This window comes from Pseudomonas putida (assembly GCF_001976065.1).
Taxonomy (GTDB): Bacteria; Pseudomonadota; Gammaproteobacteria; order Pseudomonadales; family Pseudomonadaceae; genus Aquipseudomonas; species Aquipseudomonas serbica.
Genome location: NZ_MNAH01000001.1, coordinates 173015 through 287541, shown reverse-complemented (window position 1 = coordinate 287541; position 114527 = coordinate 173015). Strand labels below are relative to the sequence as shown.

Genomic DNA, 114527 nt, shown 5'->3' with positions numbered 1-114527 from the left:
GCAGGATCAGCCCCGCCAGCAGGCTGCCCATGTTCATGGCGACGCGGTTGTAGGCGGCGCCCTCCTTGGTCTGGGCCGCCTCGCTCTTGATCAGGTAACCTGCAATCGCAATACCGTAGGCAAACAACGCCGCGGCAAACATCACCACGCCCTGGTTACTGGTGATGGCCAGCAGTACCAGCCCGAGGGCGGCGCACAGCAGGGTAACGCTCAGGGAGCGGCGACCGAGCACCAGCAACGTCAACGGCAACAGCAGCAACAAGGCCCGATAACCCAGGGCCAGGATGCTGTTGGTGGCGGTATCGAGCCAGACGTTGGCCTTGCCCAGCACCGCGAACAGTGACACGGCGGTGATGATCCGGATGGTGAACAAGCGCAGATTGATGACCGGCTTGGCCGCAACGACCGTTGTTTCGACACTCATGCAACACCTCACGAACCTGGCATCGATCGACCGGCATAGGTCGACCATCCAGAAACTCTGTAAGGCGATGGTAGAAAGAGATGCTTGTCTTGGTCAGAGCAAGTTCGTATAGAATCAAACGAACTTTACTGCCAGAGAGACCAGTAAAATGCAGGCTCAGCGAGCAGTGATCGCCGCTATCGAGTTCCAGCCGGGTGTACCGCTGGTGCAGCAGATCGTCGATCAGTTGTCGGTGGCAATTACCAAGGGCGGCCTGCCCCACGGCTCAAGGCTGCCGCCGATTCGCGAACTCTCCGACCTGATGCACGTGGGCAAGTCCACGGTGGTCGACGCCCTTGACCGCTTGCGCGCCAAGGGGCTGGTGGTGTCGCGCCAGGGTTCGGGGCATTACGTGCACCGTTCCAGCACCACCCTGCAGACCCACGCCGGCCCCGATCTGCTGCCCCAGGACACCCTCAGCGTGGTGCGCCGCGCGGTGCTGCTGGACAATGGCGCGCTGCGCCCGGGGGCCGGTTTCCTGCCATCCTCATGGTTGCCTGCTGACGAATTGCTCAAAGCCGTGCGCGGTACACTTCGCGCCACCACGCTGCGCATGGGTGAATACGGTAACGCCAGCGGTTACCTGCCGCTGCGCCAGGCCTTGCGGGTCAAGATGGCGACCCTGGGCGTCGAAGCGCCGGTGGAACAGATCATCACCACCGCCAACACCGTCCAGGCCATCGACATGCTGATGCGCCTGCTGGTCAAACCCGGCGACACGGTGCTGCTCGACGACCCATGCTACTTCACGATGCACACCAACCTGGCCTGGCACGGCGCCAAGGTCGTCACCATCCGCCGCGATTGCGACGGCATGGACCTGGAGGCGTTCGAGCAACTGCTGATCGCTCACCGCCCCGTGCTCTACATGACCAACAACGCCCTGCACAACCCGACCGGGCACTCGTTCACCTCGGCGCAGGTCTACCGCCTGGTGGAGCTGAGCCATCGGTACAATTTCCACATCCTCGAAGACGACCTGTACTGCGACATGCAGCAACGCCGAACGCCACGCCTGGCCGCGAGCGGGCTGGACAACGTGTCCTACGTCTCGGGCTTCTCCAAGACCCTGACCGCCAACAGCCGCGTCAGCTTCGCCGTGCTGTCCCCGCAACTGGCCGCGCGGATGGTCACCCTGAAAATGGCCTGCGGCGGCATGACCTCGGAGATGGCCGAGCAGATCATCTGCACCATGCTCAGCGACGGCAGCTACGCCAAGCACATGCGCCGCACCGTAGACAGGCTTTATGAGTCGAACAGCCGGGTGGCGGCATGGCTGGGCGAAGCCGGGTGTTCGGTGTCTTCGCTGCCCGGTGAAGGGTTATACATCTGGACGCGATTGCCGGATGGATACGATGCCGAAACCCTGGCCAGGAAGGGCCTGGAAATCGACCTGGTATTGGCGCCGGGGACCATGCTCAGCAAGGCGGCGGATGGCAATCGGTTTCTGCGCTTCAACGTCGCGCACAGTGATCACGTGCAGGTGCGCGAACGGTTTTTCCGCTTGCTCGACAAGCCCCATAAATAACCGACTGTCTTCGATCCTGTGGGAGCGGGCTTGCTCGCGAAGAGGCCGTCACATCCAGCATCAATGTCGCCTGACACACCGCTTTCGCGAGCAAGCCCGTTCCCACAGGGTGGAGGTGCTCGATGCACCGTGCAACAACCGCGCGTAAATGAAAAAGCCCCGCGCTTCTCTCGAAGGCGGGGCTTTTCTTTACAGCATCCGACGCTTAAGGCGCGTACGTCAGCAGCAGCTCGGTCGGCACTTTGAAGTCCAGGGACATCATCACGCTCAACGCGGTAATGGTGAAGATCGAGAACACGAACAGCTTGCGTGCCCAGACCGTGTCATCCACTGCCTTGTAGCCGGTCCAGGCCATGTACAACCAGTACATGCCCATGGCCGCGGCGACGGCGAGGTAGCTCATGCCGGCGTAGCCGCTGAAGGTCAGCATCAAGGTCGCCACGAGGAAGGCCAGGATGTAGATCAGGATGTGCTTCTTGGCCACCTGGATGCCACGCTTCACTGGCAGCACCGGAATCGATGCGGCCAGGTAATCGTTGAAGCGGAAGATCGCGATGGCGTAGGAATGCGGCATCTGCCACAGACTGAACATCACCAACAGGGTCAGCGCGGCCATGTCGAAGGTGTTGCTGACTGCGACATAGCCGATCACCGGCGGCATGGCGCCCGACAGACTGCCCACCAGCGTGCCGTGAACCGACTTGCGCTTGAGGTACAGGCTGTAGAAGCCGACGTAGATCACGAAGCCGATCACGGCGAACAAAGCGGCCAACGGGTTGGCCACTTTGTACAACAACGCAACGCCGAGAACACCCAGGACGGTCGCATAGATCAGGGCCAGTTTCAGGGAGATGAGGCCCTGAACCAGCACCCGGTTCTTGGTGCGTTCCATCTTGATGTCGATGTCGCGGTCGATGCAGTTGTTGAACACGCAACCGGAGGCGACGACCAGGGAAGTGCCGATCATGGCTGCCAGAAACACGGCCAGATCGACATGCCCTTTCGAGGCCAGGAAGAACCCGCCTGCCACAGAAAGCACGTTACCGAAAATGATCCCCGGTTTGGTGATTTGGATAAAGTGCTTGAGCGACATCGGGTCTACCTCACTTCGCCATCATGTACGTGTGGATGCTGAACATGATCCACAGCGACAGGCCAACCAGCAGCACGATCACGATGGCCGTAAAGACGAAAGCGATCACGTTGTTACGCTGAGCGATGGAACGGTCCAGGTGCAGGAAGTAATACAGGTGAACGATCACCTGGATCACTGCGAACAGCAGAACGATTGCCAGCGTGGTGGCCTTCGGCAGGCTCGGGTACATCACCAGACCGAACGGGATGACGGTCAGGATCACCGACAGGATGAAGCCGATGGCGTACGACTTTACGCTGCCGTGGCCAGCATCATGGCTGTCATGGGAGTGGGCATTAGCCATTACAGGGTCCCCATCAGATAGACAACGGTGAAGACGCAGATCCAGACCACGTCCAGGAAGTGCCAGAACAGGCTCAGGCAGCTCAGGCGAGTCTTGTTGGTCGACGTCAGGCCCTTTTTCTGCACCTGATACATCATGATCGCCATCCAGATCAAACCGGCGGACACGTGCAGACCGTGAGTACCGACCAGGGTAAAGAACGCGGACAGGAAGCCTGAACGGCTAGGACCGTAGCCTTCGGCGATCAAGATGTGGAACTCGTTGATCTCCATCGCGATAAAGCCTGCGCCCAACAGGAAGGTCATGCCGAGCCAGGTCAGCACCGCCTTCTTGTTGCCCTTGTACAACGCCAGCATGGCGAAGCCGTAGGTGATCGAACTGAACAACAGCAGAGCGGTTTCGCCCAGCACGTACGGCAGTTCGAAGATGTCGTGGCCCGACGGGCCACCCGCTACGTTGTTAACCAGTACCGCGTACACCGCGAAGATCGACGCAAACAGAATGCAGTCGGTCATCAGGTAGAGCCAGAAACCGTATACGGTCATCTCGCCCGAGTCGTGGTGGTGGTCATCGTGCCCATGGTCACCATGGGCGTGTCCAACATTGGTCACTAAGTTCGACATGGTTTAAGCCTGTTCCAACGAGGTTTCAACACGGGTGGCGGTGGCCGGGATTTTCCCTGCCGCTACCAGACGCTTGTGCTGCTCGGCTTCGATGCGCTCGATCGTTTCAACCGGGACCATATAGCCCTGGTCGTCACGTGCAGCGTGGATCACGAAGTAGGCGACAGTGCCTACCAGGCTCGCGATTGCCAGCCACCAGATGTGCCAGATCATCGCGAAACCGAACACGGTCAGCAGAGCGCCCATGACCACACCGGTAGCGGTGTTGTTTGGCATGTGGATCGGCTCGTACTTGGCCGGAGCCTTGTACGCGGTGCCGTTTTCCTTGGCTTCGGTGAACGGGTCGATGCAGTCAGCCTTGGGCAGCACGGCAAAGTTGTAGAACGGAGGTGGCGACGAGGTCGACCATTCCAGCGTGTGGGCATTCCACGGGTCACCGTGTTCGCACATGTTCTCTGGCTTGTTGCGGTCACGCACACTGACGTACAGCTGGATCAGTTGGCAGGCGATACCGAAGGCGATCATCACCGCACCGAACATGGCGACGTACAGGTACGGCACCCACTCAGGGTTGGTGGTGGCGTTCAGACGACGGGTCATGCCCATGAAGCCCAGTGCATAGAGCGGCATGAACGCGACGAAGAAGCCCGAGATCCAGAACCAGAACGCTGCTTTACCCCAGCCTTCGTGCAGCTTGAAGCCGAACGCTTTCGGGAAGTAGAACGCGAAACCTGCGATGTAGCCGAATACCGCGCCGCCGATGATCACGTTGTGGAAGTGCGCGATCACGAACAGGCTGTTGTGCAGGACGAAGTCAGCACCCGGGATGGCCAGCAGTACGCCGGTCATGCCGCCGATGGCGAAGGTCACCATGAAGCCCAGGGTCCACAGCACCTGGCTGGTGAAACGCAGACGACCCTGGTAGATGGTGAACAGCCAGTTGAACAGTTTCACACCCGTCGGGATGGAAATCAGCATCGTCGCCAGACCGAAGAAGGCGTTGACGCTGGCACCCGAACCCATGGTGAAGAAGTGGTGCAGCCAAACCATGAAGCCCAGTACCGAGATCGCGCCCGAAGCGTAGATCATCGAGTGGTGGCCGAACAGTTTCTTGCCGGTGAACGCCGAGATCACTTCCGAGAAGATGCCGAAGGCCGGCAGGATCAGGATGTAAACCTCAGGGTGGCCCCAAGCCCAGAACAGGTTGACGTACATCATTGGATTGCCACCAAGTTCATTGGTGAAAATGTGGAAATCCATGTAACGGTCGAGGGTCAGCAGTGCCAGGGTAGCGGTCAGGATCGGGAACGAAGCCACGATCAGGACGTTTGCCCAGGTGCAGGTCCAGGTGAAGATCGGCATGTCCATCAGCTTCATGCCAGGGGTACGCATTTTCAGCACGGTAGCGAGGAAGTTAACCCCCGTCAGCGTCGTACCTAACCCGGATAGCTGTAGCGCCCAGATGTAGTAATCCATCCCCACGCCAGGGCTGTACTGCAGACCCGACAGCGGCGGATAGGCAACCCAACCGGTCTTGGCGAATTCGCCGACGCCCAGGGACAGGTTGATCAGCACCACGCCGGAAACCAGCAGCCAGAAGCTCAGGGAGTTCAGGAACGGGAAGGCAACGTCACGCGCGCCGATCTGCAGCGGCACTGCAAGGTTCATCAGGCCGGTGAAGAATGGCATCGCCATGAAGATGATCATGATCACACCGTGGGCGGTGAAGATCTGGTCATAGTGTTCAGGTGGCAGGTAGCCAGGCGAACCCTCGGTGGCCATGGCCAACTGGGTACGCATCATGATGGCGTCGGCAAAGCCGCGCAGCAGCATGACCATGGCGACGATGATGTACATCACGCCGATTTTCTTGTGGTCGACCGAAGTCAGCCACTCGGTCCACAGATAGGTCCACTTCTTGAAGTAAGTGATACCCGCGAACAGTGCCAGACCACCGAGCGCGATCATGGCGATGGTCACCATCACGATCGGCTCGTGGAACGGCACCGCTTCCCAACTTAATTTACCAAACATCGTTTACTCCTCTGCCCCGGCAGCTGAATGCGAGTTCATGTCCGTAGCGGCCACTTCTTTCTCTTTCTTCTCGTGCTTGACCTTCGGACCCGGTTTCATGCCTTCGTACTTGTCGACGATGATCTGGAACAGGTTCGGCGTCACCGAGGAGTAGAGCTCGACTGGGTTGTTCTGGCTCTGCTTGGAAAGGGCTGCGTATTCAGCTTGTTCAAGCTGTTTAGGTGCCTTTTTGACTTCACTTACCCAGGCGTCGAAATCTTCCTGGGAAGTTGCGATCGCTTTGAATTTCATACCGGTGAAACCGGCACCGCTGTAGTTGGCGGAGATGCCGTCCATTTCAGCGTTGCGGTCGGCGATCAGGTGCATTCTGGTCTGCATGCCCGCCATCGCGTAGATCTGGCCACCCAGGCCCGGGATGAAGAACGAGTTCATCACGGCGTCGGAGGTGATCTTGAAGTTGATTGGCGTGTGCGCCGGGAACACGATCTTGTTGACCGTGGCAATGCCTTGTTCCGGGTAGATGAACAGCCACTTCCAGTCCAGCGCGACCACTTCGATGGTCACAGGCTTCACGTCGGATTCGATCGGACGGTACGGGTCCAGCTCGTGGGTCGACTTGTAGGTGATGTAACCCAGGGCAATGATGATCAACACCGGGACAGTCCACACCGCGATCTCGATCTTGGTGGAGTGGTTCCATTTAGGCGTGTAGGTCGCCTTGGTGTTGGACGCGCGGTATTTCCAGGCGAACAGGAAGGTCATCACGATGACCGGCACCACGACCAACAGCATCAGCAGCGTGGCGGTGATGATCAGGTTTCGCTGTTCCAGGCCGACCTGGCCCGTGGGATTGAGCAAGGTCATGTTGCAGCCTCCCAGCAACAACGTGCCGAGCAGCGGCAATAAGCCTAGTAGTCTGGGGTACCTGTTTTTACTCATCTCACGACCTCTAAAGCAGCTTGCGCAATGCAGTTGGGTTTTGATCGCCAACACTTCACCCTGCCAAGGGTTGGCATTTTTCTTGGATTGAATAAGGGCTTGCCCGTCGAGCGTCAGAGGCGTTTCGACAAATCCTGGGCCAGCGGTGAGTTCTTATTCGAATTCGTGGTCAAAGGCCTTGTTACAGCCCAATTCCATTTGGTGCGGATAGTTGGAGGCACCGACACCTGGGCGTCACATGAGGCCAAAAAGCCTCTCGACACCCTCTTGCCACTCATGCACCAGAGCCTGGGTGAGCAGTGCCGGGAATTCAGTGCGGGCGATTGTAGATATGTAGCGTTTTATAAACCATGTCTTATCCCGAAATAATTTTTATCCCTGACCGCAACAATCCTGACCCAATTGTGTAAAAGTGGCGCATCTTATCGAAATTGATTCTCAACAAAAACACCAAAAAAAGTAGGTCTACCACCCCCGATTCAGACAGCTTCAGGGGCTCGAACAGGGTCCTCAACCCCGCCCTAGCCCCGGTATGACAAGGGCTCTGGCAAATCGCCACAACCTGTTAAAACTGTCTGCTCCCTTTTGACCCGGCTAAAATCCGGCAACGCTCGAACACGCCAATTTCTTTGCAAGACATCGCACCAATCCGACACTCGAAAGCGCAGTGCGACACTCGCGATGTGACAACATGTCGCACATTTGTCGCACCCCTGATTGCCATGCATCACGGTCTTCTTACCTGGCCCCTGAAATGCAAAAACGCCCCGGCCCTCTCATCGAGGACCGGGGCGTTTCGGGTCTACTAGCGCAGCGTCTTTCGATTGCGCAGCGTCAGCAACGGCACCAGCACCACCACCAGCACGAAGGCCAGCAGCGCCCACTGCGCCAGGGACAACCCCAGGATTGGCGGGTACGGCGTGGAGCAGAAACCGTCGACCTGGAAGCCCAGCGGGAAGATCTTCGCCAGCGGCAAGCCATCGACTATCGGTTGCAGCACATCGATGCCACAGCTGACGGCCGGATAGAACTGCGTATAGACGTGATGCCCGGCCACCCCGACGCCTGCCAGGGCACAAATGACCACCAGGGTCTCCAGCACCGTAATGCTGCGACGGGTGCGCATGGCCGCCCCGATGAAGGCAAAGAGCGCGATCAACAGCAGCGCATACCGCTGCAGGATGCACAACGGGCACGGCGCCTCGCCCAACACCACCTGCATGTACAACGCACCGCCGATCAGCGCCAGGCAAATGATGCCCAACAGCACCAGGTAGCGCCGTTCACGGCCCAGACGCATCGTTTCCTCGCTCATCGTGTTTCCCTTTTGACTATCGATTGCCCGCCAGTTTACACGCTGGCCCTTTCCTTTGAGAGGGCTGGAGCGCACTGGCGGATTGTGGGGAAATAGACGACAGACCGGTTAAGACGGGATTAACCGTAAAGCCCCCGGCCCCTCGAACTCGGCCCGCAACAACTTCACGAACGCCTCGCGAGCCGGGTGCCGGCCTGCGTTCTCGTGCCAGTAAAAAAGGTTGTCGACGCTCGTCAGTTCCGGGAACTCATAGCCCTGGCAACCAGCGCCCAGACCATACTGCTCATAGATGCCCCGGGGAACCAGCGCGACACCGGCACCGGCGCTGACACAACCTACGATGGTGCCATAGCTGGCAATGCTGACAATCGGCTGCACCTGGTCGTGGCGCAATAACCACTGTTCCAGCGCAAAGCGGTACGGGCAGCCCGGCGGCCACATGAAAATCGCTTTGCCCTGCAAATCCGCCGCCTTGCGCAAAGGCCCATGGGAGGCGGATGCGATGAGAATCAGATCTTCGCGGTACATCACTTCCCGCTGCAGTCCCGGGCGATCAACGTTGACCGCCACGAACGCCCCATCCAACCGCCGATGCTGGGTGTCGTCGAGCAATTGCGCCCAGGTGCCGGTGCTCAACTCCAGCATCACCTTTGGGTAAAGCTCGTGGTACTTGGCCAGTAACCTGGGCAATCGCCCCGTGGCACTGGACTCGATGGCACCAATGCGCAGAGGACCGCTCGGCTCGCAGCCGGGCGCCAACGCCCTGCGCGCTTCCTCGGCCAGGCCGAGGATTTTCGTCGTGTACTCAAGAAACACCTCCCCGGCAGGGGTGATCCGCAATCCTCGGCCGTCGCGGGAAAACAGCGGCGTACCGAGTTCACGCTCCAGGGACTTGAGGCGTGCGGTGATATTGGACGGCACACAGTGCAGCACCTCGGCCGCACGCGCGATGCTGCCGAGGTGGTGAACCGTGTTGAACATGCGCAGCTGGGACAGTTCCATAGCTCACCAAAAGTGAATGCTTAACTCAGTTTAAGTCACTTGTAGTGAATTCATAGGGTTTTGATAATTCGAATGTCGGCACGGCATCACGCCTTATTTGCGCCGTACAAAAAGGAAGCCTTATGGATTTTGTTCAACGCCACCTCGCGCAAAGGCCAGGCGTAAAAATCGCCCTGGCGACGGTTTTCGTGATCCTCTGCTGGGCCTACTCCCCCATTGGCATCCGCATCGGCCTGGGGGCTTACGAGCCGGGACATCTGGCGCTGATCCGCTTTCTCATTGCCTCGACGTTCATGGCCGGCGTCGCCCTGGTGACACGTATTTCCCTGCCGCGCCTGAAAGACCTGCCACTGTTGGTCATGCTGGGATTCTTTGCTGTCAGCCTGCACCACATCGCCATCAATTTCGGCCAACGAGGCGTCAGCGCCGGCGCGGCCAGTGTGCTGGCGCAATCCACGCCGCTGTTCAGCACGATACTGGCGCATTTCGTGTTCAAGGACCGGGTCAACGGTTGGCAGTGGATCTGTGTGCTATGCGGCTTGCTCGGTGCGGGGGTCGTGGTGACGGGTGATCGTGGGTTTGGAGAACTGGATGCGCACGGGCTGCTGATCCTGCTGGCGGCCTTGTCCTGGAGTCTCTATTTCGCCCTGCAAAAACGCCATTCCCATCGCTACGATGGGCTGACGATGGTGTGTTACACCATCTGGTCAGGCACCACGTTATTACTGGTGTTCGCACCGGGCTTGTGGAGTGAAGTGCAGAAAGCGCCTGCTTCGGCCAACCTGGCGGTGCTTATCCTGGGCATTTTCCCCAGTGCCCTGGCATACCTGGCCTGGGCCTACGTACTGACTCACAGCAACGTCAGTCGCGCGTCCATTTCGCTTTACCTGATACCGCCCACCGCCATGCTGATGGCCTCGGTGGTACTGGCTGAGCGCCCTTCGATCATGGTCATCACCGGGATGCTCATCGTGCTGGCGAGCGTACTGGCGCTCAACCTGCAACCCTCGAAAGTTCGGGAATCTGCATCGCAGCGGGGCTTTCGCGAGAAAGCCCCGGAAGCGATTGATCACTCGCCGTAGATATCAGACTTGAAGTACTGCTGCGAGATCTTCTGGTACTCGCCACTGGCGCGAATGCCGTCGATTGCGGTGTTCAGCTCCGAGACCAGCTCGGTGTTGCCCTTTCGTACCGCGATCCCGGCGCCCTCGCCCACGTATTTCGGGTCCTTGAGCTCGGGGCCGACAAAGGCGTAGCCCTTGCCACGGGGCATCGACAGGAAGTCGTTCAGGGGAATGGTGTCGGCGAAGATGGCATCGAGGCGGCCGGCCGCCAAGTCCATGTAGATCTCTTCGTTGTTGCTGTAGCGCTTGACGTTGACGCCCTTGGGTTCGAAGACTTCGGTCGCGTAACGGTCGGTGGTGGTTGCCCGTTGCACGCCCACGGTCTTGCCCTTGAGGCTGGCGTATTGGTCATCGACGACCGCACCTTCCTTCATGACCAGTCGCGACGAGGTGAAGTAGTACTTGTGGGTGAAATCCACCGACTTCTTGCGGTCTTCGTTGATGGTCATGGACGACAGGGCCATGTCGATCTTCTTCACCTTGAGGGAAGGAATCAGGCCGTCGAACTCGCCCTCGACCCACACGCACTTGACCTTCATCTGCGCGCACAGGGCATTGCCGATGTCGTAGTCGAAGCCCGCGATCTCGCCTTTTTCGGTCTTGGAGGCGAACGGCGGGTAGGCCGCTTCGATGCCGATACGCAGGGTTTTCTCAGCGGCAAACAGGTTGCTGCACGCCAACAGGCTCAGGGCCAGACCGGTGATGAGGGGGAGTTTCTTCATGTTCGTTCTCTCGCGGGTTGTTGTTGGTTTGGCAAGACAGAAGAAAGAGCAGAATCGTGGGAAAGCCTTTTTTATACTTAGAATTCCATACTGGACTTTTATGTATTTGGCGTCAATCAGGCAAATGGGGACGGTGCCCGCCGATTGTCGGGTAGTGAATCAAGAGGTTCTGGGGTGAAGCGGATGGCCTCTTCGCGGGCAAGCCCGCTCCCACATGGGAACTGCGAACACAGTGGGAGCGGGCTTGCTCGCGAAGACTGACTGAAGAACGTCGCAGGAATTACCGCTTCCACCGATCCGCCGCCGCATGATCGCTGTCACGCCCCTCTACCCAACGTGGGCCGTCGCTGGTGTTTTCCTTCTTCCAGAACGGCGCGCGGGTTTTCAGGTAGTCCATGACAAAGGCGCAGGCGTCGAAGGCGGCCTGGCGGTGGGCGCTGGCGGCGCCGACGAAGACGATGGGCTCGCCGGGCTCCAGGGCGCCGATGCGATGCAGCACTTGCAGCTTGAGCAACGGCCAGCGCTGCTCCGCTTCGATGGCGATCTTGCCGAGGGCTTTTTCGGTCATGCCCGGATAGTGTTCGAGGAACATCCCGGCGACATCCAGGCCGTCATTGAAATCGCGAACATAGCCGACAAAACTCACCACCGCGCCGACGCCGACATTGGCATCGTGCATGGCGTTGACTTCGGCGCCGGGGTCGAACGCGGTCGATTGCACGCGAATGGCCATGCCTCAGCCCCCGGTCACGGTGGGGAAAAACGCCACTTCATCGCCATCGCTGACCGGCTCGTCGAGCTGGCACAGGTCTTCGTTGCGCGCGCACATCAGGTTCTGCTCGCTCAACACCTCGGCGCCATCGCGCTGGGCCAACAGTGCGCGCACGTCGTCGACGGTGGCGAAGTCGCCCTCGACCTTCACCGCATCAACGCCCAGCGCTTCACGGTAACGGGCAAAAAACTTCACGGTCACGTTCATGGCTGATCCGCCTGGAAATGCCCGCTCTTGCCGCCAACCTTCTCCAGCAGGCGCACACTTTCGATGGTCATGCCGCGATCCACGGCCTTGCACATGTCATAGATGGTCAACGCGGCGACACTGGCGGCGGTCAGGGCCTCCATCTCGACTCCGGTCTGCCCGGACAACTTGCAGCGCGCCACGATGCGCACGCTGTCCTCGCCTTCGGCGCTGAGTTCGACCTTGACCCCGGTCAGCATCAGCGGATGGCACAGGGGAATCAGGTCGCTGGTCTTTTTCGCCGCCTGGATGCCGGCAATACGGGCCACGGCGAACACATCGCCCTTGGGGTGACCGCCACTGACGATCATTTGCAAGGTTTCGGGCAGCATGCGCACCAGCGCCTGGGCCGTTGCTTCACGGAACGTCACGGCTTTTTCGGTGACGTCGACCATGTTGGCACGGCCTTGGGAATCGAGATGAGTCAGCACAGGGTTACTCCTGATCAGGAGTCCCGATTGTAAACCTGTGGGTCAGATTTCCGCACGCATGATTATCGGATGGACGCATTCCTGTAGGAGCTGGCTTGCCAGCGATGACGGTCTTGAATTCAACACCTTCAACGCCCCCTTCGCTGGCAAGCCAGCTCCTACAAGGTTTTGTGTCGAGCATAAAAAACCGGACGGCTTTGGGGCCGCCCGGTTTGTGTGAAGCAGTTACAGATGCGATTCGGCGTATTCAGCCAGGATCGAACGTGGCACCCCTTGCAGGGTGATGTGCACTCCGTTGGGGAAATCCTTGAAGCGTTCAGTCAGGTAGGTCAGCCCGGAGCTGGTCGCGGACAGGTAAGGGGTGTCGATCTGTGCCAGGTTGCCCAGGCACACCACTTTGGAACCGGCGCCGGCACGGGTGATGATGGTTTTCATCTGGTGCGGTGTGAGGTTCTGGCATTCATCGATCAGGATCAGGCTCTGCTGGAAGCTGCGGCCCCGGATGTAGTTGAGGGATTTGAACTGCAACGGCACTTTGCTGAGGATGTAGTCGACGCTGCCATGGGTGCTTTCATCATCCATGTGCAAGGCTTCGAGGTTGTCGGTGATGGCGCCCAGCCAAGGCTCCATTTTTTCCGCTTCGGTGCCGGGCAGGAAGCCGATCTCCTGGTCCAGGCCTTGCACGCTGCGGGTGGCGATGATGCGGCGATAGCGCTTGCTGACCATGGTCTGTTCAATGGCCGCGGCCAGCGCGAGGATGGTTTTACCGGAACCTGCGGCACCGGACAGGTTGACCAGGTGGATGTCCGGATCGAGCAAGGCATACAGCGCCAGGCTCTGATAGATGTCACGCGGTTTCAGGCCCCAGGCTTCCTGATGCAGCAGCGGTTCCTGGTGCAGGTCCAGGATCAGTAACTTGTCTTCCTCGATCTCCTTGATCCAGCCGACGAACCCTTGCTCGTCGATGATGAACTCGTTGATGTGCACCGCCGGCAGGTTGTCGATCAGCTGTACCTGATGCCAGGTGCGGCCATGGTCCTGGCGGGTCTCGACCTTGCTCACTCGGTCCCAGAAGGAGCCGGTCATGTTGTGGTAGCCGTTAGGCAGCAACGATACGTCGTCGACCAACTGGTCGGTGCTGTAGTCCTCGGCCGCAATCCCGCAGGCGCGGGCCTTGAGGCGCATGTTGATGTCTTTGGTGACCAGCACCACGGGCTTTTGCGGATCGCGCGCGTGCAGGTCGATCAACTGGTTGATGATTTTGTTGTCGTTCAGGTGCTCGGGCAGAATCAGGTTCGGCTCGGCATGCTTGCTCATCAGAATTGACAGCAAGCCCTTGGGTCCGCTCTTGCCCCGCTGGATCGGCACACCCTGCTCGACGTCCTCGGGTGAGGCATCGCCCAGGGTCTTGTCGATCAGCCGGATGGCCTGGCGGCATTCGGCGGCAACGCTGTGATGCCCGCTCTTGAGCTTGTCGAGCTCCTCAAGCACGGTCATCGGGATCGCGACGTGGTGTTCTTCGAAGTTGAGCAGCGCGTTTGGATCGTGAATCAATACGTTGGTATCGAGTACATAAAGGATTGGCTGGTTGGAAGAAGAGCTACGTCCGTGATCATCCATACTCGGTCACCTTTGTGGGAGCCATTCGACGCAATACCTTGGCGGTGCTGCGCCTCGAAGTGACTACCGAATACACCTGCGGGGACTCAAGTGTTCTGCATACATGCGGGTCTTGGGAGACGCCACCTGTGTTGCAGGTTTCGGCGGTCTGTCTTCGTAATACTCCAAAACCCATGACAGAAAAAAGTACTTTGACGCTTTTTTGAAGTTTATTTTTCAGAATGACCAATAACACTTGGCGGACTGCCATCACCCGTTTACAGTCGGAAGTCAACCTGCAGCAAAACCTCTTCAAAAATCGCCTTTTACCCAATGTTTGCGGGCTTTGGCGGTTTTCAGCGAAACCCCTCCTGACAGTCCTCCCAACCGATCCCGCTTTGCGCCGTTTGCGTAATCAGCCAGGGCAACGCCGTTTTCACCCCGTCCTGCTTCACATTGAAGTTGATCACCCCGTGGCGCCACAGCAGCATCAGGGTCAGCACCCGTTGCGCACTCTGGCTGCCCTTGAGCTTGCCTGCACCGTCCTGGGCATCGATGTCCCACAGGGCGACCTGCAAGCCCTGGGCCTTGAAGAAAGCGGCGGCGTCGGCACGACGCTGGCCATCGGGCGGGCGAAACAGCGGCATGAAGTTCTCCGGCAGTTTATTTTTCGCCAGCTCAACGCTGCGACGTACCGAGTCCTGCCAGTCCTGCCAGTGGCTGTGGGAGCGAAACTCCCAGCCTTGCACACCGATACACTGGGTTGACCAGGTCGACTGCAGGCTGGCCACCGAACGCTCGCCCAGACGTGCCTGGAGGTCCTTGCCGAGCACGAAGAAGGTGCCACTGAGATTGGCCTTGCGCAGGTACTCGGCCACCCAGTCGGTGTGGTCCGGCATGGCGTTGGCGGCGCTGTCGAAGGTCAATAGAAACAGCCGGTCATGCATGCCGTCGCCATTACGCTCAAAGTCTCCAAAACGATCGACTTCACTGCTGGCTTGCGGGAACAGTGCCGCCTTGCGCAGTTGCTCGTCCAGGTACTGGGTGTGGAACAGGCGGCTCGGTTCGTACCACCGGGTGTAATAGCTGTCCTCGCTGAGCTGGAACTTGCCGGCCTGCTCGCGCAAGGTGGCCATGTCCTCGACCAGGAAACAGAAGGAGGCGTCCTGGTCGCAACTTTGCTGGGCGAAGTTGTAGTTGGCCAACAGGCGTTGCCACAGGCGTTGGCGAACTCGATTGACCGAATCCAGATTGATCGTGCGCAGCCCCAGGCGTTGCGCCAGCGCCGCCTCGTCCAGGGACTCACTGGCCAGCAGCACCCGGGCGAACATGAGGATTTCGGCACGCGAGGCGACGTCGAAAAGGGTCGGGTTGTCGAGTTTTTCCGGCCAGGTGCTGCGATCCAGGGTCGCCACCTCACCGGGTGCCGCGATGGCGCCGAAGCTCAGCAGCCAGGCGGTGAGCAGAAAAACGATACGCAATGGGATGCCTCCATAACCAGACCCGGGCGGCACTATAGCTGATCCGCCCCGCATTCCCGCAGCAGCACCGAAGCAAAGTGGGAGCGGGCTTGCTCGCGAAGGCAGTGTGTCAGTCACATTAATATTGGCTGACACGCCGCCTTCGCTAGCAAGCCCGCTCCCACAAGGATTTGTGGATAGCCACCGGTCATCACCTATGGCCTCGATAGCTGGAGTCCACCGCGACAACCCCCTAGAATCGCCGCCACGATTAAAGGAGACGACTTCATGCTGACGGTGATTTCCCCCGCCAAGACCCTCGATTACGAAACACCACCGGCGACCCAACGCTTTACCCAGCCGCAGTACCTCGACCACTCCCAGGAGCTGATCCAGCAACTGCGCGAGCTGACCCCGGCGCAGATCAGCGAGTTGATGCACGTTTCCGACAAGATCGGCGGGCTCAACGCCGCCCGCTTCGGCAGCTGGACACCCGCCTTCACCCCGGCCAACGCCAAGCAGGCCTTGCTGGCGTTCAAGGGCGACGTCTACACCGGGTTGAACGCGCAAACCTTCAGCGAAGCCGATTTTGACTATGCCCAGCAACACCTGCGCATGCTCTCCGGCCTGTATGGCCTGCTGCGCCCCCTCGACCTGATGCAGCCGTACCGGCTGGAAATGGGCACCAAGCTGGCCAATGCCCGGGGCAAGGACCTGTATGCCTTCTGGGGTACGCGGATCAGCGAATGGCTGAACGAAGCCTTGGCCGACCAAGGCGATGACGTGCTGCTCAACCTGGCTTCCAACGAGTATTTCTCGGCGGTCAAGCGCAACGCCCTGAATGCACGCATCATCAATACCGAGTTCAAGGACCTGAAGAACGGTCAGTACAAGATCATCAGCTTCTATGCGAAAAAGGCCCGGGGCATGATGAGCCGATTCGTCATCGAAGAGCGCATCAACGATCCGCAAGCCCTCAAGCAGTTCGATGTGCAGGGTTACCGCTACAGCGCCGAGCAGTCTAAACCGGACAATCTGGTGTTCCTGCGCGACCACGCCCCCGAATGAAGCAACGGGTCGGCGCACGACCTTTCAAACGCCTCGTGCGCCCCCCATTCGTAGCCTGCAATCTCCCCGCCAATTTCGTCATTTTTATGACGCCAAAAAACAGTTTGTCAATTTTCTAACTTTAGTTTCACTCGACTTCGAATATTTTTTTCAGTAGTGGCACCGAAAAAAATTATCAGTAGTGGCAAAAAACTATCCCCTTCAATAATCCGCCTATATATACAGGGCGAAACGGCAAGTGCTATCAATTTGAGAGCAGTGCCATCTTTGTCAATATTTCAAGAAATTTCAGATTTCGCGATGGATGGGCCGGAACTATGTCCAAATGCACCGTTCATACCACCGGTAACGATTCTCGCCGAGGATGTACGAGATAACTTACGCAGAACAGTGATCCATGTAGTGAAGTTGCAATACTAACTTGCACTGACTAATCCCTGATTTGGGCAACACCAGAACGCACAGGAGATACGCACCATTAATATCCCCTACAAGGCCAAGGCCGCGTCCCTATAAACGTGCTCACCTGGGCACCAAAACGCTTGATCCACGGGCTTTCGGCCTGACATCGAGCGTGCAGGAACATTGCACGAACATCCTCTGAATAGAGGACGGGCTGCATAACAGGGCAAGTCATAACAACAAGGCCTAGTTGCGCACACCTTGAGTGCACTTATTTAGACACTCGGAACTTTTATGCCAGCACGCGGTACGGTCACGCCTGCCAGGCGTAACTTCCGTGTGCACTATAAACGCTGAACACCATTAACTCCGGCCATCTAATGGCTTGATCAACACTGAGGTAAATGCGATGCGCATCAGCATATTTGGTTTGGGTTACGTAGGCGCAGTCTGTGCCGGCTGCCTGTCTGCTCGGGGCCATGACGTCGTTGGCGTCGATGTTGCCAAAGACAAGATCGATATGATCAATGCAGGCCGTTCGCCGATCGTTGAACCAGGCCTGGGCGAACTTCTGGCCCAAGGTATCCAGACCGGTCGTCTGCGCGGCACCACCAACTTCGCCGAGGCGATTCGCGACACCGACCTGTCGATGATCTGTGTTGGTACGCCAAGCAAGAAGAACGGCGACCTGGAACTGAACTACATCGAAGCCGTGTGCCGCGAGATCGGTTTTGTCCTGCGTGACAAGACCACCCGTCATACCATCGTGGTTCGCAGCACCGTGCTGCCGGGCACCGTGGCCAACGTGGTGATCCCGATCCTCGAAGACTGCTCCGGCAAGAAAGCCGGTGTCGACTTCGGTGTTGCCGTGAACCCTGAGTTCCTGCGCGAAAGCACCGCCATCGCCGACTACGACCAGCCGCCCATGACCGTCATCGGTGAGTTCGACAAGGCCTCGGGCGACGTTCTGCAATCGCTGTACGAAGAACTCGACGCGCCGATCATCCGCAAGGACATCGCCGTTGCCGAGATGATCAAGTACACCTGCAACGTGTGGCACGCCACCAAGGTGACCTTCGCCAACGAGATCGGCAACATCGCCAAGGCTGTCGGTGTCGATGGTCGTGAAGTGATGGACGTGGTCTGCCAGGACAAGACGCTGAACCTGTCCCAGTACTACATGCGCCCAGGCTTCGCCTTCGGTGGTTCCTGCCTGCCGAAAGACGTGCGTGCCCTGACCTACCGCGCCGGCTCCCTGGACGTGGAAGCACCGCTGCTCAACTCGCTGATGCGCAGTAACGAGTCCCAGGTGCAGAACGCGTTCGACATCGTTTCCAGCCACGACAAACGCAAAGTCGCCCTGCTGGGCCTGAGCTTCAAGGCCGGCACCGACGACCTGCGCGAAAGCCCGCTGGTTGACCTGGCCGAAATGCTGATCGGCAAGGGCTACGACCTGAGCATCTACGACAGCAACGTCGAGTACGCCCGTGTCCACGGCGCGAACAAGGACTACATCGAGTCGAAGATTCCCCACGTCTCGTCCTTGCTCAACGCCGACTTCGACGCCGTGATCAACAACTCCGACGTGATCATCCTCGGCAACCGTGACGAGAAATTCCGCGCCCTGGTGCAGAACGTCCCACACGGCAAGCAGGTGATCGACCTGGTCGGCTTCATGTCCAAGGCCACCAGCGTGACTGGCCGGACTGAAGGCATCTGCTGGTAAGACACCGTCCCTTGTAGGAGCCAGGCTTGCCGGCGAACCAGGCAACGCGGTGTGCCAGACACACCGCCTTCGCGGGCAAGCCGCGCTCCTACAGGTCCGATGAGATCGATTTGGCTTTTTACGCCTGCCTTAACCCCATCGGGCCACCCCACAGGCTCGCCCGAGATCGAGACGGATGCAGATTATGCACAGGCTAAAAAACGGCCTACTCCAGGCCGCCGGTTGGCTGTTCTACCTGAGTTTATTGATGGGCATCGCCATGGCGTTGCCTGTGTCCACGTTCGACTCCGAGTCGAAGGACTTCATTTTCCTGATCGGTATCGTCGGTATCTGGCGTTATTCGATGGGTGCCACGCACTTTCTGCGCGGCATGCTGTTCCTGTACGTGGTCTACCCGCACCTGCGGCGCAAAGTGCGCAAGCTGGGCAAGGCGGCCGACCCGTCCCATGTATTTTTGATGGTCACCAGTTTCCGTATCGATGCGCTGACCACCGCGCAGGTGTACAGCTCGGTGATCCGCGAAGCGATTGACTGCGAGCTGCCGACCACCGTGGTCTGCTCTATCGTCGAAATGTCCGATGAACTGCTGGTCAAGAGCCTGTGGAACCGGATGAATCCGCCTGCCCGGGTCAAGCTCGACTTCGTGCGCATTCCCGGCACCGGCAAGCGCGACGGCCTGGCCTACGGTTTCCGCGCCATCTCCCGCCACCTGCCGGATGACCGCGCCGTTGTGGCCGTGATCGATGGCGACACCGTGCTCGGCGAAGGCGTGGTGCGCAAGACCGTGCCGTGGTTCCAGATGTTCGGCAACGTCGGTGGCCTGACCACCAACGAGTTCTGCGAAGTGCGCGGCGGCTACATCATGAGCGAATGGCACAAGCTGCGCTTCGCCCAGCGTCACATCAACATGTGCTCGATGGCCCTGTCCAAGCGCGTACTGACCATGACCGGGCGGATGTCGGTGTTCCGCGCCACCGTGGTCACCAACCCGGAATTCATCGCCGACGTGGAAAGCGACTCGCTGCAGCACTGGCGCCTGGGTCGTTTCAAGTTCCTGACCGGCGACGACAAGTCGAGCTGGTTCAGCCTGATGCGCCTGGGCTACGACACCTTCTACGTGCCTGACGCCGCCATCAACACCGTCGAGCATCCGCCGGAAAAGAGCTTCATCAAGGCCAGTCGCAAGCTGATGTTCCGCTGGTACGGCAACAACCTGCGCCAGAACTCCCGGGCCCTCGGCCTTGGGGTGAAACGCCTCGGTGCGTTCACTTCCGTGGTGCTGTTCGACCAGCGTGTGTCGATGTGGACTTCCCTGCTGGGCCTGACCGTGGCGCTGATCGCCAGCTTCAAGTACGGCACCGCGTTCATCCTGGTGTACCTGCTCTGGATCGGCATTACCCGCCTGATCCTGACCCTGTTGCTGTCCTGCTCCGGCCACCGGATCGGCCCGGCCTACCCGGCGATTCTCTATTACAACCAGATCGTCGGTGCCCTGGTGAAGATCTATGTGTTCTTCCGCCTCGACCAACAGTCCTGGACTCGCCAGCCCACTTCCCTGACCCGTGATCTCGCCAGCTTTCAACGTTGGTTCAACACCTGGTCGTCTCGGACCATGACCTTCTCCGCCGGCAGCATTTTTGTCGCCGTGCTGCTGATGATGGTCTGACCGCCCCCTTATTGAATTAACCAGGAAATCGCCCTTATGAATACCGCCGTCAACGCCAACGTAGTGCATGAATCCGAAGCCCAGCGCCAACACGCCCGGGTGAAAATCCCGGCCAAGCTGCGTTTCTTCGGCCCCGACCGTACGCCGGTCGAAGCGCGGGTGATCGACCTCTCCGCCGGTGGCCTGGCCTTCAATGCCGGGCAACTGCCGCTGAAGATCGGCGACAAGTACAAGGCACGCCTGCAATTCGTCATCGACAACCTCGGCCTGGCCATGGACGTGGAGTTGCAGGTGCGCTCCAACGATCGCGAAACCGGTCGTATCGGTTGCCAGTTCCAGAACCTGGAACCGCAGGACATCTCGACCTTGCGCCACCTGATCACTTCGCACCTGGCGGGCGACATCGTCACCATCGGCGAAGTGCTGGCGACCCTGCAGCGCGACAACTTCACCAAGGCGCGCAAGATCAAGGACGGCGGCCACGGCATGAGCGCGTTCGGGCGCATGAAAGCAGTGACACTGAGCCTGGGGGTTTTCGCCATCGGCCTGGCGGCGTTCGGCTTCATCTTCAAATCGGTGTACGGCATGTACTTCGTCAGCCACGCCCAGGCCGGCCTGGTCAGCGTGCCGGGCGTGAACATCACCATGCCCCGCGACGGTACCGTGCAGAGCCTGGTGAAAGCCGACGGCGTGGCCGCCAAAGGCGCACCACTGGCGACCTTCAGCACCAGCATGCTCGACGTGCTCAAGGGTCACCTGGAAGACGATCAACTGGCTCCGGCCAAGGTTGAAGAGCTGTTCGGCAAGCAGATGACCGGCACCCTGACATCGCCCTGCGACTGCACCGTGGCCCAGCAGATGGTCGCCGACGGTCAGTACGCCAGCAAAGGCGACGTGATCTTCCAGCTGGTACCCCGCAACACCGAAGCCAACGTTGAAGCGCGCTTCTCCTATCGCCAGTTCGGCGACGTTCTGCCAGGCACCCCGGTGCGCTTCCAGATCGCCGGCGAAGACAAGACCCGCACCGGCAAGATCGTCAGCAGCACCAGCCTGAAAAGCGCCGACCTGTCCTCCGACATCCGCGTCCTGATCCAGCCTGACGAAGCCCTGGACAGCAGCCTCGCCGGTCGTCCGGTGGAAGTGAACAGCGACCGTGGCCCGAACCTCAGCTGGCTGATCGACAAAGCCATGGCTGCTGGTCTTTAACCGGAGGACATGCCCGTGACGACGCCACCAATTCCAAGAACACCGCAATCCCTGTGGGAGCGAGCCTGCTCGCGAATGGGTCAACGCGGTTCGTCTGATGCACCGCATCGTCTGCTTCGCGAGCAGGCTCGCTCCCACAGGGGATTCGCGTTCTGCTCGCTGGCCTTGGCAGTCAGCCTCAGCGGTTGTGCCGGTCTGCCCGACCAACGCCTGGCCAACGAAGCGCTCAAGCGTGGCGATACCGCCACCGCGGCGGCGAACTACCAGCAACTGGCAGAACTGGGCTACAGCGAAGCCCAGGTTGGCCTGGCCGATATCCAGGTCGACAGCCGCGACCCGGCGCAAATGAAACAGGCCGAGGCGACTTACCGCGCCGCGGCCAGCGTTTCGCCGCGCGCCCAGGCCCGCCTCGGCCGCCTGCTGGTGGCCAAGCCAGGCTCCACCGAAGCCGAGCAGCACGAAGCCGAAGGCCTATTGAAAAAGGCCTCGGCCGCCGGTGAAGGCAACACCCTGATCCCGTTGGCGATGCTGTACCTGCAATACCCGCACAGCTTCCCCAACGTCGACGCCCAGAAGCAGATCAGCCAATGGCGCGCCGAAGGCAAGCCGGAAGCGGGCCTGGCGCAAGTGCTGCTGTATCGCACCCAGGGCACCTACGACCAGCACCTGGACGAAGTGGAAAAGGTCTGCAAGGCGGCGCTCAACACCACCGACATCTGCTACGTCGAACTGGCCACGGTCTACCAGAAACAGGCCAAGCCTGAGCAACAGGCCGAGCTGATCAAGCAGATGCAGGCGGCTCACAGTCGCGGCACCGTTTCTGCTCAGCGTGTGGACAGTGTTGCTCGCGTACTCGCCGATCCAACCCTGGGCACGCCCGACGAAAAAACCGCGCAGTCGCTGCTCGAACCCATCGCTCCGGGCTACCCGGCGTCGTGGGTCACCCTCGCGCAACTGATCTACGACTTCCCGGAACTGGGCGATGTCGACCAGATGATGAAGTACCTGGACAACGGCCGCGCCGCCGACCAACCGCGCGCCGAGCTGTTGCTGGGCAAGCTCTACTACGAAGGCAAGATGGTCCCGGCCGACGCCAAGGTCGCCGAGGAACACTTCCAGAAAGCCGTCGGCCGCGAAGTCGCCGCCGATTACTACCTCGGCCAGATCTATCGCCGTGGCTACCTGGGCAAGGTCTACCCGCAAAAGGCCCTGGATCACCTGCTGACCGCTGCGCGCAACGGCCAGAACAGCGCCGACTTCGCCATTGCCCAACTGTTTTCCCAAGGCAAAGGCACCAAGCCTGACCCGCTCAATGCGTACGTCTTCAGCCAATTGGCCAAGACCCAGAACACCCCGCAAGCCACCGAGCTTGCGCAAACCCTCGAAGCTCAACTGCCGCCTGCGCAGCTGGCCGAGGCCCAGCGCCTGTTGAAACAGGAACAGGCGGTTCGCGGCAACCTGAGCCAGAACACGCTGCAACTGCACGCCCTGCAAGAAGAAGACGGCGAGGAATCCCTATGAAGTTGAATCCATTCATGAAGGCCGGTATCGGCCTGACGTTCGCGCTGATCTGGTCCTGCCCGACGCTGGCAGCGATGACTGAAGCACCGAAGAACTATGGCCTGGACGTGAAGATCACCGGCCAGTCCGAAGACGACCGTGACCTTGGCACCCAGCGTGGCGGCGACGTCAATGGCCTGGGTCTCGACCTGCGTCCGTGGGTCTATGGCGAAAGCGGCGCGTGGAGCGCCTACGCCATGGGTCAGGCCGTGACGTCCACCGACATCATCGAAACCGACACCCTGCAGCAATCCGAAGGCACCGAAAACACCGTCAACAACGACCGCAAGACCAAGAAGAACTACCTGGCGATGCGCGAGTTCTGGGTCGGCTACAGCGGCTTCACGCCCTACCCTGGCGAGATCCTGAAATTCGGTCGCCAGCGCCTGCACAACGACGACGGCCAATGGCGCGACACCAACATCGAAGCCCTGAACTGGACCTTCGACACCACCCTGTTGCGCGCCAACGCCGGTGTCGCCGAACGTTTCAGCGAGTACCGCACCGACCTGAAAGAGCTGGCACCCAAGGACAAGGATCGCCTGCACGCCTACGCCGATGCCGAATACCAATGGACACCGGGACACTGGGCCGGCATTCGCGGTCATCACACCCACGATGACGGCAAGCTCGACTACCCGGAACCGGGCGTGGCTGGCGATTCGCTGGACAAGAAACAGAACGGCGACATCAGCTGGCTGGGCCTGCAGGCCAACAGCGACGCCTACAACTGGCGTAACACCAACACCGTCAACTACTGGGGCAGCATCACCGGCATGAGCGGCGACCGCGACACGGTCAACCCGCTGAACGCCGATGGCACAGCTCCGGCGCAAGCCAAGCACAGCGGCGATGTCGACGGCTGGGCCACCGACCTGGGCGTGCGTCTGCGCCTCGATCCGCAATGGCAAGTCGGTGCGGCCTACGCCCGTGCCAGCGCCGATTACGAACAGAACGGCCTGGAAAGCAACCGCTCGAGCTACACCGGTACCCGTTCGCGGGTGCACCGTTTCGGCGAAGCCTTCCGTGGCGAAATGAACAACATGCAATCGGCCACCCTGTTCGGTTCGTGGATGCTCAACGACGAATACGACGCCAGCCTGATCTACCACAAGTTCTGGCGCGTCGACGGCAACAAGCCGATCACCAGCAACGGCATCGACGCCGTGCAGAACAACACCGACGACGTCACCGGCGCGGTGCTGTCCAGCACGTCCCTGCCACTGAATGATGGTGATAAAGACCTCGGCCAGGAAATGGATCTGGTCGTCACCAAGTACTTCAAGCAAGGCCTGCTGCCGGCGGCATTGAGCCAGAAGATCGACGAGCCTTCGGCCCTGGTGCGTTTCCGCGGCGGTGTGTTCAAGCCGGGCGACGCCTACGGCAAGGAAGTCGATTCGTACATGCACCGCGCGTTCGTCGACGTGATCTGGCGCTTCTGATGCACATTGCGAAGGGAGTCCCCCAGATGAATCATCAAGCCAGAAAAGGCTCGATCAGCCTGTTGGCCGGCGCGATGCTGCTGGCCAGCGCGACTGCCTTCGCCAATGTGGAGCCGGCGGTGCCTCAACCAGGCAAGCCGGCCACCATGGCCAAGGAACTGCAGCAGGCCAAGACCTACACCGTCAGCAGCGCACCAACCGCGCCGCTGGAACTGGCCACGCCGAAACTGCCGGACACCTCGGGCTATACCGCCGAAGCCATCGCCGCGAAAATCGTGCGCAGCAAGGCCGGCAAGATCAGCGTGCGCCGGATGATGCAGGAAGACGCCCTGAAGGACTTCATCGGCGGCGACAACAAGATGGCCGAGTGGGTGGTGCGTCAGCACGGCATCCCCCAGGCGATCTTCGTCGACGACGGCTACATGAACCTCAAGGACCTGGCGCAGAAGCTGCCCAAGCAGTACTTCAGCGAGACCTCGCCGGGCGTGTTCCTGGCGAAGTTGCCGATCGTGGTCGGTCGTCACGGCATCCTCGAAATCGACAAGCAGACCCAGGAACTGCGCCTGTCCCAAGAGGCCGGTTCGTTCCTGGTCAACGACGGCCAGTTGTTCGTGCGCGATACCAGGATCACTGGCTGGAGCGAGAAGGCCAATGGCCCGGCGGCCTTCAAGTCGCCCAAGGAATTCCGTCCGTTCCTGCTGTCCTGGGGCGGCACCGAGACCTACATCGCCAACAGCAAGATCGCCAGTTTCGGCTACGCCAACAGTAAGTCCTACGGCGTGAGTATTTCCCAGTACACGCCGAACATGGCCAAGGTGCTCAAGCGTTCCGAGCCGACCGGCTGGATCGTCGGCTCCGAGTTCTCGGACATGTGGTACGGCTTCTACTGCTACGAAACCCGCGACTTCGTGGTCAAGGGCAACACCTACAAAGACAACATCGTCTATGGCATCGACCCGCACGACCGTTCCCACGGCCTGATCATTGCCGACAACACGGTGTTCGGGACCAAGAAGAAGCACGGGATCATCATTTCCCGTGAGGTCAACGACAGCTTCATCTTCAACAACCGCAGCTACGACAACAAACTGTCGGGCCTGGTGATCGACCGTAACAGCGTGAACAACCTGATCGCCCACAACGAGATCTACCAGAACCACACCGACGGCATCACCCTCTACGAGAGTGCCGACAACCTGCTGTGGGGCAACAAGGTGATCAGCAACCGTCGTCACGGCATCCGCATTCGTAACAGCGTGAACATTCGCCTGTACGAAAACGTCGCCATGGCCAACGGCCTGACCGGCGTCTACGGGCACATCAAGGACCTGACCAACACCGACCGTGACATCAAGCTCGATCCGTTCGACGCCCAGGTATCGCTGATCGTGGTTGGCGGTGAACTGGCGGCCAACGGCAGCGGCCCGCTGTCCATCGACTCGCCGTTGAGCGTCGAGTTGTATCGCGTGTCCATGCTCGCGCCGACCAAATCCAGTGGCATCAGCTTCTCGGGGATTCTCGGCGAGCGCCAGGATGAAATTCTCGACCTGTTGGTACGCCAGCAGAAAGCCGTGCTGATCGACCCTGTCGAACGCCAGACCGAAATGCGGGACTGAGGATAATTTTATGCACCCACACTTGATCAAATTACTCAGCCTGTCGGCCCTGACCGCCGGCATTCTCGCCGCCAGCGGCGGTGTTCGCGCCGATGAAGTGCAAGCGCCAAAATTCAGCGCCGAGCCGTGCTGCAGCCTGTGCCCCGCGGCCCACGACGCGAAGAACTACACCACGCGCTATCAGCAGAACTTCACCACCCTGGTGCAGGCGCAGGGCGACTGGTTGTTCCGGACCCAGGAAGACTTGCGCACCGAATTCGATACCACCCCGGCCGGCTACAAGCGCATGAAGCAATTGCACGATGCGTTCAAGAGCAAAGGCGTGGAACTGGTTGTCGTTTACCAGCCGACCCGTGGCCTGGTGAACCGCAACAAGTTGAACCCGGCAGAGAAAGCCAGCTTCGACTTCGACAAGGCGCTGAAGAACTACAAGACCATGCTCGGCCGTTTCGCGCAGATGGGTTACGTAGTACCGGACCTGTCGCCGCTGACCAACGAGTCGCTGCCCGACACCCTGCCCGCCCACGACTTCTACTTCCGCGGCGACCAGCACTGGACGCCTTACGGTGCCCAGCGCACGGCAAAAATCGTGGCCGAAAAGGTCAAGCAGATCCCGGCCTTCGCCGACATTCCCAAGCGTGAATTCGAGACCCATAAGTCGGGTCGCATGGGCAAGACCGGAACATTGCACAACATGGCTGGTCAACTCTGTGGCACCAGCTACGCGATCCAGTACATGGATCAATTCACCACCGAGCCGAAAGGCGAAGCAGGCGATGGCGATCTGTTCGGTGATTCCGGTAACCCGCAAATCACCCTGGTCGGCACCAGTCACAGTGGCAAGAACTACAACTTCGCCGGTTTCCTCGAAGAGGCCATCGGCGCCGACATTCTCAACGTGGCGTTCCCTGGCGGCGGCCTGGAAGGTTCGATGCTGCAGTACCTGGGCAGCGACGAGTTCCAGAAGAACCCGCCGAAGATTCTCATCTGGGAATTCTCGCCGCTCTATCGCCTCGACCAGGAAACCATCTACCGCCAGATGATGGCGCTGCTGGACAACGGCTGCGAAGGCAAGGATGCACAGATGTCTGCCAGCACCACTTTGAAGCCTGGCAAGAACGAACTGATGGTCAACAGCAAAAACCTGAACCTGCAAAACGGCAGTCACCAGGTCGACATCCGCTTCGCCGACACCTCGGTGAAAAACCTGCAAGCCACCCTCTGGTACATGAACGGGCGCCACGAGGACATCAAGATCGAAAAACCGGAAACCTCCGACACTGACGGACGTTTCGCCTTCGAGTTGCGCACGGACGAAGACTGGGCCTCGCAGAACCTGCTGGCCGTCGAAATCCAGGGCCCGGAAAAAGCCGGCGCCGCGCCACAGAAAGTCGAAGCGAAAATCTGCAAACGCAACGTATTCCCGAGCGCTGAGCAACGTACCGCTTCAGCCGGGCAATGAGGTCTGCTATGCGAAATCCGAAACTTGCAACACTGACGCTGTTGAGCCTGGCGATGTTCGCCGGTGCGACCCAGGCCGCGGCGCCACTGCGCCCGCCACAGGGCTATTTTGCGCCGATCGAGAAAGTCAAAAGCGGCGACAAGAGCGAAGGCTGCGATGCCATGCCGATGCCCTACACCGGCTCGCTGCAATTTCGCAGCAAGTACGAAGGTTCGGACAAGGCGCGCTCGACCCTGAACGTGCAGTCGGAGAAAGCCTTCCGCGACAGCACCGCCGACATCACCAAGATGGAACGTGGCACCAGCAAGCGCGTCATGCAGTTCATGCGTGACGGTCGCCCTGAACAGCTGGAATGCACCTTGAGCTGGTTGACCGCTTGGGCCAAGGCCGATGCATTGATGTCCAAGGACTTCAACCACACCGGCAAGTCCATGCGCAAATGGGCGTTGGGCAGCATGGCGTCGTCGTACGTTCGCCTGAAATTCTCTGACTCCCATCCACTGGCCAACCATCAGCAGGAGTCGCAGCTGATCGAGGCCTGGTTCAACCGCATGGCCGATCAGGTGGTCAGCGACTGGGACAACCTGCCGCTGGAAAAAACCAACAACCACTCGTACTGGGCCGCCTGGTCGGTCATGGCGACCTCCGTCGCCACCAACCGCCGCGACCTGTTCGACTGGGCCGTGAAGGAATACAAGGTCGGCGCCAATCAGGTCGACGCGGACGGCTATCTGCCGAACGAACTCAAGCGCCAGCAACGCGCCCTCGCCTATCACAACTACGCCCTGCCGCCGCTGGCGATGATCGCCAGTTTCGCCCAGGTCAATGGTGTGGACTTGCGTCAGGAAAACAACGGCGCGCTCAAGCGCCTGGGTGATCGCGTGCTCGCCGGGGTGAAAGACCCGGATGAGTTCGAAGAAAAGAACGGCAAGAAACAGGACATGAGCGATCTCAAGGTCGACTCGAAATTCGCCTGGCTTGAACCATTCTGCACCCTCTACACCTGCGCGCCGGACGTACTGGAGAAGAAGCACGAGATGCAACCGTTCAAGACCTTCCGCCTCGGCGGTGACCTGACCCGTGTCTACGACCCGGCCAACGAAAAAGGCAAGGGTTCCTAGGACCACGCACGATCGTTCCCACGCAGAGCGTGGGAACGATCGTAGGGTTTGAATTTTGTGAGTTATCCCCCCGGTTTTTCGTGGGGGGTTTGGGGGGGCCGTTGGGCCCTTGAATGTAGGTTCAAACAAGGAGAGATCGGGATGGTTTTTTCGTCCAACGTGTTCCTGTTTTTGTTCTTGCCGATCTTTCTCGGCTTGTACTATTTGAGCGGGCAACGCTATCGCAATCTGCTGCTGCTGATCGCCAGCTACATGTTCTACGCCTGGTGGCGTGTGGACTTCCTCGCACTGTTCGCGGCGGTCACGCTGTGGAACTACTGGATCGGCCTCAAAGTCGGCGCCGCCGGCGTGCGGACCAAACCGGCGCAGCGCTGGCTGCTGCTCGGCGTGGCCGTCGACCTGTGCATCCTCGGCTACTTCAAGTACGCCAACTTCGGGGTCGACAGCATCAATGCCATGATGACCTCGGTGGGCCTTGAGCCGTTCATCCTGACCCACGTGCTGTTGCCGATCGGGATCTCGTTCTACATCTTCGAGTCCATCAGCTACATCATCGACGTCTACCGTGGCGATACCCCGGCGACCCGCAACCTGATCGACTTCGCGGCGTTCGTGGCGATCTTCCCGCACCTGATCGCCGGCCCTGTGTTGCGCTTTCGCGACCTGGCCGACCAGTTCAACAACCGCACCCACACCCTCGACAAGTTCTCCGAGGGCTGCACGCGGTTCATGCAGGGTTTCATCAAGAAGGTCTTCATCGCCGACACCCTCGCGGTGGTGGCCGACCATTGCTTCGCCCTGCAGAACCCGACCACGGGCGATGCCTGGCTCGGCGCCCTGGCCTACACCGCGCAGCTGTACTTCGACTTCTCCGGCTACAGCGACATGGCCATTGGCCTGGGCTTGATGATGGGTTTCCGCTTCATGGAAAACTTCAAGCAGCCATACATCAGCCAGTCGATCACCGAGTTCTGGCGCCGCTGGCACATCAGCCTGTCGACCTGGCTGCGTGACTACCTGTACATCACCCTGGGCGGTAACCGCAAAGGCACCCTGACCACCTATCGCAACCTGTTCCTGACCATGCTGCTCGGTGGCCTGTGGCACGGCGCGAACATCACCTACATCGTCTGGGGTGCGTGGCACGGCATGTGGCTGGCGATCGAGAAAGCCCTGGGCCTGAACACCTCGGCGCGCACCTTCAACCCGATCCGCTGGGCACTGACCTTCCTGTTGGTGGTGATGGGCTGGGTGATCTTCCGTGCGGAAAACCTGCACGTTGCCGGTCGCATGTACGGTGCGATGTTCAGCTTCGGCGACTGGTCGCTGTCGGAACTCAACCAGGCCAGCCTCACCGGCCTGCAAGTGGCGACCCTGATCGTGGCCTACGTGACCCTGGCGTTCTTCGGCCTGCGCGATTTCTACAGCAACCAGACGCCGGTCAAGACCAAGCCTGCCGCGAACGTCGACAGCGATGGCCCGGCCGCCACTGAACCGGGCCTGATCAAGGCTGCACCTGGGGATAACCCGGCGAGCATCCACCAGCCTGGCTACACCGTTGGCGTGGAAGCGCAAGTTCAACCGGCCTACTGGACCGCTGACTGGTCGCGTTACGCGATGCGAGCCCTGGTGCTGCTGCTGTTCATCGCCTCGATTCTCAAACTCTCGGCGCAAAGCTTCTCGCCGTTCCTTTACTTCCAGTTCTGAGGGATCTGACCATGACCCGCTCATTACGCATCTTCTACATCGCCCTGTTCCTGGTGACGCTGCTGGCCCTGGGCCTGTGGTCGGTCCGCAGCTTCCTGGGCTTCAGCACCAACGCCGATGCGACGGTGCTCAACGGCCGCTGGACCAAAGCCGTCGAGACGCACTACGACGACGAGTTCCCGATCAAGCGCCTGGGCACCAACCTCTGGGCCGCGCTGGACTTCAAGCTGTTCAACGAGGGTCGTCCGGGCGTTGTGCTTGGTCGCGACCAGTGGCTGTACAGCGATGAAGAATTCCACCCGACCGTCAACGAAGAGCTGAACCTGCAAGGCAACTACGCGCTGGTCGAAGGCGTGCGCCAGACCCTGAAGGACAAAGGCGTGAAACTGGTGATGGCGGTGGTACCGGCCAAGGTGCGCCTGTACCCGGAACACCTCGGTGAGGTGAAACCGGCCAGCATCCACGCCAACCTCTACCAGGACTTCCACAAGCGCCTGGCCGCCGATCACATCCTTGCCCCTGATTTGCTGGGTCCATTGCAAGCGGCCAAGCAGGACGGCAAGCAAGTGTTCCTGCGCACCGATACCCACTGGACCCCGGAAGGCGCCGAGATCGCCGCCAACCGCCTGGCCAGGACCATTGCCGACAAGTACCCGCTGAGCGGCGAACCGCAAGACTTCGTCACCGAGCCGGCAGAGAAAATCACGCACAAGGGCGACCTGCGCCTGTTCCTGCCGCTGGACCCGCTGTTCGAAAACCTGATGCCGGCGCAAGAGCCTTTGCAGAAGCGCAACACCATGGCGGCTTCCGACCAGCCGGCCGCTGAGGACGCCCTGTTCGCCAACACCGAAGTGCCCGTGGCACTGATCGGCACCAGCTACAGCGCCAACCCTAACTGGAACTTCGTCGGTGCACTGAAACAAGCGCTGCGCAGCGACGTGGTCAATTACGCCGAAGACGGCCACGGCCCGATCCTGCCGATGCTCAGCTACCTGAAAAGCGACGCTTTCAAGAACAGCCCGCCGCAAGTGCTGATCTGGGAGTTTCCTGAACGATATCTGCCTGTGAACAACGAAATCGGTGACGCCGACCCGCAGTGGGTCGCAGAGCTTAAACAAGCCGGCGCGCGCCAACAAAACGTAGCTGCAAACACTAAATCCGAGACGCCCGACCGGGCGCAAAACTGAAAGAGAGAGGTACTACCATGACTTTCAATACTACTCCTCGTCGTCTCGCCAAGACCTTTGCACTGGTTGCTGGTATGAGTGTGCTCTCGATGCAGGCCTTCGCCGGCGGCGATGCCGCGCTGTACGGCCCGACCGCACCGAAAGGATCGTCCTTCGTGCGGATCTACAACGCCAGCAACGCTGAAGTCAGCGCCACCGTCGGCAGCACCAACCTGAGCGATGTCGCGCCGCTGTCCAGCAGCGACTTCAGCTTCATGCCGGGCGGTGACTACAGCGCCAAGGTCGGCAGCCAGACCCTGCCGGTGAAACTGGCCGGCGACCACTATTACACCCTGGTCAACAACGCCAGCGGCGCGCCGCAACTGATTGAAGAGCCGCCGTTCAAGAACAAGCAGAAATCCCTGGTGCGCGTGCAGAACCTCAGCGACAAGGCGCTGACGTTGAAAACTGCCGACGGCAAGACCGACGTGGTCCCGAACGTGGCCGCCAAGGGCCGTGGCGAGCGTGAAATCAACCCGGTCAAAGTCAGCCTGGCGCTATACGATGGCGCCACGAAAGTCGGCGACGTGAAACCGGTCGCCCTGGAACGCGGTGAAGCCGCCGTGCTGTACGTCACCGGCAGCGGCAGCAGCCTGTCGCCGGTCTGGGTGAAACGCCCGGTGTCGACGCGCTAATCATTTTTCCGAAAGGTTGACCGCAATCCCTGAAGGAGCTGGCTTGCCAGCGAAGGCGTCCTCAAGGCCCCCTTCGCCGGCAAGCCGGCGCCTACAAAGAGAACGAGTCAGCCTTTGGACACGGAACAAGAACAAGAGTGAAACGACACAGCGTTCGTAGCTCTAACCAAACGATTTTCAAGGAGTAACAACATGATTCCGGTGATCTTGTCAGGTGGTAGTGGCTCACGTCTTTGGCCGCTTTCCCGAAAGCAGTTCCCTAAACAGTTCCTGGCCCTGACCGGCGAGCACACCCTGTTCCAGCAAACCCTGGAGCGCCTGGTGTTCGAAGGCATGGACACGCCGATCGTGGTCTGCAACAAGGACCACCGCTTCATCGTCAACGAGCAATTGGCCGCGCGCAAACTGGAAACCCAACGCATCCTGATGGAACCGTTTGGCCGCAACACTGCGCCGGCCGTGGCCCTGACCGCGATGATGCTGGTCAACGAAGGTCGTGACGAGCTGATGCTGGTCCTGCCGGCCGACCACGTGCTGGAAGACCAGAAAGCCCTGCAACGCGCCCTGGCCCTGGCTACCGTGGCCGCCGAGAACGGCGAAATGGTGCTGTTCGGCGTACCGGCCACCAAACCGGAAACCGGTTACGGCTACATCAAGTCGACCAACGATTCGCTGCTGCCCGAAGGTGTCAGTCGCGTCTCGCACTTCGTCGAAAAACCGGACGTGAAGCGCGCCACCGAGTACGTCCAGTCCGGCGGTTACTTCTGGAACAGCGGCATGTTCCTGTTCCGCGCCAGCCGCTTCCTCGAAGAGCTGAAGAAGCACGATCCGGACATCTACGACACCTGCCTGCTGACCCTGGAGCGCAGCGCCCAGGACGCCGACACCGTGAGCATCGACGAAGCCACCTTCGCCTGCTGCCCGGACAACTCCATCGACTACTCGGTCATGGAAAAAACCCAGCGTGCCTGCGTCGTACCGTTAACCGCTGGCTGGAGCGATGTCGGCTGCTGGTCGTCGTTGTGGGAAGTGAATGCCAAAGATGCCAATGGCAACGTCACCAAAGGCGACGTGGTGATCCAGGACAGCAAGAACTGCATGATCCACGGCAACGGCAAGCTGGTGTCGGTGATCGGCCTGGAAAACATCGTCGTGGTCGAAACCAAGGACGCCATGATGATCGCCCACAAGGACAAGGTCCAGGGCGTGAAGCAGATGGTCAACACCCTCAACGAACAGGGCCGCAGCGAAACCCAGAACCACTGCGAAGTCTATCGTCCATGGGGCTCCTACGACTCCGTCGACATGGGCGGACGCTTCCAGGTCAAGCACATCTCGGTGAAACCGGGCGCGTGCCTGTCGCTGCAAATGCACCACCACCGTGCCGAACACTGGATCGTGGTCAGCGGCACGGCTGAAGTGACCTGCGACGAGAACGTGTTCCTGCTGACTGAAAACCAGTCGACCTACATTCCGATTGCTTCGGTTCACCGTTTGCGCAACCCGGGCAAGATTCCACTCGAAATCATCGAGGTGCAATCGGGCAGCTATCTGGGCGAAGACGATATCGAGCGGTTTGAAGATATCTACGGGCGCTCGACCCCAATCGAGCGCGGCGTGTCGGTGAAAACCATCGCGCAGTAAGCATTGTTCACCTTAAGCCCCCGCTCAACCCGCTGCGTCCCCTATCCGCAGCGGGTTGACCGGGGGCTTTTTTTGTCCGGGTTTTGTGTTGCCCAGGCTGGCCTCTTCGCGAGCAAGCCCGCTCCCACAGTTGACCGAGTTTTTCCAGGAGAAATGCGATCGAATGTGGGAGCGGGCTTGCTCGCGAATAGGTCGGTACATTCACCGCTAAATCTCTCCCATCGCCACCTCCCCTGCGCTTAGGTAGGATGGTCTTCTCCATCCCCAAGGTTTTCCCGTCATGTTCATCGGTGTCCTGCTGGTCATCACCTGGCTGATCCTGCTCCTGCGCTATCCAGCCAAAGCCTTGCCCGTGTCCATGGCCGCCGCCGCAGGCCTGGGCATCGTCGCCACCTGGGTTATCTGGATGGATCACCGTGAGCTCAAACAGCTTGAACGCCTGGAGCTGCGCATCATCTATGCGCCGCAACATTGCCCTGCCGACCGTCCGCTGCAATTGACCATGAGCAACGGCAACGACGTGCCGCTGACCGAGTTGCGCTGGCGCGTCGCTGCTTATGCGCCGGGCGACACCGTCAACCTGGCCGACAACCAGTACACGGCCCCACGCTATCGCGGGCCCGGCGAATTACAGGCGGGGGGGCGCTGGGAAGATTGCCTGCCCATGCCGCCACTGCGCCCCGGCTACCGCCCGGAAACCCTGGAGTTTCGCGCCGAGCGGTTACAGGGTAGTTTCTCCGACTGATCCCCTTCTCTCTTTTGCACAAGGACCGCGCCATGCCCGTTGCGTTGATTACCGGATGTTCCAGCGGCATCGGCCGTGCCCTCGCCGATGTCTTCAAGGCTGCCGGATATACCGTCTGGGCCAGTGCCCGCAAGGCTGAAGACGTCGCAGCGCTGACCACCGCCGGTTTTATTGCCGTGCAACTGGACGTCAACGATGGCCAGGCACTCGAACAGCTGAGCGAACGGATCAACCAGCAACACGGCGGCCTCGATGTGCTGGTCAACAATGCCGGCTACGGTGCCATGGGGCCTTTGCTCGATGGTGGCGTGCAGGCGATGCAGCGTCAGTTTGAAACCAACGTGTTCGCCATCGTGGGCGTGACCCGCGCGTTATTTCCCGTGTTGCGGCGGACCAAGGGGATCGTTGTCAATATCGGTAGCGTGTCCGGGGTTCTGGTTACCCCTTTCGCTGGGGCTTACTGCGCCTCGAAAGCCGCGGTGCATGCCCTCAGCGATGCTTTGCGCATGGAACTGGCGCCCTTTGGCGTGCGGGTGATGGAGGTGCAACCGGGGGCCATCGCTTCCAGTTTCGCCAAGAATGCCGGGCATGAGGCGGAGCAATTGATCAGCGAGCAATCGCCGTGGTTTCCCCTGCGTGAAGGCATTCGGGCACGGGCCAAGGCGTCCCAGGACAATCCGACGCCCGCCAGTGAGTTTGCCGCCGGATTGCTCAAGGCCGTGCAACAGAACAAACCGCCGCGCCTGATTCGTCTGGGCAATGGCAGCCGGGCGTTGCCGTTGATGGCGCGATTGTTGCCCAAGGGCTTGCTGGAGTCGGCGTTGATGAGGCGGTTCGGGTTGCGTGGGCAGCTCTGAAACCGGGTTGACGCCTTCGCGAGCAAGCCCGCTCCCACAGGGGAGCGTTTTTCAAATGTGGGAGCGGGCTTGCTCGCGAAGGCGTCGAAACAGACGCCACAGAATTCAAGGAATCAAACATGACCGACTACACCGAATACTTCGACGAAGTGATCCAGGCGCACGTCGCCATCGAACAATGGCTGGCCGAGGAACGCGACCCGTGCGAACTCGAACACTTACTGACGCGTTTTTCACCACAGTTTTCCATGGTCTCGCCGTTGGGCCGGGTGCTGGATTTTGATGCGTTGAACGAGTTGTTCCTGATGGCCGCAGGCAAGAAGCTTGGGTTCCGCATCGAGCTTGGCGAGTTGAGCGGCATCGCCTTGCACGATGGCGGCGCCACCGTGAGTTACCGCGAACATCAAACCGATGCCACCGGCCTGCATTCCGATCGCCGCTCCACCGTGGTGTTCGAGAAGGTGGAAGGCAAGATTCTTTGGCGGCATCTGCATGAGACGTTTTGTTGACTCCTACAATGACTTGACCACCACCGTACAAGTAATCCCCGCCGCCAGCAGCACCCCCTCCGGCACTTCATCGATGTGAATCCGCACCGGCACCCGTTGTGCCAGGCGCACCCAGTTGAAGGTCGGGTTCACGTCGGCGATCAACTCGCGACTTTCCGGGTTGTCGCGGTCGTAGATGCCGCGCGAGATGCTTTCCACGTGGCCCTTGAGCACTTCGCCGCTCATCAGTTGCATGTCGGCCTTGTCGCCGACGCGCACGTGGGGCAATTTGGTTTCCTCGAAGAAGCCGTAGACCCAGAACGAGTTCATGTCGACCACGGCCATTTTCGCTTCGCCGATGCGCGCGTAGTCGCCCCGATGGACATTGAGGTTGGTCACGTAGCCGTCCACCGCCGCACGCACTTCGGTGCGCTTGAGGTTCAATTCTGCCGCTTCGAGTTGCGCCTGGGCCTGTTGATAATCGGCCAGGGCCGAGTCGGCGAGGTTGCTGGCGTCGTCGCGGTTTTCCCGGGAGATCACCAGGTTGTCCATGTCGGCCCGGCGATGGGCGTTGACCTTGCGCATCTCCCACGTCGCCTTGCGTGACGCCACCAGCGACTGCGCCTGTTTCACCGCGAGGCGGTAGTGCTCGGGATCGATCTGCATCAGCAGGTCGCCCTTCTTCACCAACTGGTTGTCGCGCACTGGCACGTTCACCACTTCGCCGGTGACATCGGCGGCAACGTTGATGATGTCGGCGCGCACCCGGCCGTCGCGGGTCCACGGCGTGTTCATGTAGTGCTCCCACAGGGAGCGGCCGATCCATATCGCCAGGGCCAGTACCAGCAGGGTCGCAAGCAGGCTGAAAAGCTTTTTCATCGGGGCCTTCTCAGGGGTAGAGAGTCAACGGTAGACAGTCAGCGCCATGGCGCCGAACAGACAGGTAAACAGGCTCAGGCGCAGCAGCGCCGGGTGCCAGAAGAAGCGGTACAGGTCGAAGCCGGACAGGAATCGGTCCAGCGCCCAGGCCAGTGCCGCTGCAATGAAAAACATCAGGGTCATGGTCGGCATGTAAACGCCGTGGAAGGCGATTTCACGAGGCATGGTCAAGTCCTTTGGGCTTGGTGTTGGTTCTGGCATTCATGTAGCCGGCGAGCGGCGATTGCGGGTCCAGCAGCGAAGTACGGATAAAGTGCAGGTAGCTCTTCACCCGGCGCAGTGCCGATGTGTCGAAATGCGGAGCGAAGGGTTCGTCAGTGGCTTGTACGCGGCTGATGGCGTGGTCGACGGCGATCAACGCACGCTCCAGATTGCTCTGGCCCGGTTGCAGGAACAGCCGCACCAGCGCACGCCCCATCACGCGGATGGACTGGCGCCACGGCTGGGACTCGGCATAGGCCGGATGCACCGGCAGGATCGCCTGCTCCTTGCGCAACTCGATGATCGCGTGCCCGACCTCCAGCACCACGAACATCCAGCGCAACAGCTGCCGCTGGACCTGCGGCTGCCCCGTCGCGAAGCCGTAGGCCTGATGCACCAGGTCGCGGGTGCGGCTTTCGAAACTCGACGCCAGGCCCTTGAGCTTGCCGCTGATGGCGTAGACCACCTGGCCGCGCAGGTCCTGCTCGAGCCGCTGCCACAACCAGCGACTGTTCGGCGGCAGAATGATCGCCCCGGCCGCCGCGCAGACCAGCATGCCGATGACCATCGCGATGTAGTCGTTGATGAACGTGTAGGGGTTGTAGACCGTGAAATTGTCCGGCACGGAACCTGTGCTGAAGAAGATCAGCAAGCCAAGCCCGACGCCGGCGTATTGCGGCCGCGAGGCCAGGAACGAACCAAGCACGATCACGGGGGCGAGCATTACGCACAGCAACGGAAAACCGTCGATCCACGGGAAGATGAAAAACATCTCGACGAAGCCGATCAGCGCCCCGAGAAACGTCCCGCAAGCCATCTGGAACGCCATGCGTTTAGGGTTCGGCGTGGCGGCGGACAAGCCTACGGTAGCGGCGGCGATCAACGTCATGGTCGCCCCGCTCGGCCACGCCGTCGCCACCCAATAGCTGCCCAGCACTACCAGGATGAACGCGGCGCGAATCCCCGAGGCCGCCGACACCAGCCAGTTGGTTTGCGGGGTGAAGGGCTCGTCCCAGCGCTCGCGCTCGTGGCTGTGATCGGCCAGCGAGGCGTGGGTCTGTGCATAACTGTGCAGGTCGTCGACGAAGCGATAGAGCAGTTCGTAGGCGGTGTGGAAATCCAGCAGTTCGGCATCGCTCGGCCCGCTCTCCTGGAAGAGCGCCCGCAGGCTGCGCACCCGCGCCGGCAAGCCGGCCTTGTAGGCCGTCAGCGCCGTGACCAGACGCGCCGCATCGGCACTGGTCAGCGCGCGACCGCTGAAGCCATCGAGCAATTCGGCAAGGTCTTGCAAACCGGGTTTGATGGCCGCCACGGCGTGATCGGTGTCATTGCTGCGCAGGCGTTCGAGCAGCTGGTGCAAGGCGTTGAAACGCGTGGTGATGCCCATGAACTCACTGTTCAAGCGACTGAGCCGACCGTTGCGCCGCCGCATGTGCGGGTCTTCGAACACCGTCACGCTGCGCAACCCTTCCAGGCCCACCGCTTCAGCAATGAAGCGCACGTTACCGGCCTCGAAGGCTTCCCGCTGGCTGCGTCCGCGCAAGCCGTCGGTGACGAACAAGGCGAACACGCCAAAGCGCTGATACAGGGCATTGCGCATGGCGGCACTGGCGGTTTGCGGCAGGATCGCGGCGCTGACCAGGGTCGCGCAGAGAATCCCCAGGGAGATTTCCAGCACGCGCCAGACCGCCGCCATGAACGCGCCGTCCGGATGGGCCAGCGCGGGCAACCCAACCATCGCGGCGGTGTAGCCGGCCAGCACAAAACCGTAGGCACGGAAGTTGCGGCAACGTGCCGCGCCGGCCGAGCAGATACCGACCCAGATCGCCAGCGAGCCGAGGAACAGTTCGGTGTTCTGCGCAAACAGGGCGATCAACGCCACCATCACCGCCGAGCCGGTCAAGGTGCCAAGAAAACGATAGAAACTCTTGGCGAACACCTGGCCGCTTTGCGGCTGCATGACGATGAATACGGTGATCATCGCCGTACGCGGCTGCGGCAATTCCAGGCGCATCGCCAGCCACAGGGTCAGGAACGCCGCGAACAGCACCTTGAAAATGTAGACCCAGGTCACGCCGTCGCTGCGTGCCCAGTCGAAGAAACCCCGGCGCCATTCGAGGGAGTAGAGCCAGCGCAAAGGTGCGGGCAAGGGGGTCATAAAGCCTGCTCAGTTAACGAAAATTGTGCGATGAGAACTCGGTCCTTGTGGGAGCGGGCTTGCTCGCCAAAGCGGTGTGTCAGGGAACATCGCCATCGACTGACACACCCTCTTCGCGAGCAAGCCCGCTCCCACAGGTGTTGTGTTCAACGCAAAAGGCTCGGGGTTTTCGGTGCAGCGGTCTGGCTGTCGTTTGGCACATCGTTACCGGCACCCAGCCCACCCCCCAACGCCGTCACCAGTTCGGCATGCGCACTCAATCGCGCCGCCTGCACCTGCTGCTGCACCTGCTGCTGCTTGAACAACAGCGTCTGCGCATTGAGCACGTTGAGGTAATCGGTGAGCCCGCGCTGGTAGGCGATCATCGCGATGTCGTAGGTCTTCTGCGCGGCGGCCACCGACTCGGCGGCGAAGGCCTGCTGCTTGTCCATGGACTCGCGGCGGATCAACTGGTCGGAGATGTTTTTCAGCGCGTTGACCAACGTCTGGTTGTACCTGGCCACGGCGATGTCATAACCGGCCGAGGCTTCACCGAGCTCCGAGCGCAAACGCCCGCCGTCGAAGATCGGCAGCGAAATGGCCGGGCCAACGCTGTAGTTGAGCTTCTTGCCGGTCAAGAACTCCAGGGCCCCGCCTCCGGTGGCCATATAGCCCAGGCTGCCGACCAGGTCGACGTTCGGGTAGAACCCGGCATGCGCCACATCGATGCCTCGCGCCTGCGCCGCCACTTGCCAGCGACTGGCAACCACGTCCGGGCGTTGACCGAGCAACTGCGCCGGCAGCGTCGACGGCAGTTTCAGTGCTGCGCCCAGCGACAGTGTTGGTCGCTGCAACTGCGCGCCCCCCCCCGGCCCGAAGCCTGCCAGGGCGGCCAGTTGATTCCGACTCAGGGCGATTTCTTCGTCCAGCGCGTCGATCTGGCGGTGGGTTTCCGGCAATGGCGTCTGGGCCTGACTGACTTCGAAATGGGTGCCGATGCCGCCGTCCAAACGCTTCTGCGCCAGCTCGAGGATTTGCTCTTGCTGCGTCAACGTCGCTTCGACGATGTCCCGCTGCGCGTAGTGCAATGAGAGTTCGATGTAGACGCGCACGATGTTGTTCTGCAATTCGAGCTGCGCCTGGCGTGCTTCGGCGACCGTCATGTGGGCCATGTCGACGGCGCGCTCGGTGGCATTGCTTTCGCGGCCCCAGAGGTCGAGGGCGTAACTGAAGCCCAGCGCGGCGTTGTTGTCCCAGGTGGTGCTGTTGGCCAGGTCGCCGGGGCCGTAGAACTGATCGGTGGGCCAGTTGTGACGCTTGAGCGTGGACTCGCCATTGATCTGCAACGCCTGCGCCGCTTCGGCCACACCGGCCATGGCCTTGGCCTGACGCACTCGTGCCGCCGCCATGGCCATGCTCGGGCTGCCTTGCACGGCGCGGTCGATCCAGCGACTCAGTTGCGGATCGCCATAGGCCTGCCACCATTGGGCGGTGGGCCAGTGCGCATCCTGGGCGGCGCTCTGGATCGCTGCGTCGGTGGCCAGTGAATTGGCCTCCAGCGCCTTGCCCTGTGGGGCGATACCTCCGGTTCCGATGCAGCCGCTGATTGCCAGGGTTAAAGCCAAAACACTGAGCGGCTGAAGCGCTCTGCTGATGCGACGCGGCACTGCTGCGATTTCCTGAATTTGGGAGGAGGCAAATGGATCTCGTGGGATCGGGGCAATTCTATGGGGCGCTCTTGATGGCGATAAGCTGGGAATCCTGTGAATCTTTGTTACCGTTAACGCGATAATCCCTTGGTCGGGGTCTCAGACCCTGAAACTTCGTGTCACAATTTGCCATCGAACCCGAGAGCACCCCATGGACACATTGCAAAACATGCGCGCCTTCAGTTACGTGGCCGAGGCCGGCAGCTTCACCGCCGCCGCCGTGCAACTGGACACCACCACGGCCAACGTCTCGCGCGCGGTCTCCAACCTGGAAGCCCACCTGCAAACCCGTCTGCTCAATCGAACGACACGCCGCATCGCCCTGACCGAAGCGGGTAAGCGCTACTTGCTGCGTTGTGAGCAGATCCTGTCGTACGTAGAAGAAGCCGAGGCTGAAGCCAGCGACGCCCACGCGCGCCCGGCCGGGCAGCTCAAGGTGCATACCATGACCGGTATCGGCCAGCACTTCGTGATCGACGCCATCGCCCGCTATCGCAAGACCCACCCGGACGTGACCTTCGACCTGACCATGGCCAACCGCGTGCCGGACCTGCTGGACGAGGGCTACGACGTGTCCATCGTGCTCGCCAGTGAACTGCCTGACTCGGGCTTCGTTTCCCAGCGCCTGGGGATCACCTACAGCATCGTTTGCGCCTCGCCCGCCTACGTCAAAGCCAACGGTTGCGCGCAAAAACCCAGCGACTTGCTCAACCACGCCTGCCTGCGCCTGGTGAGCCCGGTCATCCCCCTGGAAAAATGGGCCTTCGACGGCCCCGATGGCCAGGAAATGGTCACCATCAACAGCTCGCCATTCCTGGTCAACTCGGCCGACGCCATGAAAACCGCGATCACCAGCGGCATGGGCGTTGGCGTCCTGCCGCTGTACGCCGCGATCGACGGCCTGCGCAACGGCACGCTGGTGCGGGTGATGCCCAAGTACCGCTCGCAAGAGCTGAACCTGTACGCGATCTATCCGTCACGGCAATACCTGGATGCGAAGATCAAGACCTGGGTGGAATACCTGCGTGGGTCGTTGCCGGAGTTGCTGGCGGCGCATCAGGCGGAGCTGGCCGCGTATGAATTGAGCGGCAGTCTCGCCGGGGCGCGGATGGCGACCTGAGATTTACCCGACCGACAGGCAAAAAAAACCGGACACTGTCCGGTTTTTTTTCATTGCCTGGGTTAGATCAATGCAGGATCTGGCTCAGGAACAGCTTGGTGCGATCATTCTGCGGGTTGTCGAAGAAGTCGTTCGGCGCGGCCTGCTCGACGATTTCGCCCTTGTCCATGAAGATCACGCGATTGGCCACGGTGCGGGCGAAGCCCATTTCGTGGGTCACGCAGAGCATGGTCATGCCGTCTTCAGCCAGGCCGATCATGGTGTCCAGAACCTCTTTCACCATCTCGGGGTCGAGTGCCGAAGTCGGTTCGTCGAACAACATGATTTTCGGTTTCATGCACAGCGCCCGGGCAATCGCCACACGCTGTTGCTGGCCGCCGGACAGTTGCCCCGGGAATTTATGCGCCTGCTCCGGAATGCGTACGCGTTCCAGGTAGTGCATGGCGATTTCCTCGGCCTTGCGCTTGGGCATCTTGCGCACCCACATCGGCGCCAGGGTGCAGTTCTGCAGGATGGTCAGGTGCGGGAACAGGTTGAAGTGCTGGAACACCATGCCGACTTCACGACGGATCGCCTCGATCTGCTTGAGGTCGTTGGTCAGTTCCACGCCGTCGACCACGATGCGGCCCTGCTGGTGTTCTTCCAGGCGATTGAGGCAGCGGATGGTGGTGGACTTGCCGGAACCCGACGGGCCGCACAGGACGATACGCTCGCCCTGCTTGACGTTGAGGTTGATGTCCTTGAGTACGTGAAACTGGCCGTACCACTTATTGACGCCCTGCATCTGAATAATGCCTTCAGGGCTCACAGGCTGTTTGATTGCTTCGCTCATTTACAAAGAACTCCTAACGCTTGTGGCCAGTGTCGAGCTTGCGTTCCAGATGCATGGAATAGCGCGACATACCAAAACAGAAAATCCAGAACACCAGGGCGGCGAACACATAGCCTTCGGTGGCCATGCCCAGCCATTTCGGGTCGGCGGCGGCTTGCTTGACGCTGTTGAGCAGGTCGAACAGGCCGATGATGATCACCAGGCTCGTGTCCTTGAACAGCGCGATGAAGGTGTTGACGATGCCGGGGATCACCAGCTTCAGGGCTTGCGGCAAAATCACCAGGCCCATGCTGCGCCAGTAGCCCAGGCCCATCGCTGCGGCGGCTTCGTACTGACCCTTGGGGATCGCCTGCAGACCGCCACGCACCACTTCGGCCACGTAGGCCGACTGGAACAGGATCACGCCGATCAGTGCCCGCAGCAGCTTGTCGAAGTTCATGCCTTCGGGCAGGAACAACGGCAGCATCACCGAGGACATGAACAGCACCGTGATCAATGGCACGCCGCGCCAGAATTCGATGAAGGTCACGCAGACCACTCGAATCGCCGGCATGTTCGAACGACGTCCCAAAGCCAGGACAATCCCCAGCGGCAAGGCACCGGCAATACCGACGGTGGCGATCACCAGGGTCAGCATCAGGCCGCCCCATTGGCTGGTCGCCACCTGGGTTAGGCCGAAGACGCCGCCGTGCAGCAGGCACCAGGCAATGATCGGGTACAGCACCAGGAAGCTCAGGCCATACACCGCTTTATGGTGAAAGCGCGAGATGAACAGCGGCGCCACGCCGATGACCGCCAGCCACACGGTCAGGTCGACGCGCCAGCGCAGTTCCGGCGGGTAATAGCCGTACATGAACTGGCCGAAGCGCTGCTGGATGAACACCCAGCAGGCGCCCTCCTTGGTGCAGTCGGCCTGGCTGGTGCCCACCCAGTTGGCATCGAGGATCGCCCAGCTCAGGATCGGCGGTACCACCAGGTAGATCAGGTAGAACGCAAACAGGGTCAGCAGGGTGTTGAGCCAGCTGGAGAACATGTTCGCGCGCATCCACGCCACCACGCCGATGCTGCGGCTCGGTGGCGGCATGTCAGGTTTGAAAGTATGAGTGCTCATGCGCTTTTCCTTACCGCTCGATCAGCGCAATGCGCTTGTTGTACCAGTTCATCAGCAGGGAAATGCTGATACTGATCGCCAGGTACACGCTCATGGTGATGGCAATCACCTCGATCGCCTGGCCGGTCTGGTTCAGCACCGTGCCGGCGAACAGCGAGACCATCTCCGGATAACCGATACCGGCCGCCAGCGAGGAGTTCTTCGCCAGGTTCAGGTATTGGCTGGTCAGCGGTGGAATGATCACGCGCAAGGCTTGCGGGATGATCACCTTGCGCAGGGTCGGACCGTTGCGCAGGCCCAACGAGTGCGCCGCCTCGGTCTGGCCGTGGCTGACCGACTTGATGCCCGAACGCACGATCTCGGCGATGAACGCTGCGGTGTACACGGTCAGCGCCAGGGTCAAGGCCAGCAGTTCCGGGATCAGCACCCAGCCGCCGACGAAGTTGAAGCCCTTGAGTTGCGGCATTTCCCAGTGCACGGGCGCGCCAAAAATCAGTGCGCACAGCGCCGGGATCACTAGGAACAAGGCCAGGCCGACCCAGAACTTGTGGAAAGGCACGCCAGTGGCTTCGAAGCGCTTGTTGGCCCAGCGGCACATCAGCACGATGGCGACAATGGCCACCGCGATACTGGTCATGAACGCCCAGAAACCATCGGCCATCAACGCCGCCGGCATGTTCAGGCCGCGGCTGCTGACAAAGAAGGTGTCGCCGAAGTTGTGGCTGTTACGCGGACCCGGCATGGTCAGGAACACCGCGAAGTACCAGAACAGGATCTGCAGCAGCGGCGGAATGTTGCGGAAGACTTCCACATAAACCGTCGCCACTTTGGCGATGATCCAGTTCTTCGACAGCCGCGCCACACCGACGATGAAACCGAGGATGGTCGCCAGGATCACGCCGATGAAGGTCACCAGCAAGGTGTTGAGCAGGCCGATGACAAACACCCGGGCATAACTGTCCGCTTCGGTGTAGTCGATCAGGTGTTGAGCGATGCCGAAGCCGGCACTGCGCTCCAGAAAGTCAAAACCGGAGGTAATGCCCCGGTGTTGAAGGTTGGTTTGCGTGTTGTCGAACAGAAACCAGCCTAGCGAGACCACCCCGATGATGGTGATGATCTGGAATACCCACGCACGCACTCGTGGATCGCTGAGGCTGAGCCTCTGCTTAGGTGCGCCGATTGAATTTTGCATGAAGTGCCCCGCAAATAATGGAACAGAACATCACCCGGCGGTTGGCCCGCCGGGTGATAGAACCATCAGCGCACTGGTGGTGCGTATTGAATGCCGCCAGCGTTCCACAGGGCGTTCAGCCCACGGTCGATTTCCAGGGGAGTGCTCTTGCCGAGGTTTTTCTCGAACACTTCACCGTAGTTGCCGACCTGCTTGACGATCTGCACGACCCAGTCTTTCTTCACTTTCAGGTCTTTGCCGTATTCGCCGTCGGTACCTAGCAGACGGGCGACGTCAGGGTTCTTGGTGCCCTTGGCTTCGGCTTCGACGTTCTTCGAAGTGATGCCGGCTTCTTCGGCGTTGAGCATGGCGTAGCCAACCCAGCGCACGATGGCCAGCCACTCGTCGTCGCCATTACGCACGACCGGGCCCAGTGGCTCCTTGGAAATGGTTTCCGGCAGCACCACGTAGTCTTTCGGCGAAGCCAGCTTGCTGCGCTGGGCGAACAGCTGGGACTTGTCGGAGGTCAGTACGTCGCAACGACCGGATTCCAGCGACTTGGCGCTCTCGTCGGAGGTGTCGAAAGTGATCGGGGTGTATTTCAGACCGTTGCCACGGAAGTAGTCGGAAACGTTCAGCTCGGTGGTGGTACCGGCCTGGATGCAGATGGTTGCACCGTCCAGTTCCTTGGCACTCTTGACGCCCAGCTTGTTGTTGACCAGGAAGCCGATGCCGTCGTAGTAAGTGATGAAGCCCGGGAATTTCAGGCCCATGCCTGCGTCACGGGAGCTGGTCATGGTGGTGTTGCGCGACAGGATGTCGATTTCGCCCGACTGCAGCGCGGTGAAGCGCTCCTTGGCGTTCAACTGGCTGAACTTGACCTTGGTCGCGTCGCCGAAGACAGCAGCGGCCACGGCGCGGCAGTAGTCAGCGTCGATGCCGACGATCTTGCCGGTGGCATCCGGAACCGAGAAACCAGGCAGGCCATCACTGACGCCGCACTGTACGAAACCTTTCTTCTGCACTGCATCCAGGGTCGCGCCCGCCTGAGCGAACCCACTGACGCCGAGTACCGCGGCTGCAGTCACGACCGCCAGGGTGGATTTCAACATCTTCATTCAAACCTCCAGTTTTGCTCTTGTTGTGTCGGAGCGTGAGTCCAGTCGCACCCTTTTGAGGCGGTGGTGACCCGTGTTGGCTTTTTTTAGGGTCAACCGACGTTAGGACCGTAGCCATGAGTCTAGTAGGAGAAAATCCACATAATGGACACCTCACTTCTCACCAATCGGCCGAACGGGCTGTAGCCCTTTCTCGTTCGCGAAGCCCGTAGCGGCCACTGGCGAACATCCATTACCGGATTTTTGCTATCCCGCGGCCAGTCGTACACTGATAGTGTTACCGCCAGGCGCGAGATGAGTTGCACCGCTTCCCCATAGCAAAGCCCGTACCACACCGGCTGCTAAAGCGGTTAAGCGACAGGTCAATAGCAAAACTTGTAGCCTTGCGACATCTTCGTAACTGATCAACCAGAGGCGCCCTCGGACCTCGCACTCAATGAGAGCGCCCGCACAAAATTGGAGCAACCATGACCGAGCCCTTGATTCTTCAGCCCGTAAAGGACGCAGACGCCTGCGTTATCTGGCTGCACGGCCTGGGTGCCGACCGCTACGACTTCTTGCCGGTAGCCGAAGCCCTGCAGGAAACCTTGCTGGGCACCCGCTTCGTCCTGCCTCAGGCACCACACCGCCCGGTCACCATCAATGGTGGCTACGAGATGCCGAGCTGGTACGACATATTGGCCATGAGCCCGGCGCGCGCGATCAATCGCGAGCAACTGGAAGCATCGGCGGACCGGGTTATCGAATTGATTGAACAGCAGCGCGCCAGCGGAATAGACGCCTCGCGGATTTTCCTGGCCGGCTTTTCCCAGGGCGGCGCCGTGGTTCTACACACCGCGTTTCTGAAATGGCAGGGCCCGCTGGGTGGCGTACTTGCCCTCTCGACTTATGCACCGACCTTTGGCGATGAGCTGGAACTGTCCGCCAGCCAGCAGCGCATTCCGGTGCTGTCGCTGCATGGCCAGTACGATGACGTGGTGCAAAACTCCATGGGACGTAGCGCCTACGAGCATTTGAAGCAGCGTGGTGTCACCGTGACATGGCAGGAATACCCAATGGGCCACGAAGTGTTACCCGAGGAGATTCGCGACATCGGCCTGTGGCTGACCGAGCGTTTGCGCTGACCGTCGATGTTTAAAAACGCCCTTTGATCCATCCCACTACGCCGCGCCCGATTCTTGCATTACACTGGCCGGCGTACATTCCTTAACCAATTGATGAGATGACCGTGCTCAAAGCACTCAAGAAAATGTTCGGTAAAAGCGAGACTGAGCAACTCGCGCCAGTCCCCAGCGCTCCGTCTCACACCCCCAGCCACCGCACCGACGGTCATCAGCCTGGTCGGGCCGCCCCGGTAGCGGCACCGAAACACGAGCCAAAGAGCGCAGCGGTCGCCGAGCCCGTTGAGCCAACCGCCGCCGAGCAACCGCGCAGCGAAACGCCAAAACCTGCCAAGCCGCGCCGCGAACCCAAGCCCAAGGCGCCGGTCATTCCCTGGAAACTCGAAGACTTTGTCGTCGAACCCCAGGAAGGCAAGACCCGTTTCCACGATTTCAAACTGGCCCCCGAACTGATGCACGCCATCCAGGACCTGGGCTTCCCGTATTGCACGCCGATCCAGGCCCAGGTGCTGGGCTTCACCCTCGCCGGCAAAGACGCCATCGGCCGCGCGCAAACCGGTACCGGCAAGACCGCGGCCTTCCTGATCTCGATCATCACCCAGCTGCTGCAAACCCCGCCGCCAAAAGAGCGCTACATGGGCGAGCCGCGCGCACTGATCATCGCCCCGACTCGCGAACTGGTGGTGCAGATCGCCAAGGACGCCGCCGACCTGACCAAGTACACCGGCCTGAACGTCATGACCTTCGTCGGTGGCATGGACTTCGACAAGCAGCTCAAGCACCTCGAAGCCCGCCACTGCGACATCCTCGTGGCCACGCCTGGCCGCCTGCTGGACTTCAACCAGCGCGGCGACGTGCACCTGGACATGGTCGAAGTCATGGTGCTGGATGAAGCCGACCGCATGCTCGACATGGGCTTCATCCCACAGGTGCGCCAGATCATTCGCCAGACGCCGCCGAAGAACGAGCGGCAGACGCTGCTGTTCTCGGCGACCTTCACCGAAGACGTGATGAACCTGGCCAAGCAATGGACCACCGACCCGGCCATCGTCGAGATCGAGTCGCAGAATGTGGCCAACGAAAACGTCGAACAGCACATCTACGCGGTGGCCGGTGCCGACAAATACAAACTGCTCTACAACCTGGTCAACGACAACGGCTGGGAGCGGGTCATCGTTTTCGCCAACCGCAAGGATGAAGTGCGGCGCATCGAAGAACGCCTGGTACGCGATGGCGTCAACGCCGCGCAGTTGTCGGGCGACGTGCCGCAACACAAGCGCATCAAGACCCTGGAAGGTTTCCGCGAAGGCAAGATTCGCGTGCTGGTCGCCACCGACGTGGCCGGTCGCGGCATCCACATCGACGGCATCAGCCACGTGATCAACTTCACCTTGCCGGAAGTGCCGGACGACTACGTGCACCGCATCGGCCGTACCGGTCGTGCGGGCGCAGACGGTGTGTCCATCAGTTTTGCCGGTGAAGATGACTCCTACCAGCTACCGGCCATCGAAGAAAAACTCGGTCGCAAGATCAGCTGTGAAACGCCACCCACGCATCTGTTGCGGGCGGTTGAGCGCAAGCGGCCGTAACGGCGACTTGCAGTAAAGGGCGCAGCCGGAAACGGACTGCGCTTTTTTTTCGTCTGGTTTTTTCAACAGGTGCTTGCTCGAGATAACTAAAAGTCCATAATGGACAAATTAGTTTACTTATCACTCCCGGAGCCACCATGGCCAGCACCCCCTACGTGATCAACCAATCCCAGGCCCGCGAGTTGCTGGCGCAAGTCGACGTGCCGCAGATCCTGCGCAAATTGTTCCGCGACCTGGCCGCCGGGCAAGCTGTGCAACCGGCACAGCAACTGGTGGAATTCCCCAGGGGTGCCGGCGACTTCATCAACTACCTCGGTGTGCTGGCCGAAGAAGGCGTATACGGGGTCAAGACATCGCCCTACATCGTGGGCGAACAAGGACCGCTGGTGACCGCATGGACCTTGCTGATGTCGATGCAGACCGGCCAGCCGCTGCTGCTGGTGGATGCCGCCGAGCTCACTACCGCCCGCACCGCCGCGACCACGGCGGTAGCGGTTGACGCCCTGGCGCCACTTACCGCGAATCGCCTGGCAATCATCGGCAGCGGCAAAGTGGCCCAGGCGCACCTGCACTACGTGAAAGGGCTGCGCGACTGGCAAAACATCAACCTGTACTCGCCAAGCCTGAGCGAAGACCCTGAAACGGTGAATCTGCTGAAAAGCATCGAGCCGCGCTTGAATATCGTCGACAGTCGCGAGGCCGCCATCCAGGACGCCGACGTGATCATGCTGTGCACCTCGTCCCCTGGTCCGGTGATCGATCCGTCGAGCCTGAGCAAGCCGGCGCTGATCACCTCCATCAGCACCAACGCCCCCCGCGCCCACGAAGTGCCGCCGCAGAGCCTCAACGACATGCAGGTATTCTGCGACTATCGTGTGACCACCCCAGGCGCTGCCGGCGAGATGCTGATTGCCGGCGAACAGCATGGCTGGGACAAGAATGCGATTGTCGGCGACCTGCCCGATCTGCTGAGCGAAAAAGTGCAGCGCCCCGAGTACGGCCGCCATGTGTTCTTCCGCTCGATCGGCCTGGGCCTGGAGGACATAGCGCTGGCCAATGCCATCTACCGCCTGCATCCCTGACACCGCAACACCCTGTGGGAGCGGGCTTGCTCGCGAATACGGTCTGGCATTCGCCGACGATGTCGACGGATAAATCGCTTTCGCGAGCAAGCCCGCTCCCACAGGAGATCACCATCATTCCGGCATTGTGTTTCACAGGAGACGTTCATGAGCCAGGCAGACTTCATCATCATCGGCGGCGGAATAGCCGGCGCTTCCACCGGTTTCTGGCTGTCGCAGCACGCACGGGTGATCGTGCTCGAGCGCGAATCCCATCCGGCCTATCACTCCACCGGCCGGTCGGCGGCGCTGTACACCGCCGCCTATGGCACGCCGCAAGTTCGGGCGCTGACCCAGGCCAGCCGGGATTTCTTCGACGCCCCTCCGGCCGGTTTCTGCGAACACCCACTGCTGACCCCGCGCGGCGAGATGACCGTGGACCTCACCGGTGACCCGGCCGAGCTGAACAAACAATACCTGAGCGCCAAAGCCACGGTCCCCGAGATGCAACTGCTCAGCGCCGACCAAGCCTGCGCGCTCGTGCCGATCCTGCGTCGGGAAAAAGTCCATGGCGCGATCTACGATCCGACCGCCAGCGACATCGACACCGACGCCTTGCATCAGGGTTACCTGCGCGGAATCCGCCGCCACCAGGGCGAAGTCCATACCGACAGCGAAGTCCTGAGCCTGACCCGCGATGCCGCAGGCTTGTGGCAGGTACAAACCAAGGACCAGACCTTCAGCGCTCCGGTCATCATCAACGCCGCCGGCGCCTGGGCCGACAAGATCGGCGAAATGGCCGGCGCCCGGCCGCTGGGCCTGCAACCCAAGCGCCGCGCGGCCTTCATCTTCGCCGGCCCCGAGGGCGTGGACATCCACCATTGGCCGATGCTGGTCAGCCTCGATGAATCCTTCTACATGAAGCCTGACGCCGGGATGTTCCTCGGCTCGCCGGCCAACGCCGACCCGGTGGAACCCCACGACGTGCAGCCCGAAGAGCTGGACATCGCCATGGGCATCTACCAGATCGAGGAAGCCACCACCCTGACCATCCGCCGCCCGACCCGAACCTGGGCCGGCTTGCGCAGCTTCGTCAGCGATGGCGACCTGCTGTCCGGATTCGACTCCCAGGTGCCGGGGTTGTTCTGGGTGGCGGCACAAGGCGGCTACGGCATCCAGACCTCGCCAGCCATGGGCCAGGCCAGTGCCGCGCTCGTGCGGGGTGAACCCCTGCCCGAAACCCTTGGTGGTTTCGGTCTGAATGCCGGCATGCTGTCCCCTGCCCGCCTGGGCTGACGGTTGTCCTCAGGTGACGCGCCGACTCGATTGCGTCACACTTTCAACGCCCTGTTTTACGGGGCGCTGAAGCTGCCCGGAGCCCTACTGTATGAACGCACCTGAAAAAGAACCGGCCCTGAACGACACGTCCCTGGATAACTTCCGGGCGATTGCCGATGCCATCGCGACGTTGTTCTTTCCCCATGCCGAAGTGGTGCTGCACGACCTGCGCACGCAAAAGGTCGACTACATCGCCAACAACCTGTCGAAACGGGAAATCGGTGACGATTCAGCGCTGGAGGACATGCTCAGCGATGATGTCAGCGAACGAAATATCGGGCCGTACGAAAAGCTCAATTGGGATGGTCAGAAGATCCGCAGCCTCAGCACCGTACTGCGCGACCGCCAGGGAAACCCGCTGGCCGTGCTGTGCATCAACCTGAACATTTCGCTGTTCGAGAATGCCAAGGCCGCGCTGGATTTGTTCCTGTCGCCGACCAAAGTGATTCCGCAGCCGGATTCACTGTTCCGCGATGACTGGCAAGAACGGATCAACACCTTCCTCCACGCCTGGCTGCGCGAACGCCAGCTGAGCCTGAACCTGCTGACCCGCGATCACAAACGCGAACTGGTGCTGGCCCTGCACGCCGAAGGCGCCTTCAAGGGCAAAAGCGCCTCCAACTATGTGGCCAATGTGCTGAACATGGGGCGGGCGACGGTGTACAAGCACTTGAAGGAACTCAAGGGCTGAAACCATACCTTGCCGTCACCGGCAGTGTTTATTCCAGCGCCGCAGCCGGGCCGAAGAACTCGTAGCGGCTCTGCTTTTCAGGCACACCCAACGCCTTGAGGTGGCGCTTGATCGCCGCCATGAAACCCTTCGGTCCGAGGAAATAAGCGTCCAGGTCACGCTCTTCGGGCAACCAGGCGGCCAGTTGTTCCTGGCTCAACAGCCCGACCTTGTGGGCCGCCGGGCTGACGCCGTCATCTTCGGCATAGCAGTAGAAACGCTTGAGTTGCGGGTGACGCTCGGCCAGCCCGTCGATCCAGTCGCGGAAGGCGTGGACGCTGCCATTGCGAGCGCAGTGGATAAAGTGCACCGGCCGCTCGGTTTGCAGCGCCGCTTCCAGCATCGCCAGGGTCGGGGTGATCCCGACGCCGCCGCTGATCAGCACCAACGGCTTGTCGCTGGCGCTCAGGGTGAACTCGCCCGACGGCGGGAACAGCTGGATGCTCGCCCCTACCTGCAGTTGATCGTGCAAGTGATTGGAGGCCCGGCCACCGGTTTCACGCTTGACGCTGATGCGGTACTGGCCTTTGTTCGCCAAGGCCGACAGCGAATAGTTGCGACGAATTTCTTCGCCATCGAGGATCAGTTTCATGCCGATGTACTGGCCTGGTTCGGCTGCCAGGATCTGGCCCTTGTCGGCCGGCTCGAAATAGAACGAGGTGATTTCCGCACTTTCCTCGACCTTGGCCGTGACGATGAATTCGCGAGCCCCGCGCCAGCCGCCCGGTGCCTGCTCTTTCTGGTCGTAGATGCTTTTTTCGGCACCGATCAGGATGTCCGCCAGTTGACCGTAGGCCGCTGCCCAGGCCGCAATCACTTGCGGGGTGGCGATTTCTTCGCCCAGCACTTCGGCAATGGCACGCAACAGGCAGTTGCCGACAATCGGATAGTGCTCCGGCAGAATCTGCAGGGCCACGTGCTTGTTGATGATCTTGGCCACCAGGTCGCCCAGTTGGTCGAGCTGATCGATGTGGCGGGCATACATCAATACACCGTTAGCCAGGGCACGTGGCTGGTCGCCGGAGGCCTGGTGGGCCTGGTTGAACAGTGGACGCACTTCTGGATACTCGGAAAGCATCATGCGATAGAAGTGAGTGATCAACGCTTCGCCACCGCTCTCCAGCAGCGGCACAGTGGATTTGACGATGGTACGGTCTTGAACGCTGAGCATAAAGTAACTCCTGGGCAACGAAGGTTTTTAGCAATTACCTTATGCTTATCAGTTTCCGTGCCAACAAATAAAACCATATAAATCAGCAACTTAATAACATGGTAGTCATATCGACACAGACTGCTTTATAGTCACATCGACTACATGGAGTCACTATGACTGCAAAATCGTTGTTAACCGCCCTGCTACCGCTGGTGTCCGACCTGTCCCGCGAACTTCCTGAAGGCGAGCGCTATCGGCGCCTGCTGGAAGCCATGCGCGCCCTGCTCCCATGCGACGCGGCCGCCCTTCTGCGCCTGGATGGCGAATGGCTGGTACCGCTGGCTGTCGACGGATTGAGTACCGACACCCTCGGCCGGCGTTTCAAGGTCAGCGAACACCCGCGCTTCCAGGCCCTGCTCAGCAGCACCGGTCCCACACGCTTTGCTGCCGACAGCGACATGCCCGACCCCTATGACGGCCTGGTCGATGGCCTGGACGATCATCTGGAGGTGCACGATTGCATGGGTTGCCCTTTGTTTATCGACGAGCGGCCGTGGGGCCTGCTGACCCTCGACGCGCTCAATCCGGAACAATTCGAACCGGTCGAGCTGGATGCCCTGGAAGCCTTCGCCAGCCTCGCGGCGGCCACCGTCAATGCCGCCGAACGCATCGAGCGGTTGAACAACAGGGTCGAAGACGAACACCAGCGTGCCGAGGTGTACCGCCAGGCCAGCGGTCAGCAAAACCGCGAAATGATCGGCCAGAGCAAGGCCCATAAACGCCTGGTGGAAGAAATCAACCTGGTGGGCGGCAGCGACCTGACGGTGCTGATTACCGGGGAAACCGGGGTCGGCAAGGAACTGGTCGCCCAGGCCATCCATGCCGCCTCGCCTCGCGCCGACAAGCCGATTATCAGCCTCAACTGCGCGGCGTTGCCGGACACCCTGGTGGAAAGCGAGCTGTTCGGGCATGTCCGCGGTGCCTTCACCGGGGCGCTGAACGACCGCCGCGGCAAGTTCGAGCTGGCCAATGGCGGCACACTGTTTCTCGATGAGGTCGGCGAATTGTCACTGACGGTGCAGGCCAAATTGCTGCGCGTGCTGCAAAGCGGCCAGTTGCAGCGACTGGGTTCGGACAAGGAGCACCAGGTCGATGTGCGCCTGATCGCAGCGACCAACCGCGACCTCGCCGAGGAAGTGCGCAGTGGCCGTTACCGCGCCGACTTCTATCACCGCCTCAGCGTTTACCCGTTGCTGGTACCGGCGCTGCGGGATCGCGGACGGGATGTGCTGCTGCTCAGCGGTTACTTCCTCGAGCAGAACCGCTCGCGCATGGGCCTCAACAGCCTGCGCCTGAGCACCGACGCCCAGGCGGCGTTGCTGGCCTACGGTTGGCCCGGCAACGTGCGCGAGCTGGAACACCTGATCGGGCGCAGTGCGTTGAAGGCGTTGGGTAACTGCAAGGAACGGCCGAAGATCCTCAGCTTGAATGCCGCCGACCTCGACCTGCCCCATGCCAATGTCGAAGTCAGCGCCGAGCAACCCGCCGAAGTGGCCATGGAAACGGTGACCGGCGATTTGCGCGAAGCCACCGAGCGTTACCAGCGCCAATTGATCGGCGCCTGCCTGGAACGCCACCACCACAACTGGGCGAGCGCGGCCCGGGAGCTGGGCCTGGACCGGGCCAATCTCGGGCGGATGGCCAAGCGACTGGGGATGAAATAGCACCGTGGCGTATAACTTGCTTCGAGAGCAACCTTCGCGGCGGCATTCTGTCGCCGCTTTCTGCCCTCGGATGCGACTGGCTGCTCAATGAATACAACGTTTTCCTGCGTAGGCTGCGGTAAATGCTGCAATGACCACCATGTGCCCTTGACCCTGTCCGAAGCCCGGATGTGGGCGGCCGACGGTGGTCAGGTGATCGTGCTGGTGGAAGCTTTCCTGAGCAATGGCCTGGGCTTGACGGCGCAGCAACGCGAACACGCCGAACCGCGCTCGGCGCTGGTGCGCAGCGGCGCCAGCGAGGCTTACGTGGCCATCACTTTTGCCGCCTACAGCACCGGAGCCTGCCGCCATCTGGACCAGGACAACCTGTGCCGCATCTACGAACGCCGGCCGCTGGTGTGCCGTATCTATCCGATGGAGATCAATCCGCACATCCCCCTGGACATCGCCGCCAAGGAATGCCCGCCGCAATCGTGGGAAACAGGGCCACAGCTGATCGTGGGTGGCCAACTGGTGGACCCGGAACTGGCGCAACTGATCCAACGCTCTCGCCAGGCGGATCGCGATGATATCCAAACCAAGGACGCGATTTGCGCGTTGTTGGGGATTCGAACGACTGCCCTTAAGGGCGACGGGTTTACCGCTTATCTGCCGGACATGACCGAGTTCGCGACGATCATCGACGAACTGACCGGGCAAACGTTACCGGTTTGGGAAAGCGAATGGCAGTTTCATGTGTCGGGGGACGATGTCGCCGGGCCCCTGCTGGCAGCGGGCACGCAGGTGGTGACCGAGCCATCCGCTGACTACGCGTTTATTTCATTGCGGGCCGCTTGATTCGAGGAAGGCCCGCTGGAAAAACCTGAAACTAACGCTTGCCCATCGAACGGCGAGTTCCCGGAGGCGCCATCCCCGGCGTCTTGGTGTGACCATTCTTGGCGCCATTCTTGTACCAAGGCTGGCTGGCGTCCTTGGTGGCCTGCAGCTCGCCCGGCTTGAACGGGAACTTGAACGCCGGGATCGCGGGTTTGGTCTCGCTGTCAGCGCTGGAGTCGACGCTGTCTGGCAGCTCGGCCTGTTCGTCGGCCAAGGCTTCGGCTACCGGCGGTTGTTTCGGGGAAGTCATGAAAAGCTCCGGGTGATGCACACTGTGTCGGGCCCGGTCAGCGAGCCGCGAAAGTCGCCAGTATAACGGAATGACCGCTATAAGCCTCAAGCTGCAAGCTTCAAGTTAAAAGCGCTGGGGATAGCTTTTAACTTGCGGCTTGACGCTCGAAGCTTGTAGCTTTCCAACCATTCTCCTGCGCCCGACGAGCCCTGTACCCATGAAAAAAACTGTCCTCGCCTTCAGCCGTGTCACGCCAGAAATGGTGGAGCGCCTGCAACAAGACTTCGACGTCATCGTACCGAACCCGAAAAAGGGTGATATCAGCGCCCAGTTCAACGAAGCCCTGCCCCATGCCCACGGTTTGATCGGGGTCGGCCGCAAGCTCGGTCGCGCACAACTGGAAAGCGCCGCCCGCCTGGAAGTCGTGTCCAGCGTCTCGGTGGGGTATGACAACTATGACGTGGCCTATTTCAACGAGCGCGGGATCATGCTCACCAACACGCCGGACGTGCTCACCGAAAGCACGGCCGACCTGGCCTTCGCCTTGTTGATGAGCAGCGCGCGCCGCGTCGCCGAGCTCGACGCCTGGACCAAGGCAGGCCAATGGCAAGCCAGCGTCGGCACCCCGCTGTTCGGTTGCGATGTTCACGGCAAGACCCTGGGCATCGTCGGCATGGGCAATATCGGCGCGGCCATCGCGCGTCGGGGTCGCCTGGGTTTCAACATGCCGGTCATCTACAGCGGCAACAGCCGCAAGACCGAGCTGGAGCAAGAACTCGGCGCGCAGATGCGCAGCCTCGACGAATTGCTGGCTGAAGCCGACTTCGTCGTCCTTGTGGTCCCGCTCAGCGAGAAAACCAGGCACCTGATCAGCCATCGCGAATTGGCACTGATGAAGCCAAGCGCCATCCTGGTGAACATTTCCCGTGGTCCGGTGGTCGACGAGCCGGCACTGATCGAGGCACTGCAAAACAACCGCATCCGAGGCGCCGGGCTGGATGTGTACGAAAAAGAACCGCTGGCTGAATCACCCCTGTTTCAATTGAAAAACGCCGTGACCTTGCCGCATATCGGCTCGGCCACCCATGAAACCCGCGACGCCATGGCCAACCGTGCCCTTGCGAACCTGCGCAGTGCCTTGCTGGGTGAGCGCCCACAAGACTTGGTCAACCCTCAGGTATGGAAAGGCTGACTGAACAATGGCACGTCTGGCTGGACGTGCCACTTCCCACAACTTTAAACCACCCGCTTACTTGCAATTGAGAAAGAAGAGACGACACAACTTGCAATGCAGTCTCCCTCTGAATTCACCTGAACAGCTATAAACTCCGAGCAATTACAAGAGCACCCAATATGCACTCGGAGAATACCCCCATGAATAAATTCACCACCGCCTGCGTGATAAGGCGGAGCAAAGTACTGATTGTCTTTACAGCGGCATTATTCGGACTGGTGACACTCGTTAACAATGTCACCGACTATGCGGCATACGCCGACTATATCGGGCGCATCATCAGCATGAGCAACACCGAGGGCAACGACTCCCGGCGCTACAGGGCAATCCACTCCACCATGTTTCATCATCGCTTTTACTGGGCGATTATTTCCCTGGAGACCATTTACACTCTCAGCTGCCTGGTGGGAGCTTATTTGCTCTATCGAAAAGTCGATGCACCACGTAAAGAGTTTCACAATGCAAAAAAATTCGCGATAGCGGGGCTCGCAACAGGCATTATTGTTTATCAAATTTTATACGTCATCATACTCAATGAGTGGTTTGACATGGAGTACTCTGCTCAACGAAATGCCAATGATTGGGCACAAAGAAACATTGAATACATGTTTCTCGGCTTGATCTATCTCACCGCCGCAAAAGACGACTGAGCAACCTGCTGCTCAGGCCAGCTTCCCCGCCACCGGTTTGGCGCTAACCCTGGGTTTGCGAAACACCAGCACGTTGCCCAGCATGACCATCACCAGGCCCATCAACGCCGGGGGAGTCCATTGGTAGCCCTCGGCAACTGCCGAGACGTTCAGCGCCACCACCGGAAACAGGACGGTGCAATAGGCTGCGCGTTCGGGGCCCATGCGCCCGACCAGCGTCAGGTAGGCCGTGAAACCAATGACCGATCCGGGGATTACCAGGTACAACAGCGAACCGATGTAGCGTGCGCTCCATTCCATGTCGAATGGAACGCCCTTGACCAGGCACCACACCAACAACATCGCCGCGCCGTAGGCCATGCCCCAGGCATTGGTCGTCAGCGGCTTGAGCCCGGCCTTTTGCTGCAGGCTCGACAACATGTTCCCCGCCGAGAAACACAAGGTGCCGCACAAGGCCAGGCCCAGGCCGAGCAAGGTCTGCGGACTGGCGGTGTGCCCGACCAGCTCGGGCCAGAACAACAGGCCAAGGCCGAGCAAGCCCAGCGCGCCGCCCATCAGCACGTTACGGGCAATTTTCTGGCAGAAGAACACCCGCGCATTCAGCGCATTCCACAACGTGGCCGTGGAAAACACCACGGCGACCAGGCCGCTGGGGATCCACTGGCTGGCGGTCAGGAAACACATGAAGTTGACACAGAACAGGCACAAGCCCTGGGCCAGGCAAATCAGATGCCCGCGACGGTTCATCACTTGCAGGCGTCGGCTGAGCAGGAGGATCGCGAACAGCACCAACGCCGCCAGGCCAAAGCGATAGACAATGGACACGGGAATCGCCACCACGCCCAGTTGCCATTTCAGGGCAATCCAGGTGGTGCCCCAGACCAGCACAGTCAGCAGGTACAACGACAGGTTCATGGCAATGGCTCCTCGGTAGGTGCCCAGTGTCCTGCGCCGCGCTACATCGCACTTGCATAATCTTGCGCTTTTGTCTGGCGACGGGCTGGCAGGTGGACGCCCACGGAGTAGGATGCAAGGCGTTGGAGAGAAACGATCATGCCCGCACTGGAAACCCTGCAAGTCTTTCAAGCCCTCAACCGCTCGCCCAATGCTCGCCTGGAGCACAGCGCCGAGCTCGGTGACGGCTTGGCTGCAGCCTTGTGGAACAACCACCACGATGCCCAGGACTACGAAGCACCGAGCCACCACACGCTTTCCTGCTACATCGCCGGCGGCACCGGGACCTTCCGGCGCGACCAGCCCGGCACCAAAGGCGGCCCGGACAAGCTGTGCATCCTGCCGGCCGACCATCAGTCAGGCTGGGTGATCAATGGCGACATTCGCCTGGCGCACCTGTATTTCAGCCCCGAACAATTTGCCCTTGGCTGTGTCACCCTGCTCGACCGCGAACCAAGGCAATTGCAGTTGCGCGAGCAAACGTTTCTGGATGACCCGCAACAGGCGCTGCGCTTTCGGCAGTTGATCAGCCTAAATTGGGACGAACCGGGAGAGCGTCTGCTCACCAGCAGCCTGGCCCATGAAATGCTCGCCCACGCCCTGTTCAGCCAGGTCAGCCTGCGCCCCGGCCTGCGCCTCAAGGGCGGCCTGGCCGCGCATCAGCGCCGGCGTCTGGTGGAGTTCATCGACAGCCAGTTGGCCGAAGCCATCAGCCTGGGACAATTGGCGGCACTGTGCGCACTGTCGGAATACCACTTTGCGCGGATGTTCCGTGAGAGTTTCGGCTTGCCGCCCCATCAGTATGTACTGGCGCGACGCCTGAACCGGGCGCGGGAGTTGCTGCGCTCGACATCGCAACCCTTGGGCGAGATTGCCCTGGCCTGCGGGTTCGCCAGTGCCAGTCACTTTACCAACCGGTTTCGCCAGGCCCTGGGTGGGACGCCCGGGGAGTATCGACAGGCGTTTTTGCGCTGACATCAGGATTTGCGGTGCCTGTCAGGCCGCCATCGCGAACAGGCTCGCTCCCACAGGACAGAGTCTTTGATCAGAACTCCAGGGTGCTCGACAACGTCACCTGCCGCGAATCCCCCATCGACACAAAGAACCGGCTTGCCGCCGAGGTGTAGTAGGTGCGGTCCAACAGGTTCTTCACGTTGAGCTGAAATTTGACCCGCTGCCCGTCGAGCTGGGTGTCGTAGGTGGCAAAGGCATCGGCGACGGTATAGCTCGGCAGGTCGAAATCATTCACGGCATTGCCCGCTCGCTCCCCGACATAACGCGCGCCAGCGCCAACCCGCAGCTGATCGCCGCCGATGACATGGCCGAAATCGTACACCGCCGACAGCGAGCCGCTGTTTTTGGCCACGTTCTGCAACTGCTTGCCCTTGTAGACCGGGTCTTCGGTCACTTCGGCATCGGTGTAGGCGTAGCTGCCGATCATGCTCCAGCGGTCGCTGAGCTGGCCGCTCAAATCCACCTCCAGGCCACGGGAACGCACCTCACCCGCCGCGCTGTAGAGGGTCACCGGGCCTTCGGAATTGGCCACCAGGACGTTGCGCTTCTTGATATCGAACAGCGCAATGTTGCCCGTTACGCGGCCCGGCATTTCCAGCCTGGCCCCCACTTCCCACGACTTGGCTTCTTCCGGCGCAATGCTGCCGTCGAGCACCGTGCTGCTGCCGCTCAATGGCGCAATGGTCGAGTTGGGCTTGAACGATTCGGTGTAGCTGCCATAGAACGACAGCTCATCGGTGTAGCGGTAGACCAGTCCGGCGCGCGGCACCCATTTCTGCCCGTTGCTGTCGGTGTTGGCCTTGAACGGCTCGCCCTTGCCGGCGTACTGGTCGTATTCCTGGAAACGTGCGCCAGCCACCAGGATCCATTGGTGGTTGAGGTGAATCGAGTCCTGCATGAACACCGAATCGCTGCGCAGTATGTCGGTCTGGGCACTGTCGGCGGGGCTGACCGTAGTGCCTGGCACTTCGCGGCCGTACACCGGGTCGAGGTAGCTGAAGGTGGTCAGGCTCTTTTGCCGGATCAGGTCGGCGCGGTAGATCTTGCGGTATTCGTCATCGATCCCCAGCACCAGGTCATGTTGCATGCCGCCGACATCGACCTGGCCTTCGAGGCTGGCGGTGGTGAAACGGTCGGTGCTGATAGCATTCTGCGTGCCGTCCATGCTGCGCGTCAGCGTGCCGTCGCGGGTGTCGATGGCGGTCACGCGTACTTGGCTGGCGTCATAGGTTTCGCGATTCCAGCTGTAGCCAAAATGGGCTTTCCAGTTGTCGTTGAGGTCGTGGTCGGCCTTGAAGCGATACAGGTCGGAGCGCCCTTCCATGTTGTTGAACGGTTCGTCGAGCCGACGCTCCCGGGAGATGTCCAGCGGATGGTTGTCCCGCGGATCGATCACCGTGCCACGGTCGAACGGGGTGAGGAATTCCCGGTGTTCATAGGCGAACAGCAGCTGGGTGCTTTCACCGAACCAGGCCAGCGACGGCGCCACCAGGCTTTCGCGATGCACACCGTAGTTACGCCAGTAATCTTCGTCTTCGTGGTCCAGCACCATACGGTAGGCGAACCCGGAATCGCCCAGGGCGCCCGTGCTGTCAAAGGTACCGCCGCTGCCGTTCTTGCCTTCGCCATAGGTCGAGCCACGCAGGGTCAGGGCGTTGTACGGATCGAGCTCGGGCTGCTTGCTGACCATGTTCACCACCCCGCCCGGGTCCTGAATGCCGTAGAGCAACGAGGCCGGCCCCTTGAGCACTTCGACCCGGTCGACCGTCGCGTTCATGCCTCGCCCCTGTACCACCGGCATGCCGTCGCGCATGATCGAGCCGTTGCGGTTATCGCCGAAACCGCGGGTCATCACCGAATCCTGGGTACTGCCCAGCGTGTTGCCCTGGGTGATGCCGCTGACGTTCGCCAGCGCATCATCGAGATTGCGCGGCGCCTGGTCGCGAATGACCTGTGCCGGGACGACGTTGACCGTCTGGGGAATTTCCTGGAGCGGCGTCGAGGCGCGCATCACCGAGCTGATGGGCGGCGGCTGGTAACTGGTGGACTGATCCATCTGCGAGGTGATGGTGGTGGCGCCCAGGTTCAACGCGCCCTCGGTCGGTAGGGGCTCCAGGGCCATGGTGTGGCCATCGATGCGGCGGAAGGTCAAGCCAGAACCGCTGAGCAAGCGCTGCAGGGCCTGTTCGGCGCTCAACTGGCCGTCGACTGCCGGAGCATTCAGGGCATAGGGCGCTTCATCGGTGTAGACCACGCTGATGCCGGTGACGTGACTGAAGTCGCTCAGGGCCTGGGGCAGTGGTTTGGCGACCATCGAAAAGCTGAACAGCGAACTTTGCCCGGGGCTGGCCTGCGCAGCCATCGCCCCATTCAGCGGCAGCAGCGCCAACGCCGCGAAGCTCAACGCAGAGACACCCAACCACTGTTTGACCGAACCCGATATTGCCCTGGACTTCATGACTCATGACCTGTGTAGAACCGCAACGGATGCGAATGACTCGCAGTTTCAGTCACTACACGAATGGCGTTCGGGTTTACCTCAGCAGAAAGTTGAAAATATTTTCCTGATGTCTCTCAGCGCAAAATGATCAGACGTCCCAGAACCTGATGCTGCTCAAAGCCCAACACGCCCTGTAACGAACTCAACACCGCCTGCGGGTCCTTGCTCGCAAAGCTGCCACTGACCTTGCGCCGGGCCAACTCATCGTTGAGCAACACGATTCGCCCCGGGTAATACCTGCGCAGATCCTCCACCACATCGGCGACTGTCGCCTTGTAGTAATTGAGCCACCCCTGGCGCCACGCCAACTGCGCTTGGCTGTCCACCGCGTGGAGCTTTTGCGCCGTGCCTTCGCCATAGGCCACTTGCTGGCCGGCCGTGAGGATTTGCTGATCCGCATTCTTGTCCGCCTTCACGCCAACCCGTCCAGACAAGACCGTCACCTGCGCCCCATGGGGTTGCAGGCGCACCTCGAACTGGGTGCCGAGCACCCGCGCCTGGCCCTTCTCGGCGTCGACCACAAAGGGTTCGCCGTTATGGGTCACGCTGAAAAATCCGGCGCCGCGACGCACCTGCACGTGCCGCTCGCCACGGCTGAAATCCACGGCAATCGCACTGTCGGCATCCAGGGTGACCTGCGATTGGTCAGCCAGGGTGACGGTGCGGATTTGCCCCGGTGCCGAGACATAATCGGCGCCCAGGTCATCGAACCAGCGCGCAGGCTGCCAGCCGCTGCCGAGGCTGATCATCAGCAGCAGGCAAGCCGCCATGGCCAGCGCACCGGACCAACGCCCGACGCTGCTGCGGCGTGAGCGATTCATCGCGTTGAGATAACCCTGCAGCGCCAGCGCGTCCTCATCAGCAAGTGCGCGCGCCGGCACTTCGCTCAACTCCCACAGCACTTGCGCACGGGCGTAAGCCTCGGCATGGGCCGGGTCGGCCTGCAACCACTGGCTGAAGGTGGCCTGGTCAGCGCTGCTGGGCTGGTCATGCAACAGGCTCAGCCAGGCCAGCGCCTGCTGTTCCTGAGCGGGCGTCGGCATGACGCGTTCGATACTATTCACTGTGCTTTCCCTGGCGTGCGCGCGTCGGGCTCCCGCAGGCTGGCCTTGCAGGCCTCGAGCGCGCGCATCATATGTTTTTCCACGGCACTTTGAGACAGGCCCATGGCCTTGGCGATCTCGGCGTATTTGCGGCCATGGATGCGGTTGAGCAGGAAGATCTGCCGCGTGCGCTCGGGCAACGCGCGCAACGCCGCTTCGACGTGGCGCAGATCGTTGCCCGCCTCCAGCGCCGCTTGTGGCTCGCTACCGACGCTAAGCGCCGGCTCCGCCATCAAGCCTTCGTTGGCCCGCACCCGCGTGCCTTCACTGCGCAGGTGGTCGATGGCGATGTTGCCGGCGCAGCGCAACAGGTAGGTGCTGAGTTCTTCCACTTGCACCAGAGGGCGGCGCCAGAACCGCAGGAACAAATCCTGCACCAGGTCCGCCGCCGTTGCCCGGCAACCGACGCGACGGTTTACCAGCGCTTCCATCTGCGAACGCTGGGAAAGAAACACCTGGAGAAAGTGCGCTCGGTCGCCGCGTGGTTCGGCGTGCTGGATATCGTCAGATTCAGGGGAAGTCATCGCTCAGTACTGCGCCATGGCGGCAATCGGGCTGGCCAACAGGCTCAAACCGGCCAGCGTCAATGTGAAGCCGCATGAACGTCACGGGGCCAGCAAGGTGCAATACTAATGATAAATATTCTCATACGCAAAGCTATCGGATGAGATCGGGTTCCAATGAGAGGGCTTTAAAAGCAAAACGGGCCTGCAATGCAGGCCCGTTTTCTGTGGGAAGGTAAAAAGTGAATCAGGCGTCAGCCGTTTTGCGCAGCCTGTTCGTTTTCAAGAAACTCTTCTTCCAGTAGCACATCGGCGTGAGCCCTGCGCTCGAACGGCACCACAGCGGCTCGTGGTTTGCCTCGCAATTTGCCGAACAGGTGTTCCAGCGCATGCTCGAGTTTCTCGGCGGCTCCGTCGATCGCCAGTTCCAGGCTGGCAGCTTTATGGGTGACAGAAATCGGTTGGTGGCCTTTTGGCCGCGCTTCCAGCTGGCAGCGCATATCGTGGGGACCAGGCTTGTCGCCGTTCTCGTCCCGCAGGTGAACCTCGACGCGTGTCAGGTCCTCTTCGTAGCGTTCGAGCGTGCTCTCAATGGTAGTACGTACCCACTCCTCCAGTCGTTTACTGCCTTGAATATGGTTATCGCTATTGACTTGGATTTGCATAGTTCATCCCTTATTTCAGCTAGCTCGCGAGAGGCCGGTCAGCTAAGCCCTTGGGCGTCATCACCGTGACCTCTTGGTTACACAATCGGTCTGTACGATGAACAATTCAACCCCTAAAAAAAGATAAATATCTATTCGCAAAAAAAGCCGGACAACCGGCAAAAGCGCTGTTAAGGTCGGGAGTTGGGTCGCCCCGCTCTTATCTGATAATTACTCACATCTGCCCCTCCGACAGCGGGTGCAAGCCGCGAAAAATCCCCGCCTCCTCCACCAGCCAGTCATGCACCGCACGCACGCCCGGATGGCTCAATGCCCCCGGCGCATAGAGCACCATGTAGCGCTTGTGATTAGGCACCGCCAGGCCGAACGGCACGATCAATGCGCCCCGTTCCAGCTCGTCGTTGAGCAGCGTACGTCGCGCGATCGCCACGCCCATCCCGGCAATGGCCGCTTCGATGGTCAGGTGATTGCGATTGAAGGTATGCCCGCGCCGCACATCCGCCCCCTCAAAGCCAATGGCATCGAGATAGAACTCCCACTCCGCATATTCGTAGCTGCCGCGCCAGGCGGTGATGTCATGCAACAGCGGAAAATGCAGCAGGTCCGCCGGGCCATGCAGCGGTGGGCGACCGCGCAACAGGCCGGGGGCACAGACCGGGAAAATCTGCTCGTCGAGCAGGGCTGTGGATAACAGGCCCGGGTAGCTGCCGTCGTTGAGGTCGATGGCCAGGTCGAAATCACCTTCATGCAACGGCACGCTGCTGTCCTCGGCCACCAGGCGCAGCTGAATGTCCGGAAACCGCTGCTGCAAGCGCGGCAGTCGCGGCGTGAGCCATTTGCTCAGGAAGGAAGGGATCGAACGCACTCGCAGCGTGCCGCTGATCATGCCCGCGTCCAGCCGGCGCAACTCCGCATCGATGCTGCCGTAGGCCTCGTTGACCGTAATGGCCAGGCGCTGGCCTTCGGCGCTCAGCTCCACGCCCCGGGCACGCCGGTGAAACAGACGAAAACCCAGGCGCTCCTCCAGTTGCCGAATCTGCTGGCTGACCGCCCCTGGGGTGATGTGCAGCTCTTCGGCGCAACGGGTGAACGACAAGTGCCGTGCGGCACAGGAAAACACCTGCAGCCAAACGTATGTCTGGGCGTGTAATTGACGGCTCATCGTTTAGTCCTGCTAAAGGCTCTCTTAGGAAGTTTCGTTGGTCACTCAAGACCGAGGCAGGCAGTATCGCTGAAATTGCGCTTGTCCTACAGAAATGGCAGCGATTCATCCTCCATTACAGGAATAGGCTTTAGCATGGCTATCAGTGTTTTCGATCTCTTCAAAGTCGGCATCGGCCCGTCCAGCTCCCATACAGTCGGTCCGATGCGGGCCGCGGCGACCTTCGCCCAGGCGCTGGTCGATCAGGCTTTATTGAGCGATGTGCGGCGCGTGGAGATTCGCCTCTACGGTTCCCTCTCGGCGACCGGCGTCGGTCACGCCACCGACCGCGCCTGTGTCATGGGCCTGATGGGCGAATGGCCGGACCGTATCGATCCCACCACCATCGACAGCCGCATCCACACCCTGCGGGAAACCGGCGAGCTGTCCCTGGCAGGCCAGGCGACTATCGCGTTCAACTGGTCCCGCGATCTGCTGCTGCTCGACGAGAGTCTGCCCTACCATCCCAATGCCATGTCCCTGACAGCGTTTGGCGAGACGGGCGAGCTGTTCGAGCAAACGTACTACTCGATCGGCGGCGGTTTCATCATCGAGGCAGCAGAGGCCGAATCCGGTGTGGCGCCTGCCAGCGACGTGGTGCTGCCGTACGACTTCTCCAGCGCCGCCGAACTGCTCAAGCTCTGCAACCAGCACGGCCTGCGGGTTGGCGAATTGATGATGGCCAACGAACGGGCCTGGCGCAGTGACGAGGAGATCCGCCAGGGCCTGCTGCACATCTGGTCGGTGATGCGCGAATGCGTCGAGCAGGGGCTGGTGCACGAAGGCATCCTCCCTGGCGGGCTGAATGTGCCGCGACGCGCGGCGAAATTGCACCGAAGCCTGTTGGAAATCGGCAAGCCGAACGTCATCACTTCGACCCTGTCGGCCATGGAATGGGTGAACCTGTTCGCCCTCGCCGTGAACGAAGAAAACGCCGCCGGTGGGCGCATGGTCACGGCGCCGACCAACGGTGCAGCGGGAATCATTCCGGCGGTCCTGCACTACTACATGAAGTTCAACCCTGACGCGTCGGACGATGACGTCGTGGCGTTCTTCCTGGGCGCTGCCGCCGTCGGCATTCTCTGCAAGAAAAACGCCTCGATCTCCGGCGCCGAAGTCGGCTGCCAGGGCGAGGTCGGCTCAGCCTGCGCCATGGCCGCCGCCGGTCTGGCAGAAGTGCTCGGCGCCACGCCGGAGCAACTGGAAAACGCCGCCGAAATCGGCCTGGAACACAACCTCGGCCTGACCTGCGACCCGGTCGGTGGGCTGGTCCAGGTGCCGTGCATCGAGCGCAACGCGATTGCCGCGGTCAAGGCCATCAACGCTACGCAGATGGCCCTGCGCGGCGATGGCAAACACTTCATTTCCCTGGATCGGGTAATCCGCACCATGCGCGACACCGGCGCCGACATGCACGACAAGTACAAAGAGACATCACGTGGCGGTCTGGCCGTGAACTGGGTGGAATGCTGACCGGTTTGGTGGCATGCGGGCAGTCAGTGCCCTGAAACGGGCAGGCAACAACAAGGTGGGCCACAGTGCCCGCCTTGTTTTTGCCGCGTTTGCTGTCCGACAATCTTTCGGCATGCCCCTTGCTATATCCCGCTTGGAACATTGATGGCGATATTGACGAGAATGGCCGATGGTCCGGCGTTGCGAACCAACCCGATCATGGCCGGTCAACAACTGCACGTTCAATCAAGCGGTGACGCATCATGGACAACCCTTTTCAGCTCATTACCGATGCCTTTGCGGCGCACTATCAGATCAACCTGAGCATTCAGGGTCTGGACGGCAGCATCATGCTGACCCTGTCCAACAGTGGCCGCGTAGTGGCAAAACGCATGATCAGTGCCGAACAACGCAACGATCCCCAACGCCTCAAACGCCTGGTGCAAAGCATCCAGTTCGGCATTGCCATCGAGCAGGGCCACAGCGCGGTGGCCATCCTCGAAGCCATGACCGATGGCGGCACGGGCCCTCTGCCACCCCCTCCTGTGAAAAACCGCCCGTGCCCGGCCATCAGGCTTTAAATCTCGCCCTTCTCCACCTCCGGATGCTCACCCGAGCCCGCACCGGTCTTACGGTGCGGGTGCTCGATCTTCACCGACGGAAATTGCGATGAGGCATAGCGCACCACCAGGATCGCAAACGCCAGCAGCAGAATTCCGCCGCACAGGTAAATGATCCCCAGGTCCGGTGGATTGTGATGGGAAACATTGGAAATCAGCAGCCGCGTGAGCGCCGTGATGGCGACGTAGATCAGGAAACGCACCGGCATGTGGTTGGTCTTGAAGTAAATCCCGACCATCGCCCCCAGTTCCAGATAGATGAACAGCAGCAGGATATCGTCGATCTTGATATGACCCTGCTCGAGCATCCCGAGAAACTCCATCACCGCTGCCCACGCAGTCACCGCACCAATGGCAAACAACGCCAGGTAATGGAAGGTTTCGACGAACAGGTTACCCAGCGACTCGGCCAGCTCATGGACATTCTGCCGCAGTTTTTCGGCCCAGTTGATTTTCACGATGATGCTTCCTTAGGTCGGCTCGACCGGATAATGCAGGTTGGACGTGACGTTTGTTCTGCATGCAGAAACAAGGCCACGATCATGATGGCGAGCCGCCGTAGATTCTGCTCCGTGGCGTTTGGTCGCAGCTACCTTTAGCTGAGGCCTGACAAATCTCGAAACCGGCCTACATTAAAAAGCCACTACCCAAACCCCGGGGATTCGCTTATCCTTTGCTGTATATAGATACAGTAGTCGAATCAGACTGACCAATGTGAAGGCATATGAGGTGGTGAATGGCCGTCGAAGTGGTATACCGCAGCAGCCGAGATCTGGAGCGCTTGTTCATGGATAAAGCCGAAGCTGACCGTCATGACAAGATGCTCGAACTGGCCGAGTTGCTGGCTGAAGTGTTGCAAAAAGCTGTTCCGTCCCTGACCGAACAGCAAGTGGAAGAAGCCGGGATCTACATGGCGAAGAACCGCGATGTGTTCGCCAAGGCATTCAAGAGCCAGCCGGACGCCTTGTCCGAACTGCTCACAGCGCCAGCGGAAGTCGAAGAGCCGGTGAAAGCACCTGCAGCTGTTGAAACGCCTGCGGCCAATAAAGAGCAAAGCGCAGAACCGGTTGCCCCGCCCAAGCCTGCCAAGGCTGCGAAAACAGCGAAGTAAGCGGCGCCAGAATTGAATAGGCCCTGAGTCCGATGGACACAGGGCCTTTTTCATTTGTGAAAATCAAAAGATCGCAGCCTTTGTAGGCGCTGCCGCAGGCTGCGATCTTTTGATCGTCTATCGGTAAAGCACTTTCTCCGCCAGCTCGTCCGCCACTCGGGCCGGTGAGCGTTTTTCCGCCTGGGCATGGGCGAAGACTTCGGTGAGGCGCGAGCTGATTTTCGACAGGTGCGCAGTGATGGTCCCCAGCTCTTCGCCACGATGCTTGAGCGAAACATAGATCAATCCACCGGCATTGATCACGTAATCCGGCGCATACAGGATGCCCCGTCGTTCGAGCTGATCGGCGACGTCCAGATGGGTCAGCTGGTTGTTCGCCGACCCGGCCACTGCCGAGCAGCGTAGTTGCGTTACGCTGTGGCTGTTCAGCACCCCGCCCAGACCGCACGGCGCAAGAATGTCGCAAGGCGTGCTGAGCAACGCGTCGTTGGCAATCGGATGGGCGCCGAGCTGCTCCATCGCGAGCTGGACCTTGCCGTGGTCGATGTCGCTGACCAGCAGCTCGGCACCGGCGGCGTGCAGCTGTTCGGCCAGGGCAAAACCGACGTTGCCCAGGCCTTGAATGGCGACGCGCAAGCCTTCGAGGTTATCGCTGCCCAACCGGGCCATCGCCGTGGCACGAATTCCGGTAAACACGCCCATCGCCGCGTGAGGTGCAGGATCGCCCGCCGACGTGGTGCTGGTGACGTGCTGGGTCTGTTGGGCGATGCAATCCATGTCCGCCACCGAGGTGCCACTGTCGATGGCGGTGATGTAGCGCCCGTCGAGCTGATTGATACAGCGTCCGAAAGCTTCAAACAGCGCAGCGCGATTGGCCACGTGGACGGGGCGAATGATCACCGCCACACCGCCGCCCTGGGCCAGGCCGGCCAAGGCCGCTTTGTAGCTCATGCCTTGGGCAAGGCGCACCGCATCCTCGACGGCCGACTCGTCGCTCGGATACGCCAGGTAACGGCAACCGCCCAGAGCAGGCCCCAAACGGCTGTTATGAATGGCAATGACCGCCTTCAACCCGGTGGCCGGGTCGACGCTCAGATGCAGCGATTCAAGGCGAGTGCTTTGCATGAGAGCGAACATCGTAGGGCTCCCGAATCACTTCTTGTAGTCGCCAGTATAGGCTTGCGCCCAAAAATTGCAGAAGCGCACCGGAATAAGCAACGGCGCCATAAAAGCTTTAGGAAATAACCGCAATTGCTCCCGTGCGGTACTGGACGGATGGCAAAGACCGGTCTAAAACGAGGCATAGCCCGGAGATTCCGATGACGCCGCGCCAATCGTTTTTCGCCTGCCTGCAACGATCACCGCCTGCGCTGTTCGAGGCGGCGCTGTGGATTGCCGTCGAACACGACAAGCAGGTAAACCCCGAAGCGGTAATGGCGGACTTCAAGGAGCTGCAACAGCGGGTCAGTGGTGGTTTGCCGATGCTGCCCGTGAGCGAGTTGGCGCAACCGTTGCTCAGGCGCATGGTCGAGCTGGGGTTCGCCCAGGACGACTTCGCCCCCTTGCGACCGCAAGTGGCATTGCTCGATAAAGTCCTGGAACATCGCCGCGGGCAGCCGCTGTCACTGGGGCTGATAGCCTTGGAACTAGCCCGAGGCCTGGAGATTCCCCTGGTCGGTGTCAACTTCCCGGGGCATTTCCTGCTGCGGGTGCCAGGCGCCGATCATCTGCTCGACCCTTGCGGTGGCCGGCGCCTGTACCCCAACGATTGTCGGGAGTTGCTGCATCGCCAGTACGGCCCGAACATGAAGCTCAATGCTGAACACCTGGTCACCGCCGATCCGGCGCAAATGCTCCAACGCCTGTCACGCAACCTGCGCCAGCTGCATCTTTCCCACGACGATTACATTGGCGCGCTGATCGACGCCGAACGCGTGCTGGAACTGGGCAATGCCAGCGCCTCCGACTATCTGGCCCGGGCCAGCCTTTACCAACGGCTGGACTGCCCGAATGCCGAACGCTTCGACCTGGAGCATGCCCTGCTGCTCAGCGACGATCCGATCCAGCGGATTCGCCTGACTGAGCGGCTGGGGCATTTGCCGCCCAATTCCATCGTTCATTGACAGCAAAAAGATCGCAGCCTGCTGTTATCAAGGTGTGTCTGGCTGATTCGCCGGATGCGCCTTGATGAATGCCGGATGCGCCGCCGCCAACGCCGCCACCCGACGAATCCGCGGATACGCCTCAAGGGAGATACTGAAACGCTCAGCCGCGTACAACTGCGGAATCAGGTAGACATCCGCCAAACCTGGCTCAGGCCCGAAGCAATAACCCTCATCCCCAATCAACTGTTCCACAGTCGCCAGGCCCTGGCTGATCCAGTGCCCGATCCACTCCATGACCTGCGGTTCATCGTGACCCAGCTGGCGCAACCGGTTGAGCACGCTGACGTTGTGCAGTGGATGCACATCGCAGCCAATCACCGCCGCCACACCGCGCTCACGGGCGCGAGCAGCGAGGTCCCTGGAAAGCAGCGGCACCTGTGGATAACGCTCCTCCAGGTATTCGATGATCGCCGGTGACTGAATCAACAGCTCGCCTTCATCGGTGCGCAAGGCCGGCACTCGACCTTGCGGGTTGATGGCAAGATAGGGCGGCTGCCGATGCTCGCCACCTTGCGCCGCGATCAAGTTGACCGGCAGCGCCTGGTAATCCAGCTCCTTCAACGCCAATGCAATCCGCACCCGATAGGACGAGGTCGAGCGGTAGTAGGTATAGAGCTCCATGACCTGCTCCTCTTAACGCGCCGGCACGACTTTGCCGCGGCATTCACCGAAACCGATGGACGCAAACCCTTCGCGGCTGCAACGGCCACGCAGGATGATTTCATCGCCATCCTCGAGGAATTTGCGCACCTCGCCCGATGCCAGTTCGATCGGCTTCTTACCGCCCTCGGTGATCTCCAGCAGACTGCCGAACTGACCGCTTTCCGGGCCCGACAAGGTGCCTGAACCGAACAGGTCGCCGGCCTGCAACTGGCAGCCATTGACGCTGTGGTGCGCGACCATTTGCGCCACGGTCCAGTACATGTGTTTCGAGTTGCTCAGGGTCAGGCGATGGGCAGGCAGGTTCTGTTCGCGCATCGCTTCGGTCAGCAAGAGCACTTCCAGCTCGATGTCAAAAGCACCGGCGGCCTGATCACGCTTATCAAACAGGTACGGCAGCGGCTGCGGATCGCCTTGCGGGCGGGCAGGCTGGGCGCGGCGGAACGGCTCCAGCGCTTCGGCGGTCACGACCCACGGTGAAATGCTGGTGATGAAGCTCTTCGACAGGAACGGCCCCAGCGGCTGGTATTCCCAGGCCTGGATGTCGCGCGCCGACCAGTCGTTGAGCAGGCAGAAACCGGCGATGTGATCGGCAGCGTCGCCGATGGCGATGGCGTCGCCCATGTCATTGCCCTGGCCGACCCAGATGCCCAGTTCCAGTTCATAGTCCAGGCGTGCGCACGGACCAAACGTCGGCTCGGTCTGGCCGGCCGGCAGTGTCTGGCCTTTCGGACGGCGCACGTCGGTGCCCGACGGGCGAATGGTCGAGGCGCGGCCGTGGTAGCCGATAGGCACGTACTTGTAGTTTGGCAGCAACGGATTGTCCGGGCGGAACAGTTTGCCCACGTTCTGGGCGTGCTCGATGCCGACGTAGAAGTCGGTGTAGTCGTTGATTTTCGCTGGCAGGTGCATCTGGCAATTCGCGGCCAGCGGGAGCAGTTTTGCGCCCTGGGCTTCGATCTTGCCATGCAGGGTGCTGCCCTCCTTGAGCAGTTCGATCAAACGCTCACGCAAGGCCACCCGAGCCTCGCGGCCCAATTCGAAGAAGGCATTCAATTGACCACCACGGGTGGCTTCGACGGCGGCTTTTGCCGCGCCCTCGAACAGGCCGGCCTCGAGCGCCGCTTGCAGGTCGAAGATATGGTCGCCGATGGCCACGCCACTGCGCGGCGCTGAATCCTGCACGCTGAACACGCCCAATGGCAGGTTCTGCAGCGGAAAATCCGCATGATCGTTGGCCGAAGCAACCCAGCTGCGAGTGATGGAAGTTTGCGTCATGGGTTATCTCCGGGTCGGGTCGAAAGTGGCGGGAAAAGTGGCCCAGCAGGCATCGTAGTCAGCTTGCAATTGCGGGCATTCAAGAGCAAAGCGGCTCGGACGCAGCACTTGGCTGGTCTCGAACATGAAAGCCATGGTGTTGTCGATTTTCGCGGGTCTGAGTTCGGCGTTGATCGCTTTGGTGCAGGTCTCGCCGTCTGGCCCGTGAGCGCTCATGCAACTGTGCAGCGACGCGCCGCCAGGCACGAAACCTTCGGCCTTGGCATCGTACTCGCCCTGGATCAGGCCCATGAATTCGTTCATCAGGTTGCGGTGGAACCACGGCGGACGGAAGGTGTTCTCGGCCACCATCCAGCGTGGTGGAAAGATCACGAAGTCGAGGTTGGCCAGGCCGTGCACGCTGGTCGGCGAGGTCAGCACGGTGAAGATCGACGGGTCCGGGTGGTCGAAGCTGACCGTGCCGATAGTGTTGAAGCGACGCAGGTCATATTTGTAAGGCACGTTGTTGCCATGCCAGGCGACCACGTTCAACGGCGAGTGATTGAGCTCGCAGCCCCACAACTGGCCGAGGAATTTCTGTACCAGGGTCGTGGGTTGTTGCAGATTTTCGTAGGCCGCCACCGGAGTCAGGAAATCCCGCGGATTGGCCAGGCCGTTGCTGCCAATCGGGCCCAAGTCCGGCAGGCGCATTGGCGCGCCATGGTTCTCGGCGATGTAACCGCGCGCTTGCGGGTCGAGCAGTTCGACGCGGAATTTCAGCCCGCGAGGCAATACGGCAATTTCCAGCGGCGCCACTTCCAACACGCCCAGTTCGGTGGCGATGCGCAGGCGGCCCTGTTGCGGCACCAACAGCAGTTCGCCGTCGGCGTTGAAGAAGACGCGCTCCATGGAGCGATTGGCGCAGTACTGATAGAGGCTGATCCCCGCCGGTTTATCCGCGCCGGCGTTGGCCGCCATGCTCACCAGGCCGTCGATGAAATCGGTCGGCTCGGCGGGCATATCCAGCGCATTCCAGCGCAGGCGATTGGGCGTCACTTCGCCCAGCGGGCCGCCGGCCAGTTGCCGATCAAGCTTGACGAAAGCCGGGTGATTGGCCGACGGCTGGATGCGGTACATCCAGGTCCGCCGGGCTTCGCTGCGGGCCATGGTGAAGGCGGTGCCGGAGAACAGTTCGGTGTAGAGACCGTAAGGTGCTTTCTGCGGGGAGTTCTGACCGACAGGCAGTGCACCGGGCAATGCTTCACTGCTGAATTCGTTGCCAAAGCCTGACTGATAGGCCAGCGCCTGGACGTTTGAATCGGAGTTCATGGAGCCTCCTGAACAGGGAGTCGGCAATGGCCCTTCACTCTATGAAAGCGATCATGGCACGCCGGGGTTGTTTTTATCGTAATCTGATTACGCATAACGTAATTTGATTGGTATTGACCGTCAAGCTATAAAGACGCCCATTCGTCCCGGGATCCCCTCCATGGAAAAGCCTGAAAGCAACGGTAAACAGAAAGTCCGCTCCGCCGAGGTGGGCACCGACATCCTCAAGGCGTTGGCCGAGCTGTCGCCCTCGACTTCGTTGTCACGCCTGGCCGAGCACGTGCAAATGCCCGCGAGCAAGGTCCACCGCTATTTGCAGGCGCTGATCGCCAGTGGCTTTGCCGAACAGAATGCCGCGACCAACCATTACGGGCTGGGCCGCGAAGCCTTGCGCGTCGGGTTGGCGGCACTCAACAGTATGGACGTGCTGAAAGTCGCCGCCCTGCCGTTGGCCGAGTTGCGCGACGACCTGAACGAAACCTGTTTTGTGGCGGTGTGGGGTAACCAGGGCGCGACCGTGGTGCACATCGAACCGGCGGTGCGCGCGGTGACCGTGGTAACCCAATTGGGCTCGGTATTGCCACTGCTCAGTTCATCCACCGGGCTGGTGTTCGGCGCCTACCTGCCCAAGCGCGAAACCGTGGAGTTACGCGAGCAGGAACTGCAATCCGCCAGCGCTCACCCCCTCAGCGATGATCAGGCCTATGAAGCGCTGTGCGGGCAGATCCGCGACCGCGGCCTGCACCATGTGCATGGTTTGCTGATGCCTGGCGTCGATGCATTGTCGGCACCGGTGTTCAACGCGGTCGGGCACGTGGCGGCAGTAATCACCATTGTCGGCCCGACCTCGTTGTTTCATGCCGACGAAAACGGTCCGGCGGCGCAGCGTCTACTGGCGGCTACACGGGCCGTCAGTTGGCGGATGGGCTATGAACCATCCACTGTCATGGGTTAGCCGGATGACAAGGTGCCTGCCCCTTCGGACGTCAAATGACAATGCCCAACACTTTCGCCTTGGCCACGGCTTGCGTCCTGCGTTCCACTCCCAATTTGCCGTTGATGCGTCGTGCGTGGGTCTTGACCGTATGCAAGGAAATGAACAACAAATCGGCAATCTGTTGATTGGAGTTGCCCTGCGCCACTAACCGCAGCACTTGGATTTCACGCTGGCTCAACTGGTTTTGGGCTGCGCCCGGCGCCTTCTGTTCAGCGCGCGACTCGGTCAGCCCGATAGCGTCGGGTAGCTGCGGCTGGCGCAACCGCAAATCGCGCAGGGCCTGTTGCAGGTTGCACCGCTCAACCAGGGCCAATCCTTGCGTCAGTGATTGCCTCGCAACGTCCGGATCGCCGTCAAGCCAGGCGACTTCAGCCATGACCAGATGCAGCTGCCCTTGCAGCGCCAACATGCCCCGCTGACGGGCCCGTTGCAATTGGGCTTCGAGCCGTTCCAGTGGCACTTGCGCCTGCCCCAGGTAAACCTCGGCCAAGACCAGCAGTAGCTCCAGGCCGTCTATCAGTTCCAGCGTGGCGGGCGGAGCCTGGCGTGCGCAGGGGCCGTGGTAGTGACGCAACACCCGGGTCAGGGCCTGGTGCGCCAGTTGCGGTCGTCCTTGTTGCAGCCAGAAATGGATACTGGTGTGCAGTAAGACACTGCGATACACCGACTCAGGAATCCGTCGTTGCTGCATCAACCGTTCGGCGTCGCGCAACAGGTCGAAAGCCTGGGCGTAATCCAGGCGATTGGCCGCCAGTTGGGCCAGCCCGAGAAAACCATACAGCGCTCTTTTGTCCTGGCTACACAAGCAAATCTGCAGGCCGGACTCGAAGTGCATGGCCGCCTGTTGTTCCCGACCCAGGCTCAAGTTCAATCGGCCCCGACGCAGGGCGATCCGTCCCAACAAGGGTTCGGCATTCGAGTGCTGCCGACAGAGCAGGCTGTGCATGTGGGCGAGCAGGTCATCGGCCCGGCCGGACGCTCCGCGTTGCTCGAGCAACTGCGCGTGATCAAGCTCCAGCAACCCTTCGAATACCAGTGATCCTTGCGCCCGGGCGAGGCACAACGCTTCCCGGTTGAGCGCCTGCGCGACGTCAAGTTCGCCCCGCAGCAAGGCCTGTTGGGTCAAACCGGACAGGCACATCAAGCGCGCAGGCCAACACTCGTGGTCGAGCTCGCCCAACGCCTCGAGAAAGTGTGCCCGCGACACGTGCATGCGCCCCTGCAAATGCAGGAGCCAGCCTTGTTGAGCCTGCCAGCGCGCGATCAATTGCCGTTGAAGGACTGCCGACGGCTGGGGCGCGAATCGGGACAACTGTTCGATGCACTCGCCCGCCTCCTCGAAGCGTCCGGCGAACAACAAGGCCGCGGTGATCAACCCGACCAGTTGCGGCGAGCCGAACAGCAGTTCCTCGCCGCGTTGCTCGTGCAAATGCAGGAGCAATACCACGGTCTGCTCTTCGAACAGCTGCTCGAAATCGAAATGCTGCAACAGACTGACGGCGACCTCGAACTCCTGCGCCAGCAAGGCCTGTTCAAACGCAGCCTTCCAATCCTGTTCGGCGACGAACCACTGACAAGTACGACGATGCCAGAAGCGTCCTGCCGGCCATTGTTCATCGCGCATCAACCGGCTCAGGGGGGCGAAAACCTGCCACCAGTCTGTCGAATCTTGCCAGGGCTCGATGAAACAGCCCAGCTCTTGCAACGTGCTCAAGTATTGCGCACCCTCGCCAGCGCCGAACAGATGATCGCTGAGCCGGGCGTTGAAACGTGGCAACTGCGCCAGCACGCGCCAGGCCTCGGCCAGTTCCGGTGTCAGATGGGCAAAGAGCTCATGCTCCAGGTAGTCGTGCAGGGTATCCGGTCGACCGCTGGGCGTGTCGTGGCGTGTCCAGTCGCATTTTTGCAGCAGCGCTATCCGCACCCCGGCGCACCAGCCACCACTGTCCCGGAAAATCCTCTCGGCCCCTTTCGCGGCCTGGCCCGGTTCCAGGTGATGCAACAGTTTTTCGATTTCATCCTGATTGAACGCCAGTGCGGCAGGCTCGGCATCGTACAGTTCATCACCCAGCAGGAGCCGTGGCCAATTGCACGGCGGACGTCTGCGCCCACTGAGCCACCAGGTGATCATCGGGCTGCTGCCGGCCAGCAACCGGTCGAGCAACAGGTCCAGTTCCGGGTGAGGCACACGGCAGTAGTCATCGATAAACAGCCAGGTCGTTGTCGGTAGTCGAGCCAGGTACTCCAGCAATGCAGACTCATCCGACGTTGCCAGCCCCAGCGTCTGCGCCAGGCGCTGGCAAAAACCATCCACGCTGAGCGCCTCACCCGCCAATGGCAGCCAGCGGACCTGAGAGGCTGCAGGCGCGTTGAGCATGCACTCGACGAGCAGCGCACTCTTGCCACTGCCGGCCGGTGCACAGAGCAATTTCACCCGCGCCGTCGAGTCCAGCAGCGGCTTGACCAGACGCGCGCGATACAAGTGATGGGGAGACAATCGGGGCAGGTGTCCAGGACGGTCCAGACACGTCGTCATGGCAGTCATAGTGGTGCGCCTTTTTATTTTTGTGGCGCCACCCTAGCCCTCTGTTGAGCGCTTATTGAAGAAGTATTCAACACACTTATCGAGCCCTATAAAAAAGGTGACCGCAAAGTCACCTTTATGTGCAAACCCTGTAGGAAATTTACCTCACGCCTGTACTCCGCAACGCCGCAGGCGTGTAGTCCCCTGCTTTGGCAGCGATGTTGAATTCGAAGCTGCGTTTCTCTTCGTTCTTCATTCCCAAGGCGATGTAGCGACCGGCAATCAGGTCGTACAGTGCTTCGACCGTGTAGGCCGGGACCTGATGATCGTAGTAGAACTGTGCGTGCCCTTCGGCCACCCGCCAGAGCTGGCCACGACCGTCATAGTGATCGGCCAGGGCCACTTGCCAGGTGTCTTCGTCGATGTACATGTGACGCTTGGCATACACATGCCGCTCATTGGGCTTGACCGTGGCGACCACCTCCCAGACCCGATGCAGCTCATAGCGGGTCAGGTCCTGATTGATGTGCCCGGCCTTGATCACGTCCGTGTACTTGAGGTCGGGCGAGTCAAGCTTGTAGCTGTTGTACGGGATGTACATTTCTTTCTTGCCGATCAGCTTCCAGTCATAGCGATCCGGCGCTCCGGAAAACATGTCGAAGTTGTCCGTGGTGCGCAACCCGTCGGAAGAGGTGCCCACGCCGTCATAGGCCACTTGGGGGGCACGGCGGACACGGCGTTGACCGGCGTTGTAGATCCAGGCCTTGCGGGGTTCCTGGACCTGGTCGAGGGTTTCGTGAACCAGCAGCACGTTGCCCGCCAGGCGAGCCGGCGCGGTGACTTCCTGCTTGAAATAATTGAGGACGTTTTCATCGCTGCCTGGCTTCAGGTCACCCAGCAGTGACGGCACCGCCACTTCGTCCTTGAACCGAATGACCGTGAAATCGCCATTGGACTGGGGCGTTGCCTGGGTGATGGTGCGACGCAGGTTGCCGCCGTGATAACGGGTGATGTGGTTCCAGATCACCTCGACCCCGTTCTTCGGAATCGGAAAGGCGTAGTAACGATTGCCAGTGAAATTGGCCAGGCCGTTGCCGTCGTTGGTCGGTATCACATTCAGCGCGCTGCGCTTGGCCGCCTCGTTGACCTCGGGCGGCAACGCCGCTGTGCGATGGCTCGGATAAACCGGGATTTTGTAGGTGTCGGGGTAGCGTTTGAACATCGCGACCTGGCCATCGGACAGCTTGTCCTTGTGCTGCTCCACGGTCGCCGCGGTGATGATGAACAAGGGTTTTTCATTGGCGAACGGGTCGGCCAGGAAGCCCTTGCTGTCCACTGCGCCCGCATTTTTTGAGAGGCCGCCGGTCCACGCCGGAATCGTTCCGGCGGCATTACCGGCCTTCTCGGCGCCCAGCGGGGTGAGGCTGGTACCGAGCTTGTTCGCTTCTTCCGCCGATACCGCCGCCATCACGTTGACGGCCAGCAGACTCAGGGCCAGGGCGGAGCCCAATTGCAGAATCATCTTGCGCATCGAATTCATCCTTTTTCAGCCAGGTCAGAAGTTCACGCCAAAGCTCAACGCGACGAAATCGCGATCTTCGAGCACGTTGTAGTCACCGCCGAAGAAGTCGGTGTAACTGAGGCTTGCGGTGTAGGTGTTGCGGTAGTCCGCGTCCACGCCGAGGCTGACGGCCTTGGCTCCTTCATTGAACAACCCGTTTGGGCCGTAGCCGGCGACATCGTGGGACCATGACAGGTTGGGGCGGAAATTGATCCCGGCGATGACGTTGTTGTAATCGAGGATGGCGCGGGCGCGGTAACCCCAGGAGGTCGACGTGACGAAACCATCGGTATCGCCGCCGAAACCGTATTGGCCGTACACCGAGTCGCGGCCATAGCGCAACTTGCTGCGCGACTCCAGGCCACCGACCCGAACCACGGCTGCTTCCCCCACCAGGGTCAGGCGATCCGCGCCCGCGACCTGATCGACGAAGTGCGTGAGGGTGCTCTGGATCTGGGTCACTTCCTTGCGCCGGTAGCCTTTGTTGTCGGCACCGGGTGAGGTCGCGATCGGCGACGCCGCACCACCGGCGATCGGATTGAGCATCGCCAGGGTCAGGTCGGTGCTGTTGACCTGCACGGGCAGGTTGGGGCGATAGCTGATCTCGCCGGTCCACGCCGTGCCAGTGGGTAAGGTGGTGGAGAAACTCGCGCCATACAGGCGAATGTCTTCCGGGTATTCAAGGTAATACTGGCCGCGACCGAGCATCACGCTTTGCGCCAGTCCCGAACCGCTGCCGGGGGCGATGGCATTGGCCGTGGCGACGATTCGTGGAAGGCTCGCCAGCGTCGACAATCCGGCCGTCGTCGTTCCGACATTCGGCGTGCGACTGTGATAGTTCATGAAGTACAGACCGTATTCGGTATCGTCTCCCAGCCAGCGCAACGCCGTGCCCCACTGTCCCGAATCGCGGGCATCACGGTCGCCGCCACGGGGCACGACCACGCCTTCGCGGGTGACTTCAAAGCCTTGGCCAAATGCCGCGGCAATCGGCTGCAAGGGCGCAATGGCCGGGCTGGCCACGGTGTAGCCCTTGTCGCAACCATCGGCCACCACGTCGGCGCCGAAGAAGGTGCCGCAGTTATCGACGACGGTCTGGTCCCACTCCAGTTGATAGAAGCCTTCCACCGTCAACTTGTCCGTCAGGCCTTGGGAGGCGAACAGCATGTTGACCGGAATCAGGCCCTCCTTGATCTCCGCGCCGGGACGGCGGAAGGCGGATACGTCGACCGGGTTGATGCTGTTGATCGAGTTGCCGATAAAGGTGCTTTCACCCCAGCTGACCACCTGCTTGCCAGCGCGCACCGTGCCCGGCAGATCGGCGATGGAGTAGTTGTGATAGACGAAGGCATCGAGGATCTGCCCACCGGACGACTTGGAACCCTCTTTGCGATTGTGATCGCTGATCGGCTTGAACGGCCGGTCTTCGTCCTTCAATTCGAAGTCGTACCAGTACTTGCCACGGACGAATACGCCGGTGTCGCCGTACTTGAGCTCAAGGTCGTGAATGCCCTTGAAGATCTTCGAGAACGTTTCACCCTTGCCGAAATTCTGCCGCCCGTCATCACCGGTCGACGCCTGCCCGCTGCCGCCGTTGACGATGCCGACCAGCGAATCATCGGCATCGCGCATGCCCCAGCTCGCCCCGACCGACAGTGAAGAGTCGAACGTGCCCTCGATTTCGCCAATGTTGAATGACAGAGCCTGCGCCTGGGCACAGCACCCCAAGGCCACCGCAACGGCCAGCGCCTGCGGTGTGAAGATGGCGCGCATTGTTGTTCTTGTCATGCGTCTTCCCCGGTGAGTGACAGAAGGCCACACCCTACTGCCGCACGCCGGGAGCGATAAGCGCACAAAGGAGGTATTCGTGGTGTCGCTCTAAAGGATGAATGCCTGCCTGGAACGGGGAACAACGCGGGGCATAGACACACTGGATGGGGCGGCATCAACCAGAAACATGGTCTACGCTGCTGGCAGGCAGGACTGTTGCACCCACCGTAACGGTGCATCTTCGCGATCGCTATTTTTCCTTGGCCGGCAAAGACTTATTCTTGCCCTGCGCTTTCGGGAAAACAGCCGCAAGCACAAAGCGACGCAAGGTGCCCTGCCCTCGCGGCTCGCGACAGATTTCAGATGATTTGAACGTATCGAGTCATCACCCCGTGTACATCGACGTTGATTTGTAGCTCCTGGATCCAACGTCTTCTTTGGCCGCTGCGTTTGCAGCGGCCTTTTTTATGGGCGGTAGTTCAAGCGGGGCCGTCTAATCCACTTATAGTTTAACAAACGCTCAACAAGACACTTTCTCTAACTATATACATCTTGATTCTATTTCAGGCCGATAGAAACACTTATCAACTTTCCACGTAAAAACTCACCTGTTTTTCAGAAACTCCCTACAGGCTTTGGTAATCACCAGAAGCGCTCCGGCAATTACGCTATCTCGCAGATCAGAACCAGTCACGCCCCATTATCCGCTGACCTCCTGTTAATTCATTGCGAGTGCCTTCATGAAGTCCATCAGCTACGACAAATACCGCTCGACCAAAAGTTTCAACAGCCGGATTCGCTTTCTTGTCTTTCACTACACGGCGGTCGATTTCGCCAACTCGGTAAATATTCTGACGGGACCGTACGCCAGCGCACACTATCTGGTTCCGGACATTACAGATCCCAGTTACCTGAACGAAGGTTTTACCGAACAGGAAGTCTTCAACCTGGTGGATGAATCCCATCGGGCCTGGCATGCGGGTGTCAGCCAGTGGGGCAATCGCGGCAATCTGAATGACACGTCCATCGGTGTGGAGGTCGTCAATCTTGCGACGGATGACAACGGCGAATTTACCTTTCCACCCTACCATCCCGAACAGATCGCCGCCGTTGAAGAACTGGCACTGAACATCCTCAAGCGCTACCCGGACATCACCCCGACCCAGGTACTGGGTCACTCGGATATTACGGTTGGACGAAAAAGCGACCCGGGGCCGGAGTTTCCCTGGCATGCGCTTTATCTCAAAGGCGTCGGTGCCTGGTTCGACGAGGCCACTCGAGACGACTATCTACAGCAATACAACGCCTGCGCCATTCCGGCCCGCAGCGAGTTGTTAACGCTGTTCAGGAAATACGGGTATGACATCTCCGGCGCTTCGACCGAAGAAGGTTTTAAACAACTGGTGCGGGCATTTCAGATGCATTTTCGCCAAGAGCGTTACGACGGGGTGATGGATGCGCAAACAGCGGCAAACCTGGCAGCGCTGGTATCCAGGTACTTTCCTCGATAACCGATGAGAACAGCAGGCAAGGTCATTCGATATGACCTTGCCTGCCGCGTTACATCGAATACTTCTGCAAATTCCCCATCATCTCCTTCAACGCCTCGATGTTGTCCTTCGGATGCGCCGCGCCCTCGAAGTCGCAAATCTGCTGCCAGTGCGCCGCGACGTCTTCCGGGGAAAAGCCGACCCGCGGATCGAACCCGGCGCCGAGGCTGCGTTCCCAGCGCACCTTGCCCATCCAGCCGCCGCCCACTTCGAACAGCCCGGAGGTTTCCTGGCAGTTTTCGCTGGCCAGGTACACCACCAACGGGCTGACCAGTTCCGGTTTGAGTTGTTCGAACACTTGCGGCGGGATCAGGCCTTCGGTCATGCGAGTGCCGCCGGTGGGGGCGATGGCGTTGACCAGGATGTTGTTCTTACGGCCTTCGATGGCCAGGGTGCGGGTCAGGCCGTAGAGACCGAGCTTGGCCATGCCGTAGTTGGACTGGCCGAAGTTGCCGTAGATGCCTGAGGTGGACGCGGTGAAGATCACCCGGCCATAGTTTTGTTCGCGCATGTGCGGCCAGGCGGCGCGGGTCACTTTGTAGGCGCCTTCGACGTGGACGCGGTAGACGAGGTCCCAGTCGCCATCTTCCATTTTGTGAAAGGTCTTGTCGCGCAGGATGCCGGCGTTGTTGACCACCACGTCGACGCGGCCGAAGGCGTCGAGGGCGTGCTGGACGATTTTGTCGCCGTCGGTGACCGAGTCGTGGTTGGCCACGGCAGTGCCGCCCGCTTCGCGAATTTCGTTGACCACGCGGTCTGCCGCCGAAGCGTTGGCACCTTCGCCCTGGGTCGAGCCGCCGAGGTCATTGACCAGCACCTTGGCCCCCTGTTTGGCGAACAGCAGTGCGTGCGCCCGTCCCAGGCCGCCACCCGCACCGGTGATGATCACGACTTTATCTTCGAAACGCACAGACTCATTCATGGGGAACTCCAGCAGGCCAGGGACATTGGATTGGAGTGTCAGGCACGGGACTGCGGGTCACAATGAATACGGGGGAGGCTGAATGGTGTGCGATAAGGCAGGGGGATGATGAGCACAAATCTTGTAGGAGCTGGCTCGCCAGCGAAGGCGGCCTTGAATGTAGCGCTGCTCTTTCGGGCCTCTTCGCTGGCAAGCCATCCCACAGTGGATCGGGTATGGTCGCGAGGGCCGGTTCCACAGGACTCCTAGGAGCAAGCCACCTTGAGCGGCGTCGAGATCAACCGGTCGCGAAACGCCAGGTAGTGTTTGAGCACCTGGCACGGCGCCTCGATCTGCGGGTAATGACCGATATCGCTCAGCAGGATCGTGTCCGGGTTGGGTACCAGCTCACGGTAGCGCGCAACCATGTGCGCACCGGAGATCGGATCGACCTCGCCATCGATTACCCGCAGCGGCACTTCACCGCGCTGCATCGCGCCGACCCAACGCTCGCGCTGGGTTCGCCGTTCGGGGATGTAGGCAATCAATTTATGCATGACCCGTGGCCCGTGATTGCTTTCGACAAGGCTCCAGAAATCATCCATCTGGCTCTCGCTGGGACGGGTCTGGGGGCCAAAGATCTGGCGGAAACTCTTCACCAGGCCATCACGACTGAAAGCACGGCCAATCATCCACCCCAGCGGGCTGAGCAGGAGTTTTTGCATCAGCACCGGGCGATGGGTTTCGGGAAAAAGCCCGCCGTTGAGGAACACGCAACTGGCGAGGTCGATGCGTGCTTCGTAATGTCGGGCCAGCAGTTCCTGGGCCACGCTGTCGCCGTAGTCATGGGCCAACAGGTGCAACGGTTGCTCGACGCCCAGGTGAGCCAGCAGCGCCTGTTGCAGGTCAGCCTGCTCAAGCAGGCTGTAATCGTGATTGACCGGTTTGGCCGAGTCGCCGAAACCGAGCATGTCACAGGCAATCACCCGATAACGCTGGGCCAGGGGTTGCCAGAGGTAATGCCAGTCCCAACTGGCGCTGGGGAAGCCATGGATGAGCAGTAATGGCTCACCCTGCCCCGCTGTCCAGTAACGGATGGCCTGACCACGAAACAGGAAAGTCTGGCTGCGCTTTCGCCAGACGCTCAGGGGAATCTCGGCAAGTTGCATTAGAGTTTATATCCCGGGTCCAGTTTATCGAGCTTGCGCAGCAGCGCCGGCCAGGCCAGCGCTCCGCCCATTCCTTGAGCACTTTTGGTGACACCGGCGATCATCGCCTTGGCACCGGCGAGAATCTGCGGTTCGATGGCGATCAGTTCCGCCCCGCCGTTCTGCGCCATGACCTGAATGTCGCAGGCACGCTGGAAGATAAACATCGCCAGGAAAGTGTCGGCGATGGTGCTGCCGCAGGTCAGCAGACCGTGGTTGTGCAGCATCAGGAAGTTGTTTTCCCCAAGGTCGGCTTGCAACCGCGCCTTTTCCTCGTGGTTGAGCGCAACGCCTTCGTAGGCGTGATACGCAAGGCTCGACAGGACAAACAGCGACTGCTGACTGATCGGCAGGATGCCTTGTCGCTGCGCCGACACCGCCACACCCGAAGCCGTATGGGTGTGCAGCACGCATACGACATCGTGGCGAACCTCATGCACCGCGCTATGGATGGTGTATCCCGCCGGGTTGATCTCGTAGGGGCTGTCCATCAGCTTGTTGCCGGCCTGATCGACCTTGACCAGGCTCGACGCGGTAATTTCGTGGAACATCAGCCCATAGGGGTTGATCAGGAAGTCTTCGGTGCCCGGCACCTTGGCGGAAATGTGCGTAAAAATCAGATCATCCCAGCCATGCTGGGCGACCAGGCGGTAGCAGGCAGCGAGGTCGACGCGGGTCTGCCATTCGGCAGCGCTGACCTGGTCTTTGACGTAGGAGGTGGATTGGACGGGGGCTACGCTCACGACAAGGAACCTCGGTTTTTATTATGGAGTGTTTCCAATGACTACCGAGTCTAGTCACCCTCCGAGGTTCGCGTAGTTGCATTGGCAGCCAGCTTGATGGCCGAGCGAGTCAGTGACTCGATGAGTTTTGGATCCATGGCCGGGTAGCGCCGCCCGCCATGACTGGCCCGCTACCCGTTGCTCCCGCGTGGTCGATCAGCCCCGCAGAGCGTTGACCAGTTCCTCCAGCCAAGGCTCGGCGTCCGTTTCCGGGGTCACGCTTTCACTGGCATCCAGGCGCAGCATCGGCAGGACTTCGCGAATGCCCAACTCACCGAACAATTCACGCATCAGCTCGCCACCGCCGCAAAAGGTATCGCCATAACTCGCATCGCCCAGGCCGATCACCGCCCCTGGCAGACCTCGCCAGGCGCTGGGCAGCTGGTCGCGAATCATCGAGTACAGGGGTTGCAGGTTGTCAGGCAACTCGCCCATGCCGGTGGTCGACGTCACCGCCAGCAAGGCTTCGGGACCAAAAGCCTGAAGATCGGCGAGGCTTGCACGGGGGTTGTGGAGGGTTTCGAAACCGGCTTTGTTCAAAATATTGGCGGCGTGGCGGGCAACCTCTTCAGCCGTGCCGTACACCGAGCCGGAAATGATGGCGACTTTCATCAATCTGATCCTGAAGCTGAATAAAAGATCGGGATATTAACAGCACGGTCTGGATTGTTCTTTTAGAATCCCACAGACAAACCAACAAGGAAGGGTTTCACCGATGATCAACGCCAAACTGCTGCAGATGGCCATCAACGCCTCCAACGACGGTATCGTGATTGCCGAAAAAGAAGGCGACCAAGACAAGATCCTGATTTACGTCAACCCGGCTTTCGAACGCCTGACTGGTTACACCAGCGAAGAAATCCTCTACCAGGATTGCCGCTTCCTGCAGTCGGGAGACCGCGATCAGGATGCCCTGCCAAAGATTCGAGATGCGTTGGACAGAGAAGGCTCCTGCCGGGAAATCCTGCGCAACTATCGCAAGGATGGCACCCCGTTCTGGAACGAACTGTCGCTTTCGACGGTGAAAAATCCGAATGACGGGCAGGTTTATTTCATCGGCGTGCAGAAAGACGTGACCATCCAGGTCAAGGCGCAGCAGCGAGTGATACAGCTTGAAGCGCAACTGGCAGAAGTTCAGGCTGAGCTTGCTGCGCTCAAAGCGACGAACGGCAGAAACAAAACCGCGAATTAATTGTCATTAACTACAATCACCAGTGCCTCTGTAACTAAATTTTTCGAGCCCACCATGCAACGCGACGCGCTCCTGACCCAGGATGAGCTGGATTTTATCCAGACCATGCAACACAACCCGCAACTGAATGTGCGGGATGCGACGTCGAGCCTGCTCGTCAATGGTGGGTCGCAGATCCGTGACCTGCTCACGCGCCTGGCCGCGCATGAGCAGGTCACCCTGCAAGCCAACTTCGAGAACCAGCAGATGACCTTCCCCCTGCACTTGGTGGAAGACGAGTTTCATGCCATGCATCTGCGCCTTGGCGTGCCCAGCATCTATGAGGGCGGGCCATCGATCCGGCCATGGCGGCTGGTGCTCGACGAACCGGTGGCGCTGGAAAATGCCAAGGGTCAACCCGGCACCCTGTGGGTGCACGAGGTATCGTTCAAAGGGGTTTTGCTGGAGATTCGCAACAAGACCAAGGCACCCAAGCATTTCGCGTTGTGGTTCAGCCCGTCAGGCTATGAGCGCATCGCACTGCGTGGCACGCTCGAAAAAGAAACCGAGCAGGGTTTCTTTGCCTACCAGTTAAGCCAGAACGACCTGGATGAAACCGAGCGCCTGCGCCAGTTCATCCTGCAACAGCATCGCTTGACCCACCCCACCCTGCACCTCTGATCCCTGCCCCGCTGAATCTCAGGTATCGAGGTTACCCGCCAGAAACTGGTTGAGGCGCTGACGCATCACCGTCCCCTCATTCCCAAGGCAACCGATCGATGACCCGGCCAGGCTTTCCTGTGCCAGGTCACTGGCATCACCGGCCAACAACAACGGACACTCCAGGCTCATCGCCAGCCGATTCAGGCGACGGGGCAAGTCGGGGGTGGGGACATGGTTGGAAAACAGCACCAGCGCCCGTGGCTTGATCCTCTCGCAGACCAGGGTCAGTTCGTCGAACGGCTGCCCGGTGGTCAGCACACGCACTCCCATTTGATCGTTGGCGAGAAACAGGGCAGCGATGAGCAGTTCAAGTTCGCGACACTGGCCTGCCAAGGCACTGACGATGACTCGCCTGGGGTGCTTGTCACGGTTCAGCAGCAGACGCTGCACCACTCGCGAGCGCAGGAAACCATCAAGGAACAACCACTCGCTGGCCCGGCCAAACGTGTCCTGGCGCTGCAGCAATTGCCGCCACAGCGGAAGAAGGATGTCCTGGTAAACAACCGGCTGGGAGTAGCTGGAAAATATCTGCCCGTAGACCTGATCCAGCCGGGCGTCGTCAAAAGCACTGACGGCGGCCGCAAGCTGTTGTTGCCACTGTGCGTAATCGGCCTGCACCAGATCGTCGGGGAGGATGTGGGCCAGTGCCTGCAGGGGCGCTGCCTTGGCCAGGATCTTGCCGATCTTGCTGACCGCTACACCGCGTTCGATCCAGCTAAGGATGCTTCGCACTCGATCGATGTCGGTCATCGAATACAAGCGATGTCCGCTTTCGGTGCGCGTGGGTACGATCAGGCCATAACGTCGCTCCCATGCGCGAAGCGTGACCGGGTTCACGCCGGTCAGGCGCGCCACCTCACGAATCGGAAAAAGCTCCTCCCGTTCCAGGGAGAGCGCCGGTGACACTTCCAGGTCAACGTCGGTCAAGACAGGCATTATCGGCCTACATCCATGTGTTATTCAGATCCCATTGTACCTCCGCTGCACCTTAATGATTCAAGACATAGATTGTTACCGAGCCACCGAGGTCGCAGGTATCATCAGGAATAATACTTGCTTGCCCCAAGATGCAGCCCATTACCCCGGCGCTGCGCCTGTCCGGCGCGACCATTGCCCGGCGCACCCTGCACTCAAAACCGCTAAAAAGTCGCAGCCTGCGATCTTCTCAGAGACATCGCACGCCCCGTCGCTGGTATAGTTTTGCTCTTACCGCGACCCGAGACGTTCATGACCTCTACCGCAGCCCCCATTCTCATCACCGGTGCAGGCCAGCGGGTCGGCCTGCATTGCGCGCAGCGATTGATCGAAGACGGCCAGCGGGTGATTTTCAGTTACCGCAGCGAACGTCCCGGCGTGCAAACCCTGCGAGACCTGGGGGCGATTGCGCTGTTCGCGGACTTCTCCAGCGAAGCCGGGATCCTCACCTTCATCAGTGAGCTGAAAAACCATACCGACAGCCTGCGCGCAATTGTCCATAACGCCTCCGAATGGCTGGCCGAAACCCCGGACACCGATGCCACGGCATTCACTCGCATGTTCACCGTGCACATGCTGGCGCCTTACCTGATCAACCTGCATTGCGCCGACCTGCTCGAACGCTCGAGCCCCGCCGACATCGTGCACATCAGCGATGACGTGACCCGCAAGGGCAGCAGCAAGCACATCGGCTACTGTGCCAGCAAAGCCGGGCTCGACAGCCTGACCCTGTCCTTCGCCGCCCGATACGCGCCCGGCATCAAGGTCAACGGGATCGCGCCCGCCCTGCTACTGTTCAATGCCGACGACGATGCAGCCTATCGCGCCAAGGCACTGGCCAAATCCGCACTGGGCATCGAACCTGGCAGTGAAGTGATCTACCAGAGCCTGCGTTACTTGCTCGACAACCCTTATGTCACCGGCACGACCCTGACCGTCAACGGCGGAAGGCACATCAAATAAGTGTCCCTGAGGATCTTCCATGACGCTTTCCCCGCCCCAGAATCGCTTGTCACAGAGTTACCGCGAAATCCTCATCGGTCTCGGGGAGAACCCTGATCGCGAAGGCCTGCTCGATACGCCGTTGCGCGCGGCCAAAGCCATGCAGTATTTGTGTCATGGTTACGAACAGAGCGTCGAACAGATCGTCAACGGTGCGCTGTTTGCGTCCGACAACGATGAAATGGTGATCGTCGACAACATCGAGCTGTATTCGCTCTGCGAACATCACATGCTGCCCTTCATCGGCAAGGCTCATGTGGCTTATATTCCAACGGGCAAGGTGCTGGGCCTGTCGAAAATTGCGCGGTTGGTGGACATGTTCGCCCGTCGCCTGCAGATCCAGGAAAACCTCACCCGGCAAATCGCCGACGCCGTGCAACAGGTGACCGGCGCGGCAGGTGTCGCGGTGGTCATCGAAGCACAGCACATGTGCATGATGATGCGCGGCGTCGAGAAACAGAATTCGACCATGAACACCTCGGTGATGCTCGGTGCCTTCCGCGAGTCGAGCAACACCCGCCAGGAGTTCCTGCAATTGATTGGACGGAGCAAGTAGCAATGCCACAACTTCAACCAGGCATGGCGCGCATCCGGGTCAAGGACCTGTGCCTGCGCACCTACATCGGCATCAACGAGGATGAAATCCTCAACAAGCAGGATGTGTTGATCAACCTGACCATCCTCTATGCGGCCCAGGAAGCGGTGCGCGACAACGATATCGATCACGCACTGAACTACCGCACCATCACCAAGGCGATCATCGCGCACGTAGAAGGCAATCGCTTCGCCCTGCTCGAACGCCTGACCCAGGAGCTGCTGGACCTGGTCATGGCCAATGAGTCGGTGCTGTACGCCGAAGTCGAGGTCGACAAGCCCCACGCCCTGCGATTCGCCGAGTCGGTGTCGATCACGCTTGCAGCGAGCCGCTAGCTTCAAGCCTGAAGCGGCAAGCTGTAAACTTCGACTCACCGCCATCCATCTTTCAGCTTGAAGCTTGCCGCTTGAAGCTGTCCCAGAGAAAATCCATGACCGATCAAGAACGCCTTGAGCTCGAAGCCGCCGCCTTCCGCCGGCTGGTGGCCCACCTGGACAGCCGCAAGGATGTGCAGAACATCGACCTGATGAACCTCTCGGGTTTCTGCCGCAACTGCCTGTCCAAGTGGTACAAGGCCGCGGCCGATGAACGCCAGATCGAGGTCAGCCTCGATGAAGCCCGCGAAGTCGTCTACGGCATGCCGTACGCCGAGTGGAAAGCCCAATTTCAGCAAGAAGCCAGCGCCGAGCAACAGGCGGCGTTCGCCAAAGGAAAACCCAATGAGTGATTTGAATACCCTGCGCGCCAGCCTCAACAGCGGCGAACACGCCTTCGCCGATACCCTGGCGTTCATTGCCGCCGGTTACGACTACCAGCCCCAGGCCTTCAACAATGGCGGCGTGGAAAACGCCGCCGGGCAGAACGAAGGTTCGTGCAAGACCCTGGGCATGGCATTGCTGGAAGGGCTGAGCGATGAGGAAGCGCTGCTGGCGTTCGGCGAACATTATCGTTCGGTGCTGGCGACGCCCGAGGGCAGCGATCACGGCAATATCCGTGCGTTGATGGTGCATGGCCTGGCCGGTGTGAAGTTCACACAGCAGCCCCTGACCCGCCGCTGATCCTTGTAGGCTTCGGCTTGCCGGCGAAGGCGTCCTGAAGGGTGATGCAAAATTCAGGGGCCCCTTCGCTGGCAAGCCAGCTCCTACAGGTTCTGCGTTTCAACACGTCCCGACTTTTAAGATTGACCCGCCCACTTTATTTCGTTTGCCCGCCACCACTGCCCGCGGCTTAGATAAAAAGAAGTCCTCCTTCTTCCGAGCCGGCCCCCATGCGCAGCGAAACCATCAGCCAGTCGATCAACATCGTTCACCCTGTCACCCTCAGCCACGGCAAAAACGCCGAGGTCTGGGACATCGATGGCAAGCGCTACATCGACTTTGTCGGCGGCATTGGCGTGCTGAACCTCGGCCATTGCCATCCGCGCATCGTCGAGGCCATCCGCGAACAAGCCACCCGGCTGACTCATTACGCCTTCAACGCCGCCCCCCATACGCCCTACATCGACCTGATGGAGCGTCTCAGCGCCTTTATGCCGGTCGATTACCCGGTCAGCGGCATGCTCACCAACAGCGGCGCCGAAGCGGCGGAGAATGCGCTGAAGATCGTCCGTGGCGCTACCGGGCGCACGGCCGTGATTGCCTTTGATGGTGCTTTCCACGGGAGGACCCTGGCTACCCTCAACCTCAATGGCAAGGTTGCACCCTACAAACAGAAAGTCGGGGTGTTGCCCGGGCCGGTGTATCACCTGCCGTTCCCCAGCCGCGACAACGGCGTGACCTGTGTCGAGGCCCTGAAAGCCATGGAGCGCCTGTTCAGCGTCGAGATCGATGTTGCGGACGTGGCCTGCTTCATCGTCGAACCGGTGCAGGGCGAAGCGGGCTTCCTGGCCATGGATGTCGAGTTCGCCCAGGCTTTGCGCACGTTTTGCGATGAAAAAGGCATCGTCCTGATTGCCGATGAAATCCAGTCCGGCTTCGGTCGTACTGGCCAGCGTTTTGCGTTCTCGCGACTGGGCATCGAACCTGACCTGATCCTGCTGGGCAAGAGCATTGCCGGCGGCGTGCCGTTAGGGGCGGTGGTCGGGCGCAAGTCGCTGCTCGACAACTTGCCCAAGGGTGGGCTCGGCGGCACGTACTCCGGCAACCCGATCGCCTGCGCTGCTGCACTGGCGACGCTGGACGAAATGACTGACGCCAATCTGCAGGCCTGGGGCTCGCAGCAGGAAGAAGCGATCGTCAGTCGCTACCAATCCTGGCGCGATCGCAATCTGTCACCGTACCTGGGGCGCCTGACCGGCGTTGGCGCGATGCGCGGCATTGAGCTGGCCCTCGCCGACGGCACACCGGCTCCGGCGCAGTTGACGCAACTGCTGGCCCTGGCGCGAGACGCCGGCTTGCTGCTGATGCCCAGCGGCAAATCTCGGCACATCATCCGGTTGCTGGCGCCGTTGACCACGGAATCTGCGGTACTGGAGGAAGGCCTGGACATTCTCGAGGCGTGCCTGGCCAAACTGACCTGAACACCCCCCCTGAGGGATAGTCTTCAGGCATTGAATTGCACGTACAAAAAAACCGGCCGAAGCCGGTTTTTTTACAAGCGCAGAATCAGGCGTTCTGCAGATTGTCCAGGTAACGCTCGGCATCCAGTGCCGCCATGCAACCGGCGCCAGCGGAGGTGATGGCCTGACGGTAGACGTGGTCAGCCACGTCACCGGCAGCGAAGATGCCTTCCAGGTTGGTCGCAGTGGCATTGCCATCACGGCCGCCGTGCACCACCAGGTAACCGTCTTTGAGCGTCAGCTGGCCTTCGAACAACGAAGTGTTCGGGGTGTGGCCGATGGCGATGAACACGCCGTCGACCTTGATCTCGTCGAAGCTGCCGTCGTTGTTCTTCAGACGAGCACCGGTCACGCCCATGTTGTCGCCCAGGACTTCGTCCAGGTTCGCATTCAGCTTCAGGATGATTTTGCCTTCAGCGACGCGGGCATTGAGTTTGTCGATCAGGATCTTCTCGGCGCGGAAGGTTTCGCGACGGTGGATCAGGGTCACGGTACTGGCGATGTTCGCCAGGTACAGGGCCTCTTCAACAGCGGTGTTGCCACCACCCACCACGGCCACTGGCTTGTTGCGATAGAAGAAACCGTCACAGGTCGCGCACGCGGAAACGCCTTTGCCCATGAACGCTTCTTCCGATGGCAAGCCCAGGTAACGAGCGCTGGCGCCGGTGGCGATGATCAGGGCGTCACAGGTGTAGGTCGCGCTGTCGCCGGTCAGGGTGTACGGCTTGGCAGCGAAGTCCACGGCATTGATGTGATCGAACACGATTTCGGTTTCAAAGCGCTCGGCGTGCTCTTTCATGCGTTCCATCAGCACCGGGCCGGTCAGGCCATGGACGTCGCCCGGCCAGTTGTCGACTTCAGTGGTGGTGGTCAGTTGACCGCCGGCCTGCATGCCGGTGATCAAGAGTGGCTTGAGGTTGGCACGGGCGGCATAAACGGCAGCGCTGTAACCGGCAGGGCCGGAACCGAGAATAATCACTCGCGAATGACGGACTTCAGACATGACCTGCTCCTGTTGACCGGCCCGCAATACCGGGCGCGGAACGCCGGATGACCGGCGGGAATAAAAAAGGACCATTGAAAGCACTTGGGGAAGGCTTGAACTCGACAGTCCTGTAAAAAGGTTGGGTGCAGCGTATCGAGGGGGCGAAGATTAAGGAAATACGGTTTAACAATCCAGCTCATAGGTGGTCTCTATCCTGACTGAGTGATGATCGGGGCGCCTTTGTTACAGTTAATGTCGATGTCGATGTCGCGCTTTCGCCTGTCCGGCAAAGCCGGTAAGGTCGGCGCGTTTTCCTTTGCTCGGAGCACCCTATGCCCGCCCCTGTCCTGTCCGGCCCGCAATATCTGCGTGAAGGCCTGAAACTGGTACTCAGCCCCAGCCTGCGCCTTTTTGTATTACTTCCACTGGTGATCAATCTGGTGCTGTTCGTCGGATTAATCTATCTGGCCGGCCATCAGTTCAGCCTGTGGGTCGATACGCTGATGCCGTCCCTGCCCGACTGGCTGGGTTTTCTCAACTATGTGCTGTGGCCGCTGTTCGTGGTGCTCGTGGTGTTGATGGTGTTCTTCACCTTCACCATGCTCGCCAACGTCATCGCCGCCCCCTTCAACGGCTTCCTGGCGGAAAAGGTCGAAGTGGTGGTACGCGGCACCGACGATTTCCCGGCCTTCAGCTGGGGCGAACTGATCGCCATGATCCCGCGGACCCTGGCCCGGGAAATGCGCAAGCTCGGTTATTTCCTGCCCCGGGCGCTCGGGCTCTTCATCCTTTCGTTCATCCCGGTGGTGAACATCGTTGCGGCGCCGCTGTGGCTGCTGTTCGGGGTGTGGATGATGGCGATCCAGTACATCGACTACCCGGCGGACAACCACAAGCTCGGCTGGAACGAGATGCTCGCCTGGCTGCGCCAGAAGCGCTGGCAGAGCATGAGTTTCGGCGGCATCGTCTACCTGATGCTGCTGATCCCGGTGGTCAACATCCTGATGATGCCGGCGGCCGTGGCTGGCGCGACTCTGTTCTGGGTGCGTGAGCGTGGGGCGGAAAACCTGGTGACCCAGCGCTGAGTCGGTCACAAATCCATCATCCCACCGTCACAACGCCGACATGGCCTCAGCCTACACTGAGGTCATGACGACAGCTCTGCATATCACCCTGATCACCGAAACCTTTCCTCCGGAAATCAATGGCGTGGCCAACACCCTTGGGCGCCTGTGCGACGGTTTGCGCGCGCGCGGGCATCAAGTGGAACTGGTGCGGCCACGCCAGGGCTGCGATCAACCGGCGAGCAGCGACGATGCGTTGTTGCTCTGCCGAGGCTGGCCGCTGCCAGGCTATCCCGGGTTGCAATGGGGGCAGTCGTCGATGCACAAGCTGCTCAGACGCTGGAAGCGCCATCGCCCCGATGTGCTGTACATCGCCACCGAAGGACCGCTCGGCCTATCGGCATTGCGCGCAGCACGGCGCCTGGGCATTTCGGTGGTCAGCGGGTTTCACACCAACTTCCAGCAGTACTCCAGCCAGTACGGGTTCGGCTTGCTGTCTCGCCTGCTGACCCACTACTTGCGCTGGTTCCACAATCGCTCGAACCTGACGCTGGTGCCCAGCGTCAGCCAGCGCATGGAGCTGGAACGCCGGCATTTCGAGCGCCTGGCGTTGCTCTCCCGCGGGGTCGACAGCCAGTTGTTTCACCCAGCCAAACGCTTGAATGCGCTACGTGAGCAATGGGGGCTGGGCGAAAAAGACATCGCCGTTATCCATGTAGGGCGGTTGGCAGCGGAGAAAAACCTCGCTTTGCTCAAACGCTGCTTCAACACGCTCAAGGCCACTTATCCACAGCGCACCTTGAAGCTGATCGTGGTGGGCGATGGCCCGCAACGCCTGCTGATGGAAAGCGAGTTGCCCGAAGCGATTTTCTGCGGAGCGCAACGAGGTGAAGCCCTGGCCAGTCATTATGCGTCGGGGGATGTATTTGTGTTTCCGAGCCTGACCGAGACCTTCGGCAATGTAGTGCTTGAAGCGCTGGCCTCGGGACTGGGGGTGGTGGCGTACGACCAGGCGGCAGCGGCGCAGCATATCCGCCATGGCTACAACGGGGTGCTGGCGATGCCGGGGGATGAGGAGGCGTTCTGCGATGCTGCCGCGTGGTTGCTGGAAAGGCGCGAAAACCTGCGTTGTGTGCGGCTCAATGCACGCCAGCATGCCAGTCGCCAGGGTTGGGCGGCGATCATTGAACAGTTCGAGGGGCAGTTGCGGGGGGCTTGTGTTGGCGAGGTGGTGGTGCCGAATGCATCGGTAGTTCCTTGAACCTTTGCTGGCCTTGAGGCCGTCTTCGCGAGCAAGCCCGCTCCCACATTTGGAATGCGTTCCCCTGTGGGAGCGGGCTTGCTTGCGAAGAGGCCCTTCCGGACGCCGCTTAAACCAGTGTCATCAACGCCTCACGGCTGAACGGCAGGATGTCTTCCTCACGGCCGTCCCGCACTTTCTGCGCCCAATCCGGATCCACCAAAAGCGCACGACCCACCGCCACCAGGTCGAACTCATCGTTGTTCAAGCGCTCCAGCAGTTTTTCCAGGCTGGCCGGCTGTGCCACCTTGTCGGTATTGACCATGAACTGCAGGAACTCGCCATCCAGGCCGACGCTGCCCACGGTGATGGTCGGCTTGCCGGTGAGCTTGCGCGTCCAGCCTGCCAGGTTCAGTTCGGAACCGTCGAATTCCGGCTCCCAGAAACGGCGTGTCGAACAGTGGAAAATATCCACGCCTGCATCGGAAAGTGGCTTGAGGAACTCGCCCAAGGCTTGTGAAGTTTGCACCAGGCGCGCGGTGTAGTCCTGTTGCTTCCACTGAGAGAAGCGGAAGATGATCGGGAAACCTTCGCCGACGGCGGCACGTACCGCCTGAATCAATTCGATGGCGAAACGCGAACGGTTGGCCAGGCTGCCGCCGTATTCGTCGGTGCGCTGGTTACTGCCTTCCCAGAAGAACTGGTCGATCAGGTAACCGTGGGCGCCGTGGATTTCCACGCCGTCCATGCCGATGCTCTGGGCATCCTTCGCCGCTTGGGCGAACGCGGCAATCACGTCCTGAATGTCTTGCTGGGTCATGCCGTGAACCACGACCTGGCCATCCTTCACTTTTTCCGATGGTCCGTACCCCGGCACGCTGGCGTCCCGCTCGGTACCGATACGGCGCACACTCCCGACATGCCACAGTTGCGGGACGATCTTGCCGCCTTCGGCGTGAACCGCATCGACGACTTTCTTCCAGCCAGCCAGCGCGGCTTCGCCATAAAAATGCGGGACGTTCGGGTAGCCGTTGGAAGCCTTGTGCCCGACCGTGGTGCCTTCGGTGATGATCAAGCCCACGCCAGCGGCGGCGCGACGGCGGTAGTACTCGATCACTTTGGAATTGGGGACGCCACCCGGCGAGAACGAACGGGTCATCGGCGCCATGACCACGCGGGTTGGCAGTTCGAGGGTGCCGAGGTGGAACGGTTTGAACAGGGCTTTTACAGGCATGGGACGCTCCACGAAGAATGACTTTATGACGATGATAATATGGAGAGTGAAGCGCCTTTAACAGCATTATTGATTTTGGTGATTAAGAATCAGAAGTGTAGGAGCGAGCTTGCTCGCGATGGTCGCCAACGATAACGCTGTCAGCCAGACACACCGCAGCGCTTCAGGCTCATCGCGAGCAGGCTCGCTCCTACAGGGGGTGGGAGAGGTCAGGCCAGGGCTTTTTCGATCGCCTGGACCACGCTCGGATCATCCGGCGCCGTACGTGGCGAGAACCGCGCCAGTACACGACCGTCTTTACCCAACAGGAATTTTTCGAAGTTCCAGGTGATGTCGCCGGGAAACTCCGCGCCCTCGCCCGCCAGCAGCTTATACAGCTGATGACGCTCGTGACCATTGACTTCCAGCTTGCTGGACAACGGAAAGGTCACGCCATAGTTGAGGCTGCAGAAGTCTTTTATTTCCTGCTCGGTACCTGGCTCCTGCCCGGCAAACTGGTTGCACGGCAGGCCCAGCACGCTGAAACCCTTGCCTTTGTATTGCTGGTAGAGGTTTTCCAGCGCCGCGTACTGTGGCGTCAAGCCACATTTGGAGGCCACGTTGACCACCAGCACGACGTGCCCCTTGAAAGGTGCCAGAGGTAGCACCTGACCATCCAGGGCTGTCAGATTAAGTTCGTGAAAAGCACTCATGACGTACTCCAGATTCCCGTGTTCTTCTCGAAACAGCCACTTGGTGGTGTCGCCTGGAACAGCCGCAGACTAAAAAGGCGCCCTCGGGGCGCCTCTCCAGCTATCTGAGCTTAGCGCAGAAATCAGTGGTGATGGCCACCTTCGCCATGGACGTGGCCATGGGCGACTTCTTCCTGGCTGGCATCACGGATGCTGACGATCTTGACCTGGAAGTTCAGGCGCTGACCGGCCAACGGGTGGTTGCCGTCTACGGTGACGTCGTCGCCGTCCAGATCGCGGATGGTCACGATCTGCATCTGGCCGTCTGGAGCGGAAGCGTGGAACTGCATGCCCACTTCCAGCTCGTCAACGCCTTCGAACATGCTGCGGCTCAGGGTGCTGACCAGTTCGGCAGCGTACTCGCCGTAGGCATCTTCCGGTTCAACGGCCACGGTCAGCTCGTCGCCGACTGCTTTGCCTTCCAGGGCCTTTTCCAGGCCCGGAATGATGTTGCCTGCGCCTTGCAGGTAGACCAGCGGCGCGCCGCCGGCTGAGCTGTCGATGACCTCACCAGCGTCGTTGGTCAGGGTATAGTCGATGGAGACAGCCTTATTGGCGGCGATCAGCATGGGGCGAGACCTTTTGCATAAGAATATTGAAAGACCCAGTTTAGCGAAGCAATCGTCCGAAAGCGAACACAACCCGGACAGACGGGATTCGACGATTACAGGCTTCCATCAGGACGATGACGGCCACTGGGTGGTCGAGCTTTCCTGCGGCCACACCCAGCACCTGCGGCACCAGCCGCCCTGGCAATCGCGGGCCTGGGTTCTGGACCCGTTGCAGCGCCAGGAAAAAATAGGCCTGTCCTTTGATTGCGGTTGGTGCGCACAGGGCCCGGTTAGCGATAACCTTGACGACTGAATTGCGGCAGATCGTCAGCTATAGATGATCGCCATTGCCATGCTCCTTTAGAGAATCCGCATGCAAACTTTTTTTATCGCGCCCACCGATTTTGGCGTGGGTCTGACCTCCATCAGCCTCGGGCTGGTGCGCACCCTTGAGCGTGCCGGTCTCAAAGTCGGCTTTTTCAAGCCGATTGCCCAGCCCCACCCGGGTGACACCGGCCCCGAGCGTTCCACCGAGCTGGTGGCGCGCACCCACGGCCTGAAACCGCCTCAACCCTTGGGCCTGGCCCATGTCGAGCGCATGCTCGGCGACGGCCAGCTCGATGAGTTGCTCGAAGAAATCATCACCCTGTATCAGCAGGCCGCCATCGGCAAGGACGTGTTGATCGTCGAGGGCATGGTCCCGACCCGCAGCGCCAGCTATGCCGCGCGGGTCAACCTGCACCTGGCCAAGAGCCTCGACGCCGAGGTGATCCTGGTCTCGGCACCGGAAAACGAAGTGCTGACCGAACTGTCCGGTCGCGTCGAACTGCAGGCGCAATTGTTCGGCGGCCCCAAGGACCCGAAAGTCCTCGGCGTGATCCTCAACAAGGTCAAGACCGACGAGAGCATGGAGGCCTTCGCCGCCCGCCTGAACGAACACTCGCCACTGTTGCGCAGCGGCGACTTCCGTCTGCTCGGTTGTATCCCGTACCAGCCGGAGCTCAATGCACCGCGCACGCGAGACGTGGCGGACCTGATGGGCGCCCAGGTGCTCAACGCCGGCGACTACGAAACCCGGCGCATGACCAAAATCATCATTTGCGCGCGCACCATGCGCAACACCGTGGAGCTGCTCAAGCCCGGCGTGTTGGTAGTGACCCCTGGCGATCGCGACGACATCATCCTCGCCGTCAGCCTCGCCGCCATGAATGGCGTGCCCCTGGCCGGCCTGTTGCTGACCAGCGACACCCTGCCCGACCCGCGCATCATGGACCTGTGTCGCGGCGCCCTGCAGGCGGGCTTGCCGGTGTTGTCGGTGAGCACCGGCTCCTACGACACCGCCAACCAGCTCAATGGCTTGAACAAGGAAATCCCGATCGACGACCGCGAGCGCGCGGAGATCATCACCGACTTCGTCGCCAGCCACCTGGACGCCAACTGGCTGCACCAGCGCTGTGGCACGCCGCGGGAAATGCGCCTGTCGCCGGCGGTGTTCCGTTACCAGTTGATCCAGCGTGCCCAGTCCGCCAACAAGCGCATCGTGTTGCCGGAAGGCAGCGAACCGCTGACCGTCCAGGCCGCCGCCATCTGCCAGGCCCGGGGTATCGCCCGTTGCGTGCTACTGGCCAAACCGGCAGACGTTGAAGCCGTGGCCCGCGCCCAAGGCATCGAGCTGCCGCCGGGGCTGGAAATCCTCGACCCGGACCTGATCCGCGAGCGTTACATCGAGCCGATGGTAGCCCTGCGCAAAAGCAAAAGCCTCAATGCCCCCATGGCCGAGCAGCAGCTCGAAGACACCGTGGTGATCGGCACCATGATGCTGGCGCTGGATGAAGTCGACGGTCTGGTGTCCGGGGTCATTCACTCCACCGCCAATACCATTCGCCCGGCCCTGCAACTGATCAAGACCGCGCCGGGCTGCACCTTGGTGTCCTCGGTATTCTTCATGCTGTTTCCCGAGGAAGTGCTGGTCTACGGCGACTGCGTGATGAACCCGCACCCGAGCGCCAGCGAACTGGCGGAGATTGCCCTGCAAAGCGCCGACTCGGCAGCGGCGTTCGGCATCACCCCGCGCGTGGCGATGATCAGCTATTCCAGCGGTGAGTCGGCCAGCGGCGAGGAAGTCGAGAAGGTCCGCGAAGCAACGTTGCTCGCCCATGAACAGCAACACTCGCTGCTGATCGACGGTCCGTTGCAATATGATGCCGCCGCCAACGAAACCGTGGCCCGGCAACTGGCGCCGAACAGCCAGGTGGCCGGTCGCGCCACGGTGTTCGTATTCCCCGACCTGAACACCGGCAACACCACGCACAAAGCCGTGCAGCGCAGCGCCGACTGCGTCAGCCTCGGGCCGATGCTGCAAGGCCTGCGCAAGCCGGTGAACGATTTGCCGCGCGGCGCGCAGGTCGACGACATTGTCTACACCATCGCCCTGACCGCGATTCAAGCTGCCAACCGACCTATGGATGTGTAAATGCTGGATTTTCTACCCGCGTTTTTGCGCGGAGTGATCGCCGCCCTGTTGTTGGCGCTGAACACGATTTTGCTGTGCTCGTTTCTGTTCTGTGTGGCGCTGTTCAAGGTGTTGCCGTTCGCCCTCACTCAACGCATCGCACACTGGCTGATGAGCCATACCCACGAAGCCTGGATCAGCCTCAACAAAGGCTGGATGAACCTGGTCCGTCGCACCCGCTGGCACGTCAGCGGGCTGCAAGGCCTGGACTATCAGCACTCGTACCTGGTCACCAGCAACCACCAGAGCTGGGTCGACATCCTGGTGCTGCAATACGTGCTCAATCGGCGTATCCAGCCACTGAAGTTCTTTCTCAAGCAGGAGCTGATCTGGGTGCCGGTGATTGGACTGGCGTGGTGGGCGCTGGGTTTTCCGTTCATGAAGCGCTACTCCAAGGCCTATCTGCAAAAGCACCCGGAGAAGAAAGGCAAGGACCTGGAAACCACGCGCAAGACCTGCGCGAAGTTTCGCGACAACCCGGTGGGCATCTTCAATTTCGTCGAAGGCACGCGCTTCACCGCAGGCAAGCACGCCCAGCAGAAATCGCCGTTCAAGTACCTGCTCAAGCCCAAGGCGGGCGGCATTGCCTTTGTGCTGGATGCCATGGGTGAACAGTTGGAGTCGATCGTCAACGTGACCATCCACTACCCCGCCGGGCGTCCCGGTTTCTGGGATCTGTTGTGCGGGAACGTTGCGGACGTGGTGGTGCACTTTGAAGAGCTGAAGATTCCGCCGCAGTTCATTGGCAAGAACTACGACCAGGATGGCGAGTATCGCTTGCAGTTCCAGGGCTGGATCAACCAGTTGTGGGAAGACAAGGATGCGTTGTTGGGGCAGATGCACCGCGAATATCCAGCCAAGTAACCAGGTGTCGGTTATGGCCTCTTCGCTGGCAAGCCAGCTCCTACAATGATGGGCGGCCAGCGAAGGCGTCCGACCAGGCACAAAAAAACCCGCCGATGATCACTCATCGGCGGGTTTTTCATTTTTGGCTAAGGCTTAGATCGCGCCACGCTTGCGCAGCAGATCCAGCACTTGCTTCACGCCTTCTTCCAGCGACACAGACTGGGTGTCGATCACCAGATCGGCATCCAGCGGCACGTCATACGGGAACGACTCGCCCGGGATATTATCCCCGGCCGCCGCGTACAGGCCTTGCGGGTCACGCTCGGCGCAGACGGTCGGCGAGGCCTGGACGTAGACCGTCAGCAGACGTTCCTTGCCGATCAGCTCCCTCGCCTGCTCACGACCTTCGGCACTCGGCGCCACGAAGGCCGCCAGGGTCAGCAGACCGGCTTCGTTGAACTGACGCGCAACATGCGCGGCACGACGCCAGTTCTCCGTACGCCCGGCGCGATCCTGTGGCAGACCTTTGTTCAGGTCGTGACGCAGGTTCTGGCCATCGAGTACGAACACCGCACGGCCAAGGTCGAACAACTTGCGTTCAACCGCATACGCCAGGGTGCTTTTGCCCGCGCCCGACAGGCCGCTGAACAACACGGTGGCCGGTTGCTGACCGAAGCGCTGGGCGCGTTCTTCGGTGGCGACGTGGGCCAGTTTGCCGTGGTGCGTGCTGGTGCCATGAGCCACTGGCTGCGCGACGATCATGCCGGCGCCAACGGTGCCATTGGTCAGGCGATCGATGATGATGAACGCGCCGGTGGTGCGGTTGCTGTCGTAGCCGTCGAGGGCAATCGGCGCGTCGAGCGCGATCTTGACCTTGCCGATTTCGTTCAGTTGCAACGCGCTGGCCGGGCCTTCTTCCAGAGTGTTCACGTCGACCTTGTTGACGATGCTGGCGATGGAGCCCGGCACGTAACTGGTGGCGCGCTTGAAGTCGTACTTCTTGCCCGGCAGCATCGGCTCTTCAGCCATCCACACCAGCATGGCTTCGAAGCTGTCGGTCACCGGCGGAACGTTGTCGGCATGTACCAACAGGTCGCCACGGGAGATATCGATTTCGTCTTCCATGGTCAGGGTTACGGCCTGGCCTGGACCTGCATGCTCCAGCTCACCTTCGAAGGTGACGATGGATTTCACGCGGCTGCTCTTGCCCGACGGCAGCACGACCACTTCGTCGCCCTTCTTGACGATGCCGCTGGCGAGGGTGCCGGCGAAACCGCGGAAGTTCAGGTTCGGACGGTTGACGTACTGCACCGGGAAACGCAGGTCGGTGAAGTTACGGTCGCCCGCCACTTCCACGGTCTCGAGGATTTCCATCAGCGACTGGCCGGTGTACCACGGCGAGCGCTCGGATTTGTTCACCACGTTGTCGCCCTTCAAAGCCGACATCGGCACGAAGTGCATCGTGGTGGGCTTCATCTTCAAGCCTTCGGCGAACTGCAGGTAATCGGCCTTGATCGACTCGAACACGCCCTGGTCGAAGTCCTTGAGGTCCATCTTGTTGATGGCGACGACGATGTGCTTGATGCCCAGCAACGAGGCGATGAAGCTGTGGCGACGGGTCTGGGTCTGCACGCCGTAGCGGGCGTCGACCAGTATGATCGCCAGGTCACAGGTGGATGCACCGGTGGCCATGTTGCGGGTGTACTGCTCATGGCCGGGGGTATCGGCGATGATGAATTTGCGTTTTGCGGTGGAGAAATAGCGATACGCGACATCGATGGTGATGCCTTGCTCACGCTCGGCCTGCAGGCCATCGACCAGCAACGCCAGGTCGATATCCTCACCGGTGGTGCCGACTTTTTTCGAGTCGCGGGTAATGGCTTCCAGGTGATCTTCGTAGATCATCTTGGAGTCGTGCAGCAGGCGCCCGATCAGGGTGCTCTTGCCGTCGTCGACGTTACCGCAGGTCAAAAAGCGCAGCAGCTCTTTACGTTCGTGCTGGCCCAGGTAAGCGAGGATGTCCTCGCTGATCAAATCAGATGCGTGCGACATGACAACCCCTTAGAAATAACCCTGACGTTTTTTGTCTTCCATGGAGCCAGCGCCATCGTGATCGATGACACGGCCCTGGCGCTCGGAAGTTCGCGTCAGGAGCATTTCCTGAATGATGTCCGTGAGGCTTTCGGCCTCGGACTCCACCGCGCCCGTCAACGGGTAGCAGCCAAGGGTACGGAAACGCACTTTCTTCTTGACGATGCGGGCTTTGTCTTCATCGCTCAGGTGTTCGAGGATGCGCTCGTCATCGATCATGATCAGGGTGCCGTTCTTCTCGATGACTTCACGCTCGGCGGCGAAGTACAGCGGGACGATCGGGATACCTTCAAGATAGATGTACTGCCAGATGTCCAGCTCGGTCCAGTTCGACAATGGGAATACACGGATGGATTCGCCCTTGTTGACCTTGCCGTTGTAGACGTTCCACAGCTCTGGACGCTGGTTTTTCGGGTCCCAGCGGTGCTTGCTGTCGCGGAACGAGTACACGCGCTCTTTGGCACGGGATTTCTCTTCGTCGCGGCGGGCACCACCGAAGGCGGCGTCGAAACCATGCTTGTCCAGTGCCTGCTTCAGGCCCTCGGTCTTCATGATGTCGGTGTGCTTGGCACTGCCGTGGGTGAACGGGTTGATGTTCTGCGCCACGCCATCGGGGTTGACGTGGGTGATCAGGTCCAGGCCCAGCTCGGCAACCATCTTGTCGCGGAAGGCGTACATCTCCTGGAATTTCCAGCGAGTGTCGACGTGCATCACCGGGAACGGCAGCTTGCCGGGGAAGAATGCCTTGCGTGCCAGGTGCAGCATCACGGCGGAGTCTTTACCGATGGAGTACAGCATCACCGGGTTGTCGAACTCGGCGGCCACCTCGCGGATGATGTGGATGCTTTCCGCCTCCAGCTGTTTCAGATGCGTCAGTTTGTCGACCATGGCTACTCACGAAAACTTTCTTATGAACGGCCAGCGGGCCGTGTTCGAGCGAGGAATCCTAGCACAGCGACCTCTTCTAATCAGGACACCAACTAGATCGAAAGAGCATATGAATATGCCCGCCCGTTTGGCAACCGCGGACCTTTGTGGGAGCGGGCTTGCTCGCGAAGGCGGCGAATCAGTCAGCATAAATGTTGAATGACACACCGCATTCGCGAGCAAGCCCGCTCCCACATTCAGATCGGGTTCGGGCAGTCGATGAAGATGTGTTCCAGGGCAAACCTGCGCGCAAGGTAGTCACCCAATGCCTGCACGCCATAGCGCTCGGTGGCATGGTGGCCGGCGGCAATGAAGCTGATGTCGTTCTCCCGCGCGCTGTGGAAAGTTTGCTCGGACGCTTCGCCGCTGAGGTACAGATCGACACCGGCCAGCACCGCCTGATCGATGTAACCCTGGCCGCCACCGGTGCACCAGCCGACTCGGCGTATCATGTTGCTGCCTTCGATCAGCAAGGGTTCGCGGCCCATCACCTCGCGCACGCGGCGGGCAAAGTCCCGGGGTGTCGCGGGTTCGTTCAATGAACCGACCAAGCCGACGATCTTCAGGTTGTCGGGGTCCAGCGGCCCTTCGACGGTGATGTCCAGCTGCCGCGCCAACTGCACGTTGTTGCCAACGTCAGGGTGCAGGTCCAGCGGCAAGTGATAGGACAGCAGGCTGATATCGTGCTTGAGCAGCGTCTTCAGGCGGCGCTGCTTCATGCCGGTGATGCACGGATTCTCACCTTTCCAGAAGTAGCCGTGATGCACCAGCACCAGGTCGGCATTGGCCTCCACCGCGGCATCGAGCAAGGCCTGGCTGGCGGTGACGCCACTGACGATGCGCATCACCTGCGGCCTGCCCTCGACCTGCAGGCCGTTGGGGCAGTAATCGGCAATTTTCGAACTGCCGAGGTAACGGTCGGCTTCTTCGACCAAGGTGCTCAGGGCGACGGCCATAAAAGACTCCTAAATATCCCGTTCAGAGGCAGGCGCAGCCTCGTATAATGCGCGTCATTATGAGCGGTCTCATACCGCCTGCAACTCTCTCAGGACGTGCTTAATGCTCAAGGCGCTGCGTTTTTCCGGCTGGCCGCTGTTGGCCGGCGTGCTTGTCGCTCTGTTAATCATCCAGCGTTACCCGCAGTGGGTCGGGCTTCCAAGCCTGGACGTCAACCTGCAACAAGCCCCGCAAACCACCAGCATGCAGCAAGGCCCGGTGTCCTATGCCGATGCGGTGACCACCGCCGCGCCGTCGGTGGTGAACCTGTACACCACCAAAGTCATCAACAAACCCAATCACCCGCTGTTCGAGGATCCGCAGTTTCGCCGCTTCTTCGGCGACAACTCGCCCAAGCAGAAACGCATGGAGTCCAGCCTCGGTTCGGGCGTGATCATGAGCCCGCAAGGCTACATCCTCACCAACAACCACGTCACCAGCGGTGCCGACCAGATCGTGGTGGCACTCAAGGATGGCCGTGAGACCCTGGCACGGGTGATCGGCAGCGATCCGGAAACCGACCTGGCGGTCCTCAAGATCGACCTGAAGAACCTGCCTTCGATCACCGTCGGCCGCTCCGACAACCTGCGCATCGGCGACGTGGCCCTGGCCATCGGCAACCCGTTCGGCGTCGGCCAGACCGTGACCATGGGCATCATCAGCGCCACCGGGCGCAATCAGCTGGGCCTGAACAACTACGAAGACTTCATCCAGACCGACGCCGCGATCAACCCGGGCAACTCCGGCGGTGCGCTGGTGGATGCCAACGGCAACCTGACCGGCATCAACACGGCGATTTTCTCCAAGTCCGGCGGCTCCCAGGGCATCGGCTTCGCGATTCCGGTGAAGCTGGCCATGGAGGTGATGAAGTCGATCATTGAACACGGCCAGGTCATTCGCGGCTGGCTCGGCATCGAAGTGCAGCCATTGTCCCAGGAGCTGGCGGAGTCGTTTGGCCTGTCGGGGCGTCCAGGCATCGTGGTCGCGGGGATTTTCCGTGACGGCCCGGCGCAAAAGGCCGGCCTGCAATTGGGCGATGTGATTCTCAGCATCGACGGCGAACCGGCGGGCGATGGCCGCCGCTCGATGAACCAGGTCGCGCGGATCAAACCGACTGACAAGGTTGCGATCCAGGTGATGCGTAATGGCAAGGAATTGAAGCTCACCGCGGAAATCGGCTTGCGCCCGCCGCCTGCGCCGGTGAAAGACAAAGAAGAAAACTAAGCAGCAATACAAAAAACTGTGGGAGCGAGCCTGCTCGCGAAGGCGGCGTGTCAGTCAGCGCATAGGTTAACTGACATACCGCTTTCGCGAGCGGGCTCGCTCCCACAGGTGTATCCGTGTTGGTTTAGAGGTCGCCGAGGCCGTCGATCAGGGCCTGGTTCTGCTCAGGCGTACCGATTGAGATCCGCAGGAACTGGGCAATCCGCTCCTGCTTGAAGTGCCGGACGATCACACCCTGCTCACGCAGTTTTGCCGCCAGGCCTGCTGCATCGTGCTTGGGGTGACGGGCAAAAATGAAGTTGGCCGCCGACGGCAGCACTTCAAAGCCCTTCGCCTCCAATTGCGCAACCACCTTCTCACGATTCTCGATCACCAACCGGCAGGTCTTGTCGAAGTACTCGCGATCCTCGAACGCCGCCGCGGCCCCGACATTCGCCATCCGATCCAGCGGATAGGAGTTGAAGCTGTTCTTGATCCGCTCCAGCGCTTCGATCAGGTCCGGGTGCCCCACCGCCAGGCCAACCCGCAGGCCAGCCAACGAACGGGACTTGGACAGGGTTTGAGTCACCAGCAGGTTTGGATAACGATCCACCAGGCTGATTGCCGTCTCACCGCCGAAATCAATGTAAGCCTCATCCACCACGACCACTGAATCCGGGCTGGCCTTGAGGATTTGCTCGACGGCATCGAGTGCCAACAGGCAACCGGTCGGTGCGTTCGGGTTGGGGAAAATGATCCCGCCGTTGGGTTTGGCGTAGTCGGCCGGGTTGATCCGGAACTGCTCGTCCAGCGGCACCGCATCGAACTCGATGCCGTACAGCCCGCAGTAGACCGGGTAGAAGCTGTAGCTGATGTCCGGGAACAGCAGCGGCTGATCGTGCTGCAGCAAGCCGTGGAAAATGTGCGCCAGGACTTCGTCGGAACCGTTGCCGAGGAACACCTGGTTGCCCTGCACGCCGTAGTACTGGGCCACGGCGTTTTTCAGCCGGTCGCTGTTCGGGTCCGGGTACAGGCGCAGGTTGTCGTTCAGTTCAGTCTGCATCGCGGCCAAGGCTTTGGGCGATGGACCGTACGGGTTTTCGTTGGTGTTGAGCTTCACCAGTTTGGCCAGTTTCGGCTGCTCGCCCGGCACGTACGGCACCAGGTTCTTGACGAACGGGCTCCAGAATTTACTCATCTCAGTTCCCCTGCTTGTCGTCAATGATGCGGTATTCGGCACTGCGGGCGTGGGCGGTCAGCGACTCACCACGGGCCAGCACGGAAGCGGTCTTGCCCAGCTCGGACGCGCCCTGCTCGGAGCAGAAGATGATCGACGAGCGTTTCTGGAAGTCGTAGACGCCCAGCGGCGACGAGAACCGCGCCGTGCCGGAAGTCGGCAACACGTGGTTCGGGCCTGCGCAGTAGTCGCCCAAGGCTTCGGAAGTGTGACGGCCCATGAAGATGGCACCGGCGTGGCGGATCTGTGGCAGCCAAGCCTGCGGATCGGCGACCGACAGTTCCAGGTGCTCCGGCGCGATGCGGTTGGCCACTTCGATGGCTTGTTCCATGTCGCGGACCTTGATCAGCGCACCACGGCCATTGATCGAGGTTTCGATGATCGCGGCACGCTCCATGGTCGGCATCAGCTTGGCGATACTCGCCGCAACTTGGTCGAGGAACTCGGCATCCGGGCTGACCAGGATCGCCTGGGCGTCCTCGTCGTGCTCGGCCTGGGAGAACAGGTCCATGGCGATCCAGTCCGGATCGGTCTTGCCGTCACACACCACGAGGATCTCGGACGGACCGGCGATCATGTCGATACCGACCTGGCCGAATACGTGACGCTTGGCCGTGGCAACGTAGATGTTGCCCGGGCCGACGACTTTATCGACCATCGGCACGCTTTCGGTACCGTAGGCCAACGCGGCCACTGCTTGGGCGCCACCGATGGTGAATACACGGTCGACACCGGCGATGCAGGCGGCGGCCAGCACCAGCTCGTTGATTTCGCCACGCGGCGTCGGCACCACCATGACCACTTCGGTCACGCCGGCAACCTTGGCCGGAATCGCGTTCATCAGCACGGACGACGGGTACGAAGCCTTGCCGCCAGGCACGTAGAGCCCAGCGCGGTCCAGCGGCGTGACCTTCTGGCCCAGCACGGTGCCATCGGCTTCGGTGTAGCTCCAGGAGTCCTGCTTCTGCTTTTCGTGGTAGCTGCGCACCCGGGCGGCGGCGACTTCCAGGGCTTGGCGCTGCGGCACGGTAATGCGGGTAAGCGCCAGCTCCAGGCGTTCGCGCGGCAGGATCAGGTCGGCCATGGACTTCACGTCCAGGCCGTCGAACTGGCGGGTAAAGTCCACCAGCGCCGCATCGCCACGCTCGCGCACGGCCTTGATGATGTCCAGCACTCGCTGATTGACCGAGTCGTCAGACACACTTTCCCAGCTCAGCAGATGATCCAGATGATGCGCGAAATCCGGGTCAGCAGCGTTGAGTCGGCGAATTGCAGTCGGTGCGGTCATAGCGAGAGCCTCATAGGATTGGCAAAAAACTCAGGCGCCCTAACTTAGCAGTCGTTTCCGCTTGGGCACCTGAGAATTCTGGCTATGAGGCGGATAGACGGGCGCGACTCAAAGTCGCGCAGGTGAATCAGCCGCGGTGTCGAGACTCCACTGCCTTGCGCAGGGTGTCGATCAACGCCTGGATACGGGCGTGCTGCATTTTCATCGAAGCTTTGTTGACGATCAGACGGGAGCTGATGGCCGCGATGAAATCCTGTGGCTCCAGGCCATTAGCCCGCAGCGTGTTACCGGTGTCGACCACGTCGATGATCTTGTCGGCCAGGCCGATCAGGGGCGCCAGCTCCATAGAGCCGTACAGCTTGATGATGTCGACCTGACGGCCTTGTTCGGCGTAGTAACGCTTGGCGACGTTGACGAACTTGGTGGCGATGCGCAGGCGGCCCTTGGGCTCGGCCGCGCCGACCTTGCCGGCCGTCATCAACTTGCACTGGGCAATCTGCAGGTCCAGCGGCTCGTACAAGCCCTGGCCGCCGTATTCCATCAACACGTCTTTACCCGCGACACCGAGGTCGGCGGCACCATGCTCGACATAGGTCGGCACGTCGGTGGCACGCACGATCAACAGGCGTACATCTTCCTGGGTCGTGGGAATGATCAGCTTGCGACTCTTGTCCGGATTCTCGGTCGGCACGATGCCCGCTTCAGCCAGAAGCGGCAGGGTGTCGTCAAGGATGCGGCCCTTGGACAGTGCGATGGTCAACATGGGAAACGTCAGTCCTTATCAAGGTACTCATGCCCGGTCGCAAATGGCGCCGGACACACGTCGAGCCGGAACCCGGCTCGACTTGCAACAATTCAACGGGCACGTCCCTGCGCCCATGCAACAGAAACTAGCCCGGAACGCGGCGGATCTTGGCGCCCAGCATCTGCAGCTTCTCTTCGATGCACTCGTAACCACGGTCTATGTGGTAGATGCGGTCGATCAGGGTGTCGCCGTCGGCGATCAGCGCCGAGATCACCAGGCTGGCCGAAGCACGCAGGTCGGTGGCCATCACTGGCGCGCCCTTGAGCTTCTCGGTACCGGTAACAATGGCGGTGTTGCCTTCGACCTGGATCTTGGCGCCCATGCGGTGCAGTTCGTAAACGTGCATGAAGCGGTTTTCGAAGATCGTCTCGATCACGGCGCCCGTGCCTTCGGCAATGGCGTTGAGGGAGATGAACTGCGCCTGCATGTCGGTCGGGAAAGCCGGGTACGGAGCGGTGCGCACGTTGACGGCTTTAGGCCGCTTGCCGTGCATGTTCAGCTCGATCCAGTCTTCGCCGCAGGTGATTTCGGCACCGGCTTCACGGAGTTTTTCCAGAACGGCTTCGAGGATGGTCGGATCGGTGTCCTTGACCTTCACACGCCCGCCGGTCACGGCCGCAGCTACCAGGTAAGTACCGGTTTCGATACGGTCCGGCATTACCTTGTAGGTGGTGGTGTGCAGACGCTCGACGCCATCAATGGTGATGGTGTCGGTGCCAGCGCCGGAAACCTTGGCACCCATGGCATTCAGGAAGTTGGCCAGGTCGACGACTTCAGGTTCGCGCGCGGCGTTAGCCAGTACGCTGCGACCCTTGGCCAATGCGGCAGCCATCATGATGTTTTCGGTACCGGTCACGCTGACGGTGTCGAAGAAGAAGTGCGCGCCGCGCAGGCCGCCTTCCGGGGCCTTGGCCTTGATGTAACCGCCTTCGACGTCGATGATCGCGCCCATGGCTTCCAGGCCACGGATGTGCAGGTCAACCGGACGCGAACCGATGGCGCAACCGCCAGGCAGCGCGACTTCAGCTTCACCGAAGCGGGCAACCATCGGGCCCAGTACCAGGATCGACGCACGCATGGTCTTGACCAGTTCGTACGGAGCGATCAGGGTCTTGATGGTGCGCGGGTCGATCTCGACGGCCAGCTTCTCGTCGATCACCGGTTCGATGCCCATACGACCGAACAGCTCGATCATGGTGGTGATGTCGTGCAGGTGCGGCAGATTGGCCACAGTCACAGGACCGTCGCACAGCAGGGTAGCAGCGAGGATCGGCAGGGCCGAGTTCTTCGCCCCGGAGATACGGATTTCGCCATCGAGACGAGCACCGCCAGTAATAATCAATTTATCCATAAGAATCTCGACGCCCTTGGGCTCAGGTGCGCTCGGCCCAGGCCGCGCTGCTGAAAAATTTCATAGTGACCGCATGGATGCTGCCATCGGTGATCCATGGGTTCAAATGGGCATAGATCTGCTGCTGACGCTTCACCGGGCTCAAAGCCGCCAGTTCATCGCTAATCACGTTCAGCTGGAAATTGCAGCCTTCGCCCTCGACTTCTACCTTCGTTCCGGGCAGCTTTCCTTCAAGGAAGCTCTTCACTTCTACGGCCTGCATGATCAACCTCAATCGGCGCCCTGTGCGCGCGGGTCGGACATCATACAAAAAAGCCCCGCGCCTGCGAACCCCGGGAAGCAGGACTCTGACGGGGGGCTTCTTTATAGATGCGGGTTAGGGATGCGCCAACAGCTCGGTCAGCTCACTGACCTGGGCGATTTCGCGCATATCTTCTGGCATCCCGCGGATGCTCAGCGCCTTGCCGGCCGCCTGGGCATCACGCATGAAGCACAACAGCAACGACAGACCGACGCTGCTGGACTTCTCCACCGCCGAACAATCGACCACCAGGGCCGCGGCCTTGCTGGCGCTGATCAGCGCCTGCCCCTGCCGGCGCAGCTCAGGACCGGTGCGATAGTCCAGCACGCCGCTGAGCCGCAGCTCGCCGGCTTCGTCCATGCGGACCGCCGACTCACTCATTGGGTCTGTTTCTCGGTGGATTCCTTGGCCTTGGCGACTTCCCCGGCCCAACCATTGATGGTTTTGTCCAGGTCGTTGCCATTGCGCTGCATCGCATCAGCGAACTGATCACGGAACAGCTTGCCAATGTTGATACCGTTGATGATGACGTTGCGCAGCTTCCATTCGCCGCCGACCTTCTCCAGTGTATAGGACACAGGATAGATTGCGCCGTTGCTGCCCTTGACCGTCATGCCAACGCTCGTACGGTCGCCGGACTCGTCCTTGGCAGGATCAACGGTGATGCCCTGGTTGTTGTACTCGAGCAAGGCATTGCCATAGAACTGGAACAGACCCTTCTTGAAGTTCTCTTCAAAGGTCTTCATTTGCGCAGGCGTAGCTTTGCGCGAGTACTTGACCGTCATGATGCTCTTGGAAATGCCCTCGGCATCCACCACAGGCCCAACGATGCTGTTGAGCGCCGCATAGAAGTCCTGCGGATCCTGCTTGTACTTCTCTTTGTTGGCAGCCAGGTCGGCCAGCAACCGGTTGGTGGTGTCCTGGACCAGTTCGTGCGCGGAAGGCGCCGCCACGGCGTTAGCCACCAACGGCAGGGCCGCGAGCAAAACCAACAGGCCACGTCGTAAGGTAGAGATCATTCAAAAGCTCCTCATTTGGCGTCTTTGCTAACGGTATTGAGCAGGAATTTACCGATCAGGTCCTCGAGTACCAGCGACGACTGGGTGTCGTGGATGGTCCCGCCATCCTTGAGCAGGGCTTCTTCCCCGCCCACGCTGATACCGATGTACTTCTCGCCCAACAGGCCAGCGGTCAGGATAGATGCGGTGGAGTCAGCCGGTAGATTATCTACGCGCTTTTCCAGCTGCATGGTCACCCGACCGGTGAAGCTGTCGCGGTCCAGATCGATTGCCGTGACCTTGCCGATGGTTACACCGGCCATGGTCACTTTTGCTCTGACAGTCAAACCGGCGATATTGTCGAAATACGCGTAAAGTTTATAGGTTTCGGTGTTCGGGCTCGGGGACAGGCCACTGACCCGCAACGCCAGCAACAGCAAAGCCAGGATGCCAGCCAGCAAGAAAAGGCCGACACCGATTTCCAGGGTGCGGTTTTGCATCAGAAATCTCCAAACATCAAGGCGGTCAGAATAAAGTCCAGGCCGAGCACAGCCAATGAGGCATACACCACGGTCTTGGTAGTGGCACGACTGATCCCTTCTGAAGTGGGCTCACAGTCATAGCCTTGGAATACGGCGATCCAGGTCACGACGAAGGCAAAAACCATGCTTTTGATGATGCCGTTGAGCACATCGTCGACAAAGGTCACGCTGTTTTGCATGTTCGACCAGTAGGAACCGTCATAGACCCCCAGCCAGTCGACGGCCACCCAGGAACCGCCCCAGATACCCACCACGCTGAAAATCATCGCCAGCACCGGCAAGGAAATGAAGCCGGCCCACAGGCGCGGGGCAATGATGTACTTGAGCGGGTCCACCCCGATCATTTCCAGGCTGGAGAGCTGCTCGGTGGACTTCATGTTGCCGATTTCCGCCGTCAGCGCCGAACCGGCACGCCCGGCGAACAGCAAAGCGGTGACCACCGGCCCCAACTCGCGCAGCAG

General features: G+C 60.6%; 108 protein-coding genes and 1 pseudogene (2 of these 109 running past the window's edge). 50 read left to right on the top strand and 59 right to left on the bottom strand.

The genetic code is table 11. The annotated features are described in order from the left end of the window. Nucleotides 1–424, bottom strand: the start of a protein-coding gene (locus tag BKX96_RS01310; protein WP_046820448.1) for an MFS transporter. Its footprint begins 677 nt before the window's first position; the window shows 424 of its 1101 coding nt (coding positions 1–424); it begins with the start codon at nt 422–424; its stop codon lies beyond the left edge, outside the window. 148 nt (nt 425–572) lie between these two features. Between BKX96_RS01310 and BKX96_RS01305 the strand changes: the two genes are divergently transcribed. Then, complete coding sequence (locus BKX96_RS01305; protein WP_046820449.1) at nt 573–1991, top strand: aminotransferase-like domain-containing protein; 1419 nt, start codon at nt 573–575, stop codon at nt 1989–1991. Nucleotides 1992–2196: 205 nt separating this feature from the next. Here BKX96_RS01305 and cyoE read toward each other — a convergent pair whose 3' ends face one another. From cyoE to cyoA, 5 genes are read right to left on the bottom strand one after another with little or no spacing between them, the layout of a single operon-like run. Next, on the bottom strand, nt 2197–3084 hold the full coding sequence (gene cyoE / locus BKX96_RS01295; protein WP_020796846.1) for a heme o synthase: 888 nt from the start codon (nt 3082–3084) through the stop codon (nt 2197–2199). 10 nt (nt 3085–3094) lie between these two features. Continuing rightward, complete coding sequence (gene cyoD / locus BKX96_RS01290; RefSeq protein ID WP_007916940.1) at nt 3095–3430, bottom strand: cytochrome o ubiquinol oxidase subunit IV; 336 nt, start codon at nt 3428–3430, stop codon at nt 3095–3097. Continuing rightward, entirely contained in the window at nt 3430–4053 is a 624-nt protein-coding gene (locus BKX96_RS01285; protein WP_046820450.1) for a cytochrome o ubiquinol oxidase subunit III, read from the bottom strand. Before BKX96_RS01285 ends, cyoD begins: the two co-directional genes overlap by 1 nt. A gap of 3 nt (nt 4054–4056) precedes the next feature. Continuing rightward, nucleotides 4057–6087: a cytochrome o ubiquinol oxidase subunit I gene (gene cyoB / locus BKX96_RS01280; RefSeq protein WP_077182475.1), complete on the bottom strand. Its 2031-nt coding sequence runs from the start codon at nt 6085–6087 to the stop codon at nt 4057–4059. A gap of 3 nt (nt 6088–6090) precedes the next feature. Beyond that, entirely contained in the window at nt 6091–7026 is a 936-nt protein-coding gene (gene cyoA / locus BKX96_RS01275; protein ID WP_046820452.1) for a ubiquinol oxidase subunit II, read from the bottom strand. A gap of 27 nt (nt 7027–7053) precedes the next feature. Between cyoA and BKX96_RS01270 the strand changes: the two genes are divergently transcribed. Continuing rightward, the gene (locus BKX96_RS01270; protein ID WP_046820453.1) at nt 7054–7395 is read left to right on the top strand and encodes a hypothetical protein; all 342 of its coding nucleotides are present in this window, start codon (nt 7054–7056) and stop codon (nt 7393–7395) included. 436 nt (nt 7396–7831) lie between these two features. Here BKX96_RS01270 and BKX96_RS01265 read toward each other — a convergent pair whose 3' ends face one another. Continuing rightward, nucleotides 7832–8341: a disulfide bond formation protein B gene (locus BKX96_RS01265; protein ID WP_046820454.1), complete on the bottom strand. Its 510-nt coding sequence runs from the start codon at nt 8339–8341 to the stop codon at nt 7832–7834. A 108-nt stretch (nt 8342–8449) separates the two neighbouring features. Next, the gene (locus BKX96_RS01260; RefSeq protein ID WP_046820455.1) at nt 8450–9343 is read right to left on the bottom strand and encodes a LysR family transcriptional regulator; all 894 of its coding nucleotides are present in this window, start codon (nt 9341–9343) and stop codon (nt 8450–8452) included. 122 nt (nt 9344–9465) lie between these two features. Between BKX96_RS01260 and BKX96_RS01255 the strand changes: the two genes are divergently transcribed. Further along, nucleotides 9466–10425, top strand: a complete 960-nt coding sequence (locus tag BKX96_RS01255) for a DMT family transporter (protein WP_077182474.1) — start codon at nt 9466–9468, stop codon at nt 10423–10425. Here BKX96_RS01255 and aotJ read toward each other — a convergent pair. From aotJ to BKX96_RS01220, 6 genes are all read right to left on the bottom strand, one after another. Then, nucleotides 10413–11189 (bottom strand): L-arginine-binding protein AotJ, encoded by a 777-nt coding sequence (gene aotJ, locus BKX96_RS01250; RefSeq protein WP_077182473.1) that lies wholly within the window; start codon nt 11187–11189, stop codon nt 10413–10415. The two genes, BKX96_RS01255 and aotJ, sit on opposite strands and share 13 nt — an antisense overlap. 280 nt (nt 11190–11469) lie before the next feature. Continuing rightward, entirely contained in the window at nt 11470–11922 is a 453-nt protein-coding gene (moaE, locus tag BKX96_RS01240; RefSeq protein ID WP_046820458.1) for a molybdopterin synthase catalytic subunit MoaE, read from the bottom strand. A gap of 3 nt (nt 11923–11925) precedes the next feature. Next, nucleotides 11926–12168, bottom strand: coding sequence for a molybdopterin converting factor subunit 1 (gene moaD, locus BKX96_RS01235; protein ID WP_046820459.1), 243 nt, complete (start codon nt 12166–12168; stop codon nt 11926–11928). Next, complete coding sequence (moaC, locus tag BKX96_RS01230; RefSeq protein WP_046820460.1) at nt 12165–12638, bottom strand: cyclic pyranopterin monophosphate synthase MoaC; 474 nt, start codon at nt 12636–12638, stop codon at nt 12165–12167. Before moaC ends, moaD begins: the two co-directional genes overlap by 4 nt. A 225-nt stretch (nt 12639–12863) precedes the next feature. Further along, nucleotides 12864–14258, bottom strand: coding sequence for a PhoH family protein (locus BKX96_RS01225; protein WP_046820461.1), 1395 nt, complete (start codon nt 14256–14258; stop codon nt 12864–12866). 335 nt (nt 14259–14593) lie between these two features. Further along, nucleotides 14594–15718 carry a polysaccharide deacetylase family protein gene (locus BKX96_RS01220; RefSeq protein WP_077182471.1) on the bottom strand — a complete coding sequence of 375 codons (1125 nt, stop codon included), beginning with the start codon at nt 15716–15718 and terminating at the stop codon, nt 14594–14596. 267 nt (nt 15719–15985) lie between these two features. Here BKX96_RS01220 and yaaA point away from each other — a divergent pair, with 267 nt between their 5' ends. The 16 genes from yaaA (at nt 15986) to BKX96_RS01140 (ending at nt 36289) form a co-directional block, all read left to right on the top strand. Continuing rightward, complete coding sequence (yaaA, locus tag BKX96_RS01215) at nt 15986–16765, top strand: peroxide stress protein YaaA (protein ID WP_046820463.1); 780 nt, start codon at nt 15986–15988, stop codon at nt 16763–16765. Nucleotides 16766–17576: 811 nt separating this feature from the next. Then, nucleotides 17577–18893: a nucleotide sugar dehydrogenase gene (locus tag BKX96_RS01210; protein WP_046820464.1), complete on the top strand. Its 1317-nt coding sequence runs from the start codon at nt 17577–17579 to the stop codon at nt 18891–18893. 175 nt (nt 18894–19068) lie between these two features. After that, nucleotides 19069–20559, top strand: coding sequence for a mannuronan synthase (gene alg8 / locus BKX96_RS01205; RefSeq protein WP_080957131.1), 1491 nt, complete (start codon nt 19069–19071; stop codon nt 20557–20559). A gap of 36 nt (nt 20560–20595) precedes the next feature. Next, a complete protein-coding gene (locus BKX96_RS01200; protein WP_046820466.1) occupies nt 20596–21765 on the top strand; it encodes an alginate biosynthesis protein Alg44 in 1170 nt (389 codons plus the stop codon). Nucleotides 21766–21840: 75 nt separating this feature from the next. Continuing rightward, nucleotides 21841–23286, top strand: a complete 1446-nt coding sequence (gene algK / locus BKX96_RS01195) for an alginate biosynthesis TPR repeat lipoprotein AlgK (protein WP_410454515.1) — start codon at nt 21841–21843, stop codon at nt 23284–23286. Continuing rightward, nucleotides 23283–24767, top strand: coding sequence for an alginate export family protein (locus tag BKX96_RS01190; protein WP_046820467.1), 1485 nt, complete (start codon nt 23283–23285; stop codon nt 24765–24767). Before algK ends, BKX96_RS01190 begins: the two co-directional genes overlap by 4 nt. A 26-nt stretch (nt 24768–24793) precedes the next feature. Beyond that, a complete protein-coding gene (gene algG, locus BKX96_RS01185) occupies nt 24794–26383 on the top strand; it encodes a mannuronan 5-epimerase AlgG (protein WP_046820468.1) in 1590 nt (529 codons plus the stop codon). Between the two features lie 10 nt (nt 26384–26393). Beyond that, a complete protein-coding gene (locus tag BKX96_RS01180; protein ID WP_077182470.1) occupies nt 26394–27845 on the top strand; it encodes an alginate O-acetyltransferase in 1452 nt (483 codons plus the stop codon). 8 nt (nt 27846–27853) lie between these two features. After that, entirely contained in the window at nt 27854–28966 is a 1113-nt protein-coding gene (locus BKX96_RS01175; RefSeq protein WP_046820470.1) for a mannuronate-specific alginate lyase, read from the top strand. Nucleotides 28967–29107: 141 nt separating this feature from the next. Further along, nucleotides 29108–30673 (top strand): MBOAT family O-acyltransferase, encoded by a 1566-nt coding sequence (locus BKX96_RS01170; protein WP_046820471.1) that lies wholly within the window; start codon nt 29108–29110, stop codon nt 30671–30673. 11 nt (nt 30674–30684) lie between these two features. Further along, nucleotides 30685–31860: an alginate O-acetyltransferase gene (locus tag BKX96_RS01165; protein ID WP_046820472.1), complete on the top strand. Its 1176-nt coding sequence runs from the start codon at nt 30685–30687 to the stop codon at nt 31858–31860. Between the two features lie 17 nt (nt 31861–31877). Then, a complete protein-coding gene (locus BKX96_RS01160) occupies nt 31878–32534 on the top strand; it encodes an alginate O-acetyltransferase AlgF (RefSeq protein WP_046820473.1) in 657 nt (218 codons plus the stop codon). Nucleotides 32535–32726: 192 nt separating this feature from the next. After that, a complete protein-coding gene (locus BKX96_RS01155) occupies nt 32727–34178 on the top strand; it encodes a mannose-1-phosphate guanylyltransferase/mannose-6-phosphate isomerase (RefSeq protein WP_046820474.1) in 1452 nt (483 codons plus the stop codon). Nucleotides 34179–34458: 280 nt separating this feature from the next. Then, nucleotides 34459–34923 (top strand): hypothetical protein, encoded by a 465-nt coding sequence (locus BKX96_RS01150; RefSeq protein ID WP_046820475.1) that lies wholly within the window; start codon nt 34459–34461, stop codon nt 34921–34923. 32 nt (nt 34924–34955) lie between these two features. After that, nucleotides 34956–35780: an SDR family oxidoreductase gene (locus BKX96_RS01145; RefSeq protein WP_046820476.1), complete on the top strand. Its 825-nt coding sequence runs from the start codon at nt 34956–34958 to the stop codon at nt 35778–35780. 119 nt (nt 35781–35899) lie between these two features. Then, nucleotides 35900–36289, top strand: a complete 390-nt coding sequence (locus tag BKX96_RS01140) for a hypothetical protein (protein WP_046820477.1) — start codon at nt 35900–35902, stop codon at nt 36287–36289. A 3-nt stretch (nt 36290–36292) separates the two neighbouring features. Here BKX96_RS01140 and BKX96_RS01135 read toward each other — a convergent pair whose 3' ends face one another. From BKX96_RS01135 to BKX96_RS01120, 4 genes are all read right to left on the bottom strand, one after another. After that, nucleotides 36293–37147: an efflux RND transporter periplasmic adaptor subunit gene (locus BKX96_RS01135; RefSeq protein ID WP_077182469.1), complete on the bottom strand. Its 855-nt coding sequence runs from the start codon at nt 37145–37147 to the stop codon at nt 36293–36295. Nucleotides 37148–37171: 24 nt separating this feature from the next. Beyond that, nucleotides 37172–37372, bottom strand: a complete 201-nt coding sequence (locus BKX96_RS01130) for a DUF1656 domain-containing protein (protein WP_015096751.1) — start codon at nt 37370–37372, stop codon at nt 37172–37174. Beyond that, the gene (locus BKX96_RS01125; protein WP_077182468.1) at nt 37362–39566 is read right to left on the bottom strand and encodes an FUSC family protein; all 2205 of its coding nucleotides are present in this window, start codon (nt 39564–39566) and stop codon (nt 37362–37364) included. The genes BKX96_RS01130 and BKX96_RS01125 overlap by 11 nt, the downstream gene beginning before the upstream one ends. 146 nt (nt 39567–39712) lie before the next feature. Further along, nucleotides 39713–41212: an efflux transporter outer membrane subunit gene (locus tag BKX96_RS01120; RefSeq protein ID WP_077182467.1), complete on the bottom strand. Its 1500-nt coding sequence runs from the start codon at nt 41210–41212 to the stop codon at nt 39713–39715. A gap of 193 nt (nt 41213–41405) precedes the next feature. Between BKX96_RS01120 and BKX96_RS01115 the strand changes: the two genes are divergently transcribed. Further along, nucleotides 41406–42374 (top strand): LysR family transcriptional regulator, encoded by a 969-nt coding sequence (locus BKX96_RS01115; RefSeq protein ID WP_046820481.1) that lies wholly within the window; start codon nt 41406–41408, stop codon nt 42372–42374. Nucleotides 42375–42441: 67 nt separating this feature from the next. Here the strand turns inward: BKX96_RS01115 and BKX96_RS01110 are convergent, their stop codons facing one another. The 4 genes from BKX96_RS01110 to BKX96_RS01095 all read right to left on the bottom strand — a co-directional run bounded on the left by BKX96_RS01110 (nt 42442) and on the right by BKX96_RS01095 (nt 46606). Next, nucleotides 42442–43206 (bottom strand): amino acid ABC transporter ATP-binding protein, encoded by a 765-nt coding sequence (locus BKX96_RS01110; protein ID WP_003171943.1) that lies wholly within the window; start codon nt 43204–43206, stop codon nt 42442–42444. A gap of 13 nt (nt 43207–43219) precedes the next feature. Continuing rightward, entirely contained in the window at nt 43220–44317 is a 1098-nt protein-coding gene (locus tag BKX96_RS01105; RefSeq protein WP_046820482.1) for an amino acid ABC transporter permease, read from the bottom strand. A 10-nt stretch (nt 44318–44327) separates the two neighbouring features. Then, nucleotides 44328–45509 carry an amino acid ABC transporter permease gene (locus tag BKX96_RS01100; RefSeq protein WP_046820483.1) on the bottom strand — a complete coding sequence of 394 codons (1182 nt, stop codon included), beginning with the start codon at nt 45507–45509 and terminating at the stop codon, nt 44328–44330. A 65-nt stretch (nt 45510–45574) separates the two neighbouring features. Continuing rightward, complete coding sequence (locus tag BKX96_RS01095) at nt 45575–46606, bottom strand: amino acid ABC transporter substrate-binding protein (protein WP_046820484.1); 1032 nt, start codon at nt 46604–46606, stop codon at nt 45575–45577. Nucleotides 46607–47073: 467 nt separating this feature from the next. Here BKX96_RS01095 and BKX96_RS01090 point away from each other — a divergent pair, with 467 nt between their 5' ends. The 5 genes from BKX96_RS01090 to BKX96_RS01070 all read left to right on the top strand — a co-directional run bounded on the left by BKX96_RS01090 (nt 47074) and on the right by BKX96_RS01070 (nt 52406). Then, nucleotides 47074–47730 carry an alpha/beta hydrolase gene (locus tag BKX96_RS01090; RefSeq protein WP_077182466.1) on the top strand — a complete coding sequence of 219 codons (657 nt, stop codon included), beginning with the start codon at nt 47074–47076 and terminating at the stop codon, nt 47728–47730. Between the two features lie 98 nt (nt 47731–47828). Further along, the gene (gene rhlB, locus BKX96_RS01085) at nt 47829–49316 is read left to right on the top strand and encodes an ATP-dependent RNA helicase RhlB (RefSeq protein ID WP_046820486.1); all 1488 of its coding nucleotides are present in this window, start codon (nt 47829–47831) and stop codon (nt 49314–49316) included. 137 nt (nt 49317–49453) lie between these two features. Beyond that, the gene (locus BKX96_RS01080; protein ID WP_046820487.1) at nt 49454–50398 is read left to right on the top strand and encodes an ornithine cyclodeaminase family protein; all 945 of its coding nucleotides are present in this window, start codon (nt 49454–49456) and stop codon (nt 50396–50398) included. A gap of 147 nt (nt 50399–50545) precedes the next feature. Continuing rightward, nucleotides 50546–51673 carry an NAD(P)/FAD-dependent oxidoreductase gene (locus tag BKX96_RS01075; protein WP_077182465.1) on the top strand — a complete coding sequence of 376 codons (1128 nt, stop codon included), beginning with the start codon at nt 50546–50548 and terminating at the stop codon, nt 51671–51673. A gap of 91 nt (nt 51674–51764) precedes the next feature. Beyond that, a complete protein-coding gene (locus BKX96_RS01070; RefSeq protein WP_046820489.1) occupies nt 51765–52406 on the top strand; it encodes a helix-turn-helix transcriptional regulator in 642 nt (213 codons plus the stop codon). 28 nt (nt 52407–52434) lie between these two features. Here the strand turns inward: BKX96_RS01070 and hmpA are convergent, their stop codons facing one another. Next, on the bottom strand, nt 52435–53616 hold the full coding sequence (gene hmpA, locus BKX96_RS01065) for an NO-inducible flavohemoprotein (RefSeq protein WP_077182464.1): 1182 nt from the start codon (nt 53614–53616) through the stop codon (nt 52435–52437). A gap of 155 nt (nt 53617–53771) precedes the next feature. On the opposite strand from hmpA, the gene norR reads away from it, so the two are divergent. Both norR and BKX96_RS01055 read left to right on the top strand, forming a co-directional pair. Continuing rightward, nucleotides 53772–55322: a nitric oxide reductase transcriptional regulator NorR gene (gene norR, locus BKX96_RS01060; RefSeq protein ID WP_046820491.1), complete on the top strand. Its 1551-nt coding sequence runs from the start codon at nt 53772–53774 to the stop codon at nt 55320–55322. A gap of 87 nt (nt 55323–55409) precedes the next feature. Beyond that, on the top strand, nt 55410–56159 hold the full coding sequence (locus BKX96_RS01055; RefSeq protein ID WP_077182463.1) for a YkgJ family cysteine cluster protein: 750 nt from the start codon (nt 55410–55412) through the stop codon (nt 56157–56159). A gap of 31 nt (nt 56160–56190) precedes the next feature. Here BKX96_RS01055 and BKX96_RS01050 read toward each other — a convergent pair whose 3' ends face one another. Beyond that, nucleotides 56191–56448, bottom strand: coding sequence for a hypothetical protein (locus tag BKX96_RS01050; RefSeq protein WP_046820493.1), 258 nt, complete (start codon nt 56446–56448; stop codon nt 56191–56193). A gap of 199 nt (nt 56449–56647) precedes the next feature. Between BKX96_RS01050 and BKX96_RS01045 the strand changes: the two genes are divergently transcribed. Together BKX96_RS01045 and BKX96_RS01040 are read left to right on the top strand one after the other, a co-directional pair. Continuing rightward, nucleotides 56648–57622, top strand: a complete 975-nt coding sequence (locus tag BKX96_RS01045; protein WP_077182462.1) for a 2-hydroxyacid dehydrogenase — start codon at nt 56648–56650, stop codon at nt 57620–57622. Nucleotides 57623–57804: 182 nt separating this feature from the next. Further along, the gene (locus tag BKX96_RS01040) at nt 57805–58314 is read left to right on the top strand and encodes a DUF2165 domain-containing protein (RefSeq protein ID WP_046820680.1); all 510 of its coding nucleotides are present in this window, start codon (nt 57805–57807) and stop codon (nt 58312–58314) included. 12 nt (nt 58315–58326) lie between these two features. Here BKX96_RS01040 and BKX96_RS01035 read toward each other — a convergent pair whose 3' ends face one another. Beyond that, nucleotides 58327–59229, bottom strand: a complete 903-nt coding sequence (locus BKX96_RS01035; RefSeq protein ID WP_077182461.1) for a DMT family transporter — start codon at nt 59227–59229, stop codon at nt 58327–58329. A 138-nt stretch (nt 59230–59367) separates the two neighbouring features. Here BKX96_RS01035 and BKX96_RS01030 point away from each other — a divergent pair, with 138 nt between their 5' ends. After that, nucleotides 59368–60243 (top strand): helix-turn-helix domain-containing protein, encoded by an 876-nt coding sequence (locus BKX96_RS01030; RefSeq protein ID WP_077182460.1) that lies wholly within the window; start codon nt 59368–59370, stop codon nt 60241–60243. Nucleotides 60244–60313: 70 nt separating this feature from the next. Here the strand turns inward: BKX96_RS01030 and BKX96_RS01025 are convergent, their stop codons facing one another. From BKX96_RS01025 to BKX96_RS01005, 5 genes are all read right to left on the bottom strand, one after another. Beyond that, nucleotides 60314–62740, bottom strand: coding sequence for a TonB-dependent siderophore receptor (locus BKX96_RS01025; RefSeq protein WP_077182459.1), 2427 nt, complete (start codon nt 62738–62740; stop codon nt 60314–60316). A 116-nt stretch (nt 62741–62856) separates the two neighbouring features. Next, nucleotides 62857–63846 (bottom strand): FecR family protein, encoded by a 990-nt coding sequence (locus BKX96_RS01020; protein WP_046820498.1) that lies wholly within the window; start codon nt 63844–63846, stop codon nt 62857–62859. Next, nucleotides 63843–64409, bottom strand: a complete 567-nt coding sequence (locus tag BKX96_RS01015) for an RNA polymerase sigma factor (RefSeq protein WP_077182458.1) — start codon at nt 64407–64409, stop codon at nt 63843–63845. Before BKX96_RS01015 ends, BKX96_RS01020 begins: the two co-directional genes overlap by 4 nt. A gap of 233 nt (nt 64410–64642) precedes the next feature. Next, on the bottom strand, nt 64643–65053 hold the full coding sequence (locus tag BKX96_RS01010) for an HPF/RaiA family ribosome-associated protein (RefSeq protein WP_046820500.1): 411 nt from the start codon (nt 65051–65053) through the stop codon (nt 64643–64645). Between the two features lie 214 nt (nt 65054–65267). After that, on the bottom strand, nt 65268–66215 hold the full coding sequence (locus BKX96_RS01005) for a LysR substrate-binding domain-containing protein (RefSeq protein WP_046820501.1): 948 nt from the start codon (nt 66213–66215) through the stop codon (nt 65268–65270). Nucleotides 66216–66350: 135 nt separating this feature from the next. On the opposite strand from BKX96_RS01005, the gene BKX96_RS01000 reads away from it, so the two are divergent. Both BKX96_RS01000 and BKX96_RS00995 read left to right on the top strand, forming a co-directional pair. Then, nucleotides 66351–67727 carry an L-serine ammonia-lyase gene (locus BKX96_RS01000; RefSeq protein ID WP_077182457.1) on the top strand — a complete coding sequence of 459 codons (1377 nt, stop codon included), beginning with the start codon at nt 66351–66353 and terminating at the stop codon, nt 67725–67727. Between the two features lie 242 nt (nt 67728–67969). Continuing rightward, complete coding sequence (locus tag BKX96_RS00995) at nt 67970–68287, top strand: DUF3509 domain-containing protein (protein ID WP_077182456.1); 318 nt, start codon at nt 67970–67972, stop codon at nt 68285–68287. Here the strand turns inward: BKX96_RS00995 and BKX96_RS00990 are convergent. Next, nucleotides 68284–68784: a phosphate-starvation-inducible protein PsiE gene (locus BKX96_RS00990; RefSeq protein ID WP_046820504.1), complete on the bottom strand. Its 501-nt coding sequence runs from the start codon at nt 68782–68784 to the stop codon at nt 68284–68286. The genes BKX96_RS00995 and BKX96_RS00990 overlap by 4 nt on opposite strands. Nucleotides 68785–69062: 278 nt before the next feature. On the opposite strand from BKX96_RS00990, the pseudogene BKX96_RS33040 reads away from it, so the two are divergent. Continuing rightward, nucleotides 69063–69326 (top strand): annotated as a pseudogene (locus BKX96_RS33040) (YebG family protein); the annotation flags it as partial. Between the two features lie 228 nt (nt 69327–69554). On the opposite strand, the gene BKX96_RS00980 reads toward BKX96_RS33040, so the two are convergent. Further along, the gene (locus tag BKX96_RS00980) at nt 69555–70574 is read right to left on the bottom strand and encodes a Glu/Leu/Phe/Val dehydrogenase family protein (protein ID WP_008054432.1); all 1020 of its coding nucleotides are present in this window, start codon (nt 70572–70574) and stop codon (nt 69555–69557) included. 182 nt (nt 70575–70756) lie between these two features. Here BKX96_RS00980 and BKX96_RS00975 point away from each other — a divergent pair, with 182 nt between their 5' ends. Continuing rightward, complete coding sequence (locus tag BKX96_RS00975; RefSeq protein WP_046820506.1) at nt 70757–71560, top strand: SirB1 family protein; 804 nt, start codon at nt 70757–70759, stop codon at nt 71558–71560. 27 nt (nt 71561–71587) lie between these two features. Here the strand turns inward: BKX96_RS00975 and maiA are convergent, their stop codons facing one another. The 3 genes from maiA to hmgA are packed head-to-tail and all read right to left on the bottom strand — an operon-like array spanning nt 71588 to nt 74848. After that, a complete protein-coding gene (maiA, locus tag BKX96_RS00970; protein WP_077182454.1) occupies nt 71588–72223 on the bottom strand; it encodes a maleylacetoacetate isomerase in 636 nt (211 codons plus the stop codon). Between the two features lie 12 nt (nt 72224–72235). Beyond that, complete coding sequence (gene fahA, locus BKX96_RS00965; protein WP_077182453.1) at nt 72236–73540, bottom strand: fumarylacetoacetase; 1305 nt, start codon at nt 73538–73540, stop codon at nt 72236–72238. A 3-nt stretch (nt 73541–73543) separates the two neighbouring features. After that, nucleotides 73544–74848 carry a homogentisate 1,2-dioxygenase gene (hmgA, locus tag BKX96_RS00960; RefSeq protein ID WP_077182452.1) on the bottom strand — a complete coding sequence of 435 codons (1305 nt, stop codon included), beginning with the start codon at nt 74846–74848 and terminating at the stop codon, nt 73544–73546. Nucleotides 74849–75008: 160 nt separating this feature from the next. Between hmgA and BKX96_RS00955 the strand changes: the two genes are divergently transcribed. After that, a complete protein-coding gene (locus BKX96_RS00955; RefSeq protein ID WP_046820510.1) occupies nt 75009–75803 on the top strand; it encodes an IclR family transcriptional regulator in 795 nt (264 codons plus the stop codon). Between the two features lie 31 nt (nt 75804–75834). On the opposite strand, the gene BKX96_RS00950 is transcribed toward BKX96_RS00955, so the two are convergent. From BKX96_RS00950 to BKX96_RS00940, 3 genes are all read right to left on the bottom strand, one after another. Continuing rightward, nucleotides 75835–78390: a LuxR C-terminal-related transcriptional regulator gene (locus BKX96_RS00950; RefSeq protein ID WP_077182451.1), complete on the bottom strand. Its 2556-nt coding sequence runs from the start codon at nt 78388–78390 to the stop codon at nt 75835–75837. 139 nt (nt 78391–78529) lie between these two features. Next, nucleotides 78530–79900 (bottom strand): DUF1329 domain-containing protein, encoded by a 1371-nt coding sequence (locus BKX96_RS00945; protein WP_046820512.1) that lies wholly within the window; start codon nt 79898–79900, stop codon nt 78530–78532. Between the two features lie 24 nt (nt 79901–79924). Further along, entirely contained in the window at nt 79925–81718 is a 1794-nt protein-coding gene (locus BKX96_RS00940; RefSeq protein WP_077182450.1) for a DUF1302 domain-containing protein, read from the bottom strand. 722 nt (nt 81719–82440) lie between these two features. Here BKX96_RS00940 and BKX96_RS00935 point away from each other — a divergent pair. Beyond that, nucleotides 82441–83211, top strand: a complete 771-nt coding sequence (locus BKX96_RS00935; RefSeq protein ID WP_077182449.1) for an N-acetylmuramoyl-L-alanine amidase — start codon at nt 82441–82443, stop codon at nt 83209–83211. 49 nt (nt 83212–83260) lie between these two features. On the opposite strand, the gene BKX96_RS00930 is transcribed toward BKX96_RS00935, so the two are convergent. The 4 genes from BKX96_RS00930 to BKX96_RS00915 form a co-directional block, all read right to left on the bottom strand. Then, on the bottom strand, nt 83261–84172 hold the full coding sequence (locus BKX96_RS00930; RefSeq protein ID WP_046820515.1) for an SDR family oxidoreductase: 912 nt from the start codon (nt 84170–84172) through the stop codon (nt 83261–83263). A 245-nt stretch (nt 84173–84417) separates the two neighbouring features. Continuing rightward, on the bottom strand, nt 84418–85320 hold the full coding sequence (locus tag BKX96_RS00925; protein WP_046820516.1) for an alpha/beta fold hydrolase: 903 nt from the start codon (nt 85318–85320) through the stop codon (nt 84418–84420). After that, nucleotides 85320–86102 carry a class II aldolase/adducin family protein gene (locus BKX96_RS00920; protein ID WP_077182448.1) on the bottom strand — a complete coding sequence of 261 codons (783 nt, stop codon included), beginning with the start codon at nt 86100–86102 and terminating at the stop codon, nt 85320–85322. The genes BKX96_RS00925 and BKX96_RS00920 overlap by 1 nt, the downstream gene beginning before the upstream one ends. A gap of 195 nt (nt 86103–86297) precedes the next feature. After that, entirely contained in the window at nt 86298–86753 is a 456-nt protein-coding gene (locus tag BKX96_RS00915) for a flavodoxin (protein ID WP_077182447.1), read from the bottom strand. Nucleotides 86754–86856: 103 nt separating this feature from the next. On the opposite strand from BKX96_RS00915, the gene BKX96_RS00910 reads away from it, so the two are divergent. Both BKX96_RS00910 and BKX96_RS00905 read left to right on the top strand, forming a co-directional pair. After that, entirely contained in the window at nt 86857–87333 is a 477-nt protein-coding gene (locus BKX96_RS00910) for a PAS domain-containing protein (protein ID WP_046820519.1), read from the top strand. 54 nt (nt 87334–87387) lie between these two features. Continuing rightward, the gene (locus tag BKX96_RS00905) at nt 87388–87993 is read left to right on the top strand and encodes a hypothetical protein (protein ID WP_046820520.1); all 606 of its coding nucleotides are present in this window, start codon (nt 87388–87390) and stop codon (nt 87991–87993) included. A gap of 18 nt (nt 87994–88011) precedes the next feature. On the opposite strand, the gene BKX96_RS00900 is transcribed toward BKX96_RS00905, so the two are convergent. After that, nucleotides 88012–88971 (bottom strand): MerR family transcriptional regulator, encoded by a 960-nt coding sequence (locus BKX96_RS00900; RefSeq protein WP_077182446.1) that lies wholly within the window; start codon nt 88969–88971, stop codon nt 88012–88014. Nucleotides 88972–89262: 291 nt separating this feature from the next. On the opposite strand from BKX96_RS00900, the gene folM reads away from it, so the two are divergent. From folM to BKX96_RS00870, 6 genes are all read left to right on the top strand, one after another. Further along, the gene (folM, locus tag BKX96_RS00895) at nt 89263–89973 is read left to right on the top strand and encodes a dihydromonapterin reductase (RefSeq protein ID WP_077182445.1); all 711 of its coding nucleotides are present in this window, start codon (nt 89263–89265) and stop codon (nt 89971–89973) included. A 19-nt stretch (nt 89974–89992) separates the two neighbouring features. After that, nucleotides 89993–90568: a GTP cyclohydrolase I FolE gene (gene folE, locus BKX96_RS00890; RefSeq protein ID WP_046820523.1), complete on the top strand. Its 576-nt coding sequence runs from the start codon at nt 89993–89995 to the stop codon at nt 90566–90568. A 2-nt stretch (nt 90569–90570) separates the two neighbouring features. Beyond that, nucleotides 90571–90942, top strand: a complete 372-nt coding sequence (folX, locus tag BKX96_RS00885; RefSeq protein WP_008054404.1) for a dihydroneopterin triphosphate 2'-epimerase — start codon at nt 90571–90573, stop codon at nt 90940–90942. A 95-nt stretch (nt 90943–91037) separates the two neighbouring features. Continuing rightward, on the top strand, nt 91038–91334 hold the full coding sequence (locus BKX96_RS00880; protein ID WP_046820524.1) for a DUF1244 domain-containing protein: 297 nt from the start codon (nt 91038–91040) through the stop codon (nt 91332–91334). Then, nucleotides 91327–91665 (top strand): HopJ type III effector protein, encoded by a 339-nt coding sequence (locus BKX96_RS00875; protein WP_046820525.1) that lies wholly within the window; start codon nt 91327–91329, stop codon nt 91663–91665. Before BKX96_RS00880 ends, BKX96_RS00875 begins: the two co-directional genes overlap by 8 nt. A 209-nt stretch (nt 91666–91874) precedes the next feature. Next, a complete protein-coding gene (locus BKX96_RS00870) occupies nt 91875–93125 on the top strand; it encodes a 2-aminoadipate transaminase (RefSeq protein ID WP_077182444.1) in 1251 nt (416 codons plus the stop codon). A gap of 85 nt (nt 93126–93210) precedes the next feature. Here the strand turns inward: BKX96_RS00870 and trxB are convergent, their stop codons facing one another. Then, the gene (trxB, locus tag BKX96_RS00865) at nt 93211–94167 is read right to left on the bottom strand and encodes a thioredoxin-disulfide reductase (RefSeq protein ID WP_046820527.1); all 957 of its coding nucleotides are present in this window, start codon (nt 94165–94167) and stop codon (nt 93211–93213) included. 314 nt (nt 94168–94481) lie between these two features. Between trxB and cysZ the strand changes: the two genes are divergently transcribed. Together cysZ and BKX96_RS00850 are read left to right on the top strand one after the other, a co-directional pair. Next, nucleotides 94482–95234, top strand: a complete 753-nt coding sequence (gene cysZ / locus BKX96_RS00855; protein WP_046820528.1) for a sulfate transporter CysZ — start codon at nt 94482–94484, stop codon at nt 95232–95234. A 40-nt stretch (nt 95235–95274) separates the two neighbouring features. Next, nucleotides 95275–96474 (top strand): glycosyltransferase family 4 protein, encoded by a 1200-nt coding sequence (locus tag BKX96_RS00850; protein ID WP_046820529.1) that lies wholly within the window; start codon nt 95275–95277, stop codon nt 96472–96474. Nucleotides 96475–96583: 109 nt separating this feature from the next. On the opposite strand, the gene BKX96_RS00845 is transcribed toward BKX96_RS00850, so the two are convergent. From BKX96_RS00845 to BKX96_RS00835, 3 genes are all read right to left on the bottom strand, one after another. Next, nucleotides 96584–97687 (bottom strand): NADH:flavin oxidoreductase, encoded by a 1104-nt coding sequence (locus tag BKX96_RS00845; RefSeq protein WP_077182443.1) that lies wholly within the window; start codon nt 97685–97687, stop codon nt 96584–96586. A gap of 209 nt (nt 97688–97896) precedes the next feature. Further along, on the bottom strand, nt 97897–98379 hold the full coding sequence (locus BKX96_RS00840) for a glutathione peroxidase (protein ID WP_046820531.1): 483 nt from the start codon (nt 98377–98379) through the stop codon (nt 97897–97899). A 122-nt stretch (nt 98380–98501) separates the two neighbouring features. Beyond that, entirely contained in the window at nt 98502–98987 is a 486-nt protein-coding gene (locus BKX96_RS00835; RefSeq protein ID WP_046820532.1) for an FKBP-type peptidyl-prolyl cis-trans isomerase, read from the bottom strand. Here BKX96_RS00835 and BKX96_RS00830 point away from each other — a divergent pair. From BKX96_RS00830 to yihG, 3 genes are read left to right on the top strand one after another with little or no spacing between them, the layout of a single operon-like run. Beyond that, the gene (locus BKX96_RS00830) at nt 98956–99282 is read left to right on the top strand and encodes a DUF3565 domain-containing protein (protein WP_046820533.1); all 327 of its coding nucleotides are present in this window, start codon (nt 98956–98958) and stop codon (nt 99280–99282) included. The genes BKX96_RS00835 and BKX96_RS00830 overlap by 32 nt on opposite strands. Before the next feature lie 60 nt (nt 99283–99342). After that, nucleotides 99343–101442 carry a phosphate acetyltransferase gene (pta, locus tag BKX96_RS00825; protein ID WP_046820534.1) on the top strand — a complete coding sequence of 700 codons (2100 nt, stop codon included), beginning with the start codon at nt 99343–99345 and terminating at the stop codon, nt 101440–101442. After that, the gene (gene yihG, locus BKX96_RS00820; protein WP_077182442.1) at nt 101443–102345 is read left to right on the top strand and encodes a 1-acylglycerol-3-phosphate O-acyltransferase, YihG family; all 903 of its coding nucleotides are present in this window, start codon (nt 101443–101445) and stop codon (nt 102343–102345) included. Between the two features lie 135 nt (nt 102346–102480). On the opposite strand, the gene cysN is transcribed toward yihG, so the two are convergent. From cysN to BKX96_RS00805, 3 genes are all read right to left on the bottom strand, one after another. Beyond that, entirely contained in the window at nt 102481–104379 is a 1899-nt protein-coding gene (cysN, locus tag BKX96_RS00815) for a sulfate adenylyltransferase subunit CysN (RefSeq protein WP_046820536.1), read from the bottom strand. Nucleotides 104380–104388: 9 nt separating this feature from the next. Next, a complete protein-coding gene (gene cysD / locus BKX96_RS00810) occupies nt 104389–105306 on the bottom strand; it encodes a sulfate adenylyltransferase subunit CysD (protein WP_007970286.1) in 918 nt (305 codons plus the stop codon). A 236-nt stretch (nt 105307–105542) separates the two neighbouring features. Next, on the bottom strand, nt 105543–106301 hold the full coding sequence (locus tag BKX96_RS00805; RefSeq protein WP_046820537.1) for a Nif3-like dinuclear metal center hexameric protein: 759 nt from the start codon (nt 106299–106301) through the stop codon (nt 105543–105545). A 103-nt stretch (nt 106302–106404) separates the two neighbouring features. Here BKX96_RS00805 and algW point away from each other — a divergent pair, with 103 nt between their 5' ends. Further along, the gene (algW, locus tag BKX96_RS00800) at nt 106405–107565 is read left to right on the top strand and encodes a Do family serine endopeptidase AlgW (protein WP_046820538.1); all 1161 of its coding nucleotides are present in this window, start codon (nt 106405–106407) and stop codon (nt 107563–107565) included. A 124-nt stretch (nt 107566–107689) separates the two neighbouring features. Here algW and hisC read toward each other — a convergent pair whose 3' ends face one another. From hisC to mlaE, 9 genes are all read right to left on the bottom strand, one after another. After that, on the bottom strand, nt 107690–108742 hold the full coding sequence (gene hisC, locus BKX96_RS00795) for a histidinol-phosphate transaminase (RefSeq protein ID WP_046820539.1): 1053 nt from the start codon (nt 108740–108742) through the stop codon (nt 107690–107692). 1 nt (nt 108743) lies between these two features. Then, the gene (gene hisD, locus BKX96_RS00790) at nt 108744–110069 is read right to left on the bottom strand and encodes a histidinol dehydrogenase (protein ID WP_077182441.1); all 1326 of its coding nucleotides are present in this window, start codon (nt 110067–110069) and stop codon (nt 108744–108746) included. A gap of 127 nt (nt 110070–110196) precedes the next feature. Further along, entirely contained in the window at nt 110197–110832 is a 636-nt protein-coding gene (gene hisG / locus BKX96_RS00785) for an ATP phosphoribosyltransferase (protein WP_046820541.1), read from the bottom strand. Between the two features lie 127 nt (nt 110833–110959). Next, nucleotides 110960–112225, bottom strand: coding sequence for a UDP-N-acetylglucosamine 1-carboxyvinyltransferase (gene murA, locus BKX96_RS00780; RefSeq protein WP_046820542.1), 1266 nt, complete (start codon nt 112223–112225; stop codon nt 110960–110962). Nucleotides 112226–112247: 22 nt separating this feature from the next. Beyond that, nucleotides 112248–112487: a BolA family protein gene (locus BKX96_RS00775; protein ID WP_008054378.1), complete on the bottom strand. Its 240-nt coding sequence runs from the start codon at nt 112485–112487 to the stop codon at nt 112248–112250. 114 nt (nt 112488–112601) lie between these two features. Next, a complete protein-coding gene (locus BKX96_RS00770) occupies nt 112602–112907 on the bottom strand; it encodes an STAS domain-containing protein (RefSeq protein ID WP_046820543.1) in 306 nt (101 codons plus the stop codon). Next, entirely contained in the window at nt 112904–113545 is a 642-nt protein-coding gene (locus BKX96_RS00765; RefSeq protein WP_046820544.1) for an MlaC/ttg2D family ABC transporter substrate-binding protein, read from the bottom strand. Before BKX96_RS00765 ends, BKX96_RS00770 begins: the two co-directional genes overlap by 4 nt. An 11-nt stretch (nt 113546–113556) precedes the next feature. Beyond that, entirely contained in the window at nt 113557–114024 is a 468-nt protein-coding gene (mlaD, locus tag BKX96_RS00760; RefSeq protein ID WP_034147091.1) for an outer membrane lipid asymmetry maintenance protein MlaD, read from the bottom strand. Further along, nucleotides 114024–114527, bottom strand: partial view of a lipid asymmetry maintenance ABC transporter permease subunit MlaE gene (gene mlaE / locus BKX96_RS00755; protein WP_046820545.1) — the 3' portion only. 294 nt of this gene lie beyond the right edge of the window; 504 of the gene's 798 nt are visible here — the last part of the coding sequence; its start codon lies off the right edge, out of view; the stop codon is at nt 114024–114026. The genes mlaD and mlaE overlap by 1 nt, the downstream gene beginning before the upstream one ends.

Excerpts from the sequence above, each read along its gene's own strand:
- BKX96_RS01305 (WP_046820449.1), top strand. The coding sequence starts at position 573 with ATGCAGGCTCAGCGAGCAGTGATCGCCGCTATCGAGTTCCAGCCGGGT.
- cyoE (WP_020796846.1), bottom strand. The coding sequence starts at position 3,084 with ATGTCGCTCAAGCACTTTATCCAAATCACCAAACCGGGGATCATTTTC.
- cyoD (WP_007916940.1), bottom strand. The coding sequence starts at position 3,430 with ATGGCTAATGCCCACTCCCATGACAGCCATGATGCTGGCCACGGCAGC.
- BKX96_RS01285 (WP_046820450.1), bottom strand. The coding sequence starts at position 4,053 with ATGTCGAACTTAGTGACCAATGTTGGACACGCCCATGGTGACCATGGG.
- cyoB (WP_077182475.1), bottom strand. The coding sequence starts at position 6,087 with ATGTTTGGTAAATTAAGTTGGGAAGCGGTGCCGTTCCACGAGCCGATC.
- cyoA (WP_046820452.1), bottom strand. The coding sequence starts at position 7,026 with ATGAGTAAAAACAGGTACCCCAGACTACTAGGCTTATTGCCGCTGCTC.
- BKX96_RS01270 (WP_046820453.1), top strand. The coding sequence starts at position 7,054 with ATGCAGTTGGGTTTTGATCGCCAACACTTCACCCTGCCAAGGGTTGGC.
- BKX96_RS01265 (WP_046820454.1), bottom strand. The coding sequence starts at position 8,341 with ATGAGCGAGGAAACGATGCGTCTGGGCCGTGAACGGCGCTACCTGGTG.
- BKX96_RS01260 (WP_046820455.1), bottom strand. The coding sequence starts at position 9,343 with ATGGAACTGTCCCAGCTGCGCATGTTCAACACGGTTCACCACCTCGGC.
- BKX96_RS01255 (WP_077182474.1), top strand. The coding sequence starts at position 9,466 with ATGGATTTTGTTCAACGCCACCTCGCGCAAAGGCCAGGCGTAAAAATC.
- aotJ (WP_077182473.1), bottom strand. The coding sequence starts at position 11,189 with ATGAAGAAACTCCCCCTCATCACCGGTCTGGCCCTGAGCCTGTTGGCG.
- moaE (WP_046820458.1), bottom strand. The coding sequence starts at position 11,922 with ATGGCCATTCGCGTGCAATCGACCGCGTTCGACCCCGGCGCCGAAGTC.
- moaD (WP_046820459.1), bottom strand. The coding sequence starts at position 12,168 with ATGAACGTGACCGTGAAGTTTTTTGCCCGTTACCGTGAAGCGCTGGGC.
- BKX96_RS01225 (WP_046820461.1), bottom strand. The coding sequence starts at position 14,258 with ATGGATGATCACGGACGTAGCTCTTCTTCCAACCAGCCAATCCTTTAT.
- yaaA (WP_046820463.1), top strand. The coding sequence starts at position 15,986 with ATGCTGACGGTGATTTCCCCCGCCAAGACCCTCGATTACGAAACACCA.
- BKX96_RS01210 (WP_046820464.1), top strand. The coding sequence starts at position 17,577 with ATGCGCATCAGCATATTTGGTTTGGGTTACGTAGGCGCAGTCTGTGCC.
- alg8 (WP_080957131.1), top strand. The coding sequence starts at position 19,069 with ATGCAGATTATGCACAGGCTAAAAAACGGCCTACTCCAGGCCGCCGGT.
- BKX96_RS01200 (WP_046820466.1), top strand. The coding sequence starts at position 20,596 with ATGAATACCGCCGTCAACGCCAACGTAGTGCATGAATCCGAAGCCCAG.
- algK (WP_410454515.1), top strand. The coding sequence starts at position 21,841 with ATGGGTCAACGCGGTTCGTCTGATGCACCGCATCGTCTGCTTCGCGAG.
- BKX96_RS01190 (WP_046820467.1), top strand. The coding sequence starts at position 23,283 with ATGAAGTTGAATCCATTCATGAAGGCCGGTATCGGCCTGACGTTCGCG.
- algG (WP_046820468.1), top strand. The coding sequence starts at position 24,794 with ATGAATCATCAAGCCAGAAAAGGCTCGATCAGCCTGTTGGCCGGCGCG.
- BKX96_RS01180 (WP_077182470.1), top strand. The coding sequence starts at position 26,394 with ATGCACCCACACTTGATCAAATTACTCAGCCTGTCGGCCCTGACCGCC.
- BKX96_RS01175 (WP_046820470.1), top strand. The coding sequence starts at position 27,854 with ATGCGAAATCCGAAACTTGCAACACTGACGCTGTTGAGCCTGGCGATG.
- BKX96_RS01170 (WP_046820471.1), top strand. The coding sequence starts at position 29,108 with ATGGTTTTTTCGTCCAACGTGTTCCTGTTTTTGTTCTTGCCGATCTTT.
- BKX96_RS01165 (WP_046820472.1), top strand. The coding sequence starts at position 30,685 with ATGACCCGCTCATTACGCATCTTCTACATCGCCCTGTTCCTGGTGACG.
- BKX96_RS01160 (WP_046820473.1), top strand. The coding sequence starts at position 31,878 with ATGACTTTCAATACTACTCCTCGTCGTCTCGCCAAGACCTTTGCACTG.
- BKX96_RS01155 (WP_046820474.1), top strand. The coding sequence starts at position 32,727 with ATGATTCCGGTGATCTTGTCAGGTGGTAGTGGCTCACGTCTTTGGCCG.
- BKX96_RS01150 (WP_046820475.1), top strand. The coding sequence starts at position 34,459 with ATGTTCATCGGTGTCCTGCTGGTCATCACCTGGCTGATCCTGCTCCTG.
- BKX96_RS01145 (WP_046820476.1), top strand. The coding sequence starts at position 34,956 with ATGCCCGTTGCGTTGATTACCGGATGTTCCAGCGGCATCGGCCGTGCC.
- BKX96_RS01140 (WP_046820477.1), top strand. The coding sequence starts at position 35,900 with ATGACCGACTACACCGAATACTTCGACGAAGTGATCCAGGCGCACGTC.
- BKX96_RS01135 (WP_077182469.1), bottom strand. The coding sequence starts at position 37,147 with ATGAAAAAGCTTTTCAGCCTGCTTGCGACCCTGCTGGTACTGGCCCTG.
- BKX96_RS01130 (WP_015096751.1), bottom strand. The coding sequence starts at position 37,372 with ATGCCTCGTGAAATCGCCTTCCACGGCGTTTACATGCCGACCATGACC.
- BKX96_RS01125 (WP_077182468.1), bottom strand. The coding sequence starts at position 39,566 with ATGACCCCCTTGCCCGCACCTTTGCGCTGGCTCTACTCCCTCGAATGG.
- BKX96_RS01115 (WP_046820481.1), top strand. The coding sequence starts at position 41,406 with ATGGACACATTGCAAAACATGCGCGCCTTCAGTTACGTGGCCGAGGCC.
- BKX96_RS01110 (WP_003171943.1), bottom strand. The coding sequence starts at position 43,206 with ATGAGCGAAGCAATCAAACAGCCTGTGAGCCCTGAAGGCATTATTCAG.
- BKX96_RS01105 (WP_046820482.1), bottom strand. The coding sequence starts at position 44,317 with ATGAGCACTCATACTTTCAAACCTGACATGCCGCCACCGAGCCGCAGC.
- BKX96_RS01100 (WP_046820483.1), bottom strand. The coding sequence starts at position 45,509 with ATGCAAAATTCAATCGGCGCACCTAAGCAGAGGCTCAGCCTCAGCGAT.
- BKX96_RS01095 (WP_046820484.1), bottom strand. The coding sequence starts at position 46,606 with ATGAAGATGTTGAAATCCACCCTGGCGGTCGTGACTGCAGCCGCGGTA.
- BKX96_RS01090 (WP_077182466.1), top strand. The coding sequence starts at position 47,074 with ATGACCGAGCCCTTGATTCTTCAGCCCGTAAAGGACGCAGACGCCTGC.
- rhlB (WP_046820486.1), top strand. The coding sequence starts at position 47,829 with ATGACCGTGCTCAAAGCACTCAAGAAAATGTTCGGTAAAAGCGAGACT.
- BKX96_RS01080 (WP_046820487.1), top strand. The coding sequence starts at position 49,454 with ATGGCCAGCACCCCCTACGTGATCAACCAATCCCAGGCCCGCGAGTTG.
- BKX96_RS01075 (WP_077182465.1), top strand. The coding sequence starts at position 50,546 with ATGAGCCAGGCAGACTTCATCATCATCGGCGGCGGAATAGCCGGCGCT.
- BKX96_RS01070 (WP_046820489.1), top strand. The coding sequence starts at position 51,765 with ATGAACGCACCTGAAAAAGAACCGGCCCTGAACGACACGTCCCTGGAT.
- hmpA (WP_077182464.1), bottom strand. The coding sequence starts at position 53,616 with ATGCTCAGCGTTCAAGACCGTACCATCGTCAAATCCACTGTGCCGCTG.
- norR (WP_046820491.1), top strand. The coding sequence starts at position 53,772 with ATGACTGCAAAATCGTTGTTAACCGCCCTGCTACCGCTGGTGTCCGAC.
- BKX96_RS01055 (WP_077182463.1), top strand. The coding sequence starts at position 55,410 with ATGAATACAACGTTTTCCTGCGTAGGCTGCGGTAAATGCTGCAATGAC.
- BKX96_RS01050 (WP_046820493.1), bottom strand. The coding sequence starts at position 56,448 with ATGACTTCCCCGAAACAACCGCCGGTAGCCGAAGCCTTGGCCGACGAA.
- BKX96_RS01045 (WP_077182462.1), top strand. The coding sequence starts at position 56,648 with ATGAAAAAAACTGTCCTCGCCTTCAGCCGTGTCACGCCAGAAATGGTG.
- BKX96_RS01040 (WP_046820680.1), top strand. The coding sequence starts at position 57,805 with ATGAATAAATTCACCACCGCCTGCGTGATAAGGCGGAGCAAAGTACTG.
- BKX96_RS01035 (WP_077182461.1), bottom strand. The coding sequence starts at position 59,229 with ATGAACCTGTCGTTGTACCTGCTGACTGTGCTGGTCTGGGGCACCACC.
- BKX96_RS01030 (WP_077182460.1), top strand. The coding sequence starts at position 59,368 with ATGCCCGCACTGGAAACCCTGCAAGTCTTTCAAGCCCTCAACCGCTCG.
- BKX96_RS01025 (WP_077182459.1), bottom strand. The coding sequence starts at position 62,740 with ATGAAGTCCAGGGCAATATCGGGTTCGGTCAAACAGTGGTTGGGTGTC.
- BKX96_RS01015 (WP_077182458.1), bottom strand. The coding sequence starts at position 64,409 with ATGACTTCCCCTGAATCTGACGATATCCAGCACGCCGAACCACGCGGC.
- BKX96_RS01010 (WP_046820500.1), bottom strand. The coding sequence starts at position 65,053 with ATGCAAATCCAAGTCAATAGCGATAACCATATTCAAGGCAGTAAACGA.
- BKX96_RS01005 (WP_046820501.1), bottom strand. The coding sequence starts at position 66,215 with ATGAGCCGTCAATTACACGCCCAGACATACGTTTGGCTGCAGGTGTTT.
- BKX96_RS01000 (WP_077182457.1), top strand. The coding sequence starts at position 66,351 with ATGGCTATCAGTGTTTTCGATCTCTTCAAAGTCGGCATCGGCCCGTCC.
- BKX96_RS00995 (WP_077182456.1), top strand. The coding sequence starts at position 67,970 with ATGGACAACCCTTTTCAGCTCATTACCGATGCCTTTGCGGCGCACTAT.
- BKX96_RS00980 (WP_008054432.1), bottom strand. The coding sequence starts at position 70,574 with ATGTTCGCTCTCATGCAAAGCACTCGCCTTGAATCGCTGCATCTGAGC.
- BKX96_RS00975 (WP_046820506.1), top strand. The coding sequence starts at position 70,757 with ATGACGCCGCGCCAATCGTTTTTCGCCTGCCTGCAACGATCACCGCCT.
- maiA (WP_077182454.1), bottom strand. The coding sequence starts at position 72,223 with ATGGAGCTCTATACCTACTACCGCTCGACCTCGTCCTATCGGGTGCGG.
- fahA (WP_077182453.1), bottom strand. The coding sequence starts at position 73,540 with ATGACGCAAACTTCCATCACTCGCAGCTGGGTTGCTTCGGCCAACGAT.
- hmgA (WP_077182452.1), bottom strand. The coding sequence starts at position 74,848 with ATGAACTCCGATTCAAACGTCCAGGCGCTGGCCTATCAGTCAGGCTTT.
- BKX96_RS00955 (WP_046820510.1), top strand. The coding sequence starts at position 75,009 with ATGGAAAAGCCTGAAAGCAACGGTAAACAGAAAGTCCGCTCCGCCGAG.
- BKX96_RS00950 (WP_077182451.1), bottom strand. The coding sequence starts at position 78,390 with ATGACTGCCATGACGACGTGTCTGGACCGTCCTGGACACCTGCCCCGA.
- BKX96_RS00945 (WP_046820512.1), bottom strand. The coding sequence starts at position 79,900 with ATGCGCAAGATGATTCTGCAATTGGGCTCCGCCCTGGCCCTGAGTCTG.
- BKX96_RS00940 (WP_077182450.1), bottom strand. The coding sequence starts at position 81,718 with ATGACAAGAACAACAATGCGCGCCATCTTCACACCGCAGGCGCTGGCC.
- BKX96_RS00935 (WP_077182449.1), top strand. The coding sequence starts at position 82,441 with ATGAAGTCCATCAGCTACGACAAATACCGCTCGACCAAAAGTTTCAAC.
- BKX96_RS00930 (WP_046820515.1), bottom strand. The coding sequence starts at position 84,172 with ATGAATGAGTCTGTGCGTTTCGAAGATAAAGTCGTGATCATCACCGGT.
- BKX96_RS00925 (WP_046820516.1), bottom strand. The coding sequence starts at position 85,320 with ATGCAACTTGCCGAGATTCCCCTGAGCGTCTGGCGAAAGCGCAGCCAG.
- BKX96_RS00915 (WP_077182447.1), bottom strand. The coding sequence starts at position 86,753 with ATGAAAGTCGCCATCATTTCCGGCTCGGTGTACGGCACGGCTGAAGAG.
- BKX96_RS00910 (WP_046820519.1), top strand. The coding sequence starts at position 86,857 with ATGATCAACGCCAAACTGCTGCAGATGGCCATCAACGCCTCCAACGAC.
- BKX96_RS00905 (WP_046820520.1), top strand. The coding sequence starts at position 87,388 with ATGCAACGCGACGCGCTCCTGACCCAGGATGAGCTGGATTTTATCCAG.
- BKX96_RS00900 (WP_077182446.1), bottom strand. The coding sequence starts at position 88,971 with ATGCCTGTCTTGACCGACGTTGACCTGGAAGTGTCACCGGCGCTCTCC.
- folM (WP_077182445.1), top strand. The coding sequence starts at position 89,263 with ATGACCTCTACCGCAGCCCCCATTCTCATCACCGGTGCAGGCCAGCGG.
- folE (WP_046820523.1), top strand. The coding sequence starts at position 89,993 with ATGACGCTTTCCCCGCCCCAGAATCGCTTGTCACAGAGTTACCGCGAA.
- folX (WP_008054404.1), top strand. The coding sequence starts at position 90,571 with ATGCCACAACTTCAACCAGGCATGGCGCGCATCCGGGTCAAGGACCTG.
- BKX96_RS00880 (WP_046820524.1), top strand. The coding sequence starts at position 91,038 with ATGACCGATCAAGAACGCCTTGAGCTCGAAGCCGCCGCCTTCCGCCGG.
- BKX96_RS00875 (WP_046820525.1), top strand. The coding sequence starts at position 91,327 with ATGAGTGATTTGAATACCCTGCGCGCCAGCCTCAACAGCGGCGAACAC.
- BKX96_RS00870 (WP_077182444.1), top strand. The coding sequence starts at position 91,875 with ATGCGCAGCGAAACCATCAGCCAGTCGATCAACATCGTTCACCCTGTC.
- trxB (WP_046820527.1), bottom strand. The coding sequence starts at position 94,167 with ATGTCTGAAGTCCGTCATTCGCGAGTGATTATTCTCGGTTCCGGCCCT.
- cysZ (WP_046820528.1), top strand. The coding sequence starts at position 94,482 with ATGCCCGCCCCTGTCCTGTCCGGCCCGCAATATCTGCGTGAAGGCCTG.
- BKX96_RS00850 (WP_046820529.1), top strand. The coding sequence starts at position 95,275 with ATGGCCTCAGCCTACACTGAGGTCATGACGACAGCTCTGCATATCACC.
- BKX96_RS00845 (WP_077182443.1), bottom strand. The coding sequence starts at position 97,687 with ATGCCTGTAAAAGCCCTGTTCAAACCGTTCCACCTCGGCACCCTCGAA.
- BKX96_RS00840 (WP_046820531.1), bottom strand. The coding sequence starts at position 98,379 with ATGAGTGCTTTTCACGAACTTAATCTGACAGCCCTGGATGGTCAGGTG.
- BKX96_RS00830 (WP_046820533.1), top strand. The coding sequence starts at position 98,956 with ATGGAGACAGCCTTATTGGCGGCGATCAGCATGGGGCGAGACCTTTTG.
- BKX96_RS00835 (WP_046820532.1), bottom strand. The coding sequence starts at position 98,987 with ATGCTGATCGCCGCCAATAAGGCTGTCTCCATCGACTATACCCTGACC.
- pta (WP_046820534.1), top strand. The coding sequence starts at position 99,343 with ATGCAAACTTTTTTTATCGCGCCCACCGATTTTGGCGTGGGTCTGACC.
- yihG (WP_077182442.1), top strand. The coding sequence starts at position 101,443 with ATGCTGGATTTTCTACCCGCGTTTTTGCGCGGAGTGATCGCCGCCCTG.
- cysN (WP_046820536.1), bottom strand. The coding sequence starts at position 104,379 with ATGTCGCACGCATCTGATTTGATCAGCGAGGACATCCTCGCTTACCTG.
- cysD (WP_007970286.1), bottom strand. The coding sequence starts at position 105,306 with ATGGTCGACAAACTGACGCATCTGAAACAGCTGGAGGCGGAAAGCATC.
- BKX96_RS00805 (WP_046820537.1), bottom strand. The coding sequence starts at position 106,301 with ATGGCCGTCGCCCTGAGCACCTTGGTCGAAGAAGCCGACCGTTACCTC.
- algW (WP_046820538.1), top strand. The coding sequence starts at position 106,405 with ATGCTCAAGGCGCTGCGTTTTTCCGGCTGGCCGCTGTTGGCCGGCGTG.
- hisC (WP_046820539.1), bottom strand. The coding sequence starts at position 108,742 with ATGAGTAAATTCTGGAGCCCGTTCGTCAAGAACCTGGTGCCGTACGTG.
- hisD (WP_077182441.1), bottom strand. The coding sequence starts at position 110,069 with ATGACCGCACCGACTGCAATTCGCCGACTCAACGCTGCTGACCCGGAT.
- hisG (WP_046820541.1), bottom strand. The coding sequence starts at position 110,832 with ATGTTGACCATCGCACTGTCCAAGGGCCGCATCCTTGACGACACCCTG.
- murA (WP_046820542.1), bottom strand. The coding sequence starts at position 112,225 with ATGGATAAATTGATTATTACTGGCGGTGCTCGTCTCGATGGCGAAATC.
- BKX96_RS00775 (WP_008054378.1), bottom strand. The coding sequence starts at position 112,487 with ATGCAGGCCGTAGAAGTGAAGAGCTTCCTTGAAGGAAAGCTGCCCGGA.
- BKX96_RS00770 (WP_046820543.1), bottom strand. The coding sequence starts at position 112,907 with ATGAGTGAGTCGGCGGTCCGCATGGACGAAGCCGGCGAGCTGCGGCTC.
- BKX96_RS00765 (WP_046820544.1), bottom strand. The coding sequence starts at position 113,545 with ATGATCTCTACCTTACGACGTGGCCTGTTGGTTTTGCTCGCGGCCCTG.
- mlaD (WP_034147091.1), bottom strand. The coding sequence starts at position 114,024 with ATGCAAAACCGCACCCTGGAAATCGGTGTCGGCCTTTTCTTGCTGGCT.